Annotated in this window: 64 protein-coding genes (2 of these 64 running past the window's edge); 23 read left to right on the forward strand and 41 right to left on the reverse strand. The window is 55.5% G+C overall.

Annotated features, from left to right (window positions below; all coding sequences use genetic code 11):
• Positions 1 to 107, reverse strand: the 5' portion of a protein-coding gene (locus PHACT_RS03295; RefSeq protein WP_070115901.1) for a TetR/AcrR family transcriptional regulator. 568 nt of this gene lie to the left of the window's left edge; the window shows 107 of its 675 coding nt (coding positions 1-107); the start codon lies at positions 105 to 107; its stop codon lies off the left edge, out of view.
• A gap of 131 nt (positions 108 to 238) precedes the next feature.
• Between PHACT_RS03295 and PHACT_RS03300 the strand changes: the two genes are divergently transcribed.
• The 4 genes from PHACT_RS03300 (at position 239) to PHACT_RS03315 (ending at position 7,407) form a co-directional block, all read left to right on the forward strand.
• A complete protein-coding gene (locus PHACT_RS03300; protein WP_070115902.1) occupies positions 239 to 715 on the forward strand; it encodes a (2Fe-2S)-binding protein in 477 nt (158 codons plus the stop codon).
• On the forward strand, positions 715 to 2,895 hold the full coding sequence (locus PHACT_RS03305) for a xanthine dehydrogenase family protein molybdopterin-binding subunit (protein WP_070115903.1): 2,181 nt from the start codon (positions 715 to 717) through the stop codon (positions 2,893 to 2,895). Before PHACT_RS03300 ends, PHACT_RS03305 begins: the two co-directional genes overlap by 1 nt.
• Positions 2,896 to 2,898: 3 nt before the next feature.
• Positions 2,899 to 4,155: an exonuclease SbcCD subunit D C-terminal domain-containing protein gene (locus PHACT_RS03310; RefSeq protein ID WP_317622241.1), complete on the forward strand. Its 1,257-nt coding sequence runs from the start codon at positions 2,899 to 2,901 to the stop codon at positions 4,153 to 4,155.
• 117 nt (positions 4,156 to 4,272) lie between these two features.
• Positions 4,273 to 7,407, forward strand: coding sequence for an AAA family ATPase (locus tag PHACT_RS03315; protein WP_070115904.1), 3,135 nt, complete (start codon positions 4,273 to 4,275; stop codon positions 7,405 to 7,407).
• Between the two features lie 17 nt (positions 7,408 to 7,424).
• Here the strand turns inward: PHACT_RS03315 and PHACT_RS03320 are convergent, their stop codons facing one another.
• Positions 7,425 to 8,027, reverse strand: coding sequence for a LysE family translocator (locus PHACT_RS03320; RefSeq protein ID WP_070115905.1), 603 nt, complete (start codon positions 8,025 to 8,027; stop codon positions 7,425 to 7,427).
• A 43-nt stretch (positions 8,028 to 8,070) separates the two neighbouring features.
• Positions 8,071 to 10,509, reverse strand: coding sequence for a DUF5916 domain-containing protein (locus PHACT_RS03325; protein ID WP_139141424.1), 2,439 nt, complete (start codon positions 10,507 to 10,509; stop codon positions 8,071 to 8,073).
• Between the two features lie 228 nt (positions 10,510 to 10,737).
• Here PHACT_RS03325 and PHACT_RS03330 point away from each other — a divergent pair, with 228 nt between their 5' ends.
• From PHACT_RS03330 to PHACT_RS03340, 3 genes are read left to right on the forward strand one after another with little or no spacing between them, the layout of a single operon-like run.
• Positions 10,738 to 11,742 carry a hypothetical protein gene (locus PHACT_RS03330; protein WP_139141425.1) on the forward strand — a complete coding sequence of 335 codons (1,005 nt, stop codon included), beginning with the start codon at positions 10,738 to 10,740 and terminating at the stop codon, positions 11,740 to 11,742.
• Positions 11,743 to 11,757: 15 nt separating this feature from the next.
• Positions 11,758 to 12,255 (forward strand): hypothetical protein, encoded by a 498-nt coding sequence (locus PHACT_RS03335; protein WP_070115908.1) that lies wholly within the window; start codon positions 11,758 to 11,760, stop codon positions 12,253 to 12,255.
• A 2-nt stretch (positions 12,256 to 12,257) separates the two neighbouring features.
• On the forward strand, positions 12,258 to 12,773 hold the full coding sequence (locus PHACT_RS03340) for a DUF6644 family protein (RefSeq protein ID WP_070115909.1): 516 nt from the start codon (positions 12,258 to 12,260) through the stop codon (positions 12,771 to 12,773).
• A 2-nt stretch (positions 12,774 to 12,775) separates the two neighbouring features.
• Here the strand turns inward: PHACT_RS03340 and PHACT_RS03345 are convergent, their stop codons facing one another.
• Positions 12,776 to 13,534: a class I SAM-dependent DNA methyltransferase gene (locus tag PHACT_RS03345; protein WP_070115910.1), complete on the reverse strand. Its 759-nt coding sequence runs from the start codon at positions 13,532 to 13,534 to the stop codon at positions 12,776 to 12,778.
• A 241-nt stretch (positions 13,535 to 13,775) separates the two neighbouring features.
• On the opposite strand from PHACT_RS03345, the gene recC reads away from it, so the two are divergent.
• The 3 genes from recC to recD are packed head-to-tail and all read left to right on the forward strand — an operon-like array spanning position 13,776 to position 23,307.
• Complete coding sequence (gene recC, locus PHACT_RS03350) at positions 13,776 to 17,384, forward strand: exodeoxyribonuclease V subunit gamma (RefSeq protein WP_070115911.1); 3,609 nt, start codon at positions 13,776 to 13,778, stop codon at positions 17,382 to 17,384.
• Positions 17,381 to 21,190, forward strand: coding sequence for an exodeoxyribonuclease V subunit beta (gene recB / locus PHACT_RS03355; protein ID WP_070115912.1), 3,810 nt, complete (start codon positions 17,381 to 17,383; stop codon positions 21,188 to 21,190). Before recC ends, recB begins: the two co-directional genes overlap by 4 nt.
• Positions 21,190 to 23,307 (forward strand): exodeoxyribonuclease V subunit alpha, encoded by a 2,118-nt coding sequence (recD, locus tag PHACT_RS03360; RefSeq protein WP_169819377.1) that lies wholly within the window; start codon positions 21,190 to 21,192, stop codon positions 23,305 to 23,307. The genes recB and recD overlap by 1 nt, the downstream gene beginning before the upstream one ends.
• 25 nt (positions 23,308 to 23,332) lie before the next feature.
• Here recD and PHACT_RS03365 read toward each other — a convergent pair whose 3' ends face one another.
• Both PHACT_RS03365 and PHACT_RS03370 read right to left on the reverse strand, forming a co-directional pair.
• Complete coding sequence (locus PHACT_RS03365) at positions 23,333 to 24,634, reverse strand: dipeptidase (RefSeq protein ID WP_070118125.1); 1,302 nt, start codon at positions 24,632 to 24,634, stop codon at positions 23,333 to 23,335.
• 230 nt (positions 24,635 to 24,864) lie between these two features.
• Positions 24,865 to 25,242, reverse strand: coding sequence for a gamma-glutamylcyclotransferase family protein (locus tag PHACT_RS03370; RefSeq protein ID WP_070115913.1), 378 nt, complete (start codon positions 25,240 to 25,242; stop codon positions 24,865 to 24,867).
• Between the two features lie 75 nt (positions 25,243 to 25,317).
• Here PHACT_RS03370 and PHACT_RS03375 point away from each other — a divergent pair, with 75 nt between their 5' ends.
• Positions 25,318 to 26,187 (forward strand): hypothetical protein, encoded by an 870-nt coding sequence (locus tag PHACT_RS03375; protein ID WP_070115914.1) that lies wholly within the window; start codon positions 25,318 to 25,320, stop codon positions 26,185 to 26,187.
• Positions 26,188 to 26,210: 23 nt separating this feature from the next.
• Positions 26,211 to 27,197 carry a hypothetical protein gene (locus PHACT_RS03380; RefSeq protein ID WP_070115915.1) on the forward strand — a complete coding sequence of 329 codons (987 nt, stop codon included), beginning with the start codon at positions 26,211 to 26,213 and terminating at the stop codon, positions 27,195 to 27,197.
• Positions 27,198 to 27,315: 118 nt separating this feature from the next.
• On the opposite strand, the gene ispH is transcribed toward PHACT_RS03380, so the two are convergent.
• The 5 genes from ispH to PHACT_RS03405 all read right to left on the reverse strand — a co-directional run bounded on the left by ispH (position 27,316) and on the right by PHACT_RS03405 (position 33,363).
• Positions 27,316 to 28,311 (reverse strand): 4-hydroxy-3-methylbut-2-enyl diphosphate reductase, encoded by a 996-nt coding sequence (gene ispH, locus PHACT_RS03385; protein ID WP_070115916.1) that lies wholly within the window; start codon positions 28,309 to 28,311, stop codon positions 27,316 to 27,318.
• A gap of 83 nt (positions 28,312 to 28,394) precedes the next feature.
• The gene (locus PHACT_RS03390; protein ID WP_083264304.1) at positions 28,395 to 28,916 is read right to left on the reverse strand and encodes an FKBP-type peptidyl-prolyl cis-trans isomerase; all 522 of its coding nucleotides are present in this window, start codon (positions 28,914 to 28,916) and stop codon (positions 28,395 to 28,397) included.
• Entirely contained in the window at positions 28,909 to 31,746 is a 2,838-nt protein-coding gene (gene ileS / locus PHACT_RS03395; protein WP_070118127.1) for an isoleucine--tRNA ligase, read from the reverse strand. The genes PHACT_RS03390 and ileS overlap by 8 nt, the downstream gene beginning before the upstream one ends.
• A gap of 97 nt (positions 31,747 to 31,843) precedes the next feature.
• Positions 31,844 to 32,800 carry a bifunctional riboflavin kinase/FAD synthetase gene (gene ribF / locus PHACT_RS03400; RefSeq protein WP_070115917.1) on the reverse strand — a complete coding sequence of 319 codons (957 nt, stop codon included), beginning with the start codon at positions 32,798 to 32,800 and terminating at the stop codon, positions 31,844 to 31,846.
• 329 nt (positions 32,801 to 33,129) lie between these two features.
• Complete coding sequence (locus PHACT_RS03405) at positions 33,130 to 33,363, reverse strand: hypothetical protein (protein WP_070115918.1); 234 nt, start codon at positions 33,361 to 33,363, stop codon at positions 33,130 to 33,132.
• A gap of 132 nt (positions 33,364 to 33,495) precedes the next feature.
• On the opposite strand from PHACT_RS03405, the gene PHACT_RS03410 reads away from it, so the two are divergent.
• The 3 genes from PHACT_RS03410 to PHACT_RS03420 all read left to right on the forward strand — a co-directional run bounded on the left by PHACT_RS03410 (position 33,496) and on the right by PHACT_RS03420 (position 35,278).
• Positions 33,496 to 33,930: a hypothetical protein gene (locus PHACT_RS03410; protein WP_139141426.1), complete on the forward strand. Its 435-nt coding sequence runs from the start codon at positions 33,496 to 33,498 to the stop codon at positions 33,928 to 33,930.
• 158 nt (positions 33,931 to 34,088) lie between these two features.
• Entirely contained in the window at positions 34,089 to 34,790 is a 702-nt protein-coding gene (locus tag PHACT_RS03415) for a dienelactone hydrolase family protein (protein ID WP_070115920.1), read from the forward strand.
• Between the two features lie 149 nt (positions 34,791 to 34,939).
• Positions 34,940 to 35,278, forward strand: coding sequence for a P-II family nitrogen regulator (locus tag PHACT_RS03420; protein WP_070115921.1), 339 nt, complete (start codon positions 34,940 to 34,942; stop codon positions 35,276 to 35,278).
• 58 nt (positions 35,279 to 35,336) lie between these two features.
• Here the strand turns inward: PHACT_RS03420 and PHACT_RS03425 are convergent, their stop codons facing one another.
• The 4 genes from PHACT_RS03425 to PHACT_RS03440 form a co-directional block, all read right to left on the reverse strand.
• The gene (locus tag PHACT_RS03425; protein ID WP_083264305.1) at positions 35,337 to 35,768 is read right to left on the reverse strand and encodes a PaaI family thioesterase; all 432 of its coding nucleotides are present in this window, start codon (positions 35,766 to 35,768) and stop codon (positions 35,337 to 35,339) included.
• 12 nt (positions 35,769 to 35,780) lie between these two features.
• The gene (locus tag PHACT_RS03430) at positions 35,781 to 36,935 is read right to left on the reverse strand and encodes a hypothetical protein (protein WP_139141427.1); all 1,155 of its coding nucleotides are present in this window, start codon (positions 36,933 to 36,935) and stop codon (positions 35,781 to 35,783) included.
• A 219-nt stretch (positions 36,936 to 37,154) separates the two neighbouring features.
• Positions 37,155 to 38,117, reverse strand: coding sequence for a M48 family metalloprotease (locus tag PHACT_RS03435; RefSeq protein ID WP_070115924.1), 963 nt, complete (start codon positions 38,115 to 38,117; stop codon positions 37,155 to 37,157).
• Positions 38,110 to 38,565: a BlaI/MecI/CopY family transcriptional regulator gene (locus PHACT_RS03440; RefSeq protein WP_070115925.1), complete on the reverse strand. Its 456-nt coding sequence runs from the start codon at positions 38,563 to 38,565 to the stop codon at positions 38,110 to 38,112. The genes PHACT_RS03435 and PHACT_RS03440 overlap by 8 nt, the downstream gene beginning before the upstream one ends.
• A 248-nt stretch (positions 38,566 to 38,813) precedes the next feature.
• On the opposite strand from PHACT_RS03440, the gene PHACT_RS03445 reads away from it, so the two are divergent.
• Positions 38,814 to 40,829, forward strand: a complete 2,016-nt coding sequence (locus PHACT_RS03445) for a TonB-dependent receptor (RefSeq protein WP_070115926.1) — start codon at positions 38,814 to 38,816, stop codon at positions 40,827 to 40,829.
• 135 nt (positions 40,830 to 40,964) lie between these two features.
• Here PHACT_RS03445 and PHACT_RS03450 read toward each other — a convergent pair whose 3' ends face one another.
• Positions 40,965 to 42,692: a methyltransferase domain-containing protein gene (locus tag PHACT_RS03450; RefSeq protein ID WP_169819378.1), complete on the reverse strand. Its 1,728-nt coding sequence runs from the start codon at positions 42,690 to 42,692 to the stop codon at positions 40,965 to 40,967.
• A 50-nt stretch (positions 42,693 to 42,742) separates the two neighbouring features.
• Between PHACT_RS03450 and PHACT_RS03455 the strand changes: the two genes are divergently transcribed.
• Both PHACT_RS03455 and PHACT_RS03460 read left to right on the forward strand, forming a co-directional pair.
• Complete coding sequence (locus PHACT_RS03455; RefSeq protein ID WP_070115928.1) at positions 42,743 to 44,056, forward strand: ATP-binding protein; 1,314 nt, start codon at positions 42,743 to 42,745, stop codon at positions 44,054 to 44,056.
• Position 44,057: 1 nt separating this feature from the next.
• Entirely contained in the window at positions 44,058 to 44,594 is a 537-nt protein-coding gene (locus tag PHACT_RS03460) for a response regulator transcription factor (protein ID WP_070115929.1), read from the forward strand.
• Positions 44,595 to 44,607: 13 nt separating this feature from the next.
• Here the strand turns inward: PHACT_RS03460 and PHACT_RS03465 are convergent, their stop codons facing one another.
• On the reverse strand, positions 44,608 to 45,012 hold the full coding sequence (locus PHACT_RS03465) for a DUF4345 family protein (RefSeq protein ID WP_070115930.1): 405 nt from the start codon (positions 45,010 to 45,012) through the stop codon (positions 44,608 to 44,610).
• 287 nt (positions 45,013 to 45,299) lie between these two features.
• Between PHACT_RS03465 and PHACT_RS03470 the strand changes: the two genes are divergently transcribed.
• Together PHACT_RS03470 and PHACT_RS03475 are read left to right on the forward strand one after the other, a co-directional pair.
• Entirely contained in the window at positions 45,300 to 46,424 is a 1,125-nt protein-coding gene (locus PHACT_RS03470) for an efflux RND transporter periplasmic adaptor subunit (protein ID WP_070115931.1), read from the forward strand.
• Positions 46,421 to 49,600: an efflux RND transporter permease subunit gene (locus PHACT_RS03475; protein ID WP_070115932.1), complete on the forward strand. Its 3,180-nt coding sequence runs from the start codon at positions 46,421 to 46,423 to the stop codon at positions 49,598 to 49,600. The genes PHACT_RS03470 and PHACT_RS03475 overlap by 4 nt, the downstream gene beginning before the upstream one ends.
• Positions 49,601 to 49,918: 318 nt before the next feature.
• Here PHACT_RS03475 and PHACT_RS03480 read toward each other — a convergent pair whose 3' ends face one another.
• The 11 genes from PHACT_RS03480 to PHACT_RS03530 form a co-directional block, all read right to left on the reverse strand.
• Positions 49,919 to 52,036, reverse strand: coding sequence for a BatA domain-containing protein (locus tag PHACT_RS03480; protein ID WP_070115933.1), 2,118 nt, complete (start codon positions 52,034 to 52,036; stop codon positions 49,919 to 49,921).
• A complete protein-coding gene (locus tag PHACT_RS03485) occupies positions 52,037 to 52,930 on the reverse strand; it encodes a DUF58 domain-containing protein (RefSeq protein ID WP_070115934.1) in 894 nt (297 codons plus the stop codon).
• Positions 52,931 to 52,991: 61 nt separating this feature from the next.
• A complete protein-coding gene (locus PHACT_RS03490) occupies positions 52,992 to 54,029 on the reverse strand; it encodes an AAA family ATPase (protein ID WP_070115935.1) in 1,038 nt (345 codons plus the stop codon).
• Positions 54,030 to 54,071: 42 nt separating this feature from the next.
• Positions 54,072 to 54,974, reverse strand: a complete 903-nt coding sequence (locus PHACT_RS03495) for a DUF4159 domain-containing protein (RefSeq protein ID WP_169819379.1) — start codon at positions 54,972 to 54,974, stop codon at positions 54,072 to 54,074.
• A 33-nt stretch (positions 54,975 to 55,007) separates the two neighbouring features.
• On the reverse strand, positions 55,008 to 57,734 hold the full coding sequence (locus tag PHACT_RS03500; RefSeq protein WP_083264308.1) for a peptidase MA family metallohydrolase: 2,727 nt from the start codon (positions 57,732 to 57,734) through the stop codon (positions 55,008 to 55,010).
• Positions 57,721 to 58,758, reverse strand: a complete 1,038-nt coding sequence (locus tag PHACT_RS03505; RefSeq protein ID WP_070115938.1) for a hypothetical protein — start codon at positions 58,756 to 58,758, stop codon at positions 57,721 to 57,723. The genes PHACT_RS03500 and PHACT_RS03505 overlap by 14 nt, the downstream gene beginning before the upstream one ends.
• Positions 58,755 to 61,058, reverse strand: coding sequence for a hypothetical protein (locus PHACT_RS03510; protein ID WP_070115939.1), 2,304 nt, complete (start codon positions 61,056 to 61,058; stop codon positions 58,755 to 58,757). The genes PHACT_RS03505 and PHACT_RS03510 overlap by 4 nt, the downstream gene beginning before the upstream one ends.
• Before the next feature lie 19 nt (positions 61,059 to 61,077).
• Positions 61,078 to 64,725 (reverse strand): DUF4175 family protein, encoded by a 3,648-nt coding sequence (locus tag PHACT_RS03515; RefSeq protein WP_070115940.1) that lies wholly within the window; start codon positions 64,723 to 64,725, stop codon positions 61,078 to 61,080.
• 225 nt (positions 64,726 to 64,950) lie between these two features.
• A complete protein-coding gene (locus tag PHACT_RS03520; RefSeq protein ID WP_070115941.1) occupies positions 64,951 to 65,568 on the reverse strand; it encodes an NUDIX hydrolase in 618 nt (205 codons plus the stop codon).
• Positions 65,569 to 65,607: 39 nt separating this feature from the next.
• On the reverse strand, positions 65,608 to 66,234 hold the full coding sequence (locus PHACT_RS03525) for a glutathione S-transferase family protein (RefSeq protein ID WP_070115942.1): 627 nt from the start codon (positions 66,232 to 66,234) through the stop codon (positions 65,608 to 65,610).
• A 24-nt stretch (positions 66,235 to 66,258) separates the two neighbouring features.
• On the reverse strand, positions 66,259 to 67,818 hold the full coding sequence (locus tag PHACT_RS03530; RefSeq protein ID WP_070115943.1) for a class I adenylate-forming enzyme family protein: 1,560 nt from the start codon (positions 67,816 to 67,818) through the stop codon (positions 66,259 to 66,261).
• Between the two features lie 37 nt (positions 67,819 to 67,855).
• On the opposite strand from PHACT_RS03530, the gene PHACT_RS03535 reads away from it, so the two are divergent.
• Positions 67,856 to 69,163, forward strand: coding sequence for a tRNA-queuosine alpha-mannosyltransferase domain-containing protein (locus PHACT_RS03535; RefSeq protein ID WP_083264309.1), 1,308 nt, complete (start codon positions 67,856 to 67,858; stop codon positions 69,161 to 69,163).
• A gap of 118 nt (positions 69,164 to 69,281) precedes the next feature.
• Positions 69,282 to 70,334, forward strand: a complete 1,053-nt coding sequence (locus tag PHACT_RS03540) for a lytic murein transglycosylase (protein WP_070115944.1) — start codon at positions 69,282 to 69,284, stop codon at positions 70,332 to 70,334.
• 189 nt (positions 70,335 to 70,523) lie between these two features.
• Here PHACT_RS03540 and PHACT_RS03545 read toward each other — a convergent pair whose 3' ends face one another.
• Complete coding sequence (locus PHACT_RS03545; RefSeq protein WP_083264310.1) at positions 70,524 to 72,755, reverse strand: LysM peptidoglycan-binding domain-containing protein; 2,232 nt, start codon at positions 72,753 to 72,755, stop codon at positions 70,524 to 70,526.
• Between the two features lie 212 nt (positions 72,756 to 72,967).
• On the opposite strand from PHACT_RS03545, the gene panP reads away from it, so the two are divergent.
• On the forward strand, positions 72,968 to 74,653 hold the full coding sequence (gene panP, locus PHACT_RS03550) for a pyridoxal-dependent aspartate 1-decarboxylase PanP (RefSeq protein ID WP_245730557.1): 1,686 nt from the start codon (positions 72,968 to 72,970) through the stop codon (positions 74,651 to 74,653).
• Here panP and PHACT_RS03555 read toward each other — a convergent pair.
• The 12 genes from PHACT_RS03555 to PHACT_RS03610 all read right to left on the reverse strand — a co-directional run.
• On the reverse strand, positions 74,641 to 75,873 hold the full coding sequence (locus PHACT_RS03555) for an outer membrane beta-barrel protein (protein WP_070115946.1): 1,233 nt from the start codon (positions 75,871 to 75,873) through the stop codon (positions 74,641 to 74,643). The two genes, panP and PHACT_RS03555, sit on opposite strands and share 13 nt — an antisense overlap.
• 434 nt (positions 75,874 to 76,307) lie before the next feature.
• On the reverse strand, positions 76,308 to 76,832 hold the full coding sequence (locus tag PHACT_RS03560) for a YcjF family protein (RefSeq protein ID WP_070115947.1): 525 nt from the start codon (positions 76,830 to 76,832) through the stop codon (positions 76,308 to 76,310).
• A 149-nt stretch (positions 76,833 to 76,981) separates the two neighbouring features.
• A complete protein-coding gene (locus PHACT_RS03565) occupies positions 76,982 to 77,905 on the reverse strand; it encodes an alpha/beta fold hydrolase (RefSeq protein ID WP_070115948.1) in 924 nt (307 codons plus the stop codon).
• 3 nt (positions 77,906 to 77,908) lie between these two features.
• Entirely contained in the window at positions 77,909 to 80,017 is a 2,109-nt protein-coding gene (locus PHACT_RS03570; RefSeq protein WP_083264312.1) for a serine hydrolase domain-containing protein, read from the reverse strand.
• A gap of 35 nt (positions 80,018 to 80,052) precedes the next feature.
• The gene (locus tag PHACT_RS03575; RefSeq protein ID WP_070115950.1) at positions 80,053 to 92,769 is read right to left on the reverse strand and encodes a non-ribosomal peptide synthetase; all 12,717 of its coding nucleotides are present in this window, start codon (positions 92,767 to 92,769) and stop codon (positions 80,053 to 80,055) included.
• Positions 92,770 to 92,771: 2 nt separating this feature from the next.
• Positions 92,772 to 102,710 (reverse strand): non-ribosomal peptide synthetase, encoded by a 9,939-nt coding sequence (locus PHACT_RS03580; protein WP_070115951.1) that lies wholly within the window; start codon positions 102,708 to 102,710, stop codon positions 92,772 to 92,774.
• 83 nt (positions 102,711 to 102,793) lie between these two features.
• Positions 102,794 to 105,850, reverse strand: a complete 3,057-nt coding sequence (locus PHACT_RS03585; RefSeq protein ID WP_070115952.1) for a type I polyketide synthase — start codon at positions 105,848 to 105,850, stop codon at positions 102,794 to 102,796.
• Entirely contained in the window at positions 105,847 to 106,899 is a 1,053-nt protein-coding gene (locus PHACT_RS03590; RefSeq protein ID WP_070115953.1) for an HAD-IIIC family phosphatase, read from the reverse strand. The genes PHACT_RS03585 and PHACT_RS03590 overlap by 4 nt, the downstream gene beginning before the upstream one ends.
• Positions 106,896 to 108,086 carry an acyl-CoA dehydrogenase family protein gene (locus tag PHACT_RS03595; RefSeq protein WP_070115954.1) on the reverse strand — a complete coding sequence of 397 codons (1,191 nt, stop codon included), beginning with the start codon at positions 108,084 to 108,086 and terminating at the stop codon, positions 106,896 to 106,898. Before PHACT_RS03595 ends, PHACT_RS03590 begins: the two co-directional genes overlap by 4 nt.
• Positions 108,079 to 108,333, reverse strand: coding sequence for an acyl carrier protein (locus PHACT_RS03600; RefSeq protein ID WP_070115955.1), 255 nt, complete (start codon positions 108,331 to 108,333; stop codon positions 108,079 to 108,081). Before PHACT_RS03600 ends, PHACT_RS03595 begins: the two co-directional genes overlap by 8 nt.
• The gene (locus PHACT_RS03605; protein ID WP_070115956.1) at positions 108,330 to 109,241 is read right to left on the reverse strand and encodes a 3-hydroxyacyl-CoA dehydrogenase family protein; all 912 of its coding nucleotides are present in this window, start codon (positions 109,239 to 109,241) and stop codon (positions 108,330 to 108,332) included. The genes PHACT_RS03600 and PHACT_RS03605 overlap by 4 nt, the downstream gene beginning before the upstream one ends.
• Positions 109,242 to 109,243: 2 nt before the next feature.
• On the reverse strand, positions 109,244 to 115,343 hold the 3' portion of the coding sequence (locus tag PHACT_RS03610) for a type I polyketide synthase (RefSeq protein ID WP_169819380.1). Its footprint extends 1,388 nt past the window's final position; the window shows 6,100 of its 7,488 coding nt (coding positions 1,389-7,488); its start codon lies off the right edge, out of view — the gene reads right to left on this strand; the stop codon is at positions 109,244 to 109,246.

Consider the following 115,343-nt stretch of genomic DNA (forward strand, 5'->3'; position numbering starts at 1 on the left):
AGGAGGGCATCACGCTGGTCTGCGCTTTTTGTAGGGCGCTTGTCGGGGCCCTTGCCGGGGCCCTTGTTGGGGTTCTCAGTCGAGCTATTTCTGGCTGCTTGATTCATTAGTACATCTTTACAGAGTTTGACTATTTGTCAAGCGTGGTTTATAACAGACGCATCTGCACACCAATCCTTTTCACCCGTTTCGCGGCAAGCATTTTTATTTCAGGTTTGCCATGCGCGCAGGAGGCACTATGCCCTATACCCTCATGATCAATGGACAAAACCACGAGCTGGATGTCGACGGTGACATGCCGCTGCTATGGGCCGTACGGGATCATCTTAAATTCACTGGCACCAAGTTTGGCTGCGGCGTTGCCCAGTGCGGCGCCTGCACCATGCACGTGGACGGCGTTGCCACACGCACCTGTGTGCTGCCGGTAGAAAGCGCGGTCGGCAAGAACATTACCACCATCGAAGGTCTGGCATCGCCCGCTGCCCACGCTGTTCAGGCGGCATGGGTTGAGTTGCAGGTCCCTCAATGTGGTTACTGCCAGTCTGGTCAGGTGATGTCTGCCACCGCCCTGCTGGAGCAGAATGATGCACCAACTGACGCTGATATAGACTCGGCCATGTCCGGTAACATTTGCCGGTGTGGTACTTACCCACGCATCAAGGCAGGCATCAAAATGGCTGCCAGCCAGATCAAAAATGCCGGAGGTGCTGCCTGATGAATCCGAATCGATTTTCCACCAACACAGCCGCCACTGACGTTGATGCCGGACGCCGGACCTTTCTTAAAGTCGCCACTGCCAGCTCCGCCGGCATGATGCTGGGTGTCAGCCTTGATGTGCAGTCGCAGGCCAACAACGTTGCCGACACGGCACTGGAGTACAACGCGTTTGTCAGTATCACCCCGGACAATGTGGTGCGCATATATATCAAACACCTGGAGATGGGCCAGGGCGTCTACACTGGCCTGGCAACCTGTGTCGCCGAAGAGCTCGATGCCGACTGGTCCCAGATCGTATGCGAACATGCGCCGGTTGACCTCGCCCGATATGCCAACCTTTTGATGGGCCAGCAAGGCACCGGCGGCAGCACTGCGATGGCCAACAGCTTTATGCAGCTACGTCGTGCCGGTGCGGCCACCAGGGCCATGCTGGTGGCTGCCGCCGCTGAGCGCTGGCAGGTGCCTGCCAATGAAATCAATGTAACCGAGGGGGTACTGTCGCACGGCAACCACCAGGCAAGCTTTGGTGAACTGGCCGTGGACGCGGCGCGCCAATCAGCACCTGCCGCCGACACACTGGTTCTGAAAACACCCGATCAATTCCGCCTGATTGGCAGTGAAACGACATTGCGTAAAGACGTTGGCAAACATAACGGCACCGCCATTTATACGCAGGACGTACAGTTGCCTGGCATGTTGACTGCCGTGGTCGCCCATGCGCCGCGTTTCGGCGCCAAAGTCAGCACCTTTGATGCCTCCACGGCGCTGGCCAGAAAAGGCGTACACCACGTCTTCGAAATAAATTCCGGCATCGCCGTTGTTGCCGATGACTATTGGACCGCCACCAAAGCACGTGAACTGTTACAGATTGAGTGGGATGAAGGCAGCGCGGAAACGCGCAGCAGTACTACCCTGCTGCAACAGTACCGCGAGCTCGTGGAGACCAGGGGTGCTGTTGCCGAGCAGCATGGCGACGCCGCCGGCACACTGGCAGCTGCCTCAGACAAAATGGAACTGGTATTTGAGTTTCCCTACCTGGCGCACGCCCAGATGGAACCGGTCAACTGTGTCGCTCAGGTCAATGAAGGTTCGGCAGAGCTCTGGTATGGCTGTCAAAGTGCCACCGGCGATCAGAGAATGATTTCATTGCTACTGGGAACCCGCCCGGAAAATGTGAAAATCAATACCGTCTTTGCAGGCGGTGGTTTTGGCCGACGCGCCAACCCGCAGGCTGATTATGTGCTGGAAGCGGTGAACATTGCGCGTCAGATTCCGGCGACCCCGGTCAAACTGGTGTGGTCCAGAGAAGATGACATGCAGGGCGGTTTTTATCGGCCCGCCTACGCTCACAAACTCAGCGCCGCGCTGGATGCCCAGGGCAATCCCAGCGCTTTTCAGGCACGTATTGCCGGCCAGTCCATCATGGCGGGCACGTCAATGGCAGCAATGATGGTGACTAACGGTATCGACAACACCTCTGTGGAAGGCCTTACTGAGCTCAGTTACGATGTACCAGAGCGCCAGGTCGAACTTCACACCACTGACGTGGGCATACCGGTACAGTGGTGGCGTTCCGTGGGCAATACTCACACCGCTTTCAGTAAGGAGGTATTCATTGATTCGCTGGCCCGCAAAGCCGGCGTTGACCCCATCGAATATCGCCTGTCGCTGCTCGGCAACAATCCGCGCGAAGCGGCCGTACTCAAACTGGCCGCAGAAAAAGCCGGCTGGGGTACACGACAGTTGCCCGAAGGCTGGGGCCGTGGCGTTGCTGTGCATACCTCGTTTGGGTCGACTGTTGCCGAAATTGCCGAAGTGTCCGTGCAGGGAAACAGTTTCAAAGTGGAACGCGTTGTGGCCGCCATTGATTGCGGCATCGCCGTCAACCCCAGCATCATTCGCGCCCAGGTCGAAGGCGCCATCGCCTATGGCCTGTCGGCGGCGCTGCAGGACGAGTTGACGCTGACCGATGGTATGGTCGACCAGAGCAATTTCCACAATTATCCGGTATTGCGCATGAATGCGATGCCCGTGGTTGAGACCTACATTTTGCCATCAAACAATGCGCCCAGTGGTGTTGGTGAGCCCGGCACGCCACCCATTGCCCCAGCGGTAGCAAACGCGTTGGCAGACGCCACCGGACAGACATTAACCCGTCTGCCACTGCGACTGGCGTAAGCAATGCGGCTGAAGGTGCTGCATACGTCCGACTGGCATCTGGGGCGCAGTCTCTATGGCCAGCGCCGCTACCCGGAATTTGATGCCCTGCTGACATGGATGCTGGACGCCTTGCGCACGCAGCAGATTGATGTCCTGCTGATAGCCGGCGACATCTTTGATACGACAGCGCCCAGCAACCGGGCCATGCAACAGTACTATCAGTTTTTGCGCCAGGCCGCTGACACCGGGTGTCAGCACGTGGTCATTATCGGTGGCAATCACGACTCGCCAACTTTTCTGAATGCCCCGCGCGACATTCTGAAAATGCTGAATGTGCATGTGGTCGGTGCCGCCACGGAAGATCCTGCGCAAGAGGTGTTACGCCTGGATGCAAAAGACGGGCGGCCAATGGCATTGGTGTGCGCGGTACCTTATTTGCGCGATCGCGATATCCGTTCCGCCGAAGCGGGCGAAACCATTGAAGACAAGGAAAAGAAATTGCTGGGCGGCATTCGCCACCATTACAAAACGGTGACCGATGCAGCAGAAAACCAGCGCCTGTATCTGGAGAAACAATACCAGACGCAAGTTCCGCTGATTGGAATGGGGCATCTGTGGGCAGCTGGCGGCCAGAAAATAGAAGGCGATGGTGTGCGCGATCTTTATGTCGGATCACTCGCACACGTCAGCACCGATATCTTTCCGGCAACACTGGACTATGTCGCGCTGGGCCACTTGCATGTGCCTCAGTCGGTGGGCGGGCAGGCAAACATCCGTTACAGTGGTTCTCCGCTGGCCATGGGCTTTGGTGAGGCACGGCAACAGAAATCAGTCTGCCTGCTCGCCTTTGAAGGCCGCAGCCCAGACATCAGCCAGCTTGATATTCCCCGCTTCCAGCGCATGCGACAACTCACGGGTGGTCTCGCCAGTCTGCAGACTGAGTTGCAAGCTCTGCTGGAGGACGGTGAACCGACCTGGGTGGAAATCATCTACACCGGCGACGACGTTGTGCCGGACCTGCGTGAAAAACTGATGGCAGCACTGGCCGACGACAGCGAAGGTCTGCTAACGCTGTTGCGGGTGAAAAACCAGCGCATCACATCGCACACACTGCAGACTCAGGAGACAGGTCAGACACTGGATGACCTGAGTCCACAGGATGTCTTCATGCGCTGCCTGGACGATCACCAGATATCTGACGAGCAGCGCCCGGAATTGCTGCACCTGTATCAGAGTATCCTGACTGATGTACAGGAAGCCGATACACGTTCCGATTGAGCGTGAACAGTTAATCTGCGCCGGTCGTCCCCCGTCGCCCAACCCTGTATAGTTGCCTGTGGGCCGGTACCCCAACCCTGCCGGCCGCGAACTTTTTGTAACGAGGCCTGAAGCACCATGCGGATACTGGCAGTCCGGTTCAAAAACCTGAACTCCCTGGCAGGTGAATGGGAAGTGGATTTTAGCGATCCTGCCTATACCAGTGATGGTATTTTCGCCATTACCGGCCCGACCGGCGCTGGCAAAACCACTCTGCTTGATGCCCTGTGTCTGGCACTGTACCGACAGACGCCACGACTGGGCGACATTACCGTGACCAGCAATGAAATCATGACCAGGCAGACCGGTGAATGTTTCGCCGAGGTCAAATTCTGCACCCAGAACGGCACTTACCTGGCGCACTGGTCGCAACGTCGGGCGCGCAAACAGCCTGACGGCAAGCTGCAACCGGCCAAACACGAAATCTCTGATGCAGAATCCGGTAAAATCATCGATAGCAAATTCAGCACCGTCGACAAGCGTATTGAAGAAATCACCGGCATGGACTTTGGACGCTTTACCCAGTCGATGCTATTGGCACAGGGCGGGTTTGCTGCCTTCCTGCGCGCCAACGCCGATGCCCGCGCACCCATTCTTGAGAAAATCACCGGCACTGCGATCTACAGCGCAATATCCATCAGTGTGCATGAGCGGCGCCAGCAGGAAGAACAAACGCTCAAACTGCTGACTGCCGAGCAGGACGGCATGCGCCTGTTGTCGCCGGAAACAGAAGCGGAATTGAGCACCGAAGCCGCCCGACTGACCGATCAATTGAACGCAGAAGCAGCGACGGCCGACGCCCTGCGGGAACAGCTTCAGTGGCAAAAACGTTGCCTGCAACTCGAGCAGCAACGAGCCCGGCTGGAGCAGGACCTGTTGTCGTGGCAACAACAGGATACGGCTTTCAGCGTCGAACGCGATCAGCTCGCCGATGCCATGCGCGCTCTGGAATTGGCCGCGCCCCACGCCACGTTGCTCACTATGCGCAAGGATCAGCAGCAGGAACAACAGACCTTGACACAGGATCAGGCGACACTGCCGACACTGACCGAAAAACGCAATGCCCAGCAGGCTCAGGTTGAACAGCTGAACAAAATACGGGCAGAGACTGAGTCGGAGCTGGAGCGCGCGCGCCCGACACTTAAAAAGGTACACGTGCTGGACAGCCGATTGCATGAGGCGCGGCAATCTCTGCAGACACAACAACGTCTGCTGGACGACAGAGTGAGCACATTGCACCAGCACAAACCCAGGCTCGACCTGAGCATCTACAACAATCACCAACAGGCGCAAGACGATTATCAACGCGCTGTGGACGCCACGACACAAGCACAACTGCAGCTCGACAATATTGCTCAGGGCAGCAAAGCGGCGCAATGGCGTGACCAGCGTGATGCACTCGGCGAGCAGATCAGCAGCACGGAGAAGTTGCAGCAGCGCATGACTGAACACGCGCAACAGACTCAGCAATTACAACAATTGAGCGCGGACCTTGAAAACGCCAATACCGAACTTGAGCACAGAAACGCCGACCTTAAACACGCTGAAGAACTATTGCTGGCTCATCGATCCACACTCAATGCACTGCAGAACCAGCGCGCCCTGCAACAACGCATCGTCAACCTGGAAACCATGCGCAGTGAGCTCGAAGCCGGTTCGCCCTGCCCCTTGTGTGGCGCCAGTGATCACCCATTCGCCGACCATGCCCCGGACACTGATATCAACAGCCTGACACAAAACATCCGGACCCAGGAACAGCAGACGAACACCAGCGAGCAGCATCGCAACGCCGCACAGGTGGCGCAGGCGCAGTGCACAACAACAATCGATAACCTGAACAGGCAATACAAAAAACTGGAACAGACACTGCAGGCACTGATGCAGGAGATTACTGACACGTGCCGTCAACTTACGCTTAACAACAGCGTTGATGCCGTTGCTGAACGACAACATGTGCTGCAGCAACGCAAACAGGAGATTACCAGAACTCTGCAGGAAATTGATGACCTGGAGGCAGCGCTGAAACGCACTCAACAGCATCAGCATCTGGCAAAACTGATTGCAGAAGCAGTTATTCTGCGCGACGAGTGTCAGAACCTGCAACAGAAGCTGGATGCACTTCATAACGAGCGTCATGAGCTGTTGCAGGACAAGGATCCGGATCAGGAAGAAACACGCATGCAGGCTCAGATCAACACAGCGCAAGCCACGCTGACCTCGGCTCAGCAACAGTGGCAGCAACACCAGAACCAGCTTGAGCAGCTACAGCATCAGATCAGGACTCAAGAGAGCAGTCTCGAATCACGGGCGCAAAAGCTGAAACAGGCTGAGCAGACATTCATCAGTTCATTGCAACAGCACGCGTTTGCCAATGAAGACGTCTTTGTCGCGGCGCAACTGACAGAACCCGAACGCCGGGCACTGACAAGAAAGGCCGACGCGTTGCAGCAGAAAGGCATAGAGCTGCGCGCTGCACTGGCGCAATCTCGCCAGGAACTGGAGCAGGAACAGTTGCGTGCGCTCACCGATCAGTCAATGGATGAGATCCAGCAAAGCTGGCAGGCACAGGAAACAACAGTCAGTACATTGCGTGAGACACTGGGCGCCCTGCGGCAACGCCTGCAGGACAATGCCGAGGCACGAAAGCAGCAACAGACCCTGGCTGGTGACATTGATCGACAGAAAAGTGAAGTCGAGCGCTGGCGGCGACTGCATGCACTGATCGGCTCCAACGATGGCAAGAAGTTTCGCAACTTTGCCCAGGGACTGACCTTCGAGCTGATGATTCAGCATGCCAACCTGCAGCTTCAGAAAATGACCGACCGCTACCTGTTGCAACGCGATCAGGATCAGCCGCTGGACCTGAACGTCATCGATAACTACCAGGCCGGTGAGGTGCGCTCAACCAAAAACCTGTCAGGCGGAGAGAGCTTTATTGTGTCTCTAGCACTGGCGCTGGGTCTGTCACGCATGGCCAGCCACAACGTCCGGGTGGATTCATTATTTCTCGATGAAGGCTTTGGCACCCTTGATGAAGAAGCGCTGGATACCGCCCTGGAAACTCTTGGCAGTCTGCAGCAGGAAGGCAAACTGATCGGTGTCATTTCCCACGTTGCCGCGTTAAAAGAGCGTATTGCAACGCAGATCAATGTGTCACCGCTGGCAGGCGGCCGCAGCACAATCAGCGGCCCCGGCTGTCGCAATATCCAGTGACGCCGGAACGGATATCGCTAGCGCAATAGCGGATACATTGAGCCCAACAACAAAACGGCCATGGTGACATTAAAGAGTCGGGCACGGCGCGTGTCCTGCAGGAAAACACGCAACGTGGCCCCAAACAGATTCCAGGTACTGATACACGGGATGCCGATAATGGCAAAAAACAGCGCAATTACCGCCAGACTGCTAAGCATGGCAGTCGGCTCAGTGTAAGTCGCAATCGCGGTAATCATCATCAACCAGGCTTTCGGGTTGACCCACTGAAACATCGCAGCCTGCAAAAAAGTAAGCGGCCTGGCGACCTTTACTTCACCCGAAGCTGGCAGCACTTTGGTTGGCCGCACCAGCGTCCATGCCAGATAGATCAAGGCCAGGCCACAAAGCACCTTCAGCACCGAATCCAGCAACGGATACAGACTCAACAATTGTCCGATGCCCAGTGCCACGGCGACTAGCAGTATCTGACAGCCAACGGTGATGCCAAAAATATGAGGCAGCGATCGACGAAAACCAAAATTCGCACCCGACGCCAACAGCATCATATTGTTTGGTCCCGGCGTTCCAGTCATAACCACCACGAACCCCGCCAGGGCCAACAATTGTTCCAGCGGCATGTCGCTTTCCCCGGCTGCGCGGTGGCAACCTTAATCGGTTCTATCAGGTTCCCAGACGGTAACGCACCTTCACCACCAGCTGGCTGGCCAGCGGGTCATTCCATGCATTATCAAACTGCTCATTGAAGTTAATCAGATTATCACGTTTGTTGCCGTTACGGTTGTAGACGATAAACAGATCTGACAACGGTGCCAGCTCCAGCCGGTAACGCAACTGAAAGTTCATCTGCGAAATCGAGAAATCGCCCGGTGAGCGTGCATGCTGATCCACTTCCACCAGATCCCGGTTACGCGTAGGTGCATCCGACGGCAGGTTAAAGTAACGATCGCCGGCAGCCTTAATACCGACCCACTGCAGGCCAGCACTCAGCTGCTGCTTGGCGGTCAGGTAATACTCCAGGCGGAAACCCGTTTCCCACTGGCTGGTTTCAAATGCGGTGAAGTTCTGTCCGCCTTGATGCAGCAACCAGCCGTCACGGTCCTGATACTCGACATCCCCTGACACGCTGATATTCGCTGCCGGGCGCCAGGTCGCGCCAACTTCATAGGATTCACTGTAGCCACCGGCAAGCTCAACCGAGCGACCCACCTGAGCGTTGAGGCTGAGCTGACGCGCCGTATTCGTGGTATAGCTGGCACTGTAGTTGGTACGCTCCTGGGTAGCAAAGGTGCCATTGCCAAAGCTGTTGAGGTCGTCATAACGTTTGGGGAAATGCTGCAGATTGACATTGACCCGGTCCAGATTATTCAGGGTAATCGCGGTGCTGATCACCGGTATCGCGTTGTTGGTTCGATCGCCCTGAAGATTCTCCTCGTAGCGCAGGAAGGAAGATACCCGCACGTCGCGGACACGTGTCAGACCGGTCTTGATCCACTCGAAACGATACCAGGCCTCCTTGGCGTTATTGCGGTCCTGATACCCAAAGTCATTAACATCCAGGTCTTCATCAAAATAGGTCAAATGCAGGGTGTGTTTAAATCCCTGTCGCGGTGAGTACACGATGTCGGTAAAAGCGCCGAAACCCTGATCGCCATCATCCACATCCGACGTCACCATCTGACCATCAAAACTCCAGATACCGCCCTGTGTCAGGTAGCGGAAATCGATTGCGTGCACTTGCGCATCAGAGTCCGGGTGCGCAACGACGGTACCGATATAACCGATACCACGGTAGGCAGCACCGGTACCGCCACCCTGATCCTCATACAGCACGCGGAAAGCAGTGAAATCGCGACCCTGCTGCTCAATTCGCTGGCCGGGCAAGCGATACTGGGTGTCGTCCTCGGAAGCAGCCAACACACCATAACGGAAATTACCGACCTGACCGGTGGCTTTTGCTGCACCCAACAGGTCTGCCGTCTGAATGCGCTCACGCGGTGGTAATGCGACACCATCAGGCAGGTCCGGCGAACGCGGGCGTCCACCGATACGTCGTGTATTCAGGATGGTAAAGCGTTTTCCAATACTGCCATTGGAGCGCGATGTGGTATTGAATATCTCCTGCCCTTCCTGAAAGAACAGGCGTTTTTCCGGGAAGAAGGTTTCGCTGGCGGTCAGGTTCACCACCACATCATCGGCTTCTGCCGAGCCGAAATCAGGATTCAGCGTTGCCGTCATCTGGAAATTACTGGACGGACGCCAGAACACATCAACACCGGCGCGATGCTCCCAGTCTGCATCTATCTCATCATAGGTAGAGGCAAAAGACGGAAACAGGCTCCATTGCTGCTGCGGATTGACACCTTCCATTTCCAGCAAGGGGAAATTACTCAGGAAAATCGGGTCGGATTTGGCAATGGGTGGCCACGCCCAATTCTGGTTCAGGTGCGCTACCACGCGCTCACCATAAAACCCGATCTGTCGCCGGCCCTCGCGGCTGGGCATTGCGAGCTGCCCCCAGGGTATATAGAACTCGGCTGACCAACCATTGGCATTCTGGGCGGTAGCACCGTACCAGGCACCGTCCCACTGACTGTTGTACTGGCGTTCAGGCAAAATCGTGCCGTCCAGCTGATTGTCGCCCAGAGCCAGACTGACCCAGTAACCGTATTGTCCTTCTCCGGAAGTATCCAACGTAAAGGACACTCGATCCCGGTTAACTTCCCGGTTGTCGCGTGCGGTGATCCGGCGTACAAGCGTGTCGGCAGGCTGTTCCATGGCAACCGCAATGTAGATGCCGTCATCGCTGTAGAATACCTTCATTTCGGTATCATAGGGCGCCCGTTCCAGCGTCTCCGGCTCCACAATCCACATACCACTTTGCGCCGGCACCTGCGCCCAGACGGCATCATTCAACTGGCCATCGAGTTCAATATCATTGTCAGAAAAGCGTTGCAGCGGAATGACTCTTTCCCTGCCAAAACGTGCCTGAACCCCGCCCGGAGCAGGATTGAGACCGTCGATGCCTGGCTGGGCCTGGGCAGCGGTATGAAGGCACAGGGACGATAGCCCCACAAGAGAGAGTCGAAGCAAGGTGTTCAAAGCAGTATACCTGTCGTTGGAATTATTTTGGGTTACATATTCAAGTTACAAAAATGTAACCGCGGGAGTATAACGGCATCAAATTGTGATGACATCAATGTTTTGCAGTAAAGTATTACAGTTTGTAAGCGAACACCTTGCTACCCGCACCAGGCACACAACTTGTATAGCATGGGTTATTGGTCAATAATCGGGGCGAAAACACAGTTTTGACGGGGGAGAACAATAATGACAACTCGAAAATATCTGGCAGTTTCCAGCATGACCCTGGCTCTCGCGCTGGCCTGTGGCCAGACGCTGGCGCAGGACGACCTGCCGCGCACGCCTGCCGGAAAGCCTGATTTACAGGGTGTCTGGAGCAATGCCACGTTGACGCCACTGACCCGCGACCGGGAACTGGGCGAAACACTGGTGCTTGATGCCGAACAGGTGATGGCGATGGAAGGCGGCCATCAGGACTTTCTGGCCGCTGAATATGCCGCCAGTGACCCCGATCGTGAACCCGGCGCCGGCGCTCAGGGTGGCGATGACGGTGATACCGATGACGGCTACAATGAATTCTGGAAAGAAGTGGGCGAGCGCATTCAGGTCATTAATGGCGAGCCACGTTCATCCATCATCGTTGATCCACCCAACGGCCAGATCCCCTTTGCCGGCGATCCGCGCGCGCGTTTTGCCCGGGCCCCCGGTGCGCCAGGTCGCAATGACGGTCCCGAAGGCAGGCCGCTGTCAGAGCGCTGCCTGATCTCCTTTGGCAATCACTCAGGCCCCCCCATGCTGCCAGTGATGTACAACAACAATTACCAGATTGTTCAGACTGAAGACTATGTCATGATCATGGCTGAAATGATGCACGACGCCCGCATCATACGCATTGATGACGAACTCATGCCGCATATGGACAAATGGATGGGCGACTCTGTTGGACACTGGGACGGCGATACCCTGGTGGTCACCACGACCGGTTATCATCCGCAACATACCGTGTTTGGCGCTTCGGAGAACCTGACCGTCACCGAGCGCTTCGAGCGAGTATCAACATCGGAAATCGTCTACACCTTTACCGTGGACGACCCGACCGTATTCAGTCAGCCCTGGACGGGCGAGTTACTGTTCAATGCCAAAGCGGCCGATCAGCCGATGTACGAATACGCCTGTCATGAAGGCAACTATGCGCTGCCCGGCGTACTCGCAGGGGCCAGGCGTGCAGAAGCTGAGGCGGCGAACCAGTAGCGCGGCTCAACGGGCGTGCTGGAAGTCTATGCCAGCTTCGAATTGACCGCTTTCAGCATAGCGGTCCGCGAAGTATGGTGGGTATTCCCCACCATACTGGTATTTCATTCCCTGAGTATGGGTCTGATGGCAGGCGTCGGGATTGCCAGTGCGTTGCGGCGCCTGGGCTTTGCACGACAGATTCCACCCGCCTTGTTCAGCAGATTCCAACCGCTGCTCTGGCTCGGCATGGTGGTTGCCGCCACGTCCGGGTTACTCCTGCTCGCCGGTTATCCCGCCAAAGCGTTAACCAACCCTTTGTTTTTCATCAAACTGGCCATGCTGGTGATTGCATTCTGCATGACGCTGCGGATGACCTCTCCGGTACCGCGCCTGCTGGTTGAAGGCCGATCTACCGGACGCGTGCCGGCTGCACTGACCATCATGCTCTGGCTTGGCATTATTGCCTCCGGCCGGTTTCTTGCCTACACCCATAGCGTATTACTGGCCTATTGGCTGGTGGGGGTGCCGTAAGTATGGTGTTATTTCTCAGCGAGCTTGGCCACAGCACCGGCATTTTCACCTTCATGAACACTCAGTGGGGCTGGCCAGCGATAGAGTCGCTACACTTTATCGGTCTGACGTTCCTCCTCGGAACCGTGGGGCTGTTTGACCTGCGTTTGCTCGGTGTTGGCCGCGGCATCCCAATAGCGGCACTGCACGGTCTGGTACCCTGGGGCGTTGCCGGCTTTGCACTGAACGTGGTCACCGGCTTCATGTTTCTGGTCAGCGATCCGGGGCAATACGTCCACAACCCCGCATTTCAGTTAAAAATGCTGGCCATGCTGATCGCCGGACTCAATCTGCTGGTGTTTTATGCTGTGCTGGCACCCCGGGTCCGCGCCCTGCCCCACAACGTTGTTGTCCCGCGGGCAGCGCGAACGGCGGCATTGATCTCGCTGATATGCTGGATAGCCGTCATCAGCTTTGGCCGTCTCATCACATTCTACCGGCCACCGGAATTCTGGTGCTTCTGGTGTGTCGCGCCCTGAGGCTACACAACCGGTTTGCAGGCCACCACAATGGCGTTGAAACTGTGACCAGCCCATGGCGTCAGACGGTCGTAATCATGTTCAAGCAGCGTGACGTCGAAGCCCAGCAACTGCAACTGAGTGTTTAGGTCTGACAGTGTCGTTGCCGTCATGACGTGGTGATCATGCCATGTCTGTGACTGGCCTGTGCCCGTCCGGGTAATGGACAGCCGCAGATCCAGCACGTCGCCATGCCCCTGATAATGCCAGCCTGACCTGAAGGTCAATTGCGCATCGCCTTGCTGCACACGGGTAACCACACTGTGCTGCTGACGGGCACCGTTGGCATCAACGACATTAAAAATGAATACACCACCCGGCTTCAATGCCTGCCAGGCGCGCTTGAGGGTGTCGGCAAAATGCGCCAACGGATGACTGTAGTGAATTGAGTACAAAAAACAGGTGATCAGATCGTAACATTGCGTCTCATCAAACGCCGCAAGATCGCACAATAACAACCTTGCCTCTGGGCATCGGGATCTTGCCTGGGCCAGCATGGCAGCACTGTTATCCAGCCCCTCAGCTACAAACCCCGATTGCGCCATCACCTGCAGATGCTGACCGGTGCCGCAGGCAAGGTCCAGGTAGTTGCGCCCGCCAGAACAGGCAAAGGCCTCAAACACTCGTACCGCAAACGCGCATTGACCGGCATAGTCCACTTCCGCACAGAACTGATCGTAGTAGTCCGCGAGTTCAGCGTAAAGGTTAGCTTGATTCTGCATGATGGGGGCTCCTCTTTCGCATCATTCAAACGTCGCGCAGCGTACACCAGACCGGGCGATAACACACCATACCAATCATCCGTAAAACCCTTATACTGGCTGCCAGGTTTAATGGTCAGCGTCACGGACGAGCACAGGTCGGTCAATGAGTTCAGCGGAACCCAAGTCAACAAAAACACAAGCAGAAACCGCGGGTGCTAGCGCCTCATCATCAGGTGCAGTCCCAATTCAGCCGGGATTCATGGTTCTGCAGAGTAACCGGCTGGAACAGCTGCGGCAGGTAACGGTGACGTGGCTGGGGCGCAATCCGCTAACGCCGCTGGAAAATGAAGTTGTCCTGGTGCAAAGCAACGGCATTGCGCAATGGCTGAAACTGGCGCTGGCCTCTGACACTGACGCCTGTGAACCCGGCTGCGGTATCGCTGCCGCCATGAACATCAACCTGCCCGGACGTTTCCACTGGCAGGCCTACCGGGCAGTTCTTGGTAATCTGCCGGAAACCTCTCCCTTCGACAAAAATCTGCTTAGCTGGCGATTGCTGCGACTGCTACCAACCCTGCTCGCAGAACCCGAATTCGAAGCGCTGCGCCATTTTCTCAGTGATGACAGCGGGCAGCGCAAACAATTCCAGCTTGCCCAGCGTCTCGCCGACCTGCTTGATCAATATCAGATCTACCGCGCCGACTGGCTGCAGGACTGGGCTCGTAGCGTCAATCAGATTACCCGTCAGAACCTGCATGCGGCGATGCCCGATGAACAAAGCTGGCAGGCAGAATTGTGGCGACGTCTGCTCAATGATATCGCGCCGGAAGCTCGCAACAGTGGCAGGGCCCAGATCCATCAGCAGTTCCTGCAGGCTTGCCAACAGCTGACTCCTGACAACCGCCCACCGGGTCTGCCGCGCCGCGTGGTCGTGTTTGGCATTTCCTCACTGCCCCGGCAGAGCCTGGAAACGCTGGCTGCGATTGCCCGTTGCACGCAGGTATTATTGTGTGTTCACAACCCCTGTAGCCACTATTGGGGAGACATTATTGAACCTCACACCGCCCAGCGCCTGTTTGCCCGCCCATACAAGCGCCAGCCGCCGCGCCCGGACATGCCCCAAGTCAGCGACAACGGCAGCCAGGATAGCAACAATGCCACCTTTGATGACCTGTTCCTGCGCGGCAACCCTTTGCTGGCTGCCTGGGGCAAACAGGGGCGCGACTATATTCGCCTGCTTGATGAGCATGACCAACGTGCTGACTATGAGCAGCTGTTTCAGGACAACAAGCTGAATATCGATCTGTTTGACGCACCCGTGGAAATTGATCTGCTCAGCCGCATTCAGGGCGATATTTTTCATCTGCGCAGCCTCGACGAAGCGCGCGCAGCACACGCGGCGATTAAAACAGACACTAAAAACACGGGACTGGGCTTCCATATTGCACACAGCGCGCAACGTGAAGTGGAAATCCTGCAGGATCACCTGCTAGACCTGTTTGCAGCCGACCCCACCCTGCGTCCACGCGACATACTGGTCATGGTGCCTGACATCAATCAGTTTGCGCCGCACATACAGGCAGTGTTCGGCCGTATCAATCGGGACGATCCACGTTTCATTCCGTTTACCATTTCCGATCAGGGCAAACGCCATCAGGCACCGATATATCTGGCGCTGGCCACGCTGATGAATCTGCCTTCATCACGCTTTGGCGTCAGCGAGCTACTGGACCTGATGGATGTTCCTGCCGTGCAGAATGCCTTTGACCTGGACGCGGCCGACAAGTCCCTGTTACATCGCTGGACGGAAAGCGCGGGCATTCGCTGGGGGCTGAACGCAACTCAACGCACAGCCCAGGGCATGCCAGCATCGCTGGACACAGTAGCACTGGAACAAAACACCTGGCACTTTGGTCTGCGACGCATGCTGCTGGGGTACGCCGTGGGGAGCAACGATGCCTGGCAGGACATTGAACCCTTTGCTGAAGTCGGTGGCCTCAGCGCGGCCGTGACCGGCAAACTCACCCATCTGCTCCGCGTGCTGGAACACTATTGGCATCTGTTTCAGCAACCGGCGGACCCGGAAACCTGGAGTGCACGCATCAGCGCGCTGCTAAACCAGTGTTTTGTGGCTGAAGACGACCGCGACACCCTGTTGATCAATCGCGCAGAACAACGCCTGCAAAACTGGACAGATGCCTGCGCCCAGGCTCAGTTCAATGAGAAATTGCCACTGGAAGTGGTCAACGAGTATTTCCTGGAATCACTCGACGAACTTGATCTGAGTCAACGTTTCATGGCGGGTGCTGTCAACTTTGCCACGTTGATGCCAATGCGGGCGATACCCTTCAGACATATCTGCCTGCTGGGCATGAATGACGGCGACTATCCACGGCAGGTCAACTCGGTTGATTTTGACCTGATGCGACAGGACTACAGGCCGGGCGACCGATCACGCCGCGAAGATGACCGTTACCTTTTTCTGGAAGCCATGCTGTCTGCGCGCAACTCCCTGTACATCAGCTGGACCGGTCGCAGCATCCGCGATAACAGTGAACGGCCACCATCGGTGCTGGTCGCACAATTGCGCGACTATGTCAGGGACACCATGACTGGCGCTGATGATGGTGCATCGCTGCTGCAGGGGCTCACTCACGAATACCCACTGCAGCCATTCAGTTCGAAGTATTTCCGGTCCGACTCGTCGCTGGCGACCTATGCTGCTGAATGGGCGCCGCAACAAGCGACACCGGATCATAACCAGGATGGCTTTGCCGTCTACACAGAAGAAGAGCCCAGCGTCATCAGTCTGAGCGATCTCAGCGCCCTACTGCGTAACCCGGCGGATGTATTTTTTGCCAGGCGTCTTGGCGTGGTATTCGACAGCGCCGAACTGACCGCGGACGACAATGAAGCGTTCTTCATAGACGGTCTGAGTAAATGGCAGGTGCAGGATCAACTGATTCGCGACGCACAGCGGGTACTGCATGGCGAACCAGACAATGAGACATTGCAGGTTCCGAATCTGCTCGACTCTTTGATCGGCAAGCAACAGAGACAGGGCGTACTGCCGATGCCTCCGTTTGCTGACCTTTATCGCAAACCACTGACCAACCCGCTGATAAAACCATTGCAACGTTATCAGGAACTGTTGACCCATAGCACAGAATGCGGAACCCAGATTGTGCAACTGGTGACCGGCGATGGCAGGCTCATTCTGGAAGACACGCTAAATGATGTTCGACTTGGGTCTGACGCTACTCGAATACGTTGCGCCATGTTAAGCAGCCAGATCTGGGCGGGCAAATCTGCGGGCGCTGGCAATGCTAACCATAGTGGAAGCAGCAAAGTGAAATGGCATTACCTGGCACGGCACTGGCCGTCTCACCTGGCTGCTCAATTGAATGGTCCAACAAAAACCCTGGTACTGGGCCCTGATACCAACGAAGTATTGGCACCGCTGGACGCCGATGCCGCTCGTCAATCGCTGCAACAACTAATGACTCTGTATCAGCAAAATCTGTCACGACCCATACCCGCCGAAGTCAAAACCAGTTGTGCCTACCTGAGCGCTGATCCGGAAAAATCACCATTGGACGCCGCACGTTCGGTGTACGAAGGCAGCTATAATGTTTCCGGTCAGGTGCAGGGCAGTGAAACATTGTCCCGCCTGTGGCCAGATTTTGACAGCCTGGTCTGTGGACAATTGCCATTGCAGGCTGAGGCGCAGGAAACTGAGCCCGTATCACCGGACTCTTCTGACAACAGTGCCTTTGTCGCCAGTAGCACCGAGCTGTATCAAAGCATGGTGGAGCACTGGCATCTGCATCGTCAACGTAAAGCCAGCAATGCGGAGGATGCACAGTGAGCTCCGCAGAATCCGTCAGTCAGCCTCTGGATATTCGCACCTTCCCCCTGCACGGCAGTCGCCTGATCGAAGCCAGTGCCGGCACCGGCAAAACCTTCACCATTGCTTTGCTGTACGCCCGCCTGATACTACAGCACGGTGACACCGCAGCATTCTCCAGCGCGCTGACACCAGAAGAGATTCTCGTAGTTACCTTTACCGATGCCGCCACGCAAGAACTCAAGGACCGAATTCGGGCCAGGCTGGCAGATGCCGCACGATGTTTTATCAACCCGGGTGACGATTGTGATGAAATCCTGAATCAGTTGCGGGCTGACTACGATGTCAGTCTGTGGCCACAGTGCGCGCGTTTGCTGAGCACGGCCGCGCAAAGCATGGACCAGGCCGCGGTATCAACCATTCACGGCTGGTGTTATCGCATGCTGCGCGAACACGCGTTTGACAGTGGCAGCCTGTTTCAGCAGACACTGATCACTAACCAGCAGGATATTTATGCAGAGCTCATACGTGACTACTGGCGCCAGCATTTTTATGCCCTGCCCGCGGCCATCGCACATTTGATTTACAACGATTTTGGCAGCCCGGAAGACTTGTTGCAGTCCGTGCGGCCACTGATTAACAAAACCAACACCACACTTACCTACGCTGGTGAACCCCTGCCTGAGGTGACCGATCTGCATCAGGCATTGGCCGGTTACGCAGAACAGGCTCAGCGACTTAATGAGCTGGAAAATAGAGCCCGAGGTGCCTGGGCTGCCTCACAGAACGAACTGGAAGACCTGCTGGATGAGCTGCAGGCGGCGCTGAACAAAGTCAGTTACGCCGAAGCTAAATCTCCTGAAGGGTTTGCCGGCCTTAAACAGAGCCTTGCCAACTGGGCGCAGGGCAGCGAAGCACCGCCGCGTATGACGCGTTTTGCGCAGGATCGCTGGAAACTCAGCGGCGGCAAAAAAGCGCCCGCGCAACCGCAACACCTGGCATTAGCGGCGATCGGAAACTGGATCGCTGAAACTGAAGCGGCAGCCGACTGCATTGGCCCCGACCTGCGCGCTGTTGTCCTCAGTCATGCCCGGCGCTGGCTGGAAAGGGCACTGCAACGCCGATTACAGGAAAAAGCGGAACTGGGTTTCGACGATCTGTTGCTGCAACTCGACCGGGCATTGCAGGGCCCCCTGGGTAACAAACTGGCGGCACAAATTCGTCGGGACTACCCGGTTGCCATGATCGACGAATTTCAGGATACCGACCCGCTGCAGTATCGGATCTTCGACAAAATCTACCAACTCAGTGACAACCGCAACGATTGCGCCCTCGTCCTGATCGGGGACCCCAAGCAGGCCATCTACTCATTTCGCAATGCCGACATTTACACCTACCTTGCAGCAAGACGGGCAACGACAGGGCGACACTATAATCTGGGCGTGAACTATCGCTCCACCCGCGGTGTGGTGGATGGCATCAACTACCTTTTTGGTCAGGCTGAAGCATTCGCAGCAGGTGCCTTCCGATTTAAGCAAGGCGATCAAAATCCACTGCCCTTCCTGCCAGTCGCTGCCAGGGGTCGTGACGAGTCCCTGATCATCCGCGATAAAGAAGCGCCCGCTATCACATTCTGGCACCTGGGTTCCGTGGATGACGATGATGCCTATGGCGACCAGATAGACACCATTGCCATCACCCGTTTCCGTGCCGCCATCGCCGCACGCTGCGCCAGTGAAATTGCGGGGTGGCTGCAGGATGCAAAAACCGGTTTCAGCTCCGCTGCAGATTTTGTCCGCCTGCGCCCGAACGACATTGCCATTCTGGTACGCGGGCGCGGCGAAGCCAATGAAATCCGTGATGCGCTGCATGCACGCGGACTGTCCAGTGTCTACCTGTCTGATCGCGAATCCGTGTTCGCCAGCGTCGAGGCTGCGGACGTATTGCGCTGGCTGCGCGCCTGCGCCGAACCGGGCGACGAACGCAAGCTGCGCGCAGCCCTGGCCACTACGTCACTTGATCTGCCATTGCAGCGTCTGGAATTCCTGAACCGCGATGAACTGGCCTGGGAAACAGAAACCGAATTGTTCCGCCAGCTACACCAGCTATGGCAACGCCAGGGCGTGTTACCGATGCTGCGTCAGTTGATGCAGGCGCACGCACTGCCTCAACGTCTGGGCCATCAAGCCGACGGCCACCGCCGCCTCACCAACCTGCTCCACCTGGCAGAATACCTGCAAAAAGCCAGTGCCCAATATGAAGGTGAACAGGCCCTGATCCGTCACCTGGCAGAGCAGATGCAGGATCCTGACGATGAAGAAGTGCTGCGCCTGGAGAGTGACAATGACCTGATTCGTGTGGTCACCATTCACAAAGCCAAGGGTCTCGAATACCCGCTGGTATGTCTGCCGTTTGCACCGGCACTGAAGGAAGTGGATGGTCGTATCAAGCAGGTCATGATCATCAATGACGAACAGGACAGTGCACGTCGCCTGGAGATCGCCGGTAACAGGCGCGATACCGATGCCTGGCAACGGGCCGACCATGAACGCCTGTCCGAAGACATGCGATTGTTGTACGTCGCCCTGACTCGGGCACGCCACGGTTTATGGCTGGGGGCCGCTGCCATCAGTTCCGGTAACAATGGCAGACCCGTCAATCACAAAGGCGCGCTGGGTTACCTGATGAGCGGTGGCGAACCCCTGTCCGCGATGGACGTTGCAGAGGCCCTGCAGCGGTGGCACGAAGGCTGCAAACATAATATCCAGCTAAAACCTGCGCCAACGCTCCGAACCGCCGACGATCGGGAACATACTGAATCAGGTGCTCAGGCCAGTGCCGGCAAACCAGCCTTGATATCGCCCCGAAGCCCGGCCGAAAACTGGTGGATCGCCAGCTACTCCGCATTAAAGATCGGTGCCAGCGATGACGCCGGCCCGCACTCCGTTGAGCCGGAAGCACCTCAGGACGACCAGGCATTGGAAGAAAAATTTACCGCCTCTTCCGATGCTCTCGATAGCGACCCGTCAGATCGGCGCGACTTCAGTCGCTCGGCACCGGGGTTACACGGATTTCATCGAGGCCCGAAACCCGGCACCTTTCTGCATGGACTGCTGGAATGGGCTGAAGCCGAAGGCTTTGCCAATGCTGTGGAGAACGATCAAGCACGCCTGCACCTGATCACACAACGCTGTACACAGCGTGACTGGCAGGATGATGTCGAGCGTCTGGATCGCTGGTTAGTCACCTTTCTGAACACAACATTCACGCTACCTGATCAGAACCAGATGACATTGACACTATTGACGTTGCAGCAGGCAGAGATGGAGTTTCTGTTTGCCAGCAACCACGTCGCAGTCAGCGCGCTTGACCGGTTATGTCAGCAGTTCATTCAGCCCGGACAGAGTCGCCCTGCGCTGCTTCCGAAACAACTCAATGGCATGATAAAAGGGTTTATCGACCTGGTGTTCGAGTATCAGGGTAAGTACTACGTTGCCGACTGGAAATCGAATTACCTCGGTCCCTACGAAGCGAGCTACACATCGCAGGCTCTGGCGCAGGAAATTCTGCACCATCGATACGACGTACAATATGCCATCTACCTGCTTGCCCTGCATCGCCTGCTGCGCAACCGTTTGCCAGACTATGATTATGAAAAACATGTTGGCGGCGCCCTGTACTTCTTTCTGCGCGGCCATGCAGCCGAGACCCAAGGCCTGCTGGCAGACAAGCCGCCAGTTGATTTTATCGACGCGTTGGACAGGCTGTTCCAGACGGGCCGGTCACATGATGCCGGCAGCACCGCCAAACAGGAGACGTTGTTCTGATGGTCAACCAGATGCATAGCACAGGTCTTGGCAAAAATAATAATCTGGTGATGACGGATCCGGCCCGATTGCTGATAATCCTGGATGACTGGGCGCGTGCCGGTTGGATACGCTGGCTGGATACCGAATTCGCGGTCTTCCTGCATCGCCAGGTACCCGATGCATCACCCGCGTTGCTACTGGCAGCGGCATTGACCAGTCATCAGAACGGTCACGGCCACGTCTGTCTGGACATTCATTATTGCCTCTCTGAACCAGGCACCGCTCTGTCCCTGCCACCCGAATCACCGGTGCGGCAACCCGAGCTGACACCGCAACAACTGCTGGCGCAACTTGATAGCGCGCAGTGGACACAGGCCCTGCATAACGCGCTGCTGGTGGATGACAAACCCGGCACGGACATGCAGGCCGAAGCCGGCAACCAACCCCTGGTACTTGATAGCAGCAGCGGGCGACCGTTGTTGTACCTGCGTCGCTTCTGGCGCTACGAACAGACACTGGCACACAGTATTCAGCAACGTTTACTCTCCAGGCCTGATGTCGATGACAGGCTGCTGTCGAGCTGTATCAAGACAATATTCGAGCAACTGTCTCAAAACACCGCCGCTGAGCTGACGCGGGACTGCGACTGGCAAAGAATCGCCTGTGGGCTGGCCGTGCGCCAACGTTTTTCCATTATCACCGGTGGCCCGGGAACCGGAAAAACCACAACAGTGGTTAAGGTACTGGCCGTGCTACAGGCACTACAGCATGCCGCCGGTCAGCCGCCTTTGCGTATCAGGCTGGCGGCCCCCACCGGCAAAGCTGCCGCACGCCTGAGCACCTCCATCACCTCGCAACTGGCGCGCCATGACTTGCAGGGAGTTCCCGGCGACGTCAGCACCGTACACCGTTTACTCGGGCCGGTGCGCAACAGCCGTTTTTTCAGGCACCACGCGGGAAACCCTCTGCCGGTCGATGTTGTCGTTGTCGATGAAGCCTCCATGGTGGATGTTGAACTGATGGCATTATTGCTGGATGCATTGCCGGCGCAGGCCCGACTTGTGTTGCTGGGGGACAAAGACCAACTGGCTTCGGTAGAAGCTGGCGCAGTTCTGGGCAGTCTGTGTCAGCGGGCAGCGCTGGCCCATTACTGGCAACAGACCTCAGACTGGATAACATCGGTGACCGGGCAGCACGTGCCCGACCATCTGATCAATAACGATGGCACCGGGCTCGACCAGGCCATTACCATGTTGCGCTACAGTCATCGCTTTGGTGCCGTTCCCGGAATCGGAGATCTGGCACAGGCTGTTAACAGCAGCGCCGATGCCAACACACTGAATGCGTTCTTTGACGGACAATACAGTGAACTGAAACGCCTGCATATTGGCAACACCCGGGACACCGCCTTCGAGCAACTGATTGCTGACCTCGACAACGGTTATGGTCACTACCTGAGTCTTGCCCGACAGCCCCCAGCAACCGAGGCCAGCAGTCTGTCCTGGGACACCTGGGCACTGGATATCCTGCAGGCACATGGCCACTTTCAACTACTGGCGGCACTGCGTAAAGGCGAGTTCGGTGTAGAGGGTCTTAATCAGCGCATAGAAAGCATTCTGCGCAGCGCAGGTTTGCTGCCCCCCTGGCAGGAGCGTGCTTTCGATACCGACGATGCCCGGTCTCCGGCACCAACACAGGCCGCCTGGTACCCGGGACGACCGGTCATGGTAACGCGCAATGACTACAATCTGGATCTGATGAACGGTGACATTGGCATCACCCTGCCTTACCCATTACCTGTGCCAGGTGGCACTGAATTACGGTTGCGGGTTGCGTTCACGGCCGGTGACAAACAAAAACCTGTGCGTTGGGTACTGCCCAGCCGCCTGCAATCGGTGGAAACCGTTTTTGCCATGACTGTTCACAAATCGCAGGGGTCTGAGTTCACACATACGGCACTCATACTGCCACAGCACGAAAATCCGGTTCTCACCAGGGAACTGATTTACACCGGTATCACCCGCGCCGTTCGGCAATTTACGCTGATTGACAACAACCCCAAGGTATTGCCCGGGGCCGTTGCCAGCAGTGTATTCAGGACCAGCGGACTGCTGCATGCCATATCTGGCAGCTGAAGTCGCCCATTGAGTGCAGTCGCTGTCAGACGCCTTCGGCTGCCTGGATCTCCTGGGCGACCCGCTGCACTTCGTCCAGCACCCGCAAAACGTTCTCGCCCCAGATTTTCGCGATATCTTCTTCGCTATAACCCCGGCGAACCATTTCCAGTGTCACGTTGAAGGACTCCGATGCATCCGCCCAGCCAGTGACACCACCACCGCCATCAAAGTCACCGCTGATACCAACATGGTCGACACCGATCAGCTCCACGATATAGTCAATATGGTCAACAAAGTCACTGACATCCACCGGCGGCGCAACGGCATCAACTTCGGCAGCCATCCGCGGCGCGGCCAGTTCACCAATTTCCGCCAGTCGGCCCTGATAGGCAACCCGAGCTTCAGTATCCAGTGCGCGCACCTCCGCCGGGCTCAGTAACGTAAAACCCATGTCTTCAGCGATGTCTTCCTGCAGGGCCCGCATTGCGCCACTGTAGGCGCGCTGTTTTTCGGAATCAACATAACCCCGGAAAGCGACAGCCTGCACTACGCCACCACTGTCCCGAATGGCCTGGAGTTCGTCATCATACAGATTACGACTGACATTGGGGTCCAGCGCACGGGCTGACGAATGTGATGCCATTACCGGTGCACGCGACAGCTCAATGGTTTCCTTGTTGGACTCATAAGAAGGGTGGGAAACGTCAATGATGATGCCCCATTTATTCATTTCGGCAATTGCCTGTCGGCCCAGATCACTGAGACCTTCGTGCAACCAGACATCATCGTTCTCTCCGGTATTGGAGTCGGCAAACTGGCTGTGGCCATTGTGTGACAGCGAGGCATAACGGGCGCCGAGCTGGTAGTAACGGCGCACATTGTTGATGTCCATGCCCATCGGATACGAATTCTCCACGCCTATCATGGCAACTTTTTTGCCACTGGCGACGATGCGTCGAACATCATCAGACGTTAAAGCCAGCTCTATCTGATCGGGGGCAATCTCGCTCGTCAACCGTTGAATCGCGCTGAACTTGTCCAGCGCATTGGCTTCCGCAGCAGCAAAACCTTCCTCAGTCAGCGGTCCCTGTCCCGTGTACACCACGAACCAGGCCACATCCATACCACCCGCCTCCATCTTTGGCAGATTGACCTGGGTATCAAGATCCTGAACATAGTTGGTATTGGAGGCAAAATTCGCGGTATTGATATCAACATGGGTATCCATCACGATGACCCGTTCATGAATACCACGGGCACGCTCAATCAAAGCCTCTTCGCTCTCTGCTGCCGAACTGGTGGCTGCAGGCTCAGCAACAACAGGCTCCGCCGTGTTGGTGGCCATGGGTGGCTCTTCTGCCGGCCCGCACGCAGCCAGTAGCAGTGATGTTGCAAACACCGCCGCCAGCGGCAAGTTCGATTGCACAACGCGATGAGCAGTTGTTAGTTGATTGGTTTTCTCGTACACAAGCTTTACCTCCAAAAAATGAATCAGGAATTCGATTACTGAACTGGAAAAACGTTTTGCAAAACCTGTGCCTTTTGTTTTGGCCGCAACCTGCCTTTGATAACCACCTACCCCACTTCTGCTGTCAACTGTCGCCAGGCGCCGGCAGAGATAGGCACCAGTCCGGAAACCGGAGGGTTGTAGAGATAAACCCAGGCGGGACCATAACGTGTCTGGAATACGCGTCGGTCATAGAGACCGTTTGTCGGCGACTCAGCCAGATAATCCTCCAGCAGATCCAGTTGCTGAAATTGCCATGCCGTCACGGCAAAAACATCAACCTCAATTCCCTGTGACGACTCGGCCTTAGCACCCGGATACGGACCCAGATCATAGAGTGTTATGTCATACAGTCGGTCACTGCCAATGAACTCCGCATCTTCAAGCAGATGGTAGTTACTGAGCCCTCGCTTGAGGGTTCCGTAAACGGCAACCAGCGTAGACATGTTTACATCTCTGTGGGATAGTTAAGAGTGATTGGCACCCCGATACAATAAAGAAGAACACGCGGGAGAACAAGTATGTCGAAGGACTTCATAGCGGGCTCTTTAGTAGCCGCCATGTTTGCACTAAGCCTGACAGGCATGAGCTCAACAACCCTTGCACAATCGGATCAACTACCCCGCACTGCCAACGGTCATCCTGACCTGAATGGCCTGTGGCAGGCAATGGGCAGTACACACTGGAACATTGAACCGGGTGCCGCCAAAGCCGGTCCGGATTTCCGCATGGGTGCCAACGGAGCCATCCCCGCAACACTGGGCGCTGTGCACGATGGCCCGCTACCCTACACCGCCGAGGCACTGACAACGCGCGACCAGAACGCAGAAGACTGGGCTGCCCTCGACCCGGTTGGCAAGTGCTACATGCCCGGCGTACCCCGCGCAAATTACATGCCGTTTCCGTTCCAGATTGTACAATCGCCAGAACATACTGTTATGGCCTACGAATTTGCCAGTGCCATGCGCATTGTGTACATGGATCAACCCGATCTGGAAGGCCCGGTACCCGCCTGGATGGGACATTCCCGCGGTCATTGGGAAGGTGACACGTTGGTAATCCGGGTCACCGACTTCATGCCCTATACCTGGTTTGACCGCGCCGGCAATCACCACAGCGATCAGCTTGAAGTGATCGAGCGCTACACACTGGAAACCCCAAACCTGATACGTTATCAAGCCGAAATCCGCGACCCGGTGACTTACACCCGTCCCTGGACCCTGAGCCTGCCGTTGTATCGCCGAATGGAAAAAAACGCACAGCTTCTCGAATTTAAATGCGTTGAATTTGCAGAAGAACTTATTTACGGCTATCTGAATCGTGACGCACCACCCGACCGGGTGCCCCCCCGTGGCATGCCTTTCACCATTGAGGAACCGGTCACCCAATAATTCGGACAGTGGAGCAACTCATCATGAAAACACCGTTCAACAAACCGGCGCTGATGGCGCTGCTATGCACCAGCAGTTTTGCTGTCCTGGCACAGGACGCTGCCTGGCAGGTTCCGCGCACTATCAACGGCGACCCGGACCTGCAGGGCGTCTGGGCCAACAACAGCAGCACTCCGCTGGAGCGCCCCGAATTCTTTGGCGACCGCCCTGAACTGACGGCAGAAGAGTTTGCCAACCTGCGTGCGCAGGCAGAAGAGATCGAAGCCAGCGGTGGCGACGCGCTGTTCGGTGATGGTTTTCTGAATGCTGTCGTCTCCGGCGAAGTCGAATCCTATGACCCCGCCACCGGCAACTATGACGCTGCGTGGATGGTTGACCGTAATCTGGAGAACCGGACGTCACTGATTGTGGATCCGCCCAACGGCCGCATTCCCCCCATGACTGAAGAAGCGCGTGCCCGACAACAGGAACGTGCCCGTAACCGCCCCGGCGCCACCGACTCCTATCTGGGACGCCCGCTACAGGAACGCTGCATTACCTGGGGCATGCCCTACATCATGGCCGGGTACAACAGCTACTACCAGATCGTGCAAAGTGAGGACACCGTCGCCATTATTCAGGAAATGATTCACGACGTCAGAATCGTCCCGCTAACCGACCAACCACACGCCGACGAGCGCATCGAATTATGGCACGGCGACTCCCGCGGCTGGTGGGATGGCGACACGCTGGTAGTACAGACCAAAAACTTTTCTGACGACAGCACCTTCCGCGGGGCCGGCGCTAACCGTCTGTTCACCGAACGCTACACCCGCACCGCCGAAGACGTCCTGGAATACCAGTTCACAGTAGAGGACCCCACCACCTGGGAACGCCCCTGGACAGCGATCATCAACTACACTGCCAGCGAAGGCCAGATCTACGAATATGCCTGTCACGAAGGCAACTATGCTTTGATGGGAATTCTCTCCGGCGCACGAGCCGCAGAACGCGACACGCAGAACAACTGACTCACCAGAGGGCAGCAGGACACAGGGTGTATCGCCTCGAAGCGCATGCCGCGAGAGCCGATCACGCTGGGTGCTGATGCCCGATCCACTGACCAGACTCAGGATCGAAAAAACCAAACTAACGAGCAAGCTCCCGAGGCATCCGGAACACAATACTCTCCTCAACCCCTGGCACCTCAAGTGGCACCTGCCCCGATATTTCCCGCAACCGATCCACCACCTGCTGAACCAGTATCTCCGGCGCCGATGCCCCAGCAGTAACGCCAAAACGTTTTTTGCCAACAAACCACTCAGGCTTCAGATCATCCACACGATCGATCAGATAGGACTCACAGCCCATCCGCTCAGCCAGCTCGCACAGACGATTGGAGTTTGAACTGTTGGGTGAGCCGACAACAAGCAACAGATCCGACTCCAGCGCCAATTGCTTGACTGCGTCCTGCCGATTCTGGGTCGCATAGCAGATATCTTTTTTACGCGGGCCCTCAATCTGCGGAAAGCGTTCTCGCAATGCATCGATGACCTTGGCAGTGTCATCCATCGACAGGGTTGTCTGCGTAACATATGCCAGCCGTGATGGATCAACCACTTCCAGCTTCTGAGCGTCGGCAACAGATTCAACCAGGTAGATATTACCCCCCTTACTGTTGTCATACTGCCCCATGGTACCTTCAACCTCAGGGTGTCTCGCGTGCCCGATCAACACGCACTCGCGGCCTTCGGCACTGAAGCGCATGACTTCCAGGTGAACTTTGGTCACCAGAGGGCAGGTTGCATCAAACACCTGAAACCCTCGGGCAGCGGCCTCACTCTGAACTTCCTGCGACACACCATGGGCACTGAATATCACAATGGGCTGACGACCCAGACTGTCCTCGAGCGGCACATCGTCCAGTTCATCTACAAATATTGCGCCGCGTTGACGCAAGGTATCCACGACAAATTTGTTATGAACGACCTCATGCCGCACATAGATTGGCGCGCCGTAAACATCCAGTGCACGATTCACAATATCAATGGCACGGTCCACGCCGGCACAAAAACCACGCGGATTGGCGAGCCTGATTTCAGTACCGGGTGAAACCACGGCATCAAATAATTGCACTGCACTCATGAGTGTCTCCTGTTGTCCGGCTACAATCCGGCGTGAGCCCGTTGCTTGTCCTGGGTACCGGACCGGTCCTAAGCGAATACCGACTAAAGCTGAATCTTGACCGCCTCAGTGCCGGGGGCTATCACCGACACAATGTCTGCGTTAAACACAATCTCGCGTCCTGCCAGCGGATGATTGAAGTCTATCACCACATGTATCTCACCGATCTGTTTTAACACACCGGGTATTTCGTTGCCCTCCGAATCGGCAAATGAAACCACCGTGCCTTCCTCGACCGGGTCAGTTGTGTTCGCCAGCAGACTGGCAAAACGCTGCCGCGGAAAGGACTGTACATTGTCCGGATTTACCGCACCGAAAGCCTGCTCAGGCGGCAGCCGAACTGAAACCGATGCGCCTTGCGCTGCACCCATCAATACCGCTTCGAAACCGGGCAGCAGATTACCGTCGCCCACCCTGAATGTCGCCGGCGCTTTATCGTAGTTACTGTCGATCTCGGTTCCATCGGGCAGTGCCAGCGAAAAATGCAGAGTCACACGGGCACCGTCACAAACCACGGCTGCCGACTCTGTTGGTGGAAACCCGTCATTGTTTTCGCCATCACGCATAATATCGCTGCTCGCCCTCACCACTGATATTGTCCACGCAACGACCGCATAACTCGGGATGTGAGGCATGGGCGCCGACATCGGGGCGATGATGCCAGCAGCGCACACACTTGTCCTGCGACGACGGGGTTACCTGTAACCGCAGCCCCGGCAACTCCGTGGCCACTGTGTCAGTCGACTTACTTGCCGACATTGGTTGCAGACTGGCTACCGAAACAATCAGTACAAATCGCAATTCATCCTGCAACGCAGACAGCCGTTTTAACAGTGCCTCGTCGCAGTACAGCGTCACCTCGGCAGACAGCGCTGCCCCGACCTTCTTCTCGGCCCGCTGCTTTTCCAGTTCTTTGTTGACGGCGGTTTTGACTTCAATCAGTTCGCGCCAGAACGCGTCACTGAAATCTTCACGCGCAGGCAACGCTGCCAGGCCTTCGTCGAACTGAGTCAGGAAAACAGAGTCAGAGCGCTCGCCGGGCACAAACTGCCAGATCTCATCGGCGGTAAAACTCAGTATCGGGGCGATCAGTCGCACCAGCACTTCCGTGATGTGATACATCGCGGTCTGGGTTGAGCGCCGTGCCAGACCGTCTGCTTTGGCGGTGTACTGACGATCCTTGATGATATCCAGGTAAAAGCTGCCCAGCTCGATCACACAGAAATTATGTACTTTCTGATACACATTAAGGAACTGGTAATTTTCATAGTCCTGCTTCACCTGTTCACGCAGTTGTTGCGCCTGTCGCGTGATCCAGTAATCCAGCGCCAGCATATCATCCGGCGCCACTGCGTCTGTCAGTGGATCAAAACCATTAAGATTGGACAGCAGAAACCGCACGGTGTTACGAATACGACGATAGGCATCGGCAACACGCTTCAGGATCTCTGGCGATACGGCAATCTCGCCACGGTAGTCGGTAGCGGCAACCCACAGCCGGAGAATATCAGCACCGTATTCCTTGAACACTTCTTGCAACGAAATCGTGTTACCAAGGGACTTGGACATCTTGCGACCATCAGCGTCTACGGTAAAGCCATGTGTCAACACCTGCTTGTAGGGGGCCGCACCGTTCATCGCAATCGCTGTTTTTAAGGACGATTGGAACCAGCCGCGATGTTGGTCAGAACCTTCCAGATAAAGGTCAGCCGGATAACCCAGCCCGTCACGTTGTTGCAGAACCGAATAATGTGTGACGCCAGAATCAAACCAGACGTCCAGCGTGTCGGTCACTTTTGTGTATTGGCTGGCATCATCACCCAGCAGATCTTCCGCAGTCAGTTCGAACCAGGCCTCAATACCCTGTTTCTCGATGCGCTGTGCCACCTGCTCAATCAGGTTTTCCGTGTCCGGGTGCAACGCGCCGGTTTCCCGGTGCACAAACAGTGTAATGGGTACGCCCCAGGTTCGCTGTCGCGACACACACCAGTCAGGGCTGCCTTTCAACATCAGCTCGATGCGTGCCTGCCCCCATTCGGGCACCCACTTGACACCTTTGACGGCGGCCAGCGCATCATTCAGCAGACCTTTTTCAGTCATGCTGATGAACCACTGTGGCGTGGCACGATAGATCAATGGCGTTTTGGTGCGCCAGCAATGCGGGTAGCTATGGCGAATTTTCTCCATGGCGACCAGCGCCTGCTCCCGGCGCAGAATGTCCAACACCTGCTCGTCTGCCTTGTACACGTGAACACCGGCGAGCTCGCCCGCAGCTTCGGCAAATACGCCATTCTCATCAACCAGGTTTAGCGTTCCCAGGCCGTAGGTCTGACCGGCAATAAAGTCTTCCATGCCATGGTCAGGTGCCGTGTGTACCGCGCCGGTACCCGCATCCGTCGTGACGTGATCACCCATCAGCACCGGCACCTGACGATTGACAAAAGGGTGTTGCAGACGCTGGCCTTCCAGCAAGGCGCCTTTTGCCACTCCCAGACGCTGGACCTGCTCGCAACCGTAACGAGCCATGACCTCATCCTGCATATCAGCCGCTACAATCAGCAGCTCTTCGCCAACAACCTCGTCAACGGTACAGCTCAACAACGCATACTCAAGGTTTTCATTCAGACACACTGCCTGATTCGACGGCAAAGTCCATGGTGTGGTTGTCCAGATAACCACCGACATCTTTTTACCGGCAACCGCGCTCTCATCAACGGCGAATGCCGCCAGCCATGTCTCCGGCTCCAGCGCAACAAAACGGACGTCGATGGCAAATGACGTTTTGTCCTGATACTCAACTTCGGCCTCTGCCAATGCAGACGCACCAACCACGCTCCAGTAAACCGGTTTGAATCCTTTCACCAGATGCCCGCTGCCCGCAATGCGCCCCAACGCGCGCACGATGTTGGCTTCGGTGTCAAAATTCATGGTCAGATAGGGGTTTTCCCAATCACCGAAAACGCCCAGACGAACAAAATCCTGTTTCTGGTTTTCGACCTGCTTTGCCGCATAGTCTCGACAGGCCTGACGGAATTCGGCATGACTGATTTTGTGGCCGGCTTTGCCTTTTTTCTTTTCTACATTGTGCTCAATCGGCAGACCATGACAATCCCAACCGGGCACGTAGGGCGCATCAAAACCTGCCAATGTGCGGGATTTGACGATCATGTCTTTCAGCGTTTTATTGACAGCATGACCCAGGTGCAATTCACCATTCGCATAGGGTGGCCCATCATGCAGAATGAATGACGGTCGCCCGGCACTGATTTCCCGAATCTGACGATACAGCTCCATGTCTTGCCAGCGTGCCAGCATGCCCGGCTCCCGCTGAGCCAGACTGGCTTTCATGGGAAAGTCGGTAAAAGGCAGATTCAGGGTCTGTTTGTAGTCAGTCATCTCGTCTCGCTCATCGAACAGGTTGTGATAGCGTATCGCCAATCCTGTGTCTTTTAAAATTGTGGGGTTGCGTACTACTTAAAGGGCCGGGTTTCGCCTATTGCCGATAGTGGGAGAAGTATTGCCTGACTTCTTCCACATCCAGAGCAATGCGGGCTTTGAGCGCATCCAGCGACTCAAACTTTTGTTCCGGCCGTACCCGGTGCCGGAAAGTTACCGACACCCGGGCGCCATAAATCTCCTGATCAAAATTCAACAGATGCACTTCAAGCAACGCCTTGCCGTTGTCTTTTACGGTTGGACGATATCCAATATTGGCAGCGCCCTCGGCCGCAATACATTCGTCGTCAGCCAAAAAGATCTCGACCGTGCAGGCGTAGACTCCATGCAGCGGAATGTTGCGTCGATTCAATGCCAGATTGCAGGTTGGGAAACCCAGGTCACGACCAAGCTGCTGCCCGCGCACAACCGTACCCGAAATGGTATAGGGCCGGCCCAGTACCTCGGCAACGCGATCAAAATCTGCCTTTGCCAGACACTCACGTACATAAGTGCTGCTGACCCGGACGCCATCCGACACGCAACTGGCTGTCTCCACCACGTCAAACCCAGCCCGCTTACCGTATCGACACAGCAATTCGAAATCACCACCGCGCTGGTAGCCAAACCGGAAGTCGTTGCCGACAATCAGACAGCGGACATTGAGACCCGCCACCAGCACATCTTCCACATAGGACTCAGGGCTCAATTGACTGAGCTCCTGATTAAACTCCAGCAGATAAACGTAGTCCACACCCATGGCACGCAGCAGTTCAACCTTCTCACCTGCCTCACTCAATCGCGGAGGACAGGACCGGGGATCGCTGGCAAAAAATTCCTCAGGGTGAGGCTCAATAACAATGACTACCGACGGCACCGCATAATCTGCAGCCTTTTCCAGCAGTTGCGCAACAATACGCTGATGCCCCAGATGCACACCATCAAACTTGCCAATCGTCGCCACACAGCCAGAGTGCTGCTGCAGGAAACCTTCAGTATTGTGGATGACTCTCATTGCCGGAAGCTGCCGAAAAACAAGGATTATAACGCGTCACGCGCCCGCTTCCCACCGCCGAATTCCCTCATCCCCTCAATAGCATCGCCGAGAGCCCACCGCTGCCCTACCAGAGGGTCCCGGAGTCCGGGCGTGCATCGCCTCGAAGCGCATGCCGCGAGAGCCGATCACCCCGGGCTGCGAGGCCCGATCCACTGGCCAGAGACCCACATGCATCAGCAGAGGGTCCCGGAGTCCGGGCGTGCATCGCCTCGAAGCGCATGCCGCGAGAGCCGATCACCCCGGGCTGCGAGGCCCGATCCACTGACACTGAACCCGGCCCATCAGTCTCAGTTGTCAGAGCCCCCAGTGCTCCCACCCAACCGACCACGCCCCGCCCGATACAGTATCCGCCCCAGTACCAGCGCCCCCACAATCACAACAAACTGCCCCACAAACGCATTCGCCACCGAAATCGAATCCGGGCGAGTCATGATGAATCCGAGATTGATGGCTGTCAGCACTGCCGCAATCACACAAATTGCAGACAGCACCAGAAAAACGATGCCCATGATTTTTTGCATTGTTCAGCCCTCGCCTTCACACTATGACTCAAGCGCAGAATTATGGCAGCGTGTGCCAGCATCGACAACTGGATCAAGCGCGCCACGACCGGTATCATCAACACTTCTCAGCACCATTCAATCTGGAACCTTATGCTTGGCCAAATACTGATTACCCTGCTGGTCATTATTGCCGCCGTTATCTTCCTGCGCAGACAACGCTCGCGGGAACAGACGGGCACCAGGAAGGCGCCACTACCGCGGCGCTCCGACCCGTGGCATGCCGATAACCGACAGAACACTCCGCCTCCAGATCCAACCGGCACCCAGGCACCCATGGCCAGTAACTTGAAAACCGTGTTGTGGCTTGTGCTGGCAGGCGTTGTTACCATCGGCAGCGTCACCACCTACCTGCAATGGCAGGATCAGCAACGACTGGTGACCGTTCTGCTGTATCGTGACGCAGATCAGAACCCGATTATTTACCGCGTTTCCAAGCGTAACATCGGAGAACGCAGCTTTATCACCGAAGATGGCACTCAAGTAACTGTCTCGACCAACGAGCGCATGGAAATCGTCGGCCTCTGACACATTGTCAGTAACGACCGATCATCGCCCGGCTGACGCGCTTTGTCGAATACTCGACAATTACCCGCTAAAACTCTGTTAAGCTGAACACATTCGGAATTGAGCCAGGGCCATTCCCTTTCCTCTCTCGACAAAACCAAAGGACCGGAACTCTTTTAATGCCCATATTTCGCTATTTCATTCTTTGCCTGTTGTTGCTTCCCGTTCTGGCGGCCGCCCGGGACACGATTGTAGAGCTGGAAGACGGCAGCACTGTGAAAGTTTTCCTGTTTCAACCCAGCAATGAACACGGCGACGGTCCCTGGCCATTGTGTGTATTGATGCCTGGAGGCGACGGCAATGAGTACGTTGCTCGCGCCCAGTTCTGGCTGGGCAAGGAACTGGCTACCCGTGGCTGGATGATCGCGGTGCCGGTTTCACCTACCAACACACCATTCACCGGCATTAATGGACAAAAAATACCAAAAGTCATCAGCCATTTGCAGGAATCACCGGAAATTCAGACCGGCAAAGCTCTGCTCGTGGGCGTTTCCACCGGTGGCAGTTCCGCACTTGAGCTCGCCGCACAGCATCCCGAGCAGTATTATGGCGTTGTTGCCGTGCCCGGCATGATGAAAGACCTGTCGCTGATTGGTGATATGAAGGATTTGCCGGTCTATCTGCGAGTAGCGGAAGATGACCTGTTCCGTTGGAATGAACAAATGCCTGCGCTTGCTGGCGCGCTGCGCGCCGGCGGGGCCCGGGTAGATGCGGCCCTGGTGCCTGATGCCCGCCATGTGTTTCAGCTGGACTGGGACAGGCTGCATCCCTGGCTCGAGTCATTGCCAACCACAGAACACATTGCACCAATACCCAAATAGAATAGCAGGCCTGCATTTTTGCGAGGCCCCCTTTCGCGTTGACACTCCCAGCAATCACCCAACCCAATCGGTGACTGGTGGTGCTTTTAAATGTGGCATGCTAAAGTTCGCAACCTCGCAGACACTCAATGCCATGCTGGAGATGCTGGATGAAACTGATCACCGCTATCATCAAACCGTTCAAGTCCGACGATGTTCGCGAAGCGCTCTCTGATCTGGGCGTTAACGGCATGACCATGACCGAAGTCAAAGGGTTCGGTCGCCAGAAAGGCCATACAGAATTGTACCGTGGGGCAGAATATGTCGTCGATTTTCTACCTAAAGCCAAGATAGAAGTGGCCGTAGCGGACGACCTGGTCGATTCAGCCATCGAAGCCATCTGCAAGGCGGCCAACACGGGCCATATCGGAGACGGCAAGATATTTGTGACCGCGCTTGAACAGAGCATTCGCATCCGTACCGGCGAAACCGGCAACGAAGCCCTATAATTCCACAGGGCACTCACTCAGCGACCACCAACGCAAGATCATCCGACAGACAGCCGGTTTACGCCTGCTGCCTGTCAATGACCCGCAACGTCACCATCGCATAAACCAGCTTATTACCCGCCTCATCAAAAAAAGTCACCGCCACCAGCGATGTAGACCTGCCTTTGTTGATCAACTCGCCCTGTAATCGAACTCTTGGGCCAAGCACTGGATCCAGGTAGTCAATACGCATATTGATCGTCGTAATCCAGTAGTCCTCACGTGCAGGAAACAGCGTCCGGATGGTGTACAGCGCCACCATGTCGACATACGTACCGGTAAAACCGCCAAACAATTGCTGCCTCGGGTTTAGCACCTGTGTTGGCACATGTACATCCAGGTCTATGAAACCTTCCTCTTCGCGTATGACTTTCCAGTCAGGCGCTTCCAGTAGATCACCGGCACAATGGCCGGGGCGCATAAAAATAGGGGGTTGACGGTCCGAGCTCATAATTTCCTTGCGTTAGAAATCGAAAAAATAAATCTCAAGGTTCATTTGCACCCTCGGGTCTGGCTGCCAATCGTTCTCGTGCTCGGCCAACAGTTGTGGCACAAGTTCCAGTACCAGCCAGTCTTCGTATATTGCTTTGCGGTATACCATCTGCGCGAAATAATTGTCGACGGTTGCCACCGGCTGATTCTGACCGATCAGCCCTATTTCGTAGGTCAGGGTTTCACGTTCACCCAGGGTCTGGTAGAGCGCCACAGACTGGCTGAATTCGGTCAAGCGTTCATCATGTTCATAATTAACTTCAGACTCGACGCGAAAATTCAATTTATCAGTGAGTATGCGGGTAAAAAATACGCGTGTGTCCTGACCCCAGCCTTCATTGTTGTAATAGAATATCCGGGTGCTGAATCCAGCATACCAGTCATCGCTGAGGTCGACGCCATAACGAACCCGGAACCGATAGAACGGATCCAGAGGAATTTTGGCTCGCATGCCAACGTCATGGTTAAATCGCCAACCGTTACGTTCCGGATGCTCATAGCGGAAACCACCGGTGAACGAAGCCGTGGACACGTTATTCAGTCGCTGATCACGCAATGAATCGCGTTCCGTGTTTTCCGATTCGAAAATGAGCTTCCAGCGTTCAGTGGCGCGAGGCAGGTCAATGCTGCCGCCGACCCGAATATTGCCATGATAAGTATTGAAGCGACCTACGCGCTGGTTGATACGCAGACGCATGTAGCTTTCATTGCTGCGCTCGCCGATACCTTCACCCGCCAGCCAGTCATCCAGATTGCGACCAATCACTGATACGTTTTTAGAGACACCATCACGCCTGGCTTCGAGCCAACGCCACGCATTGGTGTGCTCAATTTCTGCCATTGTCCGCGTGATGATATCGTCACCTTCGGCCAATTCCGCTGCATCGCCGCCAGCATTATCAGCACTATTGGCACTATCGGCATGATCAGGGCTGTCGGTATCGTCGACGGGTTCAGAGGCCGCACGCCTGCTTTCATCAAACCCCGCATCCGGCTGCGCCATGACAGCAGAACTCAATAGTAGACCGCTCGCCAGCAGCATTGGCATAAAAGCAGCCCATATCAGGCGACGCAAAATCATTCCGGGCAGAAACATCAATGTCCTGTTACTCAATAAGGCAGGCATGCGCACTACAGCTCCCCCTAAACCATTCCCTTGTATTAACACAATGAGCTGATTGTGCCAGAAACGCACATGAAATCAGTAAGCCGGCTGGCAGTGTAATCCACTCAGAGCCGGGCAACCAGCGATATGCCAAGAATTCCCGGCTTTGCCCTTATTTGCCACTTTTCCTCCATAATTGGCGCTCTGTTTGTGGTCCATTCGTGCTCGACTGACGCTCTACTAATGACCCGTGATCATGTTGTATTCCAGCACGCCGATCACCCATTCCGCACCGTGATGCAAAGGTTCAACCGCCAGCACCACTGACAGCGCGGCCACAACCAGCAAAGTGACAACCTGCCGGTAGCTTAGCAGGCGCCGGCTATCCAGCCGCAGCAGAGCGTGAACTCTGGCATGCAGATCACTGCCATCAAACGCGACGCCCTGTAGCGGTGCTGTTGAACGGCGCAAAACTCGCCCGATTTGCACCAGCGCCTGGGCAACAGATAGAGACCCATAGTCTCGCGCGGCGGCGAAATCACAGGACTCCTCGCATAGCAGGTGTAAATCATGCACAACAATCTGTCTCCAGGCGTCTGGCAAGACAAGACAAAAAACGCGCCCGATCAATATTCGCAGGTTGTCACGACGGCGACGATGAGCCTGCTCGTGGACAAGGATGATGGCCAGCTCCTCGGAGGAGCAGCCGGAAAGAAGCCCTGAACTGACGTATACCCTTGGCCGCCACCAGCCCAGCGTAAACACGGCTGGCTCTTCAGCGTCCAGCAATCGGAACCCGGATTCGCGACTGGACAGGGCATCGAACTGCCGGCGCATACGAACGCCCCGCAGCAAACCAGCCAAAAAATGCCATAACAAGCCGATGGCTGCGGCCACGGCCAGGCCGAACCCGGTCCAGGCCAGTATGCTGGTACTGGTGGTAGGTACATGGGGTGCACAATTGCCATGGCAATGCGGCTCCAGTAGCAGGCCACCGAGCGTAGGCAGCAACAGCAACAGCGTGGTCATCAGACTCAGTACAAAAGGTGCAGACCAGAGCAGCAACAACAGATTGCTGCCGTGCGCAGGATGCAGGCGGAAAAGGCCGGGACGAAGCAGTGGGTAAAACGCCCGTAACACCAGCGTCAACATTAACCAAAGTACCAGCCAGATCAGACACAATGTACCAAAGGTATTAATCATCAGACACTTCCCCCTGCTGCTCAACAGAGATCAGCTCTGATTTGCGACGCCTGATCAGGGCTTCCAGATCATCCAGAGAGGCATCATCGAGGTCGGAGGCAACCTGTACAAAACTGCTGAGTATGGTTTCCATGTCGCCATCGTGCAGCAGCTGAATAACATCACCTAGCATGCGGCCAAGCAGTTTCCCCCGCGAAACCGATGCATGATAGGTGTAGGCATGCCCCTGTTTAATGCGATCAACATAGGTTTTACGGAACAGCCGCTCCAATGTCGACTGTATTGTACTCAGACCGGGAGCTCGACGCTGAAGGCCTTTGGCGTCAAGTATTTCACGAATTTCGCGCGCATCCAGATGTGGCCTCTGCCAGAGTGCCTCAAGCACACGCAGTTCCAGCTCGCCCAGGTTATGGCTCAAAATATTCGACGCAGTGCGCTTTTTCAGCATTCAGTATCCATACAGGCGTTCATAAAACGGTTTTTTCCGCCTGCAATGTAGCCTCGATTCCGAAAAAAAGCAAAAACCGATCGCCTATCGGCCGTTTATTGTATTTATTTATGTTGTTTATCAATAACTTAAGAATGCTTGCGTTTTTATTGGCCTATAATTCAGGTTTCCACCGACAGGCAACGGGCCTGCAAACTGCCCAGAGGTACAGATCATTGACTAACTCCAGACTCTCATTGGCAACAACCATGGCACTGGTTATAAGCAGCCACACTTATGCTGCCGAGGCCGAAAATGACGCGCCACAGGAAATACTTGTGTTTGGCAGCGACTTTGACCTGAGAGGCACTCCCGTCACAGCCGCCGAGGGTATCATCTACGATACCCAACTGGAGTTACGGCCGGTCTCCCGTACGGCAGAGCTACTGGAATTTGTACCCGGCCTGATCGCTACCCAGCACAGCGGCGAAGGCAAGGCCAACCAGTACTTTGTGCGTGGCTTCAATCTGGATCATGGTACTGACTTCGCGCTGCGCCTGGACGATATGCCCATCAACATGCCCAGCCACGGCCATGGCCAGGGGTATGCGGACATCAACTTTATCATTCCCGAACTGGTCAACCAGCTGACGTTCCGTAAAGGCCCCTACTACGCCGACGGTGGCGATTTTGCCACCGCCGGTTCAGCCGAGTTCAGTTACGCAGACAGTCTCGAACAGGGTTTGCTCAACCTGACGCTGGGAGAAAACAATTATCAGCGGCTGTTCCTGGGTGAATCCGTTGATCTGTTCGCGGGTCAACTGACGCTTGCCGGCGCCGTTACGCAATACGAAGGCCCATGGGATCGCGACCAGGACCTTGATAGCCGGCAGGCGCTGGTCAAATACCATGAAGCATCCGCAGCGCGCGAATGGAGCCTCACCGGTATGAGTTACCTCAATGACTGGGATTCGAGCGACCAGATCCCGCTGCGTGCAGTTGAAAATGGTACGCTTAGCCGCTTCGGCAATGTTGACCCCACCGTGGGTGGCCAGAGCCGACGCAACAGCCTGTCGTTTGAGTGGCAGGAGAATCTGAGCGCAGATGATCAGTGGAATTTCAGTGCTTACCTGATGGACTACACACTCGACCTGTATTCCAACTTTACTTATTTTGCCAACGACCCGGTTCGCGGTGACCAGTTCCAGCAGGCAGACGATCGTCGTGTCGCCGGATTCGAAACGGAATACCGACGCACCCTGCAAACTGAAATCCCGACAGAAATTACCGTCGGTTTCCAGAACCGTTATGACGATATTGACGTCGGTCTTTATCTCACCGAGCAGCGAGCGATTTACGACACCGTGCGTGCCGACAATGTCGAGCAGACTCTGAACAGCCTCTATGCGTCCGTGCAGCATCAGTGGACGGATCGCTTCCGCTCAGTGACATCCTTGCGCGCCGACCATTATTCGTTTGATGTGGCAGCCGGCATCGCAGCCAACAGCGGTTCAGGTGATGACACTCTGATCAGTCCCAAGCTGAATCTGATTTACAGCCCCATGCCCAAACTCGAAACTTTCTTAAGCGCTGGCCAGGGCTTCCACAGTAATGATGCACGTGGCACCGTAATCAGTATTGATCCAGTCAGTGGCGACCCCATAGATAGTGTAGACCCACTGGCGACTGCACGCAGCTATGAGGCAGGTTTCCGGACCTCGCTGATCCCCAAAACCCAGATTGCCGTGACCGCATTCAATATGCGACTGTCCTCAGAGCTTATTTATGTCGGTGACGCAGGCAATACCGAGGCCGTCGCTCCAAGTGAACGCACCGGTATCGAAATCAGCGGTCTGTACTCACCTACCAGCTGGTTGCTGTTCGACGCAGATGTCAGCCATACCAAGGCGCGATTGCGCGGTGTTGGCGCCGACAATTATATCGGAAACGCGCCAGAACGAACGGCATCGCTGGGCATGATTATCGACGATCTGAATAACTGGAGCGGCGGCATCCGACTGCGCTACCTGGGCGAGGCGCCGCTCAGCGAAGCACGCCGACCACGCTCCGAGGCAACTTTTCTGATGAATGCACAAACAACGTATCAGCTCTCACCCAGTCTGTCAGTGTCGCTGGAATTGCTGAATGTGCTGGATAGCGATGACCGGGACATTACCTACTTTTACGAGTCCCAACTGCCCGGCGAAGCCGCACCGGTAGAAGATATTCACTTCCACCCGGTCGAGCCACGCAGTGTTCGCGTTAGCCTGCAAGCGCGCTTCTGATTTTAAGACTGTAACGTGAAACCCTGGACGCACCTGGCGGGCGAAAAAAAGCTTGCCAGGTTGCCCAGGACACTTTTCGGCGTCCGACACAAGCGGCCTACATTAAATACCTTTCGTTTCACTATACTCAGCGCTTTATAAGAAATCCATGTCGCCCGCTGTCAGCCACCACTTTCCCTGCAACTTTTCTGCAGACGGCCCCTGAGTCCAGGCATTGCAGGGAATGTGTATGCCAGTGGCATCTGCCTGCAGGCCTGTTGCCTGAAAGCGTTGTTGCTGGCCCGCACTTAACCAGAATACCATCGGCCGACCGATGTCGTGGCCGTGTCGGCATAATGCCTGCAGAGCAGCTGCCATATTTTTGTCCGCGGTGATGATATCCATGATCAGAAAGCCTTCACCATGGTCACGGGTGACTGCGACCGCTTTTTCACCCGATGTATGGCTGATAACATGAAACTGATAATCCAGTCCCGGCCTCTGCACATACCGGTAGAACAGATAGTGCGCATTGCGCAGTCCGACAATGCCATCAGTAAACGCCAATGCCATTTGTTGCCATAAGACGTCAACCCGCTTCCAGTCGCCACTGTCCGGCGACCCTGACGCGACAGTCCAGGCATCATCACCTGTATTAGTATCAAAACAACCGGGCGGAAATGACAGTGCCATCAGCTCATCGGTTTTGGCGTATAGTTTAAGGCGCTGGGCAACATGCATGGCCTTGAGGTTGGGAAAACCAAAACCCAACAGGTGCCGCCGGGTATTGCCGGCATGCAGCTCCAGCATGGTCGCCGCCGTCAGAAAGAACAGACTGCTTCGGCTGTAGAAACTTCGATGCTGTGGCAGAACCATGACATCGCAGATCTGCAGAGCCTGTTCAGGTGCGCCGAAATACAGAATATCGCGACTGATACCACCATAATGAGCTACCGCCTCCCCTTGCTTGCAGGCCACCACAGAATGCCCGCGCCCCTGACCATACTTCCAGTGCCAGAGTTCGGCGTTAAAGTCAGTGTCAAAACTGTTTTCAAACAGGCTACGGAATTGTTCTATCGACAGTGCCTCAGCAGGCAACAGAGTGACATCGGTGTCTTCCATGCGGAACGATAGCAGAGCATGAACGTAGCGCCCGCTGCGGCATCTGGACAGATCAGCTGACATGCTCTGGCGCAAATCCGACAGCACCTGCGTGGACAGCCCGGTGCGTTCTGTCAGTGTTACCATGTGCTGCTCAAGCAACGGCAGGCAACGTTGTAGCCAGTCACCCACACCAACACTGACATCATGCTGCTGAGTCAATTCAAAACCGGCCCGGCCTGCCATTTGCACGACGTGTGTCAGCACGGGCAGCGGTTCGGCAACCCGCTCGGCATCATCGCCGGTAAACTCTTCCTGAATCAGTAACTGGCCACCGGCTTTCAGTAACCGGCGCGCATGCGCAAACACGGTTAAAGGGGATTGATAACGGGCGCTGTTTTGCAGGATCAATACATCAAAACGCTGGTCCGGCTCAAACGCCTGCAGCTCAGCAAGTGCCAACGGTGCCTCACTGGCAAAGCGTTGCCTGGCGGCAGCAATTGCTGCCTCATTAGCGTCAATCGCGGTGACCTGATACCCAGACGCCATCAGTTGCTGTGCCAGCATGCCGGTACCGCAACCAACATCAAGCACAGACGACCCCGGCCCGTGTTCCAGCATGGCAAGCAATTTTGTTGTCATCGCCTGTTGCGCTTCAACGATGCTTAAACCGGGCTCGGCCTGCAAACCGTAACTGAGAAAGTCAACCTGACCAAACGCCAGTTCCAGCAACTCGGCGTATACGTTTAGCGGGAAAATCAGTGACTGATGTGTCGTCTTCATGATGCGCATTATACGGTACAATAGCCGGCATGAGTAAAACGGGAACTGATATGAGTAAAACTGGCATTGCCTGGCTCGATACCCTGCTACGCGGCACCCACGGAGAGCTGCGCATGGCTCCCCGCGTCAGCCTGCAGCGATTGCTGGCGCTGCGCACGCTGGTTACGGCCACGGGTATTCTGGGCACGTTTATATTCGACTTTTTCTCGCCTCTGAATCTGCCCGTGTTACCCATCGCGGCCCTACTGGTCGGCATTGTGGTCTCTCTGGCCCTGGGCGTGTGGCGCGTGCGTCGTGCGACACTGATTACCACGCGCGAGTTGGCAGCTCACCTGGCCCTCGACTTTGTATTTGTGACTGTGTTGCTGATTTACACAGGTGGTGCCACCAACCCACTGATCTCATACCTGTTGGTGCTTCTGGCGGTCGGCGCCACATTGCTGAACCTGTTCTGGGCCAACATCTTTTCGGCACTGGCGATTGTTGTGTATACCGTACTTTTACTGATAGGCATTGCCACCGATCAGCATGCAGAACATATGGTTCCCGACTTTCAGGTTCACCTGGTTGGCATGTGGGTGACATTTGTTGTCAGCGCACTGCTGATTACTGCATTTGTCAGTCGTATGGCGCAGGCCATTCGCAGTCGCGAGGTGACGCTGGCCAAGGCGCGCGAAGATGCCATGCGCAATGAACAACTGGTAGCCATTGGAACACTGGCAGCCGGCACTGCGCACGCACTGGGAACGCCACTGGCGACCATGGCCGTGCTGTTGTCAGAGCTTGATGACCAGTCGGAAGAACAATTGCGTGAACAAAACGTGAAGGCAGATATCCATCTGTTGCGCGAGCAGGTGGTGCGCTGCAAACACTCGCTGGATGAGCTGACGCGATTTTATAACAAGAATGATCGCAGCCAGCCCGGGCGGCTGCGCCTGTGCAACTTTGATGACGCCGTGCGCGATTACATCACGAACATCCATCCGGGCGCACACATTGACTTCACCATGGATGAAGACTGCCGTGAGCTGATGATTTCAGCGGACATCACCATCCGGCATGCGTTGATCAACATCATTGAAAACGCCATCAAAGCCGCCCGCTCTCAGGTGTCGGTGACCTATTCCGGCGCACAACCGCCACAGCCCCAGGTATTGATGTCAGTTCAGGATGATGGCCCCGGCATCCCGCCGGAGGTCCTGGAAAGCATGGGCGAGCCATTTATCTCGACCCGCAGCGACAGCATGGGCCTGGGGATTTTCCTGGCTAATGCATCCATACAGAGGCACGGTGGCAGTATCGAAATATTCAACGTCAAGGATGCCGGTGCCCGCACCGTCATCAGGCTTCCAGTGAGTACCTGACATGGACCAAAAGCTGATTTTACTGATTGAAGATGATGCCGTGTTCGCACAGGTCATGAGCCGGGCTCTGGAGCGCCGCAATTTCCAGGTAGTCCATGCCAGTGACCTGGACGCAGCACGACTCGCCATCGCCACTAACAACCATGACTATGCCATCGTAGATCTGAACCTGGCCGGGCATTCATCACTGGAGCTGATTCCCCTGTTAAAAGACAAGCGCCCGGACAGCCCGATTTTGATGCTGACCGGATATGCCAGCATCGCCACCGCTGTCGAGGCCATCAAGCTGGGCGCGGACAACTATCTGGCCAAACCTGCTGATGCCAACGACATTGTCAGCGCCTTGACGGCGAGTCCGGCTGCCGATCACGCGCCCATGTCCATTCAGCAGCCAATGTCGGTACGCCGACTGGAATGGGAGCATATCCAGAAGATTCTGAAGGAAAATGACGGCAATATTTCGGAGACAGCACGGCAATTGAATATGCACCGGCGCACACTTCAGCGCAAATTGCAGAAAAAGCCGGTTTCCGGTTGACTGTTCGCCGGCGTCAGTTCTGACGCTTCAGACAGAACCAGGCAGCGATGCTCAGCACCAGCGCCAGCCATTCACTGATATATATCTGCAACACGGTGGCATTGTAGGCCTGCTCGACCAGCACGCCCCAGCTGCGCGCAGCCACCAGACCGGCATAGGTGAATACCAGCAATAGAACTCCGGCTGACGCGTACGATTTGTGGCGTAACGCACACACCAGCAAAAAGGCACCCAGGGCGAGCATGAATCCGCCGTAGACTGCCCGAAGCTCGGTGTAACCCATATCGCTGCGCAGATCGACTCCCACGACCTCGAACCAGGCCACCACATCAACGCTAAACAACCAGCCAATTCCCAGGTAAATGAGTCCATTCAACGCCAGCAAAGCTGGAGGAAACACGCGAGCCAGTACATTCATCTGTAATTCCTTCAATTTCAGGGTTTTGATTGTGCGGCCTGCCACAGAAAATGACTTTTGGCACTCAGAGCAACGGCACGGGCATGGTATAACGTTCGCCGCAATGCTCTCCACAAAATTCGGCACACACAGTGATCGCCGGGTACGCCGCAAACGTATAACAACAACTATCGGTCAGCATACCAAAAAGCGCGCCAGTTCGCCGCTTGGTGCATTGCATTGAAAAAAACTCTGGATACACTACGCATCACGCCCATGAAAGCAGTCAGCAACAAGCGGAGCCTGTCGTGAAAAAACAATATTTGGTAGCTATAGGCCTGGTCATCCTGATCGCGGCATGGATGTTGGTCCCCAGAGGCGATGCCGATCGCGATGAGCGCTACGCCAGCGCCGACATCGACAGAAGCGTGACCGCAGTGGCCGATGACGGATCCAATCGTGTGTCATCTGCAGCTGACTTCACTGTCCGCGCAACCCGGTCCAGCGTTGACACTTACACCCAGACGGTCAGTGTCCGCGGGCGCACCCAGGCTTTCCGTCTGGTTGATGTGCGCGCCGAGACATCCGGCCGTGTCATTGGCACACCCGCTGCCCGCGGCGCCCGGGTAAAGGCCGGCGACGTTCTGTGCGAACTCGCCATTGATACCCGCGAAACAGACCTGCAGGAAGCGCTTAGCCGTCAAGAGCAGGCTCGCCTGGAATATCAGGGTGGCCAGGATCTGTTCCAACGCGAGCTGATTTCCCGATCGGCACAGGCTCAGTTAAAAACGACCTATGACGCCGCCATCGCAGCCGTCAAACGCGCTGAACTGGCGCTGGAACGCACCAAAATCCGGGCACCTTTTGACGGTATTGTGGAAACACGCGCTATTGAAGTCGGCGACTATATGGACATGGGTGGACAGTGCGCTTCATTGTTTGATGACGACCCCATGCTACTGGTAGGGCAAGTACCAGAACAGGAGGTCAGCAAACTCGAGATCGGTACCCGTGTCACGGGCATTATGGTGACCGGCGAGCGGATCAACGGCGAACTGACCTATCTTGCCCGCGCGGCAGACCCGATCTCCCGAAGCTACCGCATCGAAGTACGGCTCGAACCACAGCAGACGCCGATCCGTCAGGGCATCAGTACCGAGATCCTGCTGGACGCCTCACAAATCAGCGCGCACCTGGTGCCGCCGTCATCTGTCACGCTCGACGATGCCGGACTGATGGGCGTAAAAACACTGAACAGTGACAATGAAGTGGAATTCCACCGTGTTCAGATCGTGGGCGAAAGCACACGAATTGATGAGTCCGGCTTCTGGGTAACCGGGCTGCCTGATGACGTTGTTCTGATTACGGTCGGTCAGGAGCTGGTCTTCGAGGGACAAATCGTCAACGCCAATTTTGACTGGTCACAATTATGACATATATCAAAGCTGCGGTGTCCCGCTCCAGAACCACGCTCAGCGTATTTGCTGTCATCATTCTTGCGGGACTGGCTGCGTATCGCTCAATACCGGTAGAACTGAACCCTGATGTCACCGTACCGGTGATTATCACCACCATCATTCTGCCCGGCATTTCGCCGGAAGATGCCGAGCGTTTGCTGGCCAGACCCAGTGAGATTGAACTCAACAATATTGACGGCATTTCCCAGCTGCGTTCTTTTTCCAGCGAAGGCTCCGCCACCATTATTACCGAGTTTGACGTCAGTTTTGACCCGGACCTGGCCCTGAACGATATCCGCTCAGCGCTGGACCGGGCCAAAGCCCGATTCCCGCAGAACACTGAAGAACCCTTGATCCAGGAAGTTTCTGCGGCAACCGTGCCAGTTGTACAGATCGCTCTGGGCGGCGAAGGCGTGTCCGAACGCGTATTGCTGCGTATCGCACAGACGCTGCAAAGACAGATTGAGAACCTGCCCGAAATTCTGACAGCGGACACAATTGGCGCGCGTGAAGAGCTGTTGGAAATTATTGTTGATCCGTCAAAACTGGAAACCTACGGCGTTACCAACCAGCAACTGGTTCAGGCCGTCACCAACAACAACCGTCTGATTCCGGCCGGCACACTGAATACCGGCAGCGGCGCATTCTCTGTGAAAGTGCCTGGCCTGATTGAAACCGCTGACGATGTCTATCAGCTTCCGATTGCTGCCAATGCCGATGGTGTTGTCGTGCTAAGTGACCTTGCCGAAGTGCGTCGCACCTTTAAAGATGCCGACCGTTTCGCTTATGCCAACGGTGACCGCTCCATCTCCCTGGACGTGCAGAAACGCAAGGGCGCCAACCTGGTTGAGGCCATGGATAAAATCGATCTGATTGTGCAGGACATGCGCACGCGCATCCCGCCAGCAGTCGAAATCACCTACCTCAACAACACCATTCCGCTGGTGATTGAACAGAACTCCGGCCTCCAGGGCAACATGGCCACCGCCATGGTGCTGGTCCTGGTCGTGGTCATTGCCGCTGTCGGCGTTCGCTCCGGCATACTGGTGGCGCTGGCAGTTCCCTTCTCATTCTTTTTTGCCTTCATCATCATCTCCATGCTCGGGTTCACCTACAACTTCATGGTGATTTTTGGCCTGTTGCTGGGTCTGGGTATGTTGATCGACGGCGCCATCGTCATGGTGGAATATGCCGATCGCAAACTGGCGGAAGGTTACAACCGCAAGGATGCATTTCAGGAAGCCACCAGTCGTATGTTCTGGCCTATTCTTGCGTCCACCGGTACCACGCTGGCGGCATTCCTGCCGATGATGTTCTGGCCAGGTGTGGCCGGCGAATTCATGGGCTACCTGCCGGTAACCGTATTTGCCGTTTTGATCGGTTCACTGCTTTATGCACTGGTGTTTGCACCCACGATTGGCTCACTGATCGGTGGCAAAACCGGTGTCATGGTGGGTGGCAGCAACCAGATCGGCAAGCTGGAAGAAACCCGACCTGACGAAATGCGTGGCATCGTTGGTGTATATGCGCGCATATTGCGCATGGCAGTCAAAATACCCGGGCTGGTCGCACTTGGCAGTATTACCACATTGATTGTCATCATCTGGGCCTATCTCAACTATGGCCGCGGCGTGGAATTCTTCACCAGTGTCGAACCCGCGCAAACACAGGTACAGGTATTTACCCGCGGCAACTACTCGCCTGAAGAAATTCGCGACATCATGCTGGATGTCGAGGCACGAATCGCAGATATCGGCTATTACAAAAGCATCGTGACCCAGTCTGGTGCTGGTCGCAGCATGGGTGGCGGTCAGGGCGCGGCGCCCGATCTGGTCGGCACCATCTTCCTCGAGTTTACCGACAGACGCGACCGCGATGTTAACGGTTTTGAAGTCGAAGAATTATACCGCCAGGCAATTCAGGACATTCCGGGCGTACGAGCAGAAATTGCAACACCGGAACAGGGTCCTCCCGTCGGCAAGGAATTGCAGATGGAATTTTACGGTGAAGACCTGCGCACACTGATTGCTGAAGCCAGACGGGTGCGGGCGCACCTGGAGGACAACGTTGAAGGCCTGATTGATATCGATGACACGACGCCTGTACCCGGCATTGAATGGCAGATCACCGTGGATCGTGCCCGGGCAGCGATGTCCGGTGCCAACATGAGTGAAATTGGCACGGCAATTCAATTGCTCACCAACGGTGTGATGATGGGTGATTTCCGGCCTGATGACAGCGAAGAGGAAGTTGAGATTCGTGTCCGTTACCCGGAAGAATATCGGGGTGTCGAACAGATCGACAATATCCGGATAAATACGGCCAATGGTCTGGTGCCGATTAGCAGTTTTATCAATCGCGACGCTCTGCCAGGTGTGAGTTCTATCCAACGTGTGGATGGCAACCGGGTAGTCTATGTCCGTGCCAATCCAGCACCTGGCTATGTCACCAGCAATATCGTACAGGAAGTCGAGCAGTGGATGGATGCCAATCCGTTGGCGGCCGGTATAGACTATCGTTTCCGTGGCTCCAACGAGGAGCAGGCGGAATCGTTTGCTTTCCTGCTCAGCGCCTTTGGTCTGGCGCTGGCACTGATGGCGATTTTGCTGGTAACACAGTTCAACAGCTATTATCAGGCGCTGCTGATCCTGTCTTCGGTCCTGCTGTCGACCGCCGGTGTGCTGTTGGGACTGTTGACCACCGGACAGACCTTCAGCGTGATCCTCACCGGGGTTGGTATTGTGGCTCTGGCCGGTATTATTGTTAACAACAATATCGTGCTGATCGATACCTTCAACTACCTGCGCGCCAAACACAGCGACTGGGACATTCGTGAAGTCATTGTGCAGACCGGCGTTCAGCGCCTTCGCCCTGTATTCCTGACCACATTCACGACCGGGTGTGGCCTGTTGCCACTGGCAATGCATGTTTCCATTGACCTGATCGGTTCCGAGATCGAAGTCGGTGGCCCGATCACGTCACAGTGGGTGAAACTGGCAAACGCAATTGTATTTGGTCTGTCATTTGGCACCATACTGACACTGGTTGTTACACCGGCGATGCTGGCCCTGCCTGATCATTTGCGCAGGCGTGTCAGACGAATCAAAGGCATGTTCAGCAAAAAGCAGGAAAACGCTACTGCCGAAGCATAAAGAGAAAAATGGAACAGTTGTTCGAAACCAACGCTGAAATGTAATGGTTCGTGACAGCAATCCAAACGCTTTGCAACGATTTGTCACTGGCACTTTTTGCGAAAAGTGCCTGTGATAGTATCAATTCCAGTTTGTGAGACCGCTCGTTGACGGACATCAGGCGGTCAATTCACGAACCCTCAAGGCAGGCGACGGAACATTATTCTCTGTTCCCCCCTAACTTACATGGAATCATTTTCCGTTGTCTGCCTTGAACCACCCTGCCTGAACCATCCTGCTTAAAGCAATTTCCCCGAACCAGACCGCATCGCCACCCTGTTAACGATAGGTTCTGTTGGCAATCCAGGCTTCCAGCAGCAACAGCAGAAGCACTGTCAGCAAAATCCACCACCACAGCCGTTGCGGCTGCTCCAGTTCAGCAATCAGTTGTGCGGTGCGCACACCCGTGGCAACGGCAGGGGTGGTTTCCGGATTAAGAATCCGGTCATGCAACACAGATGTATCAATTGTCGCCAAGGCAGCGGCTTCAGCCTGAATATTGATGGCAAAATTGACACCCGACTCAGTGCGCAGAAAGCCTGGCATGCGGGCACGGTAGAACGGACTGTCCGCGTTGACTGTCACCACCGTGCCGTCAGGCTCTGACAATTCCAGTTGCGAATCCCCGGTGTCAAACGCAGGCGTCAGGTCAACCATGTCACCGATCTGCCAGGCGCGTTGTTGCAGCGGCGGGCGAATCATATAAGTCAGGGTTTCGTGCACAAAGGGCAGATACAGACCCTGTAGCGGGAAGTTACTCCAGCCCAGATCCAGTGACGAAGTGATTAGCATGGTCCGCCCTTCGCCCACGGCGCGTTCAAGCAACAGCGGGTCACCCGAGTCAAACCGCATCAGAACCTGGCCATCAGCATTGGGTTCACTGCCCCAGTAACCCTGGAAGCGCGCACTCCAATCAACATCCAGTGGCCGCAGGGCCGGGTGACGGCGATCCACATCAGCTATCAGCAGGTAGTCATTGGCAGGTAGAACCTGCGCATTCGTCAGTCGCGCCGGCGCCAAAGCCGCCAGTTGCTGATTAAAACTGTCAGCGGCGACACGATTGCCGGGTGCCAGCAGCAAACTGCCGCCGTCAACAACAAAGTCCTGCAATGCCCGTTGCTGATCGCCCGTCACGGAGCCCGTGTTGAGCAACACGACGGCATCGTGTTGAGCAAGGTCGCTTGAGTCAAAGTCACTCAGCGTGACCTGAGACACTGAAAACGGTGAATTCTCCATGCCTTCCAGTGCCAGTACAAACCAGTGCGCCTCGTCATCGTACCAGTCTGCCGCAGGGTCCCCGTTCACCACCAGTACCCGCATGGTTGGTACAACATTGAGGCTGAAATACCAATGGTTGTCCAGGTCAAAGCTGTCACCGGCCAACACCAACTCGCCGGTGTAAGCACCACTGTCATCCAGTGACAGTGGCAGATCCAGCACGGCCTCGGAGCGCTCGCCCAGGTCAAAGTTCGCCCGTTCCTGTACTTCGTCGTTGAGCAGCAACGACACTTCGCCTCTCTCCTGCAGCACACTACCAGTGCTTCGCACCCGGGCCAGAACCTGTCTTTCATTGTCAGGCACGACCGAACCGGAACCGGAACCGGAACCGGCGGAAGCATCTACCTCCTGAGAATCTGCACTCACCGTCGCTGCATTAACCATTAATTGCTGAGGTGACCGCACATCCACCAGACTCAGATTGCTGCTGCGCTCATCGCCCACTTTGACGCCGATAAACGAGACACCCGGCGCCAGATTCCAGCCGCTGTCATTGTCTCCACTCTCGCCACTCCCCATGCCGCTGGCCTGGAAATCCGACAACATGACAACGCTTCGTTGCTCATGGCGCGATTGCGCCAACATGTCGTTCGCCAGTCTTAGTGCAGGAAAGAAGCGTGCTCTCTCGTAACCGGGGGCTGGCAGGTTATCGATAAAAGTGCGCAACTCGGCCAGATCGGTGGTCAGATCGCGCACGGCCAAGGTGCCATCGGCGAAACTGATCACACCCGCTTCATCACCAGCCGACAGTGAATCCAGAGATTGCAGGGCCTGCTGCCGGGCCTGCTCAAACCGGTCTGCGTACTGCATGCTGAGCGAACTGTCGATCAACAGCATGGTTGACTGTGGCTCGGTATCCAGCAGTTGGGCAATCGACCCCTGGTAGAACAAAGGTCGGGCAAAGGCAAAGACCAGCAGACAGATCAGGGCAGCCCGCAACAACAGTAATAACCATTGCTGAATTTGCTGAAACAGAATCAGTTTTTTTGTTGTCTGCTTGAGAAAGCGCAGCGAGCCAAACATGATCTTCGGCGGGTTCTCCCGACGGATCAAATGAATGGCAATCGGTATTGCCGCGGCCAACAGGCCAAACAGGAACAATGGGCTTAAAAAACTCATTTATGCGCTCCGGGTTCGACGGGCCAGATACGAAGCCAGTGCTTTATCCAGAGGCTGCGATGTATTGAGCAGACAATAATCGACGCCACTGGTTTGACAACGTTTGCGGCAGTCATCCAGGTAGGTATTCAGGTTATCGAGGTAAGCATTACGAATGGCAGCTGGCGACGTGATGTGAGTCTCGGCAGTTTCCATATCGATGAATTCAGATGATTCGTTAAAGTTGAAATTCAGTTCCTGCTCGTCAAGCACGTGGAAAACAATGACCTCATTGCCCATGGCACGCAGTTGCTGCAGGGTGCGAATGGTGGTCTGCTCATCTTCCAGCAAATCGCTGATCAGTATCACCAGGCTTTTCTGTTTTAATGTCATTGCCAGCTCGGTCAGCGGACGGACGATGTCGGTTCTGGTGCCGGCGGTCAGTTCATGCAGGCTGCGCAGGATACGGATCAGGTGCAACTGCCGCGCTTTCGCCGGTATGAAGTCGCGGATTTTTTCGTCAAATGTAATCAGACCCACCGCATCACGCTGCCGCATGATGAAATAGGCCAGCGCCGAAGCCAGTGTGCGACCGTAGTCCAGTTTGCTCATGCCTTCGGACGCATAGGACATGGAAGCACTGCTATCCAGCAATATGTAGGCCCGAACATTGGTCTCATCTTCGTACTGTTTGATGTACAGCTTGTCGCTGCGGCCATAGAGCTTCCAGTCCACGTGGCGCATGTCGTCACCCTGGTAATAGTGACGATAGTCAGTGAACTCGACACTGAAACCGCGTTTTGGACTTTTATGCAGGCCGGCAATAAACCCCTCAACAACAACGCGCGCCCGCATTTCGAGATTGTCGAGCGTCGCCAGCACGGCCGGATCAATAAAGGAATTGCTCTGGCTCATGTTGCCATTCCTGTGCCCGGCCGGAACCACCGGTCAGTCTGATAATGTGTGCAGGCAGAATTCACAGGCCAGGCTCTTTAACGGCGTCGATGACCCGGCGAATCAGTTCGTCAGCGCTAATGCGTTCAGCCTCGGCATGAAAGTTCAATTGCAGACGATGGCGTAATACAGACGGCGCCAGTGTGCGTATATCATTGAAGGATACGTTATATCGACCGTGCAACAAGGCCCGTACTTTGCCCGCCAGCACCAGGTTCTGGGATGCACGGATACCGGCACCCCAGGTAACCCAATCCTTGACAAAAGCCGGCGAATTTTCATTCTGCGGCCGCGTCGCATGCACCAGTCTCACCGCATATTGGATGACCGATTGCGCAGCCGGCACCTGTCTTGCAATACGCTGAAACGCCAGAATATCTTCGCCACTTAGTGGGTGTGAAACCGACCGGTCGAAATTGCGAGTGGTATTACTCACCACCATCACTTCCTCTTCTTCGGTCAGATAACCCAACTCGATTTTAAACATGAAGCGGTCGAGCTGCGCTTCTGGCAAGGGATAGGTTCCTTCCAGTTCAATCGGGTTCTGCGTTGCCAGTACAAAAAATGGTTCCGCCATTTTGTGGGTGACGCCTGCCGCAGTTACCTGTCGCTCTTCCATCGCCTCCAGCAAGGACGACTGCGTTTTGGGCGGCGTCCGGTTGATTTCGTCTGCAAGCAGAATATTGGTGAAAATCGGCCCTTTGACAAACACCAGCTTGCGGCGCCCATCGTTCTCTTCCACAATCTCCGCACCCACCACATCCGCTGGCATCAGGTCGGGCGTAAACTGGATACGGCTGAAATTCAATTGCAGAATATCGGCGACGGTTTTAATCAGCAGTGTTTTAGCCAGCCCCGGCACACCGGTCACCAGGCAGTGACCACCGGCAAACAGTGCAATCAACAACTCTTCAATAACAGCATCCTGACCCACTATGACTTTGCGAATCTCGTGCACCATCTGGTCACGGCCTTCCTGCATTTTTTTAACCAGCGCCAGATCATCGTGATCTTCCAGGCCAGCGGTTGGATGCTCGTTAATGATATCAGTATCAGTCATGGCTCAATCCTGTCTGTTTAAAAATGCGTTTTAATTCTGGTGTCAGTGCGTATAGGCATAAATCAGATAATTGATACCCAGCCGGTATGCTTCATTGCTCATACTGGTCGGGTAATATTCGTGAAAGGTATGTTCCCAGCCATCCCCCATGTCCGAGTTGAAGTTGGCAACCACCATGGCCCTGCCATCATCATCCAGTATCGCGTGTACTGATGGCGGGTAGCGCGGATCGTCGAGCGTGACGCTGCCGTAGTCCCAGGTCACTGCCCGCCCGGGCACCTGTGCCACCTGCTCAATATCATAAAAAATGCTGAATATTTCGTGTTCAAGATCGAGCTTGACCAATTCGCGATCAGGGAAAATCTTCGCCATCTCAATCAGAAAGTCCTGGTAATGCGCCTCGCCCCAGAAATCGTCGAGCATGACAAATCCACCGCGCAAGGCAAATTCACGCAAAGCGTCAACTTCATCCGGTGCAAAGTCTGGCCCGCTGCTCATACCTCCGATTGGAATGCGTTTCATCGTCATATACAGAAATATATGCTCAAACAGCTCCGGGTCAGTCAGATCTATCCAACGGGTATTGTAGGTCTGCGCGTCAATGAACGTATAACGCTGTACTCCACGCATCAGGTTCTGCTCGGCATCCGGAAAATCAGTATCCCACCAGCCGCCACGACGGCCACGTCCTCCCGGGTAATTCTCATAACGCCCACGCAGCCAGGTAAATTCAGACGTACCCGACACGTCGCCCGTCTGTGAGCCCGATACCGGGGGTAAATCAGGCAACTCCTGATTCTCCCGTCGGAAGCGGCTGAAGTCGAAATCGGGCGGCAAAGCAACACCGGGACGAGACGACGGTTGTGGTTGGGCAGGCGCATTGTCCTGCGCCAACGCCAGCGGTGCCACGCTCAGCAGCAACCCGGTCAGGACGGATCGCAGCATCAGCATTCTGTATAGCGGCAGCGACAGCATGGTTTAGTTTTCTCCCTCCGCGACGGCCTGCAACAGTATCTGTTGCGCCCGCTCATAGGTGGGTGCCGTTTCCAGTGCTCTGAGAACGGTCATACGGGCATCATCAGATTGCCGGTTGTCCAGATAAGCCTGCGCAAGGTTGGTTCGTGCTGCCACCGGGTCATTCTGATCCAGCGTCAGCAATACCTCATACTCCTGCACGGTGAGCCCTGTGTCACCCAGGCGCGTGGCCAGTTCTGCGTTTATCCGATGGACCTCCGGTCGATAAGGATTAACAGCCAGTGCACGCTCAATAAAATAAGCAGCCTGTTCCAGGTCATCATTGCTCAGTGCATGCTCGGCCAACGTCATCGGTGCACTGAAATCATGTTGCTGATGCTCCAGCATGATTGCCAGCTGCTCTCGTTGCGCATCCCGGTCACCCATGGCCTCATAGACCTGCGCCAGCACCAGCGCCGGGCTCGGATATCCGGTGTAATCTGGCAACAGCTCGTGCGCTGTGCGCAAATGTGAAATCGCTTCCTGATAGGCGTCTTCGCGAAACAGAACGATGCCCAGTTGCAGATGTGCCTGAAAATCCCGGGGTTCACGCTGCACCCGGCCACGCATATATTGCTTCAGCGATTCATTGTTGTATAACTCGGCCAGTATGGCACTGCTGTTTTCGCGCACACCATGACCATGCCCTTCGCCTTCATCAGGGCTGTCTTCGGCATGTACATAGACATTGATATCCGCAACCCTTTGATCTATCCAGCTGCGAAACCCGTCATCGAATGTGGCCATGTCCAGCCCGAATACATTAAAAAACATCTCGCTTTCTTCCGCGACCCCGGCGTACTCATGAATCAATGCCAGCAGACTGTCAAAACCAAACTGTTCGGCAATGTACTCAACCACAAGATAGGACTGGAAGTAGGCAAAACTCAGGTCGGCGTCGCTGTTCGCGCCGGTGAAACCGTCATTGAGACTGCCGACCGGCAGCAGGCGATCCTGCTGCACCGCCCGGATAAGATCCAGTCCCTGACGACGCCCCCATTCGGGACGACCCTGACTTTCTTCCCATGTTGAAATTCCCTCTGATAACCAGCGCGGCATGCGGTTGTCAGTCATTTGCAGGGTAAATACATGCACCAGTTCATGCCAGACGATTTCCTGCCAGTTGGCGCTGAGCGTGTCCGGTGAAATCAGGGTCACTACCCTGCCGAAGCAGATACCGACCAATGGCCCGATATCGGGTAACCCTACAGAGCGAACAGCAAAGTCTTCGGTTTGTTCGAACACCTGAATCACGACAGGCACTTCGGGTTCGAATCCGTACTTGGCCACCAGCCGGTCCCAGCTGTTCTCCAGCAATGGCTCCATATAGGGCCACAGGACCTGTGCATCACGCTGACTCATATTGACACGAAAGTGCTCACTTTCCAGCGTGGCGTATTCTTCCAGCACATCAAACACCTGCAGCATATTTGAGGTCAGAACATTAAATGGATCGTTTTCAAACGCCTGCTCCAGGTGACGTTTGCCTTCATCTTCCTCACCCAGGCGCACCAGGTTGCCACCCAGCACTGTATGTGCGAACCAGTTACGAGGATCCCGATCGATGGCGCGGCGTGCGTATTCCACTGCCTCGGTAAAACGGTAATTGTTACCCAGAAAATCACCGATGGCGGCATAAAAATTCGCGTTCTCCGGGCTGAACGCGTTCACCCGCTGCCGTAGTCGTTCAAACTCTTCAGTCTCGTCCCGCATCACGGCTCGCGCGGCCAGGGTTGCCAGTGCGGGCACATGTTCGCTATTGATTTCCAGCGCCTGATCCAGAAAGCGGAGGCCTTCTTCCTCACGTCCATTGCGCAGCATCAGCTCGGCAAAGGTCTGCATGGCCGCTACGCTTCTGGAATTGGCGTCCAGAGCCCGACTCAGATTACGCTCGGGGCTCTCGATTCTGGCCAGCCCGACCAGCGCCGGTGCATAACGCCGATTGATTTCCAGTGCTTCGTTATAGTTACGCTGCGCATCCTGATCATTAAATTTTTCCTGAAACAGATCACCCCACAGCACCAACGCTTCCATATTGTTGCTGTCCAGCCGGACGGCTTCGCTGAACAAGGCGTTGGCGTCATGAAATTCATCCAGCTGACGTGCAGCAACAGCCACCATGGCAACGTCTGCGGAATCGAACACCAGCCCGTTATCATAACGCGCCAGCGCGGCATTGAACTGCTCATCGGCGGCATCACGATCGCCGCGCAGTCGCAGTACCAGGCCATATTGCACCATTGTCCGCACAGGCGGATTGAGCTGCCCCGCCACGACGCTGGCCAGCAATGCCTCCGCCTGCTGCGAGCGCCCCGTCATAACGTACAGTTCAGCCAACCGGGTTGCCAGCTCAGGGTTGTCCGCAGGCTCGGAAACCTCGCTATCCAGTGCAGCTTCTGCCAGCGCGTATTGCCCGGTTTCCATGTGCGCCTGACTCACACCCAGCACGGCCTGCGCCTGATAGAATCCATCATTGATCTGGCTGAACACTTCCAGAGCCGCCAGATAGGACCCGCGCAGCAATAACTCATGGCCACGATCCAGTAATTCCTGGCCGGACTGGTTCGCTGCCACGGACGGTTCCTGAGCCAATACGTGGGTCGATGTCAGTGCCGCTGACAACGATGCCAGTAACACCAGAGCCCTTGTCATCGTCCGGAAGGTTTTGTAAGTCAGTTTAAGGCAATGCATTGTATGTCCTCGTCTGCGTGGCCAGGTCAATCAACAGGGCTTCCAGCCGGCGCCAGTACTCGTCCTCCAGGTAGTTCTGCTTCTGATTACGCAAAATGAAAATTTCGCGCTCAATTGATTGCATATCGGCACGTATCACGCGCGCCTGTGGCGACGTTTTTTGCTGCTCCGGCACAATCATGTCGATGTAGGCAATTTCCGCCAGCAGGCCATCGGCCTGCGATGCGCCAGGTTCTCTTGCAAACAGGCCATCACCGGTATCATCAAGCACGGCATTCTCGGTGGCCAAGCGCCCCTGCTCGTCATACCACCCGGCCACCCGGCCGCGGCTATAATTGAACAACTCCAACACAGACACGCGACCATTCCGGTCCAGGTCTGCGGTATGATCCTGCAGGCCTTCAATCATGTAGCCAGGAAAAATCGGATCATAGCGTTCAGACGGAGAGCGCGTCGCGGATACCACAACCCGCCCCAGCGCCGACAACTCACGGGAGAATTCGAAGCTGGCACTGGTGGTATTGATAATAACTATGTCCTGTTCAGCAAACCCTGCCAGCATTGCTGCCAGGTCCGAACCGGTCATATCAGGTCCGACGTTGTTGAACTTGGCAGCACCAAACGTGCCCGAGCCATGTCCGATCATGAGAAGTGTCACCTGATCCCCGGCGGAGACATCGGATTGCAGCGCCGACAGCACATCAGCGATATCGTCAGCGCGTGAGCTGGCGGTGACTGGCAATCCATCTATGTCTTGCCCGGCATCAAACAACACACGGATGTTGTCTGCGTTGTATCCGTAACTGTTCTGCAGAATCGAATGCAGATCCCGGGTCCAACCCTGAAAGCGCTCGCCGATCTCAGGCGAGGCCGCAGCGCCGGTTATAATAACAACATGTTTATCCGTGGCCGCCGTTTGCTGAAACCACGGTGTGCCTTCATCTGCTGGCAACTGCGCCTGCGGTGCCAGTCCAGGCAAGGACATCAGTGTTATCAGCCACGCCGCCCGGGCGAACCTGCTCATGACAACCCCCGGTAACGTCGCGCCATCCAGTCCAGACTCATCAGCACAATCAGCAGCGCAAGCAGGAAAGGCAAATCCCACAGATCCTCCTGCACTTCTCTGGAAAAGGCACCTGGCACGTGCTCGATATCATTGACCAGTTGGCGAATTTGCGGCAAATCGTAATAGCGCCCCCCACTGGCATCGGCAATACGGCTGAGCATGGCGCTGTCCAGTCCAGCGTTGTTGTATTCACGCAGCGAGGGTGTCACCACAAAAGCCGCCTGCTTCTCGGTCTCGATACCCGTGCCGGCGGCGCTGGCGACATCCACCAGCACACGGTGGATACCTTCGGCATCCGCGTTAAAACGACTGCGATAAACGCCGTTGTCGTCAATGTCCCAGGTCATGGCAACGTCGCTGACATCGCCCATTGGGTCAGTGCGTTGCAGATACAGCAGGGCATTGTTGTCGGGTTCGTATTCGGCATCAAGTACCGTAGCGCTGACAACAACCTCATCACCTGCATTATAGAATTGCCTGTCGAACGAGATACTCACGCGTGCCGGCGCATCCTGGGCCAGCCAGCGCAAGCTCTGACGCCAGATCCGTTGATGCGAATCATCTTCCGAAGACATCAGCATCTGCCAGCGCCAGGTACTGGCGGTTGTCAGTGCCATACTGCGGCCACTGCCGTAGCGCTGAGTCGCCATCAGGGGTACCGCCTGATTCTGATACTGCAGACTGGGATGTTCCAGTAACACACTGGCACCTGGCTTGGGCCGGCCGGTGACATAAATGCCCTGTAACGCTGGAAGCTCACTCCAGAGTCGCCGATTGACGGCGTCATCGCTATCCAACCGCAGTAAGGGTGAAAATTCGCCCGCCGACGTCAGACGCGGGGCGAACAACTCACCGGTGGCATGATTGCCGCGTCGAAGCCCGCCTTGCAGAAATGCTGGCAAGGTTTCGCTTCTGACCGGGGTCACCGGCAGAATGTCGCCCAGCACGGAATCTGCCAGTGCATCATCCAGCATACCGGCCATCAACACACCGCCGCCGCGCTCGGCAACAAAGTCCTGCAACAGGGTCAATTGAGCGTCGCTAAAAAACTCGCGGCCAATATCGCCCATGACCACCGCATCGTACTTGAACAGCTCCTCTGCCGACGCGGGAAAACCGTCACTCAGCTCGGTTGGTGTGTTGATCCCCTGCCGATAGAAACGCCCGGGACCAGTCTGCAGGTATGAAGCCAGACGCAGACTTTCATCGCCTTCGGCGGCACGCCGGATGAATTTGAATTCATTACGCGGATGTCCGTCAACATACAGAATGTTCAATGGCGGCCGTTCACTGTTGTCGACCAGAAACTGATAACGGTTGTTTTGCAGGATGATTTCTTCGTCCAGTTCATCAACCTGCAATTCATAAAGAATGGGCTCACGCCGCTCCGGTGACACCTCCAGTTCGTAGCGTCGGCTGCTGCCGTCGGGTCCCAGCACGATGGACTGCGCGGCAACTTCAGTCTCGCCATCCATTATCCGTAGCCGCACCGGACGGCCGGCAAAGCCCTGCTGTGCCAGATTGACCTGAACATCAAAGACGGTGTTGTCCAGAATCGTGCTGGCGGCGCTGACGTCGGTAATGCCTATATCAAGCGGTATCTGCGTCTGTCCGGCGCCAACCGTAAATATGGGGACCTGATCAGCGCCAAACTCACGTGCACTGAGCAGCGGGTCCGCGTCGGCATTATCGGCCCCGTCGCTTATCAGGACGACAGCGCTTAATGGCAAACCACCAAGCTGTTCCCTGACCTGGGTCAGGGCCTGGTCGAGGCCGGATGCATTGCCCTCGGCAGATAACTCGGAAGCATCGGAAATCCTTCGTACCTGATCACTGAAAGCAAAGGTGCGAACCTGATAACGCTCGGACAGAGGCGCCAGAATACCATCATCGCCATACAGTTGTTCGGTGATGACATCCAGCCGCCGCTGCTGACCCTCCAGATCAGTAATCTGCATGCTCTGGGAATCGTCGACCAGCACCGCCAGATAGGTTTCCTGCGGTTCCACTTGCCAGGTGGTGATAACCGGGCGCAATAACATGAATAAGAGAATCATGGCGATGAGAGATCGCAATGCAATCAGCAATGCTTTCCAACGCGGGCTCAGCGGCCGTGTGGTGCTGCGATACAACAACCACACCAGTGCCGGTAGCACCAGGAAGAGCAATATCGCCAGCAGGGGATGTGGACCATAGGCAAACGAAAACTGTCCGTTCTGGATTGCTTGTATGGTACTGGCGTCTGGAAAAAAACTCATTGTTGTGGTGCTGACTCAGTTATTCAACTGCTTCAACTGCGCTCCTGTTCTCTGACAATGCCCGATAATAAGCCTCAACCAGACGTCGATACTGATCCGGAATGTCTTCCTCCGATACAGCGTAAAGTCGGCGGGTAATCTGCGCCAGCTCGGCGCGCGCGCGCAGGTCACTTTCAAGTTCCAGAAGCGGTTGCAGTAACCCACGCAGTAATTCAGGCTGGTTCATGAATGCTTCCAGCGATTGCTGGGTGATATCGGAACTGATGGAACGGGCGTTGCCCCACAATGCCGCTTCGCCAGGCTCCGGGATGCCTCCGCGCCCACGGCCGTCTGCGGTCAACTGGCCACCGGCACCCGTGCGTTGGCCTGGTTGCTGTCCTTGCTGTCCTTGCTGGCCTTGCTGTCCTTGCTGGCCCGGTTGTGGGCCCTGTTGCCCCGGTTGCCCTGACTGCTGCCCCTGTGGCTGACCGGCCACCTGTTGACCACGTTGCTGCGGGCTTTGCTCGCCCTGTTGAGCATTGTCCAGCTGTTGCGTGAGCTGATTGGCCAGCGCTTGTGAGCGCGACAAGCGTTCGCGCAGTTGTGCAATAGACTCTTCACCTGACGCACCTGCCGCTCGCGCGTCGATCTCCTGCTGCAGTGATTCCAGTTGCTCGCGCAACGCGCTGGCATCAGCCGCCGCCTGCATCAGAGCATCGGTCCCCGACTCACTGTCTGATTGACTGCCTGGATCCAGGGCCTGCAGGTTCTGGCTGAACTCACCCAGTGAATCGGAAATTTCCCGTTCAATATCGACGGCCAGATTGACCATGCCGTTACGTAACACCCGGTTACTGGTGTCCATCTGTTCACGCAGAGGGCGTACCGCACGACTGGCCCGCTGCGCCTGCGACAACAATTGTTGCTCATCGTTGCCTGCCCTCGCGATGACAGCGCGCAGCATACGTTCGAGCTCTTCCAGTTCCTGGCGGTTACGCTGCTGTTGATTCAGCAGGGACTCAACATCTTCATTACTGCTGGCTGCCTCCCGCGACTGGCCAACACCCTGTTCACGGCTGAGCTGTGCCAACTCTTGCTGCAACTGGCGTTGCTGCTGCGCCAACTGTTGCCCACGTTGCGAAAGGTTCTGTGCCAGTTGATTGGCTGAGTTTGCCGGTTGCTGTTGCATCTGCCGCTGTTGCTCGCGCAGGGTTTCCAGGGCGCGCTGACTGCGCGCGGCCGCCTGAGCGGGCGTATCCGCCTGCGCCGCCTGTTGCATCTGTTCGAGTGCACGCTGCATCTGACTCTGCTGTGGCGAACCTGATTGTCCCTGTTGTTGCCCCTGTGGCTGGCCTCGCGACATCTGCTGATCCAGTTGTGCGAGTTCGTTGCTCAACTGCTCCTGCTCTCGACGCAATCTTTCCAGTTCCCGACGCCGCTGTTCTTCGTCCAGCGCGTCCATGCGTCGCGACAAATCACGCTGGGCACGGGTCAGACTTTCCTGACGGCGGGCAAGTTCTTCCAGACGACTGGCTTCTTCGCTGTTATTCTGGCCTGCACTGGCCTGCCGCGGCGTTTCGTAGCGATTCTCGTTCTGCCCCATCTCCATATCAAACAGCTCCTGCAGGTCCTCACGCTCCTGCTGAGCCCCCCCGCCGCCACCGCCGCCGGCAGTGCGCTGAAAATTGACATCGGTACGATTGATTTCCGCTTCGGCTCGCAACACCAGTTGCAAGGCCTGCTGCTCGGGGGCCATGGCACTGGTCAGCGCAGCTCCGTCCAACTCCGCGGCCGCCAGTTCCATCTGTGTTATGGCGTTCTGCAGATAGTTTACGGCGTTGGCATAGGTGTCATCGGCAAAGTCGATACGCTCGGCAAGGCGGTCAATTGACATGCCTGCCCGCTCTACGGCGTCGCGCTGAGACTCGGCAATCACCGACACATCATCGGCGAACTGTTGCGGCTCCAGCTCCATCTGCTGTTGTCGAAGGCGCCAGGTCGCAGAGATAATGTCTTTCTGCAGCGTCACCAGCGCACTGCTGTCGCCACCGCCACCGCCACCTCCGCCGCCCTGCTGGCCGCCACCGCTGGCGCGACGAAATTCCTGATCCGTGGGCACCACCTGCAGAAAGTAGATATCCGACACCACAGACTGGGCGCCACTCAGGTCATTATTATCAGCCAGCGTCATGTAGTAACTGATAAAGTCACCAGGCTGCACACTCAGGTCTTCCATGTAAATCATCTGGTTGCCGGCAACAGTGCGCGTCTGCTCTTCCGGCAGAAAGTCCACAGCAACTTCGTCACGGCCTACCACACTGTAGTGCAGCATGAACTGGCTCAGGCCATAATCGTCACTGGCCTCGATTTCCAGTACCACTTCTTCCAGCGGCATCACATCCTGATCACGGCCCGGACTGTGCAGGGCGAGTTCAGGTGCCTGGTCTTCAATGGCGCGAATAAAAAACACATCCGGATCTTCGGTAGCCAGGTTATCGAAATCTGTCGCAATTATCCGGTAGGTAGTATCCGCAGCTACCGTGAACGTCGCCGTGCCACGGGCACCGTCAACACTGACGGGCTGCGCCACGTCATCATCAAAAACAATCTGCGCCTGTTGCACAGCTTTATTAAAAGACAGGTCCAGAGTGACCTGCGTGCCTTCCGGTACCACCATGTCACCCGCGTCTTCCTCGTCATAGTTCTCAATGCCGGTGTACTCAGGAAAGGCATAGGCGACATCAATCTGCTCTGCACGCGGCAGGTCATAAAGACTGATACTGTACTGCCTGCTCCGCTGCTCTCCCTCATGTTCAACACTGACGTAATACCGGGTATCGTCGTCAACAGATGGCATGTAGTAACTGAAGGCTGCGCCATCACTGCCGGACCCGTCACGGCGCATGGATACGTCGTACCAGTTCAACTGGTCGGTCTGCAGTCGCAGACTGACGTCGGCCGGCGAGGCATTCTCGATACGCACAGTGATTGTTGCGTCGCGACCACGCTGCAACCGGATATCACCCGGTTCAACGACAATATTCATTTCTGCGGGTGTGTGTGTGTTGCTATCAACGACCAGCGGGGTCTGCTGCTGCCCTGCTTTGAACGGCCACAGCAACTGACTTCCTGCACGCAGCAGCGCATCGGAGCTGATAAAGGCAATCAGAGTAACCAGCGCAACAGCGCCAGCGGTGGCAACCGAGAGTAACGGCAGGCGCACATCGGACACTTGAGCCAGTTGTTGCTGTTGAGCCGCCAGATAAACGTCGGCATCACTCCACAGTTGCCTGACAAACTGAGCTGACACCCCGGCATCGGCCGCTGCCCTTTCGTCGCCGGAGAATTCCAGCGACGTCAATAGGCGCTGCTCCAGATCCGGCATCCGGGATTCAACGAAACTCGCAAGTTGCCTGTCGTCTGCACGCAGTCGCCGCAGGGCCGCCACGTATCGCCAGAGCAGAGCCGTAGCGATGGCTCCGAAACAGGTAAACAACAGAATTTGCAGAAGGGATGAAGAAGGCAGCCACAGGCTGACCACACTCAGTGTCAGCAACAACACCGCCATTCCGATCAGCATGAGGCTGGTCTGGTGCAACATGCTGAGCAGGCGCCGCCGCCTGCGGACCGTGGACAGGGTCGCGCGTAACTTTTCGATTGTGGTTGGTTCCGGTCTGGACAACGACATAGGCGGCTCTGCTGTTCGTGTTTGAGTCAACGATAGTGCATGCAGTCGCTCATTCCGTGAGCATTCCCTGGCTGTTGATCTGGTATCGCCTTTCTTCTGACTTTTAACCTTACTTCCAATCTAACTATCCCATTAAGCGACGGGACAACGCAAGCGTATCCGTCCCCGTTACCGCTCGGATCGACCTGAACAACGGTTATCCCTGAGCGGTGCCTCTGAGCGACTTCAACAGTCGCTTCTGCGCCCCGTCACGGGGCCGCTAACCGGTTGATAGTAATCGGAATTCTCAGGGAAAACATGAACATCCATTTGCCGCATGTCGGCACACAAACGGGTGACCGAATTATAATGAGCAATGCTCTGCAGCGTGTGTGACGTCGGTTTTGGCAGGCGAATCGTGCCGGCCTCATGCAGCGCCAGTGCCATGCGTGGGGTCAACCACTGATAGTCCAGTATTTCGTCATCATCCACCACAATCTCAACCGACGTCTGCAACGGACACAGAAAGAACCAGGTGGCATAGCGTCGGGGTAAACCCAATGGCGTGGTCCAGTGTGCAATATGGATCAACTCGGACGAATTGATGTCTAACCCGGCCTCTTCCCGGGTTTCGCGTATGGCGGCGTTGACGGCGGCATGATACGCCTGTTGCACAGAATCGGACGCTGCAGCTTCGTTGGCGGCGCCCTGTTCCGGGTAGTCGTCAGGGTCTACCTTGCCGCCAGGAAACACCCAGGCACCGCCTTCGAACGTCAATTTACTGTTCCGCAACAACAGCAGCGTTTCAATATCGTTCTCTGCTTCTCGCACCAATACGACGGTGCTGGCAGGACTCGGGATCATCGGTAGCCTCGCTTTTTATTGTATTGCCCTGCAGAAAGCTTACATCGGCGCGTTCTGGGCCTCCCTGATGGCAACAACGCTATCACGCTGTTCCAGCAAGACCAACAGTTCCCGAATGCCGGGCTCGGTGCTGAACACATCCCAGTCCAGTGCTTTTTTGGTCACCCGGGTCACCAGGCCGACACTGAACAGGAAATAAAAATCTGCATAAGTCATGGTGTCACCGCCGATATAGGGCGAGTAGTCAGCCAGACGACGCAAGGCGGCAAAGCCTTTCTCCAACTCTTTACGTACGGATTGCTTTTCTGTATCACTGGCCGGCTTGCCAAAGAAGACATCCCCGTACAGTCGCCGCGCTGGCAATTCGATATACAGCTCCAGATAACGAATCAATTCCCTGATCTTCGCTTTTTCAAACGGGTCATCGGGATAAAACGACGGACCCTGCCCAAGATCATGCAGGTAATTGATGATCACCTCGGTTTCTGTCAAAAACCCCTGGTCGGTTTCCAGACAAGGTACTTTACCCATCGGGCTGCAGGACAGGTATTCCGACTCCTGCGAGGGGCGCACCATTACTTCTTCAAATGCCATGCCTTTTTCCAGCAATGTCATCTTCACCATATTGTAATAGTTACTGATGGGAAACCCGTACAATTTGATCATTAACCTGCTCTCCGTTAGCTAGTGTCATTTCAGCTTGTGTTTCAGCACCTTGCCTGACGGTGCCGTTGGCAACTGCTCCATAAACAGGATTCGTGACGGGCGTTTGTACGCGGTGAGCAGAGGCTTGATGAAGGCCTGCAGCTCAGCTTCCGTCAGGTCGCTGTCGGCAGCACGCTGCACCCAGGCGACGACTTCTTCATTGCCTTCCTGCTGTTGTCCAACCACAGCACACAATAGCACTCCCGGGTGTTTGGAGATAACCCCTTCCACCTCCGGCGGATAAACATTGAACCCGGAGTGAATAATAAGCTCTTTGCTGCGTCCGGCGATATGAACATTGCCGGCGCTATCCAGCCGCACCAGGTCTCCTGTGTTCAGGTAACCCTCTGAATCCAGCGCTGCGGCTGTCGCCTGCGGATTGCGATAGTAGCCCAGCATGATATTGGGCCCCCGGATGTGCAGTTCTCCAACCTCACCTGCTGCCACCGGTTCACCATCAACACCCAGCAGTCGCGACTCCAGCCCGGGCAGCAAGCGCCCGACACTGCAAGACGATAACGGTTCGTTATATCGCACCTGACAGATGGTGGGCCCGCTCTCGGTCATGCCATAGGCATTGAGCAGTGGCATGGCAAACAGGGTTTCAGTTTTTTCCTTGATCGCAGGGTCAAGCGGCGCGCCGCCACTGTACATAAATCGCAAAGCCGGCATATCCGATGATGTCAGCCCCTGCGCGCGAGCAAAGTCCGCCAGTCTGGCAAACATTGCCGGTACACCGAACAAACCGGTGATGCCCTGTTCACGCATGGTGACCATGGCGGTTGCGGGCTCAAAACGATCGGCCAGCACCAACTCGGCACCAACGTAAACCGACGCCAGTAACACCGCCGCCAGTCCAAACACATGCGATACCGGCAACACCAGATAAACCCGATCGCTGGCTCGCAATCCGCGCAGAGCACTGCTGACGGCAGCCACATAGAGCACATTGCGGTGTGTGAGCATGACCCCTTTGGGATCTCCGGTGGTGCCAGTGGTGTAAATCAGGGTAAATACACCAGCGTCAATCAGACTGTTTTCCTCCGGCCTGACGTCGACCGACAGATAACGAACGCCTACCTGACCTGCACCCAGCATCAGCTGGGCGCTGTTGTCCAGATCACGGTAGGGCTGCCAGCGCTCAGCTGCGGCGGCGGAATCAAGAAAATACAACACCAGACGGGGTTCGCAATGCAGCCGAATGCGATCCAGTTCCGCCTCTGCCATGCGCGCATTGACCACGACCGGCCAGGCGGACAGTTCACTCAACGCCAGTATGACTACAACCAGTGGCACACAATTTTCATTCACCAGCATGACCCGGTCACCGGCACTGACGCCTGCGTCATGTAGTTGCTGTTGCGCATCACGCACGGCGTCAGCGAGTTGACCATAATTTAGTGCTCGACCAAGATGGTCGCGCACGGCAGCCGACGCTGCATTGTCCCGGGCATGCTGTAACAGGGCATCACTGACCCGCTCGGGCAGACGACTGATCAGGGTCTGCGGCAATTGACCCAACAGCCGATCGTCATTAGATTGCATAGGTTCTCCGAATCCTTAGCTGTCAGTGGTCAACCCCATGTCAACCAACTACTCATCCACACGCTCATCCAAACACTCAACCACCACAACCGAGGCAGGCAAAGCCACGGCGCGCCGCATTCTTCTGTTGAGTGCCTATGATGCCCATAGTCATCAGCAGTGGCGACACACCTTGTGTGACATGTTTCCCGATGACCACTGGACCTGTCTCAGTCTGCCGCCGCGACACTTTGCCTGGCGCGTTCGTGGCAATAGTCTGAGCTGGGCATTTAACCACCGGCAGACCTTGACTGACAACTATGACCTGCTAATCGTGACATCGCTGACCGATTTGAGCAGCCTTCGAGGGTTTGTGCCAGAACTGACATGTTTGCCGACGCTGGTTTATTTTCATGAGAATCAGTTTGGTTATCCCACAAACACGCCACCCAGCCCTCCAGCCCATCCTGCAGCGACGCAAGCGCCCGATCTGACAGCTGGACATCCGAATGCAAAGCAGACCAACGACCAGAGCAACAAAGTCAATGCCCAGGTTCTGAGCCTCTACACCGCTCTGTGTGCTGACCATATTGCATTCAACAGCCACTGGAATCAGCGCAGCTTCTTTGACGGATTGGAAAAACTGTTAACAAAACTGCCAGACCACGTCCCCGACGGATTGATGCAGCAATTGCGGGCAAGATCATCGGTGCTTGCAGTGCCCTTGCCGGACCGACTCTTTCCTGAAAACGCCAACCAAAATAATGACACCAGGCACTTGCCAGGCAAGAACGATACCCTGCAAATTGTATGGAATCATCGCCATGAATACGACAAAGGACCGGCGCTGCTGCTGGCCATCGTTCAGAGGCTGGTTAGCCAAGGGCTGTCGTTTCGCCTGCATCTGCTGGGACAGCGGTTCCGCAATGAGCCTGAGGAGTTCAGTCGAATCCGGACCTTACTGGCACAGCACTACACTGAGTTCGACATAGCACCGGGGATCGATAAATGGTTACCGTCGCGAAAAGAGTATGAACAAACCCTGACGCAGTCCGATATCGTGTTGTCCACGGCATTGCATGACTTTCAGGGGCTGTCGATACTGGAGGCGATGGCACTGGGTTGTATACCACTGGCACCGGCTGCGCTGGCCTATCCAGAGTACATTGATGCTGACTACCTGTATGACGTATCCGGCTGCGCATTGTCAGAACAGGCTGCTGCTGCCTGCGAAAAAATCATCACCTGGCACGGGCAATGGCAACACCTGGCAGTGCGCCCGCCAGCGATCGATGTCAGTCAGTTCAGCACCGATGTAATGCGTGAGCCCTGGGCGGAGGTGATGACAAGGTTGCTTGCGCCCTGAAAACGCTTGTCGCATTTGAGCCTACGCGCTAAAGTTACCGCCGTTACGGCTATCGAATTTACAATTATTGCCATTATCAAACATGAATCTGTGGGTTCCAACAGACTCGGGAGTACGCATGCGGCTATCACACGTTAAAAACCTTTTTGTCCTGCTCGGCATGCTGTCACTGCCATTGACTCTTTCAGCGCAGGACGCAGAAGGCGAAAACAATGACGCGGCTTTCCAGAGCTGGCTGGCTGATTTTCGTGACGATGCACTGGCACGAGGCATCAGCGCCAGCACTCTGGATAGCGTGCTGCCTGAAATCCAGCAACAGCGTCAGGTGGTGCAGGCCGACCGCAGTCAGGCGGAGTTCGTCAATACTTATGAACGCTATCTGCGCCGCGTTAATCCCTCCCGTATAGAAGCGGGCAAGGAGTTGATGGAAGAGCACGGCGACATGATTCGTGAGGTTTCAGCGCAATACGGAGTGCAGCACCGTTTTGTGGTGGCAATTCTGGGCCTGGAGAGTAACTACGGCAGTTTCCCGATCACCGAACCGCTGTTCAGCGTTATTGCAACGCTGGCCTTTGATGGCCGCCGTGGCGAGATGTTCCGTAATGAGCTGTACGCGGCACTGGAAATCATCGACAAGGGTTATGCCACACCGGACATGATGAAAAGCTCCTGGGCTGGTGCGCTGGGCATTGTCCAGTTTACCCCGAGCAGCTTTCTGCGACTGGCGGTGGACCATGACGGCGATGGTCGCATCGATCTGTGGACCATGGGGCCAGACGTAATTGCATCAGTAGCGAATTATCTGAGCTCTACGGGCTGGCGTGATGATCAGACCTGGGGCCGCGAAGTCAGTCTGCCTTCAGGCGGAGAGCAGTCCTTGCCGGCGCCACAGGAGGTGGGTATGACACCGGAAGCCCAATGCCGGTCATTCCAGAGCATGGGCGCCTGGCGACCTCTCAGTGACTGGCAACAGCTGGGTGTGCGTCGGGCCGATGGCAGCAATCTGCCTACCCGCGATCTGCCGGCAGCGTTGATCATTGGTGACGAAGGTGACGACAAGGGTTATCTGGTCTACCGAAACTTCTGCTCTGTCATGCGCTACAACCCAGCCTTCCGCTACGCCCTGTCCGTTTCACTGCTGGCCGACGCAATAGACGATATCCGCGATTGAGGTTGGGCAGGTAAGCAAGGTGCACATTTCGATAGGGTCGTCAGCCGAGTTTGGTTAACTTATTCCGGAGACGCCCGTGAACCCATCCATGGGGGGCTCGGTGACAACCATCCAAGGGTTGTCAACGCTCCTCCATAAGTTAACCAAACCCGACTGACTCGTGCCAGATTCTGACGAGGCGCGGGATCATCAGGCATCGTCGTCGCGGGAGACAATCGGGAAAACAATTTCCTGACCGACACGCACGCGACTAAAATCCAGCCCCGGGTTGTACTGCCGTAGCAGCCACAACGGTACCGAATATCGCTGCCGCGCGATGCTGGCGATATTTTCGTTCGCCGCCAGCTCATGTCGCGCCAGATCCTGGATACGGTAGTTGCGGAAGAAGTTCTCCTGCTGCGCGACATGGAACTGCCGCCGACGCAACTCAAACTCCTCCTGATTGACTTCACCAAAATCCAGCTGCAGTCTCTCACCGATAATCAGGGGCTGATTAAAGCTCAGCCGATTCAGGTCACGCAGCGACTGCGTCGAAATATTCAGCCAATCTGCAAAATGACCCAGCGTTTCCGACGCCTGAATTTCAGCAGTACCGTTGCCCGCCACCGAATAGTCTGATGGATCCGCAGACAGCGCACGTATTGCCAGTTCATTACTCGCACTGACGCTCAAATCCGGCTCCACTGCCAGGTCATCCGCTACTTCTTCGGACATTGCCTGCAGTGCCAGACGATCGCCATGAATTTCGGCATCATATTCAGGCGGCCCCACCAGGTCGCGCGCAGACTCATCGGTATCCTCCATGACCACGGGCTCCGCCGTCACCTGCTGATCCACAGCAGATGTGTAAGCCACTGACATTAACTGCGCCTCATCGCCTGTCGGTATACGAAGTGCCTGTCCAGCATAAATACGATGCGGGTCTGTAATACCGTTCAGCCGGAGAAGGTCCGACTCACTGACGCCAAGACGGGCCGCGATCCGTGACACGGTATCACCTGCCCTGACACTGTAGCTGTCGCCGGTGCTTACAACCGCAGCAACAACTTCTGGCGCTGCCGACTCGGCGCTGCCCGACGCTAGGGTCTGAGTTACCATGCTGGTATCGTGCGGCAACAGCAGCGTCTGGCCGATCTGTATGCGATGCTGATTGTCGAGCTGATTCAGAGATACCAGCTGCCCTACCGAGGTGTCAAAACGACCGGCAATCGCCGACAGACTGTCGCCCCGTTGCACGACATAATTCACATCCGGCGTCTGATAGGCAAACATTTGCCCGGCCGGCACCCTGCCTATCAGCGTAGCCAGCGGTGCATTGATTGAGTTGCGCTGAATTTTGACCGTGTAACCGCGTGGAATGCGTTTGCCACCCTGCCATACCACCGGACGCAGCGCCGGGTTATCAAAACGAAGCTGATCCAGCGTGACACCCAGGGTTGCAGCCAATGTGTCAGCCTCAATGTAAGCGTCCAGTTCGAACTCATCGTATTGCGGTGCGGAATCCAGATGCAGAAGGCCGAACAAAGCCTGAGCCCGTCGTTCCACATCCAGAACCGCGAGAAATTGGGGATAGAAATTGCGTGAAGCAAAACCGAATGCGCGGCCGTTATAGTTGGCGATGATATCTTCGATCTGGTCACTGCCCACTTCACGTACCGCTCGTGCCAGCCCGCCCGCGCCATGGTTGTATGCGGTCAGTGCCAGTGGCCATTGCCCCAGCAGGTTGTAGTTGTATTCCAGCAGGCTCATGGCGGCATGTGTGGCGACGTAAGGGTCCATACGCTCATCCACGACATTGTCGATGCGCATGAAACGTTGCCCCGTGGCCCTTATGAACTGCCACATCCCAGCGGCATTGGCGTGCGAGTACGCCCCAGGGTGAAACGAGGATTCAACATGCGGCAGCGCACCGAGCTCCACCGGCAATCCGCGTTCGCTGGCAACCCGCGTGATATGCTCGCGGTAGGCGCCTGAACGAATCAGGCCTGCCACAAACCGGTCGGACTGACCCAGCTGAAATCGTACACGGGTGGCTGCTTCTGCCAACTGGGCGTCGCTGACCCCTTCCGGCCAGGCATCCAGCGTTTGCTGTTGAGTCAGAGTAAGACCGCTGCGTTTACCGGTCGCCAGAATGTTCAGGTCCTCGACTATCCGGCTTCGGTATTGCTCAATCTCCCGGCGATTGTAATCAACCGTGCGGTAAACCACGGCCAGATTGCGGGCATCATGCAAAAACCCGCTGTCCGTATCAACTTCAGTGTAGATACGGGTCCAGAAACGGATCGCAGGCTCCAGTTCTGCTGGCCTGGGCAGAGCTTCGGACTGGGCATGGACCGGCTCCGTCGACTGTATCAGCAAGCCCAGCAGGCCTAAAAAACACCCTAACGCCATTCGATGCAGGCTTGTTTTTATCATCAGCATAATTCACAAAACTCTGAATTCAATCGAAAAATTGGAAAATGGCATACTCCATCGCGTTATACCGGCTTTTACGCGGACAACAGCTCGGTTCGCCAATGGCATTATCCACTGATCTTGCCCGCGCCAACGCACCCTGTCAACTCCGTCCAGCGTTTCCATCACTGCCGCAATTACACTATACTGCGCACCCCGTGTCTGGATGAGCGCCCCTAATGACCAGCAATATGCACACCAGCAACAAGCTCGCGAGCAAGAAACTGGCCGAGGCCAGCCTTGAGTCTCTGTACCGCATTTTCACGGTACCGGAAGCCCCGGATTCGACGCTCGGCCAGATCGATCAGTCAATCTCACAGAACCTTGCCGGGTTCCTGCAACAGCATATCGTCGCTGCAGAGCGAGATCTTGCCGACATAGAACGGGATTTCGCCGATCCCCATATTCCGGAGCAGCCTACCTTTGTATCGGACCAGATCCAGTTTGTATTAGACAAACTTGTAGCGCAGTCTGTGCATATTTCCGCGCCCAGCTTTGTTGGCCACATGACATCAGCGCTGCCCTATTTCATGCTGCCGCTGTCACGCATCATGATGGCACTGAATCAGAATCTGGTTAAAGTGGAGACGTCCAAGGCGTTCACGCCGATGGAGCGCCAGGTAATCGGCATGGTGCACCACCTGATTTATCAGCAGAACGATGATTTCTACCAGCGCTGGATGCATGATCGCGGCCATGCCCTGGGCAGCTTCTGCTCGGGTGGCACCATTGCCAATCTGACCGCATTATGGGCGGCGCGTAACAATGTGCTGGCACCACAGGGAGATTTCGCTGGTCTGGGTCAGGACGGGTTACTGGCTGGCATGCAGCATTACGGCTACAAGGGCATGGCAGTGCTGGTGTCGGAACGGGGACACTACTCTCTGGGTAAGGCCGCCGACATTCTTGGTATTGGGCGCCGATCGCTGATTGGCATTGAAACCGATGCCAACAACAAAATCCGAACCGACCTGCTGGCACGCAAATGCGATGAACTGAAACAACAGAATATTAAGGTGATGGCGATCGTGGGTATTGTCGGCACCTCGGAAACAGGCAATGTCGATCCGCTGGATGCGATGGCTGATATCGCCGCCGAACGAGGCATTCACTTTCACGTCGACTCTGCCTGGGGTGGACCGACACTGTTTTCTGATAAGTACCGATCCTTACTGAAAGGTATCGAACGCGCCGATTCAGTGACACTTGATGCCCATAAGCAGCTGTACGTGCCCATGGGCGCCGGGATTTGCGTGTTTCGCAACCCTGAAACCCTGAGTAGCGTTGAACATCACGCCGAATACATCATACGTAAAGGCTCCAAGGATCTGGGCAGTCATACCGTGGAAGGATCTCGACCTGGCATGGCCATTCTGGTGCATTCAGGCCTGCAGATTATCGGGCGACAAGGTTACGAGTTACTGATTGATCAAGGTATCGAGAAAGCGCGCGCGTTCGCTGACATGATCAAGGCCAATCCGGACTTTGAGTTAATCAGCGAACCTGAGCTCAACATCCTGACCTATCGCTACGCGCCGGCGGACGTTCAGCAGGCCTTGCTTGCTGCGCCAGTAAACTTACGCAAAGAAGTGAATGAGCTGTTAAACGGCTTGACTAAGCGCCTGCAGAAGACCCAACGCGGGCTGGGCCGCTCGTTTGTATCGCGCACGCGACTCAATCCGGTCAAGTACGATCGCGATCCGGTCATTGTCTTCCGGGCAGTGCTGGCTAACCCGTTAACTACCCTGGACATCCTGACCGACATGCTGGCTGAACAGCAGGAAATCGCTGACTCACCAGCGATTCAGGAACTGACAGGACAAATCAGACAGCGACTCCGCGGCACTGAACATCACAGAGAGTAGCGGATACTGAGAGTGGCATTGGTCTGCTGTGCCTTGAAAAAAGCTGACAGAGCGGGATTCTCGGGTTCCTGCTCAAAAACGTTGGCTGTCAGCATCATGTCGAAATTGGCACTGATCTGCCAGCCAAGTTCCGCATCCAGCTCAAAGCGATCGAGCACTACCGGCGTGTTGTGAATCTCAGTTCTGTTGTAGCTGGGCCCCATTCTCAGATACAGATTTGGGGACAGCGACCAGGACCCACCAACAAAGACATCCTCAGCAAAAATACCTCCGGCATTCGGAATATTGGTTTCGTGGAAACCCCTTTGCAGCGCCACCAGCAGCGTCAAATTGTCACTGAACGCATAATTCAACGTACCGCTGCCCACCCATGCATTTTCGATATCGGGAATGGTCGCGCTGTCGAAGCGTTGAGTAAAACGAAAGACATCAACGTCGCCGGACAATCTGCCGACCTGGTATTCAGCACCAAAGCCGTACCGATTCTCATCAGAATCGCGCTCAGACAAAGCAGGTGACGTGCTTGACTCGTAGTTGACTGACTGTGTGCCACCAAACACGAAGGCCCTGCCCCAACCGAAATAACGGCCACCGAGCAAAATATAGTCCCGCTCCGACCGGTTCAATGCATCTCGTTGCAACCCCGCATCTATCTTCGACTCGACATTGTCATTACGGGCCATGACATTGGCAAAGTAACGCGAGTTATCTACCTCAAAGATCGCCTCTATGCGCTGATTCTGCTCCACACCGCTGGTATAACCATTAAGCTGCTCAGATTGCGATTTACCGAGAATATCCTCTTCGTTAATCAACAACAGGCGCAGATTGGTCAGTTCAGACGTGACAAAGCGGCCGAAAACAGTGGCAGTCGTGGCATCCAGGTCCATGTCCTGGAAAGCATCATCCTGAAAGTCCTGACTGTAATGCTCCAGCGTGCCGATAAGGAGGTGACGTTCAGAACTGGAGGTCAGGGTACTGGACAGTGCCAGCTGCGTTGCGTCAGAACCGAGATGACTTGCATCACGGTAGACATTGTTTGTTGTCAGAACGCCTGCCATCACATCAGCATCCAGATGCAGAGGCCCCAACATTTTGCCTTGCGGTCCGGTCGACTGCTCTGGAACCGGCAGATCTCGAAACAGAATGTTCTGGGCGGAAACATTGTGGGCAACGAAGAGCAGCAATAATGCGCAAGGAGCATGACGGAGCGTTTTCATCAGGTGTGCATTCTCTTGGAAAGTTATTGCGAACAACAGTGACACGGGATTTTTGTATGGGTCTTCTGAGTCAGGCGCTCGCATTGGTCTTGGCAGGAGACGTCACCAGCAACACTAACGACACAATCAGAGGAGATACGAGCAGAGAAAACGTGAATACGCCGGCAAACCCGACCGAACGATTTCGCCCAAAGAACCCGACTACAGCGCAAATCGGGACATAAATCATTAGTAGAAGAGGGTCAAACAACATTAGCTAGACTCCATGCAAACTCAGCAAGCTGTCTAAACAAGCTTTCTCAACAAGCTTTCTTAAAAAGCTCTCTTAACAAGCTCTCTTAACAAACAAGGTCTACGACCAATGTTAAACTGCATCGCGCAGAGCACAATGCAGTTTCCACAGCTTAGTCACCAGCCTCTATTCACCTGTCGAATCAGGCCTTGGCGGCTTTGGACGAAAAGGCACTCTTGAGGTCATCTTTTACTTTTTCAGTATCAAAGTTCGCCAGAGTGCCGCCACCCTCGAAGTGATTGACGAATACTTTACCAACTGCGTAAGTCGCCGCTGCACCAACCGCACCCATACTCAAGCCGCCGGCAATGGATCCCAGGCCAGGAACAATTTTAAGTGTTGAGAAAGCAACAGGGCCTGCCAGGCCGGCAGTTGTTAATGTGCCCATCAACGTGCCTACCAGAGTCTTAATGGCTTCCTGCTTTACAGTTTTGTCGTAGAGGCTGGTCAATTCACTGACCATCTTCACCTGAACTGCAGCAAGGCCCGCCAGATCAAGATAGGGAACAGGGATGAAGCCGGCAGCACCACTCCATTTGCATTTGTTGGCAATAATCGCCGACGCTCTGTCAAGGCGTTCCGATTTCTCCATGGCCAGTGCGTCCAGCTCGGCATCAGTCTGGGTTTCGCTTTTGGATTCGCTTTGGGTTTCAGTCTTGGTAGTCAAGTTACACTCCTTGCAAATGGTTGCTGATTATCTGTAAATGGTGAGCCGCAGCGGACTGCATCATGATTGCTTTTTGACATATGGCGCAAGCCAGAATGATCGTCTAGCTTATTCTTTTTTGCACCGAGTGTTGCGCAAGTATCGCCAATTCAGACAAGGGATACAAGCTCTTTCTCTGCCCATACTGCCGGGCTTCCTGACTGATCCAGGTCGCGAATGAATTGTGCGATCAGATCGGTGCTTTTGACCGGATTATCCAGCATGACTGCATGCCCGGCCCTGGGCACAATTGAGAGTACGCCCCGCCCCTTTAGCTCATCTATCATTCTCCGGGCCAGCGACGACTCAAGAATGGACGAGGCCTGCCCCCGCACAATATGAACAGGCAAATCGAGCGACCGCAGCGCTGTCCAGATCTGGTCGCTCAGCTCACCTTTCTCCCTGTGCCGCTGCCTGAATTCCGGATTTTTATGCCAGATACCGGGTGTAAATGCCGGATCGGTCTTGCCCGTCAGCCTGCCCCGCGTCACCCGCAGGCTAAACCGGGCCATATTGGCCAGTACACTGCTATCGGCCATGACATATACCCGGGCCATACAGTCGAGATAAGCCTGACTATCGGCATAATATGCGGGCATTTGCATGACATCATTGACCAGGCGTTCGCCCGCGTCCGGATTAACCTCCGGACCAGCATCGACGATTGTCAGTGAGGCAACCTCAATCCGGGTCGACTCGAGCGCCAGCATAGATACTCTGGCGCCCAGAGAATGCCCGATCACATGTATTCGGGCGCCGTCAAAAACCTGCAGCAGATCCTCTAAATCATCGGCTAGCTGCCAGTGCGAATACCGATGCTCTGGATCCCAGTCGGAGTCGCCGTGTCCTCGTTGATCCAGCGCAATTACATGATGATGCCGACGCAGTACATCGGCCATCGTGTCCCAGACGTGGGCATCATTGGTAAACCCGTGTAGCAGAATGCAATAACTGTCGCAGTCTGATGTGACACAAGGGTGACTGATATAGTGCAGCCTGAAACCATCCCTGGTGCGAAAGAACCGACTTTCCATCTGTTACTGATCGCCGTAAAGAATATCGAGAATGCCTTCCAGCATCACTTCATTGACGTCAGAAATATGAGGACTGCCATCGGCATTAGTCTCCGTCAGCAACGTTCGATTCAACAGAACCGCCATCGCCGTACCCGTGCCGATAACATCGTTGGGATTGCGATAATGGTACTGCCACGACGCATCATAACCAACTATCTGTCCACGATGACCGAAGACTTTGAGCCCAACATCCTGAACAACCCCCTGCAACATGTTTATTTCCTCGCCAAAGGCGCTGTTTACCTCGAAAGGCTCACGCATGAGCGCCTGTGTTGTTGAGCTCAATAGTTGCCCTTCCATCACGGCATTGGCCCATTTAACCAGATCGGGCGCAGTCGAAATGATCGCGCCGGATCCCATTGTGTATGCCGGGTCGGTATTCGATCGCTCTATATCCGTGTGCGGAAAACCAAACAAGTCGGCGACGAACGGACCCTGGTTATCTGCCCAGTTCACATAACCTCGCGCGTAGGTTCCTTCAAGTAACAGGTCGCCCGGGTCAGGCACAATGGTGTCTGTCAATCCCAGAGGCTCAACAAAGCGGGTGCGAATTTCATGTTGCCAGGAATTCTGCGTCACCATTTCGGCTATCTCCTGAAGCAGGACATAGTGGGTGTTTGAGTAGTTCCATTGCTGGCCCGGCTCATTGACCAGATAAGGCCTGTCAGACGTGGCGTTGTTGCGTGCGAATGCTGAGTTAATGGACGCGCCAATATCAACCAGTTCACCCGGCTGGTAGACAAAACCCGGCATTCCGATGTAGCGAACAAACCAAAGGTCAGTCATTTTTGGCGCCACATCCATGGTGACACCAAACGCCCGTTCAAAGTCTGGAAATTCATTGGTAAAGCTAAAAATGCCAGCCGTATGGTTTAGCAGCATTTTAATGGTAATGATATCTGCGTCAGGGAATTTGCCCGGAAAGAACTCGGCCAGTTTCTGATCCAGTGACAGCTTGCCTTCATCGACCAACTGCATGATCAGCATGCCGGTGAACGACTTGGTAGAGCTGCCTATTCGAAACTGGTGTTGCGGCGTCATGGCTTCTTTTGTCTGCGTGTCTGCTACACCCGCTGCCGTGTGCCATATCTGACCATCAGGCAGTTCTATCGAAAGCGACACGCCCGGAATGGACTTTTGCTGCAACCGGGCCGCCATATAACTCTGAATTTCCAGTTTCTGAAAATTGATCTCCGCTGAAGCCGCACTATAGGAAGAGGCGTCTGCGTTTACACCTTTTGCCGTCACCGTCAAGGTACTGTACTGGCTGTCAAAGCTGCCTGAAGCCAGGTTGATACTGGCCAGCGCTGCCGATGCAGACTGTTTCATAGCAGAGCTGATCTGAATGCCATTGACGCTATTGCTGTCTGCATCCAGTGTACCCAGCACCCGCAAGGATCGGGCATATGCCGGGTCTTTTTCCCCTTGCGAAAACAGCGACGCGTAGGCTGTTTCATTCTGCTGACTGGCTGCAACGGGGTTTCCGAGTGCCATTGCACCGATGCTAAAAGACGTCTGACTTCCTTCAACCGGGTAGTAACGGCCTTGAGAGTCGGTCACGCCGGTTTTACTGCCGGAGACATAATCCAGCCCGGCAATCGGAACTGAGAGCTTGCCCGGTGTCACTGGCCAGAGGTTCTTTAGCCTGAAAACCGGCGCCGCCCCGGTGATGGAAAACTCGGCGCTCAGCTCAACAGCGTAGTAACGATCATTCATTTTGAAGACCGGAATATTCAAGGTATCGTCGGCGAAACGCGCGGCATGATCATGAAACGTGTCCGGGTCGGTTGCTGCCCCTAACAGGCGAGAGTCAGTGACCTGCAATAACTCGGATCCGGCTGTTGAAACCAGTGTCAGCTCGATGCTGTACAGATTTCCTCCAAAAGCCATTTCCGGCAGCTGGATACTGCCGTTGGAAAACTCCGGAACTTCCCGACCATCGACGGTGTCAGCGCTGGCAATCTGAGCTATCAGTGCAGTCCAGAATGCGACCAGAACAAAGAATAAAGAACCACGGTTTTCTGGCCTCAGACGATGACAGAGGCCTGCCAAGAGCATTCGGATTTTCATGATATCTCCTAACTGAGTTATTGTTAGTTATTAAATCAAAAGCCAGCTAAATGACGCTGCACCCTGTCCCAGCAAGCCTGCATGGGTTCGGAGGCAAACACCTCCGGTGACCATGCTACCTGTATTTCAAGTACATTATCTACAATATAACATTCTATGTGCAGAGGCACATCGACCGGTGATGCCGGTGACATTGCTTTTTCAAAGACGCGGTCAGTCAATCTGAACGGGGCGTCCGCATCGGGGCTGTTAGCAAACTCCCCCAGGTAGTTGAAACTCACCAGCGCCGGCAGCGCGCGACACGGCGAAGCGTCTGCCGCGACACAGGCAAACACGTCAGGCTGAGCGGAGACGTTCACGTGCAGCACACGATTAGCCTGCTTCAACGCAGCCGGTCCGACGAACAAGCCGGTGTCGACATTGACCAGCCTCGCTCGAGTCAGCCAGGCTACCTGACGCCCCAGGTCCAGCTGCCCGTCTCGACCATGACCTTCCACAAGCAAGGGTACTTCAACGATCGGCAATAATTCTCGCAGCTCGCCCAGCGTGACTGCCAACAACAAATCCTGCAGTCTGAATTCAATACCTGACTCTGTCGATCTGGTGCGCAGAGAGTCCCTCAGCCGTGCCAGCTCAGCAGCTGGAATCTGTAGATGCTGCGTTTCCAGCGAGCGGTGAACACCACAGTTCAGGGCCAGTGAGGTCATTGTGGCCGCCGCCTTGAGATATTCAGGGTGCGTCGCATCAGTCAACCCGGCCGATGTCTCAGACACCTGTTCCGCTGCTCGTTGCGCTGCAAGATCACGCAGCAAATGCGGCGGCGCAGGCGGCGAGATGGCCAAAGAATGATTGCCCTTGCCCTCAGTCAGGGTCTGCGCCAGCGAATTGAGATCTGTCAGCAGTATCCGCAACGAGACCCAGTCAGCGATGAGATGATGCAATGCCAGCACCAGATATTCGCTTTCACCCCCGGGCCCACGAACCAGCACAAAACGGCACAGAGGCGCCATGTCGAGCGCAAACGGCCGGCAAGCCAGCGTTTCAATTGCCTCTCGCTCTGCTGGTGTTTCCATTAATGCTGTACGCTGAAAATGCAACAATACATCATCCATGTTCAACGTTTCGTGAATGGTCTGTCGCCAGCCATCGTTATCCTGGGAAAAGCTCACGCGAAGCGAATCATGGTTGCGCATCAGCGTCGACACCGCTGTTTCCAGCCAGTCGTCATTCAGATCGGCTGGCGTGTCCAACGCAACAACGATATGAAAGTGTTCGGCGGCATCGCGATTTCTGGAGTGCAAAAACCAGCGTTGCACCGGCAACAGACCAACATCACCGACAAGGGCCCGCTGATGCTGCGCATCGACCTGCCAGGGTGTCAGACAATCTGCCATCTCTGCCAGCACCGGGTGAGCAAAAAATGCCTGAAGCTCACAGCTATATCCAGACTCTCGCAAGGCATTGATCACTTCGAGCGCCTTGATTGAATCCCCGCCCAGAGCAAAAAACTCATCGTACTTGCCAACACGATCGAGTTTTAGTCCCCGTTTCCACGCTTGTGCCAGAGTCTGTTCGGCAATCGTATCCGGCCCAATGTACCGGGAGGCGTCACTTGTACTTCGAGCCGAAGCCAGTGCGATCAATTTTGTGCGGTCCACTTTACCCGCTGACGACAGCGGAAAACCATCCAGCAGAAGAACTTCACCTGGCACCATATATCGCGGTAACTGACGCCCCAGTACAGCCAGAATCTCTGATCTCAACTCCGCATCGCTGGTCACCGACTCCGAAACTGATCGGCACACCAGAATTAGCCCCAGTTGTGGATGTACAAGTGCTATGGCGTCACCAACACCCTCTATCCCGCGCGCTGCATATTCAATTTCGGCGGGCTCGATGCGATATCCGCGCACCTTGATTTGCGCATCCACTCGTCCGAGGAATTCAAGCAGACCATCTTCACGCCAGCGCACCAGGTCTCCCGATCGGTACCAACGCTGCTGCCTGGGATCACCGGGAAGCGTGCAGAATTTCTGTTTACTGAGTTCCGGCGCCCTGAAATACCCCTCACCCAGCGTTGAGCCGCCAATGTACAACTCGCCGACACAACCGACAGGGACTCGGGCGCCAGCGTTATCACGCACGGTGAGCAAGCTTCCTGGCAAGGGTTTTCCGATCGGTACACCGAAGGGCCAGTCATCGCTTATATTGACTTCATAAACGGAGGCACAGACCGCCGTTTCGGTGGGCCCATAGGCATTCAGTACCCGCATTGACGTCGCGTAATGTCGCAGATCTGCGCCAATGGCAGCTTCACCCGCCGTTATCAGAACACGTAGCCCATGCAGTGGCTGTTGGTTGAGGGCTCGTAGAAATACCGGTGGCAACGTCATCACACTGACCGCATTGTCCCTGAGCCAGGCCATGAAGGCGTCCATGTCTGCGCGCGTCGAATCAGGCGTGATAACCAACGAGGCGCCTGTGCCCAGTGCCAGAAAAATCTCAGACAACGATGCATCAAAAGACAGCGCCGCGAATTGCCCGCAAACATCGGCGGACGTTATCCCGAATGCCGGTATCTGCTGCGTTATCATGGCCGCGAAAGCAGCATGGGACACCTCAACACCTTTGGGTTTTCCCGTGGAACCGGAAGTAAAAATCATATAGGCGATATCGCCTGCGACTGGCCTGAACTCAGCCGCATCTGCCAGGTCGTTGGCTGTTTCGCTGCCGATGATCATGTCGTTATACGTCAGGTGCCCGATTCCATCCTGAGCGGTTTCACTCAGTAGTTCACAAGCCAATGCGTTACCGTCATCGTCGGTACTCAGCAAAAGGTCAACTGCAGCTTCCTGGACAATCAGACGTAGTCTATCCACCGGGTTGCCCAGATCCAGCGGTATATAGACCGCGCCCGCCGCCATTGTCCCGAGCATGGCAGCGATGCTGTGTACGCTGCGCTTTCCGATCACACCAACATGGGCCTGTTTTCTGTTCGGCGGCAAAACAGCCAGATATTGGCGCAGCGAGCCGGCCAGCCTCTCCATTTGCCTCTCAAGATCACAGAACGACCAGTCTTCCTTTCCATCCCGGATTCGGCCATTTGCATCTGCAACTGAACGCCTGAATATAGCAGGAAGCGAGACTGCAGGTGCTCCCACTCGCTTAGCTTCAATACCCGCATTGCCCTGCGAACCCGGCTCACCTTCAAAACCCAGTACGCGGGAAATATCACTGTGATGTAACCAGGGAAGGTCCGCCAGTGCCTCTGTGCGTGCATCAGAGAGCGCTGTCATAGTCTGTCGGAGACAACGCAGAATCAGTTCAATATTAGCAGCTGAGTAGATCACGCTGTCGTATTCAGCAAGCAGTTTCAACGTCCCGTCTGCTCCCGGGAAGGCATTGATTCCAAGATCATACTGGCTGGTGGTTGACGCTACCGGATAGACATTTGCGATGTGTTCACAAAATCTCAGCTCATCGATTTCAGTGTTCTGCATGACCAGCAATACATCAAACAGCGGACTCCTGCCCGGATCCCGGGGCAAATCGAGCCCGGCAACAATGGTGTCGAAGGGCACATCCTGATGCGACAGGCAATCGTTCACTTCAGCAGCCACCGACTGCAAGAAATCCGACACCGATGCATCAAAGTTCAGAGTAGCTCTGAGCGGAAGGATGTTAACAAAAAACCCGATCACCGATTCCAGTTGCGGATGTCGCCTGCCTGCAACGGCGGTTCCAATACAGAAATCCTGCTGACCTGAAAGCCTGGCGAGTACCAGCTGTAGTGCAGCAAACAGCCCCGTGAAATCGCTGACCCCAAGACCCGACAACGAGCGCTTGAAGCCCGTCCAGAGTGTCGCGTCAATGTCGATGCTGACCGAGTTCCCCATACTTTGTTTCATCGCCGGTCGCGGCGCGGCTGCGGGCAATTGCAGAGCCGTCACTGGGTGTGCGAAGTGCTGACGCCAGAACCGGGTCGCACGCTCGCCCGCCTCAGACAGCAGCCACTCACGCTGCCAGACGGCAAAATCGCGGAACTGTACGGCGTCGGCTATTGGGGGCGTTGACTCTGTGTCTGACACACTGGCCTGACTGAAATGTTCATAGAGCCTGGTGAGTTCACGCGAGAAAATACCGATGGACCAGCCGTCACTGATAATGTGATGCATGGTGATAAGTACAACGTGGCACCCTGACACCAGTTCACCGACTGCTACCCGGATTAACGGCGCCGTTGCAAGGTCGAAATTTAATGCGCTTTGATGTTGTGCTTTTTCACTCAATTCCGCATCTACGATCACTTCATCAAACCAGTGAGCACGCGTATTCAGTTCGTTGACAGAAACGACGACCTGTCGCACGTCACCCCGGGCATTTTCACGGAAACAGGTTCGCAACGCTTCGTGCCGATAAAACAGCGATGTCAGAGCGTTGTCCAGCACCTGCCGATCCAGCCGCCCGGACACTGTCAGCGTGGCGTGCATGTGAAAAGGCGAGGGTCCATCGCCGCGAATTCTGTCTACAAGCCATAAGCGTGACTGCCCGGTCGACAGTGGGTAACTATCAGCGGCAGGCAAAGCCCGCAGCGACGTTGACGCGGGATTGGCCGGAGCCGCATTACTCGTATTTTCATCGATCCGGGAGGCCAGTGAAGCCAGCGTTGGATGTTCGTACAGGTCCTGAAAATCCAGCATCAGGCCAACGCTGGCAGCAATGCGCGATAACAGCATCATGGCCTTAAGGCTGTGCCCGCCCAGATCGTGAAACGAATCTTCCCGGCAAACGTCCGCTGGCCCCAGCAACTCAACAAAAAAACCAGCCAGCAGCACTTCGGTTGGCGTCGTCGGCGGCGTGCGTAAGCCGGCTTCGCCACCTGCACTGCCAGTTTTGTGTATTGTCTGATTTCGCTGAAGTTCTTGCATGATAGCCGAGCCGGAGCTCAACGTGCTGGCCAGATAACGATAATAGGCTGATGCTCTGACGGACACCTGGAAGCTGGCATGATCAGCTGTCAGCTCTCCCGGCTGTGGTCGAATAGCATGACCCCCAGCGCCCGCCTCGCTGTTCGCTATACCGGCAGTTAACTGCCATTTCCCACTGTCTGCCACTGGCAACACAAATTGACGTTTTGATGCCTCCGGTGACAATGCCTGTGCCTGATCACCAGAGGCGCTGACAACACCCGTCAGGAACTGGAGCGCAGGCGCATTTTTTGCCAGTTTGGCGAAGTCCACCTGAAGTCTGTCGGCACCATTGGCTTCAGCCTCCTGCGCCAGCTGGCGCAGGATCGCATGTTCTACCCCACGCCCTAGCACGCGGCAGCTGAGCATGAACGCAGACACCACCCAGAGCCCGGGCTCGCGTCGGATCAGAATACTGCCAGCGAGGCCGTAATCACCGTATTTGTCGGTTACTCTGACACAGCGGATATCGGTGTCCGGTTCCTGCAACAGCGCATACAACTGCGTCTCTGAATAGCGCACACCGGTTGTATTGAATTGATTGGTACGCTGCGACAGCTGCGCCAGTCTCGGCATGTCTGCAGGTTCGGGCTGGCTGATATCAATGTGGATAGACAGCGAGGCAATGAATTCGGCATAACTGCCGGCAGACTTTCGCACATCGACACGTTGCAGCTCCTCTTCATACATCTGCGAACGGACAGCATCTTCGCGCGTAGCAGCGCGGGCATCGAGCAACCAGTGATGATTGAGAAAAGGTTCGCGCTCTGCTGCTTCAGGTAGCTGAATGACCAACACGCCCGGGCAGGCCGATTGAACCTGCTCGCACTCCAGCGGGCTGTCATCGATAAACACAAAACTGTCGAGCCCCAGGGACAGGTCTTCGCTCAGCGCCTGAATACTCTCCGACTTCAGCCCCCAACCAGCACGCACCCTGGTCAGATGGTTCCAGCGCAAGGGCATGTCGCGCTGCTCAAAAACAGCTCGAACATCGTCTTCATTATTCTTGGTTGCCAGACAGATGAGGGCACCCGCTGCGCGTGCCTGTATCAGCTTCTTCTGCAGATCGACGTGGACAGATTCCAGACGAACACCCAGGGGACCGTCCTCACCCACAATGCCGCCCCACAGTGTGTCGTCCGCATCAACCACATAAACTTTGACCGGGGGCCGGTTACGCAGATCACACGTTCGTACCAGACGATTGGCAAGAGCAGCAAAAAATTCCTCGGTATAGGGAATATCGCCAAAAATCAGCTCGGGTGGATGGCAGGGCTGTTGCAAGCCATAGGTTTCAGCAAAATTTTCCAGCTTGAGTACTTCCGCATTTCGCAACGTGCTCAATGCCCCTTTTACGAAGCTGGCAAACTCGCGATACAGCGCCCAGTCATTTTCCGACCACGGACACGGCACAAAAATCAGGTAACTGTCAGGGAAGTCATGCACATACGCCGCCACTGCAGAGGCCAGTTCAGCGAGCTGTGCATGCGCACTGCTTTCATCAACGCAACCCTCAGAATCAACGGGAGGACGCCATAAGACAATATGGTTTTTCGCCGGCATGCTCCTGAGCCTGGACCCGGGATTGATCAGGTCCTGTACACTCTGGTCGTATGGCAATAGCGTTACCGAGCGCGAGTCACCACCGATATGTTCATGGTACTCAAGCAGACCGACGAGACTGTCCGCGGTAAAATTTGCAGACACTGTCCAGCCGTTTACTTTTGGGCCAGTCAACGCTGCGTAGGAATTTTTGTTATCAAGCAATTGACTCAGCAGCGTGCATAAATCGGTGCCCATTTGTTCCAGTCTGTCTCGTAAATAGAGGCTGCCATCTGCAACAATACGAAAACTGAGGTCATCGGCAAGCGGCGCTACTATCAAGCCAAACTCAAAATGCATCGGATCGAATATTTCCTGCGGCTGCCACTGCCATCTAGCTGCGGCGGCATCATTATCAGGGTAATTCTCGAATACCAGGGCATGTGTAACCAGGCCTGTTCTGGCCGGCGTCAGCGTCTGTAATTCAGCCAGGGACAGATGACCGTGCATCATACTGTCAGCAAACTGCTGTGCGGTCTCGCGCACCAAGTCATCAAAACAATCTGATTGTCCGGGACAGACACGAACCGGCAAGGTATTGATCAGCATTCCGGCTATATTCTCCACGCCCTCCAGGTCGCGATCGCGTCCGGAAACAGTGGCACCGAAAACAATATCGTCACTCCCCGTCAGACGACCCAGAAATACGCCCCACAGCGCCTGCACCACGGCATTGAGTGTGACGCCCTGTTGTGCGCACCAGTTCAGCAATGTGGTATGCAAAGCCGCTCCGATACGGTTTTCAACAAACATTGGCTGCGGATCGGAGGCCGGTACTCTGGGCAAATGCACAGGCACTTCGCTGCGACGCTGATAATCTCCCAGAAACCCCTGCCAATAGTCTCTTGCCTGATCGCCGGGTTGCTGCTCCTGCCATTCAAACCACGCGCGCATACCGCGCGCGGCATTACTGTCTCCCCGATCAGCGTCGCCGAAATACAGCGCCTCCAGACGCTGCAGCAGCAAGGCACTGGTCCAGCCATCAATCGCAATGTGATGAAAATCAATGATCAATTCAAAGCAGCCAGCATTGATACGCACCAGCGTCAGACTGAACAGAGCATCACGCAGCAGGTCGCGCCGCGCGCCACGCAAACGGGTACGTAACTGTTCCAGCCCTGCCTCTATAGGCTCATGCCATGCCTCAGCATCAACAAACTGATAATTATTTTCGCGTTGTTTCAGAACAATCTGCAGCAAATCACCGCGACGGGTCTGAACAAATCCTGTTCGTAGAGCCTGAGTCTCAGCGACCAGGGCCTGTAGTGCCAAGGCAAACTGTATTTCGTCAATTGACTGCTGTAATCGCAGACAAACCTGATCCTGATAGGCTGTGGGGTGAGTAGCACAATGCAACCACATCCCTGCCTGCATGCCAGTCAATGGTAATATTTCGTCCACACCCATTGAGGGCAGACTCAGTTCTGACATTGTGGCGTCAAGCTCGGCAAGGGACTCAAACGCAACCAGGCAATCACTGCGCGACAACAGGTGATAATCGGCGGTAGCACCGCTGGTCACCGACCGCAGGCGCTGGTTAAGCGTGACCAGCTCGTTCATCCAGGCGCCTGTCAGTGCATCCAGACTAAGAGCAGGAAGCGGTGTCTGCCCTCGGAGTGTCAGTTCGAACTGACCATTGCTGATACGTGCCAGAGCATCCAGCTTGAAAGGCTCAGTCACCGCAGCGCCATGATCATCCCCCGCCTGCTCGGCGGCCGGTTGTAGCCATGCGTCCTCAGCAGCAATGCTCTCGCCGAGATAATTAAAGCTTAGTTGCGGACTGAGCGTCAGGCTCTGTTGTGTTTGCTGACCTGAGTAGTATCGCAGCGGCAAATAACTAAAGCCGCGGGCGGGCAGCGCCCGGAGAGAATCCTTTATTTCCCGGTACAAATCGAGACCTGGCTCGGGCGAACCGGTGAATACAAACGGGTACAATGACGTGAACCAGCCCACAGTGGAACTGCAGTTGCCCAGGCCCTCCAGTTGCTCTCTGCCGTGGCCTTCCAGAGACAACAGACAGTCTGCATTGTCCAGCACGCTTCGCCAGGCCTGAACAAACGCTGCCAACACAAATTCCTGCGGCTTCATACGCAGCAGCGTTGACGCCAGTTGCATCACGCTTTGCGATTCTTCACGCGGCAACATCTGCACTGAATGACCACGAGTTTGCCGGGGGTCAGCAAACAGATGCTGTTGCTGCGCAAGCACCTCGCGTCCGCGTCTGACGGTTTCCTGCCAATAGCCAAGGTCCTGTTGCATTGCACCACGCGCTACAGTCGCTTTCAGTTGCTCGGCCCAATTGGTAACGGCAAGCGCTTCCTGCATTGGCTGTTGCACACCGGCCGTGGAGGCGCTGTCACGCTGAGCCATTGCAGTGCCTTCAAGATGCGTATGGTACACACGCTGCAGATTCTCAGTGAACAGGCGACCTGATACCTCATCGGCAGCAATATGATGAACCACCACCGCCAGATAGGACTCCCCGGCCTCAGTTGCTACCCCGACCGCCAGCAGAACACCCTCTTTCAGGCTGATGGACTTTTGCAATTGTTGCCAACAATGCAGGCGCGACTGTCCACCTTCAGCCTCCAGTAGCACATAACGGCCATCAGCGCTCAGGTGTTGTTGCTGCGACGCCGGATCGAGTGTCAGCCGTAATGCCGGATGCAGTTCCAGCAGCACATCCAGCGTCGCGCGCAACGCTTTCATGTCTATCGGCGTTGAGACCCTGAATACGCTGGACAGATTAAAGTGATCGGCCGCGTTGCCGCATTGCTCAAGCCACCAATGCAGAGTCGGGCTCAATGGTGCGACCGGCAACACCGGCTCAATCACGGCAGTGGCTGTCCTTGCTGCCGATGCAGCCAGCCCGGCAAGCGTTTCCGAGGCAAAAATATCCTTCAATGTGAAGTGATAGCCTTCTGATCGCGCCAACGAGACCAGTTGAATGGCACGTATGGAGTCTCCACCCAGGGAGAAGAAATTGACATCGCGGTCAATGGCATTCGATGACAGACCCAGAACACTGGCGTACATCTTTGCCATATCCAGTTCGGCCTGTCCGTGTAATTGTTCCTTACCGGCCTCGACTGTTGTGGCGTGGTCAACATCCGCATTCTCCGGCATCGGCAAGGCATTCACGTCCACTTTGCCGCTGGCATTTAGCGGCAGTCGCGCCACACCCACTACTTTTGCGGGCAGCATATAATTTGGCACACTGTCCTTGAGGGCATCACGAACCCCTGCAACGGACAGGCGAGTGTCAGCAGACACAACAAGCCATGCCACCAGTTCACTACTGCCAGCATCACCTCGTGCCTGAACAAAGGCATCAGTAACATCGGGCAAGGTACGCAGATGAAACTCCACTTCGCTGAGTTCAACACGGAAACCGCGTATCTTGATCTGTCGGTCGTTCCGGCCCAGAAACACCAGCTCACGCTTGTGGTTCCACTTCGCCAGATCCCGGGTGCGGTACAGTCGCCCTTCCCCGGCAGGCAGAAACGGGTCAGCCAGAAAAGCATCTGACTGGCTGACTGCATCGCCATTGCCCTGGTCAATATAACCAAGCGCAACACCGTCACCGCCACAGTAGATTTCCCCAGGTACACCGACCGGCACCGGCTGCAGATTCTGATCGAGCAAGTAAAGTCGACTGTTGGCGATGGGGCGACCAATGGGTATGGTCGCCTGATTCAGATCATCTTCGTTAATACGATGCCAGCTGGAAAAGGTGGTATTTTCAGTCGGCCCATAGACATGCAACAGGTTCAATTCCGGATGCATCTGCATTAATTTTCTGATATGCCCGACAGACACTTTTTCGCCACCGGTCAGCACAGTCTGCAACCGGGCAAATGCTGCCGGACTATTGTCGACCAGCTGATTAAACAGCCCGGTAGTCAGAAACGCGGTATCAACCTGATAGTGATTCACCAGCGCGGAGAACTCGTGCACCTCCAATAGCGTGGTTCCCGTCGGGATGCAGACACAACCGGCATTGAGCAGTGGCCCCCAGATTTCGAATGTTGCTGCGTCAAAAGCAAGGGACCCGGTCAGCAATACGCGTTCATTGACCTGTACCTGATGGTAATCGGTGTTGCATACAAGCCGAAGCACAGAGCGCTGCCCGATCAGTGTTCCTTTGGGTTTACCGGTGGAGCCGGAAGTAAACATCAAATAGGCTGGCAGGAGGACGGCATCCTCCCGGGGTTGCGATACTTCGACCGTCACTGATTCCGGTATAGACGTTGTCGCCGAAGCATCAATTGACAGCTGCTTATTCGTATCAATCAACGCCACGTCCAGTCCCTGCAGCTCACGCAGACGATCTTTTTCAGCAAACAGTAGCGACACCTCACCGGTCGTAGCGACCTGGGTAACCCGCTCCAACGGTGTATTGGCGGCAAGTGGTACGTAAACAGCATCGCTTTTCAGAATAGCCAGCATGACCACCAGCGCACGTTCGTCTTTTTCCAGCATCAGGGCAATGCGGCATCCTGGCTGATGCGCGGAATGTTTTAACAGTTGTTGGCTGAGCCGTTCGGACAGGTTGTCCAGGGCACGATAGCTCAACTTGATCTCACCCGCATGTACCGCGATCTTTTCAGGGTGATCTCTAACCACATCGCGAAACCTGTCAATAAGGCTGGACTGTTGCGGATAGGGTCGCGCCGTGGCATTGACATCATCAACCAGCCGGCGACGTTCTTTATCACTCTGCAATGGCAGGGCCGATAATTCCAGGCTTTGTTGCTGCGGCAGTGTCGAGGCGAGTAAGCGCCATGTTTCACTTAAACAGCGAACACTCGCCTCCGACAGCACTGCTCTGGCATATTCCAGCTCAAGCTGCAGCGTACCGTCTGTCTGTTTCTCGAAATGAAATGTCAGGTCCACTTTACTGAACCGGGTTGGAATGCGCAGCGAACGGCCGGTACTGTTGTCAAAACTCAATGTCAGGTCGTCAGCAGAGCTGAAGCCTATCATGGCGTCATAAAGTGGCGAGCGACTGGGATCTTTTGCGAAACCAAGATTGGTCACCAGTGCATCGAATGCCAGGTCCTGATGTTGAAAACCGTCCAGTACCCGGCGACGAACCTGCAGCAACAGTTCCGGAAAATTCTGCTTGAGATCAATGCTCTGACGCAATGCGATGGTGTTGACAAACGGCCCTACAACCTCGTCAAATTGCGAGCCCGGCCTGCCTGCGACGGGTGTACCCAGCGTTACTTCATACACTTGGGCAAACCGCGCCAACAGCAGCTGTACCAGTGCTACCAGCCCCATATACAGGGTTGCATTGTGAGCATGGCATAACGCCTCAAACGCCGCGGTGTCTGCCCTTGGCAGGGTCAAAGCAACTGAGTCGCCATTAAAGTCCTGAACAACGTGCCTCGGCCTGTCGAGTAGCCCGTCCAGTGTCTGCGGTGGTGTTGCAAATACACTCTGCCAATATGCCAGGGCTTTGCTGTTATCCATTCCGGATTCATACGCTATGAAATCTCGGTACTGCCGCACTGGCTCTGCCTGCGCGCGAGTGGGTTGCGGCAGATCAGCAAGGCCTGTGGTTTCCTGGTAGTAGTGCGCCAACTCGCGAATCATGCCGGTAATCGACAGGCCGTCACACACGATATGATGAATCACCACAACAATTCCGGATTCATGTGCTGGAAGTGTAGCCGAATCCACCCCTTTCTCTGGCTGGCAATAAATGACCCGTAGCAACCAGTCATGTTGAAGATCAAATGGCTTCGCTGCCTCGGTGTCGGCCAGATGCAATAACTGAGATTCGAGGTCACGGTCTGCCGCCAGCTTTCGCGTCTGCATCGTCCAGTCACCCGGTTCGCGGGGCTTTTGTTGTAACTGGTTATTTTCTTGCGAAAATGCCGACCCGAGCACCTCATGCCTGGCAAGCAGCCGACGCCAGGCACGCTGAAGCCGCTCCGGATCCAGTACTTTGTCAAACACAAATGCCGCCGCAATATTGTAGGCGGCACTGGCCTCATCCCCCAACTGGGACAACATCCAGAGTCGATGCTGTGCCTGGCTCAATGGGTAACTCGATCCGGCCGCCAGTGGAATTTCCTGCTGCTGGCGTCGTCTGGAAATTTGTTGCATCAACGCATTGCGCTGTTCCGGCGACAAATTCCGCAGGCGAGCTTCAATGGCTGCTTTGTTTTCCACGCTCAACTATCCTGTCGCTGGTCGGATACACCCGAGATCAACGCTTCAAGCTCATCGAGCCCTACATCCTCAAGAAAGGCCCCCAGGTCGTCGTCGGATGATGACTCGCCCGGAACAGCACGTTCACACAACACAGCCTGCTGGCGTGGTGTCGGTAGCTCAAACACATCCGCAACGGCCAGTGTCAAACCAAACTGGGTTTGTAGCACATCGACCAGTGTCAGCGCTTTAAGGCTGTGCCCGCCGACATCAAAGAAGTTGCTCTGGGGTCCAATATGCTCATGTGCAAGCACCTGTCGCCAGGCACTGATGATCTTTGTTTCGATCTCATCTGACACACCATCGTCAGGTGATGGCACGATACTAACCGGATCGGGTAACGCATTTCGGTCAACCTTGCCGTTAGCCGTCAGCGGCAGCGCATCCAACCAGACCGTATACGAAGGAATCATGTATTCTGGCAGTCGAGTCGCCAGCCAGGGGCGCCAGTGCGCAGGCGCAGCCGTTTCATCACCAATCAGGTAGGCGACCAGTTCTGTGCCATGTATATTTTCAATCGGCACAACCAGAGCCTCCGAAACACTCTGGTGCTCTTCATGAGAGCGAGCAATTTCTTCGCATTCGACGCGGAATCCGCGCACCTGAACCTGCTGATCACTGCGTCCGAGATACACCAGGCCATGCTCAACACTGATATAACCGACATCACCCGACCAGTAACAGCGTTCGCCACCAGCAGCTTCCAGAACCGAAAACTTGCGGGGGTTCAATTCATCGCGATTAAGATAACCCATGCCTACGCCACTGCCACTGATCACGATTTCACCGGCAACGCCCGGCGGTTGCAGGCTGCCATTGCCGTCAACAATCCAGACGCCGGTTTCCGGCAGCGGGCGGCCGACCAGATTGAGTCGCAAGCCACTGCTGATGTCAGCTTCGTCTACTTCCCGATAGGTCACATGCACTGTGGTTTCCGTTATGCCATACATGTTGATCAGTTTCACGCGGCTGGTCGGGAATGTGTCGACCCAAGACGCCAGACGGCTGCTGACGAGCGAGTCGCCACCAAAAATGACCATTCGCAGCGCGTCTAATTCCCGCACTGACCGCTTCAGGGCCACTCTGGAAAATTGATAAAAAGCCGCCGGCGTCTGATTTAATACCGTGACCTTGTGCCGCGCTACCAGGTCGACAAATTTTTCAATATTTCGCACCTCGTCTGCCGACGGTATCACTAGTGCGCCACCATTCAGCAGGGCACCGTACATCTCCCACACAGAAAAATCAAAGCAGAATGAATGGGCCGCTGTCCAGATATCGTTGTGATCAAAATCGAAATCAAAGTCATCATTGCGCAGCAGGCGAACAACGTTCTGATGCGAAATCTGGCAACCTTTAGGCTGGCCAGTGGAACCGGAGGTATAGATGACGTAAGCCGCGCTTTCCTGCCCGACTGTGGGCAGATTTGGTCTTCCCGCAGAATCGGGTGCCGTGTCCGCAAGCGCAGCAATGTCTGCCATTGGCGAACCTAATGTCACCTCGGCCATGCCGGCAGCCGTCAGCACCAACGCTGCCGAGCTGTCCTGCATAATAAAACGAAGCCGCACCTCAGGGTATACAGGATCCAGAGCAACGTAACTGCCACCTGCTGCCAGCACTGCCAACATGCCGACAATCATGTCGCGATTGCGGGGCAGCCAGAGTGCAACACGGCAACCGGGTACAAACGCGTCATTCTGCAGCAGACCCGCCGCCACCGATTGCACCCGCGCCTGCAAATCAGCATGGCTGATACTGCCCACCTCATCATGTATGGCAGTGCGGTCACCGAAATTATCGACGGTATCGCAGTACAGGTCGTAGAGTGTCTGTTCCGAAGGGTAGTTCGACAGTCGCTGGTTCCATTGTTCAAACAACCAGCCACGATCTGCCTCAGTCAACAGATCAATGTTACCCAGGGCTTGCCCGGAACGTTGTTCCAGCACCCGCGACAGATGTACAAAATGTTCAGCAAGATGTTCAATCTGTGAGCAGGGGTAAACGCTAGAATCAAAAAGGAAGGTGGCCTCAAGAGACTCACCCGATGGCACAATCACCAGGTTCAGTGGCAAATCGGTACGTTCAAAAGCCCGAATATCGGAAATACTGATGCTGTCGTTGCTTTCGGGTGCTCCTGCCGCACCGCGCAATGAGGCATCCATTGGATAGTTTTCCAACACAATCAGGTGATCAAACAGTGGCTCACGCGCCTGCAAATCTGCGGCGGCATCCTTAATATCGGCCAGGCTGAGATATTCATGGCTACGACTGTTATTCGCCTGCTCCTGCACCAATGTCAGAGCATCATTGGCAGTGAGCGCCGCATCCAGTTTAAAGCGTACCGGTACCGTATTAATAAAAAGTCCGACTGCGCGGTCAATACCGGCAACCTCAGGTGGTCTTCCGGAAACAACAGTGCCATAAACAACATCGGTATTATTGCTAAACCTGGCCAGTAACACCGCCCAGGTCAGCCTGATGACACTGCTCAGAGTAGCATTCCGTGAAGCACCCCAGGCCTGCATGGCTGATGTCAGGTCCGCCGGCAACTGCACAGTATGCTGCCGAAGCTGGTAATCCGTGTCTTCCCTGCCCCCAGTCTGGCCTACCGGCAGCGTTGCAGCGACCGGATCCGGCCAGGCGCGCAATCGGGTCGGACGTTCGACGCCAGCAAGCAATGTCGACCAGTATGCTAATGCACTGTTTTGGTCCTGACTGGCCAGCCAGTGAAAGTAGCGTTGATTCAGCCGATCGTTATCCATTGCCGATACATCCGCGATAACGGAGTGTGGCTCGAGGTAACTGGCCATTAAGCGTTCAAACAGAATGCCGATGCACCAACCATCCATGATGAGATGATGATGGGTCCAGATAACATGAACTCTGCCAGCTTGCCCCGAACGTTGCTTCTGGTTTTGTTCTTGTGCTGTTTTAGAACGCTTTTTGGGTTTATCCAGACTAAATATCTGCACTCGCATCAAGGGCGGCTGCGAAATATCGAACTGCTGTTCCCTGTCCGCATCACATGCCGCATCAATTGTTTGTTGCTGTGTATCGGGATTCTGATCACTGATGTCGTGAATCAGAACCGGCAATTTAACCTCATTCCGGATCAGCTGAGCCGTTCGACCCTCACTGCCAACGATAAACGACGCCCGTAGCAAGGGAAAGTCATCGAGCAAAGACTGGAACGCCGCTGCCAGTTTAGTCGCCACAACACCCTGCAGCCTGAAGTCCACCTGTTCCAGATAGGCCAGGTCTGTGGGACGGCTTCTGGCGTGGTATATCAGCCCGCTCTGCATCGCTGTCACCGGCACGATACTGGCGACATCCTGGCGATCAATAGCGTTGGTCTTCAACAGTCCAAGATAAGACTCCAACTGCCAGTCAGACTCAACAAAGTCTATGGGTGCAGGAAGCACAACAGCATCCAGAGAATTGCAATAATCGGCAAGCTCATGTGATCGCTGCTGGAATGTCATCAGTAGCCGCTTCAGCAGCTTAGCGTCGACGCACCCAGAATCTGCCGACATGGATACATGCAGGCCAGCGTCATCTGCAAAACAGACCAATTCCAGCGCAGGCATCAGACCAAGCTCGCCCAGCTGGTCTCCTGCAGGACTGTCCTCCAGAATAGCAAATTCCGTTCCCGGTTGATGACTGAAGCGCCCCAGATAATTGAACGCAAACTCTGGTGTCGTTGCTGTCAGGGCTTCATGTTCAACGACATACCTGAGCACACCGTAACCCACTCCCTGCTCAGGCACCCTTCGCACTCGGTCACGGACACGTTCGATTTTCCACATCCAGTCTGCACCAGTGACCGAGCCAGACGTTTCGACAGTCAGAGGGTAGGCCGACGTCAGCCAGCCCAGTGTCGATGAAAAATCAGCATCAGTGTAAGTCTGTGCACGGCCATTTGACTCCATCAACACCGTGACAGTATCAAGGTCGCACACATTGGCGACAGCATCAGTGAATGCTGCCAGCAACAGGTCACTGCCTCTGCTGCGGAAAATGCGATGCCCGGTCACTAACAACGTTTCTGCTACGTCCGGCGCGAGACTCAAGGCCTGGCTCAATCGCTTGTTGAACTGTCGACTGGCATTGCCCGTCGGTTCAACAGCAAAGGCACGCCTGACGTTCGCCACCTGTGACTGCCAGAAAGGCGCTTCCAGTAGTGCTTTGTGCCGGGCTTCGTCACTGTGCAGAGCACTGGCAAACTGGCGCAGCGTGGCACCTTCGGGCAGTGTGCGTAAGGGGTTGTCAGCGACCATGTCCTGCCACAACAGTGCCCATTGAGACTGCAACACCTGCCAGGAAACGGCGTCGACGATGAAATGATGAAATACAACAAGCGCGCGCTGGGTCTGGGCCTTTTTCCGGTCTTTTTCCCGGTTTTTTTTCTGGGTCTGGCCCGACAGCAACACAACCTTCATCAGGGGGCCGTTGTGCAGACTGATGTCCGCTCGTGCCGATACTGCAACAGCATCCAGATCAGTGACGTCGCCACTGTCATTTCCGCTACAATGTACTAGCGCTTCTATTGGCAAAACATCGGTCTGCTTGCCCTGTCCCAGCGCAACCAGGGCGCAGGTTTCCTGAAATACCGAATGCTGACTTGCCCAGTGTCGGCATAGCAGGGTCAACTGTGCCAGTGTCATGGCTGCCGGCAAGTCCAGCCAGGCAGCCTGGGTAAAGGCATCCGGATTGCCATTGCAATTGGCATAGAACCAGCTCTGCATAGGCGTCGGCAGAATATTCTCGGCTGACGGCAACACGTTCAACGTCCTGCTGTCTTTCGACCTGATTCTGCGTGCGAGCTCCGACAATACCGGGGTACGAAACAGATCGTTTACATCAAGAACAAAGCCCGCCTCATTCAATCTTGATGCCAATACAATGGCCTGAATCGAGTCACCGCCGATGTTAAAATAGTTATCGCTTGGTTTAAGGCCCGGGCGCGCCAGAATCTCCTGACAGTGTTGTAGTAATAGCCCCAGGTGGTTGCTGCCGGGTAAAACATCAGTCGCCGCGGGTGTACCTTTTTCTGTCACGGCTCCCTCAGGCAGGTTCAATGCCTGGCGGTTCAGTTTGCCACTTGCAAGCGCCGGCAAGGTGTCGACGAGGTGAAGGCTTACCGGCACCATCCAGGCAGGCAACTTCGCTTGCAATGCATCACGCCAACCGGAGGGCTCTGCGTCAGCAACAATCCATCCATGCAAGCTTGCGCTGGTGCCGTTGTCGACGACCCTGGTGGCAACTTCACTCAGCTTTAGCTCGCTACGTAGCGCGGCTTCCACGTCTTCCAGTTCGATGCGATAACCATTAACCTTAACCTGGCTATCGTCACGGCCTCTGAATTGCAGTTCGCCGGTGTCCAGAATACGAACGACATCGCCTGTGTCATAGCAACGCATATTTTCCACTGCCGGCAGGCAGCGGAATTTACTCTGTGTTGCTGCGTCATCCCCGACATAACCTTTTGCCAGGCCGACACCGCTGACCCAGAGTCGCCCCCACACACCCGTTGGTGCTGGCCGTTCGCGCTCGTCAAGAATATGAACCCGGGTATTAAATATCGGCCGGCCAATAGTGACACGTTCATCATCAGGCATCATTCGGGCTGCGCTGACTACAACACTGCACTCAGTAGGTCCGTATTCATTCCATAGTTCCACCGCGGGCGCACTGACAAAATGGGCCTGCATCAGGTCAATTGGCAATTTCTCACCGGCCAGCGTAACAAATCTGAGCGAAGCCATATTCGGCGCAATCTGGTCAAGCAATACACGATAGAGCGTGGGCGTCAGTAGCATGGCACTGACCCGATATTTTTCAATGGTTTCCCTGATGCGTTCAACAGATCGCTTGGACGCGGTATCAAGAATGATCAGCTTGCCACCGCTGAGCAGTGCGCTCAGGATGTCTATCAGTGATGCATCAAAGCTCGGACTGGGCATCTGCAATGTTGTATCAGCAGGGCTCAGACGATAACTTCGAATTCGCCAGGCAACTGCATTGCCAATACCCGAATGCAGAATTTCCACGCCTTTGGGTTCACCGGTGCTACCAGAAGTAAAAATCACATAAGCCGGATCATCGACTTGCGGCGGCAACAGTGTCTGGTGCTGCGTTGTTGGCAGCGCGGCACTGTCAATGTCGACCATGGCAATGCATTCCACAGCATCATCGCCATCAAGCTCTGCAACAATGACGTGTCCTGTAGCGTAAAGCAGATGACGAGCGCCGCATTTCTGTACAATCTGTCGCAAGCGTTTCAGTGGTGTATCCGGAGTCACCGGCACATAAACCGCGCCCATGGAGAACAGCGCCAGCATGGCAACCATCAAATCGACGGAAGCATCCAGGTTCACCACAACCCGGTCGCCCGGCCTGACACCGTACAGGTTAAACAACGTGAATGCGGTCTTCCTGACCTGTTCATCAACCTCTGCATAGGTCAGTTCGAGCTCGCCCTCGATCAGGGCAATATCATGTTTTCCCGCGGCAAGTTGCCAAAGCCATTGACTCCAGATTGTTTCCGGCAATGGCTCCTTTGCCGCCAGTTTATTCTCGACGACTGCCAATGAGTCAGCGGTCCCAGGCACCTTGCTGGCTGCCTGCACCCAGTCAAGGAGCGTTTCGGCCTGACCGGTTACCAATGTTTCCAGCAAGCGCAGGTATTCAGTTAACCGGGTGCTCATGGTTGCGTCACTGAACAGGCTCTCTGCGTAGGCGCAATTGATCAGGATACTGTTTTCAGCCTCTATCAGGTCCATACTGATGTCGAACATTCCGGCGCCTTCGTACTGGCATAGCGTTTCGCCTGCGAAGGACCGGGTTTTGATGGTCCGCGATCCGGCATTCTCATAGGAGAACATGACATCAAACAAGGGATTTCGATTAGTGCCATGACTCACTTTCAAATCATTTAACACTGCACTAAACGGATAATCACTATGCTGTTGCACGTCAAACAGTCTGTCACGCACCTGTTTCAGGAAGTCTGTCACACTGTCCGACTCGTCAACATCGGCCGGAAACGCCAGCGTGTTAACAAACATGCCGACCGCATTATCGGCGGCGGCATCCGGTCGTCCTGACGCAGGCAAGCCAACAATGAAATGTTGCTGACGCGTATAACGCCAGGTCCAGGCGACAAAAACCGCGAACAGGGCACCAAAGGTCGAAATACGGGTTTTCGAACAGAACTGGTGTAACGCCGCAGTGGCGTCGGGCTCCAGTTTCAGCGCGATGCGCTTACCGGCAAAGCTGGTTACCGGGGGTCTGTCATAATCCGGAGACAGGTCAAATTCATCCTGTGTCCCGATATAGGGAGACAGCGCGTCGCACCAGAATCTGGCATCTTGATTTGACTGCTCACCAACCAGGTATTGATCAACCGTATCGTGCACATGGCGAGCCTGGCTGCGCACAGGTTCAAGCCGTACGTCATCGTAGAGTGCGAGAATTTCCTGTAACACTACATTCATCGACAAACCGTCAGCCACAATATGATGCACGTCCATCAGCAGCAGGTGGCTGCCGTCTTCTTCAGTCGCCAGGCCGACTCGCAATAAGGGTGGCTCCAGCAGATTAAAAGGCTGGATGTAGTCATCCAGCAGGGCATCTACCGTGGACGTCAGTGTCGCTGATTGTTTCAGCTCAATTCTATCAAGAAAGAAACGCGGCTCAGCCACGATGCGCTGATAGAACTCGCCATCAACCACAACAAAGGCCGTACGCAGAGATTCATGGCGAATGATGACCTGATGAATGCAATCTTCCAGGCGGGCGGCATCCACACTTCCCTGCAGTCGCCAGGCGCCGGCAAGATGATAGGGTTTCTCGGCGCCGTCGCGTTGCGTTATTGCATAGAGTCGTTTCTGCACCGAAGACATCGGCACATACTGTCGCCGCAATTTTTCCGCACGAAACCCGAAGCCACCGGCGCGTAGCGATTCCACGGCATAAGCGACGGCCGCAAACAACTGGTCTGCATCAGACTGAGTATGCTCTGTCGACAAATTGGCTACATGCAATTCCCAGGTATAGATGCCCTTTTCCAGCAGCAGGTAGAAAAACAGTTCCAGTTCCAGTGACGAAGCATAACTTTCAAATTTAAACTGCGTGCCGAAGTAGGTAAGCCTTAGCGGCACGGCATTACGTTCGAACCAGACATTGATACGGTCTGCCAGTTGAATCATCCGCATCCGGCTGGTGTCGAACAGACCCGGATTGCCTTCGATGTGATCAAGAACGGCGGATGCGGCAGCCAACGCGACCGGATGTTTGTTGTGGGTCCCCCCGGTTGCAATGGAATCCGCCAGCGGGGCACTGTCATCGCCATAGCGCCAGACACCGCCATCTATCCATTGCATCAGGTCTGCATTGCCCGCGATGACACTCAACGGATAACCACCACCAATGATCTTGCCGTAGGTAGACAGATCAGACTTTACACCGAACCATTCCTGCATGCCTCCGGCTGCCTGACGAAAGCCATTGACCATTTCATCAAAGATCAGAGGTATGTCCAGCTCGGTACACAGGGCGCGCAACTGACGCAGGAAACGCTGTGGCTGCAGCGCCGGATTGCGGCTCTGTACCGGTTCCACCAGCACGCCCGCCAATTGATCGCCCATCGCCCTGATGCGATCAAGGGATTCGGGCGCATCATAGTCCAGCACCACCAGGTCGCTGACCATGCCCTGTGTCAAGCCAGGCGACATGGGTACGGCGCCGTTTTCTCCCTGAGCTGCCAATACATCGCTGCAAATACCATGATAGGCACCCGCAAACATCACGACTTTTTCACGCGCGCGTGCCGCACGCACCAGTCGCAGCGCCAGCATGACAGCATCAGAACCGGTGACAAAAAATGCAGCTCGCTGATGACCGGTCAGGGCGCACACTCTGCGGGCGACCTCAGGCGCCAACCGCGACTGCGGCCCCAACGCCAGATTCTGTGTCAGCTGTGCCTGCACCGCCCTGTCAATAAACGCCGGTGAATGGCCAAAATAATGCACGCCCATTCCCATCGCGATATCGACATACTCGTTACCGTCAACATCAGTAAATCGGGAGCCCGATGCCGTGGCACAGACTACCGGGAACCGTAGTTCTTTCAGATCCTGTTTGAACTGCAGAGAATATTTCCAGTCAGCAAGCCAGGTCTTGCCTTCTTCCGCCATCTGTTTGCTGCGCTGACAACGTTGCGAAAGCCGTGACACCAGCTCGGTCACAAATGTTTGTTGCTGTTCAGTCAAGGACGCCTTCTGCGTCTCAATGCCGCTGAACTTTTTACGTGTATCTAGCGCGTCACTGTGTTCCTGACCCGATTGTGAAGCCGGGGATTGAGTCGCGGCAACAGACTTACCCATGGCATTCGGCGCCCCCCCCTCCGGCACGTTCGTGGCGCCCGCGGCGACCCCATTCAGGTAGCGACGCATCAACGCCATATGAGCTGACATCACTGTATTGATATCAGCAGCCTTGGTCGGGTCGAATGTTGTACTGATTGACGCAGTGGCTGACACGGGTGCTGTCACTGACCGGGCGACGGTCTGCGCTGCAAATGACTGTTGCGATAGCGCAGGGTCAGACTCGGTATCCGCTACCGGGGGCTGTTCAGAACCCTGCTCCAATGCCTGGGGCTGCCCGTGTATGCTCAGGTAATCTGCCAGTGCCCGCAGATTGGACAACTCATCATAAAAACGTTTCATGGAAATATCGACGCGATACTGACTTTCAAGCACCCGCCCGATGCGGACGAACATCAGCGAATCGAGTCCAAGATCCAGCAGGTCGGTATCCGGCCCCAGGTCGCTGCGACTGACACCACTGATCGATTCGATAATCTCAGCGATGGCGTCCAGTGTTGATTGTGTATTGGGCATAGTGTCAGCTACCAGTTCAGTGTTCAAACATCGTGCTCAAGGTCGAGCCAGGTTCGTCTATTCAGTTCGGTGAAGCCGGGTTGTTAACCGGGTTTGTTACCCTCAGTCAGGGCCAGATACTGATCCACGACTGCCATATGCTCGAGCATCACCCGATGTATACCTGCGTCATTACCAGCGCCTGGCGTTGACGTAACGCCAGTGCCAGGCGCTAAATCGGCAAGCGGATCAGCAGCTGAACGGGGCCCAACAACAGACACCTGCTGCCCTCTCTCTGCGGCTGCAGACCAGCATCGCTGACGATCAAAACGATAGGTCGGCAGGCGTGCCGGCATTTGAGCCGGCACTTCACGGCCCGGATTCAGTCCCAGGCAATACAGTTTACCCAGTGATTCCAGCATTCGTTGCTGATCGTTCGCACCCTGTCGGATGCTCGGCACCCAGACGCTCCTGGAACCGGCTTTCTCGCGGATTTCCTGATAACAGAGATCCAGCCCCATCATGACTGGCTCGGGGCTAAGGTCGATAAACGCGTCGTATTTTCCGGCATGCAGGGTCTGCATGCCCATCATGAACTGAACCGGCTCGCGGGAGTGCCGCAACCAGTAATCGACCGTTGTAATTTCAGCACCGGCCACGGCGCCGTTGAGGTTGGAAATCAGCGGAATTTTGGCAGTGGAGAATTTTACAGTCTCCAGCACTTTACGAAAATGCGGCAGAACCGAGTCAACCAGAGGCGAATGAAACGCCCGGTCGATGGGCACATTGCTGGTACGACCACCGGCCTCATCGATAAGCCGGGCAATATCGTTGATACTTGCTGCTGTTCCTGACACCAGAACGATGCCTGGCCCATTGACTGCGGCAATATCTGCATCCGCAAAATCGGCAACAATAGACTTTACCGCTGATTCATCGTGAAAGGCGGTCAACATGGCACCCTGTGGGGTATGTGCTTCCATCAGTCGTGCGCGTTCAGCGATCAGCTTGACCGCGTCCTGCAAAGAAAAAACGTCGGCGAGACAGGCAGCCGTGTATTCTCCCAGGCTATGCCCCAGCAACGCCTTCGGCATCACGCCCCAGGCTATCCATTGCTGCGCAAGACCATACTGCACACAGAAGATTGCCAGTTGCGCCTGCAGTGTCTGACTCAACTCACCAGTGACACTGGCACCAGCAAGGACGCCTGTCCTGGTTTTTTTGTCCTTCTCCGGGATCACCGACTCATGCAACAGTGCGCGCAGATCACCGTCGCAATATTGATTGGCAATAACGACGGCGCGATCAAATGCTTCTCTGAAAACCGGTTCGTCCTGATACAGCGACGCTGACATGCCGTGATATTGCGCGCCGTGACCGCCACAGACCATGGCAACTGCCAATCGTCCGGACCGTGAATGCACGGTGCCACTGGCGCCGCCCCTGACCTTGCCGGCTTCGGCGAATCGGCGCAACCGCTCAACAACCTGCTCGCGATCATCGCTGACCAGGGCGAGACGGTTAACGTGACGCTTTCTGCGCGTGGCCCAGGTGTGGCAAACCTGCGCCAGGCTGAGGTCGGGGTGGGTTTCCATCCAGTCGGCGAGTGCCTTCGCGCTGCCCTGCAAAGAGGCCGGAGAGGCTGCACTCATCAGTAACAACTGACGTCGGTCCGGCATTGCCTGACGTTCGCTGGCAGTTGCAGGTGTCGCCTTTATCTCGCCGGCTGTCGAGACGTCAGGAGCCTCCGCCAGAATCACATGGGCATTGGTACCGGAAAAACCGAAACCACTAAGACCGGCAACGCGTCTGCGCTCGCCCCGCTGCCAGGATCGGCCCTGCGCACATACTTCAATGGCCTGACTGGACCAGTCAATGTCCGGATGACCTTCAGTGTAATTCAGGTGACGTGGCAGGTATTCGTGGCGCAATGCCAGCAGCAGCTTGATAAAACCAACAATGCCGGCGGACGCCTCCATGTGCCCGAAATTTGTCTTCACAGATCCGACCAGCAGAGGATTCGCGCGAGGCGACTGACAATATACGTCAAGCAGTGCGTTCAATTCTGTCGGGTCGCCGAGGGCCGTAGCAGTACCGTGGGCCTCGACAACATCGACAGCGTCAGCGCCAATTCTGGCGGCTTTGAGTGCGGCCCGCATCACTGACTCCTGCGATGCGCCACTGGGCGCCATCAAACTGGAACTGGCGCCATCCTGACTGATGGACGAGCCGAGTATCAGGCCGTCGATGCGGTCGCCATCGCGCAGCGCAGCGTCCAGGCGTTTGAGCACAACCATGCCGCCGCCTTCAGCGCGCACGACGCCATGAGCGTCCTTGTCAAAGGTCTTGACGATGCCGTCCTCGCACAACATGCCGACCTTGTCGAAATTGATACTCATGCCAGGACCAAGGATCAGGTTGGCAGCGCCCACCAGTGCCAACGTCGATTCTCCCTGACGCAGGCTCTGACACGCGTTGTGCAGTGCCACCAGTGATGACGAACACGCCGTATCGACAACATACGAAGGACCCTTGAAGTCGAAGGTATAGGAAATGCGTCCGGCTGCCGGACTGGAAGCGCAACCGGTACCTACGTAGGGCGTAATTTCACACAGACTTTCTTCTCTCATGTGCTGAGCAGCAAAATCGAAGCCACTCTGTCCAACAAATACACCGGTCGCCGAGCCCTTTAACGCCTCCATATTCATATTGGCGTCTTCCAGCGCCTCCCAGGCCAGTTCCAGCAGCAGGCGCTGTTGCGGGTCCATGAAACTGGCTTCAACCGGCGAAATACCAAAAAGCCGACAATCAAAATTCTCCACCGGGCCCAGAAAAGAACCATACCGACAGCGCATCTTGCCTGGTGCGTCCGGGTTTGCATCGTAGTATTTGTCCACCGGCCAGCGATAAGACGGGATTTCGCCAATCGTACACTCACCCTGTTCCAGAATTTTCCAGAACGCCTCCGGCGTATTGCCCTCACCCGGTGTACGGCAGGAAAATCCAATGACAGCGATAGGTTCGGGTTCGGCGCCGGTTGTCTGCCTTGGTGAGGCCGCCGCAGCGCCAGCTCGCAACTCAGCATTCTCTGCCTTCAACCGACGGATTTCTGCCAGCGCTTTACCGATGATTTCGTCGTCTACTGTGTTATTGCTGGTCACGGCAGTCTCCAGTGCATCGCGTCATCAATGCTTAGTTGCATATAGTCAGGCAGTGCCGGAATCTTGCTGAGGTCGTTCAGCAATAAGTCACCATCATGCTGGAACCCGGCGAAACGATAAGTAATCAGCATAAGACGGTTTCGATCCGTTTCCCGGAACTGGGCTGCGAGTTTGAGCCCCTGGTTGCGACAAACCATTCGCAGCGCGGTAAGTATGACCCCGCCCACACCGCGGGACATCACACGGCACGACATCAGGAACAGGTCAACACACCACTGCCCCGGCTGCTCTGATATCAGCAGCAAACCAATCGCCCCATAAGATCCGTATTTGTCCGTCAGTTCCGCGACGATGACCTGGTGCTGTTCAGACGCCAACAGTTCACCAAGCTGACTGGCGGAGTATGTCACCCCAGTTGTATTCAGTTGATTGGTACGCACTGTCAATTCTTCGGCCCTGTGCAGGTCTTCCTTACTGGCTCGTTTCAGTTGCAGCTTCAGGTCCAGCGTTCGCAGGAAGGCGTCCTGTGGACCCTTGAAGTCATCCTGCGCCTTTGTTCTCAGCTCTTCTTTCTGATACATCTGCCTGCGATTTTTTGCGTCCTCGGTCAAGTACAGCGGATTAAAGTCCGGGCGACCTGACAGACTGGCCAGACTGTTCTCGCTGAATGCTCGCACCTGCGGGTGCACGGAAAGTACTTCGTCGCGCTCAAATGCCTGATCGTCAATAAAAGCAAAAGTATCAAGGCCAATGTTCAAGCGCTCAGCAATGGTTCCGATTGAGTCAGACTTTGCATTCCAGTTTATCTGTGAATAAAGGAAATACTGGTCGAGACCATGCGCAGCCAGCGCAGCCATTGCTGGTTCCGGCTCATTCTTGGACGCAACTGACTGCAGAATACCGCGCTGATCCAGGGCCTCAATGAGTTCGCGCACATGACTCCGAAGTTGCGGCAGTGTATCGCTTTCCAGCAGCACACCATCCCATATCGTGTTATCCAGATCCCAGACCACACACTTGATCCGCGGATGCGCAGTGCTGTCGCTCATGTCTGGCCCCCTGTCTGCAGACGTTTGCGTCTGAGCGCGGACTGAACAAATTCGCCCATGCCATTCTGTGCAATCATGATCTGCTGCATCTGATTGCTGCCCTCAATGATTTCCGTGATCTTCAGGTCGCGATAAAAACGTTCAGTACGACTTTCGTCGGCACTGCAGCCGGCAGCGCCGTGGATCTGTACCGCCTGATTAGCTATCGAGACGGCCTGAGTGGACGTAAAATATTTCGCCGTTGCTGTTTCCATCGTCGCCATCGGGTCGCCCGAAGCCCGCAGCTCAGCGGCATGCAGGCACAAGCGTTCAGCCGCTTTGTAAGACGTGATCATATCCGCCAGCATTTGTTGAATGAGCTGGTGTCGGGCCAGAGACTGCCCAAACTGTTTGCGCTTCCTGGCATAAGTCACTGAATCACTCAGGCAGGCCTCGATTGCACCGAGTGCACCAAACGCGATGGCAAGCCGGCCCAGGTCCAGTGCACCTGCCGCCACATAGGAAATACCGGCACCTTTGCCCCCGATGACGTTGGCGGTCGGAATAACACAGTCAACCATATCAATTTCGCCAACCATGGCGGCACGAAATCCCAGCAGGCCCGGCATCTGTTTGATGGTTAAACCGGGGGTATCGGCTGGCAGCAGGCAGGCAACTGCGCTGCCATCTTCCAGTTTGCCAAACACCAGCAGCACATCCGCCCGAGGGGCGTAAGATATCCACTTCTTGTGGCCATTGATCCGATAGCCACCGTCGTGATTCGACAAGGTCGTCTGGATACCGGTTGCCTCGCTGCCATACTCCGGCTCGGTCAAGGCAAACGCCCCAATTATCCGACCTGAAGCCAAATCCGGCAGCCACTGCGCACGCTGCTGATCTGTCCCCGACAAGCGAATGGCCTCCATGACCATGCTGTGCACCGTGACGATACTTAGCAACGACATACTGCATTGGCCCAGCTCAGCACACAATTGTCCGAAGGACACAGCATCCCAGCCATCGCCGCCATGCTCGGGAGCAATGAATGTGCCCAACAGGCCAGCCTCTGCCAGTGCCGCTATCACTTCTATCGGTGTACTCGCAGCCTGATCCCAGGCCTTGATATCTTCCGACGAAAACCGGGCCAGCTGCGTCGCTACCTGTAGACGGCGTTGCTGACGCAGTTCTGTATTAGCCAGATTATCCATTAGCAGAAACTGACCTGGCGCGCATGAATGTATCCATTCGGGCAATACTGCGAAAGTTATCCAGGTCAAGGTCTTCGCTTTCCACCCGAATAGCCAGAGTTTTCTCCACATAAAGAACCAGTTGCATGGCCATCAGTGAACTCACCAGACCCAGTTCAAAAATATCGTCCTCGTCGGCAAAATCCTCCTCGCCGATGAAGTTCTCCAGAAAACTGCGTATGTCCTGTCTGTAGTTGGTATCTGTCACTTTTTCCCTGCCACGTTATCTGCTTGGATTGCTTTGTTTGCTGCTGCCTGATGCAAATTCGGATACTTAAAAAATCCTTCGCCGGATTTTCGGCCATACAGGCCTGCGTCCACCATTTTTCGTAATAGCGGCGCAGGCCGGAATTTGGGGTCGTTGTAACTTTCGTATAGCACGTCGAGTGAAAACAGAATGGTATCCAGCCCGATCAGATCAGCGGTGGCCAATGGCCCCATCTTGTGTCCGAAACAGCCCTTGAAAATGCGATCAACATCACGCGCCGTTGACACCTGGTCCTGCACCACAAACACCGCTTCGTTGACGGTCAGCATCAGGATGCGGTTGGAAACGAATCCGGGCATATCGTTAACTACGATCGCTTCCTTACCGAGCTGGGTCAAAAACTGTTTCGCGGTTTCAATGGTGGCATCACTGGTATGGTGTGCCTGGATGACTTCGACCAGTGGTTTCATCGGTACCGGATTCATGAAATGCATACCCAGCACTTTATCCGGACGCTTTGTCCAGCTGCCCGCGCGGGTAATTGATATTGCCGACGTATTCACGGCGAAGACGCAATCGCTTTTGCAGATACTGTCCAGCTGCGGGTACAGTGACTGCTTGACAGCCACTTTTTCACTGACATTCTCGACCAGGAAATCAACCTTCGCCAGAGCCTTGAGGTCGGTCGCAAACTCTATACGCTGGCAGACCTCTTCGGCCGGCTCCGATTCACGGCTCTTGTCCATCATGCCAGCAAAACGAAGTGCCTGACGTATTTCACTGTCCGCAGCCGTGAGTATTTCTTCGGCAATATCAATCAGCACAACACGCATGCCTTTTTGCGCCGCTGCCTGAGCAACACCCCGCCCCATGACGCCGGCGCCTACTACTCCCAGTGTGTTGATCATAGCTACTCCTGAAAATCTATTTCGTTGGCCAGTTGTCTGAGCAGGTCCGATCTGTCAGTCGCTGCCTTAGTGTTGGTCTCGCGCTGGTTCTCCCCGGCAGCTTCGCTTTCCTGTCGCGGCCAAATAGTCTGCACCATCGTAAGCAGAGCCTTCGCCATGACGGTGATGTTGGGGTAATCAAGAATCAGCGTAGACTTCAATTTAATACCCAGCGTTGTCTCCAGTTTTTTGCGTAGCTCCAGCGCTGCCAGGGAATCAATACCCAGGTCCAGAAAACCAGCATCAAAGTCGAGCTGCCCGTGACGGGTCGGGCTGGTCATTTCAGTAACCAGACGGGCAAGATAATCCTGCATTAACGCAATTGCGGTGCTGTCTTCCGATGCCAGCAACTGTTCGGAAAAATCAGATACCTCCGGGCCGACAGGCGGCGTATTCGGCACGACAACACTGGCAAGTGCATTACCTGCAGGCGGCGAGGCAGGCCAGAATGCTGCACCACCGGGCATTTCAGCCAGCCTGTTAAAGTCCGCGGTCAGGATGGCCACTTCACTGGCTCCCGCTGTCGCCAGAAAACGACCTAGCGCACGAAACCCGGCATCGGTATTGATAAAGCCGTAGCCAGCGTTACTTAGCCGTGCCAGGTGACTGTCATTAAGCGATGCCGTCATGCCGACCTTTTCCCATGCCCCCCATGCCACACTCAAAGTAAGAGCGCCAGCGGCCGTATAATGACTGGCGAGGCTATCAAGCGCGGCATTGGCAGCACAATAATTGCTCTGACCGGCTGCACCGAGCCAGGCTGCAATCGAGGAATAATAGACAGACTGTTTTGGCTTGAGCCCGGCAAATGCGTTATGCAGATTCTCTGCCGCAATCGCTTTGGCCTGCGCGAGCTCGATAATGTCAGCGTCCTGCAGAGACCCAATCAGCCCATCACGGCGCGCCCCGGCAGCATGAATGAGGGTTTCCACCGACCCCATCCGTGCGGCTTTGTCAGCCAACGCAACAACCTGCGAGTACTCACTGACATCACACTGATCGGTTTCGATGTTAGCGCCGTTTGTTGACAGCAATGCTAGCCGCGCGCTGGCTTCCTGTGACGGCAGGGAACGACCCGCCAACAGGAAATGGCGGGCACCCCGACTGAACATCCACTCCGCAGTCAGAAGACCAAGACCGCCCAGACCACCGGTAATTACCTGCACCGTGTCTGACGCAAAGTTTATTTCGTCGTCGCCAGTCGCCAGCGCATCCGCCTTCAGAGTTTGCACAATGCCTGACTTGATCCGGAGCCTGAGACCGGACTCTGCTGGATTTGAGAACAACGCCAATAGCGCAATGTAACTGTCCGTTTCCTGATCCATCTCCACAGCACGAATGACCAGATCGGGCAGCTCATGCGCAGCGGTCACAGCTTGCACAGACAGCGCGCTTCGATGCGCGGCGGGCAATACAGAAGTCGATGATCCGGTGGCTTCAGATGTCGGCACCACAGCATCGCTCAGCCGTGTTACCACAATTACCTGGCTTACCCTATCTGTATGGGGCACCAGCGACGCCATAAACCGGTTCAGTGCAACACAGGATTCAATGCCACTCCCCTCTGTAACGCTGTCAACATAAAGCAGCGGCAGGGAGGTGGTCAGTTCACTTTCGGGCACACCTTCCAGGTCATCAACCCGTGTCGCGCCAATGCCCACAGCCAGTAACCAGTCAGCAATCCGTGTGACATCCTCGTCATTGCCCGCCAGCCATATCCGCTCCGGTTTCAGCGCCGGCATTCCTGCAACAGACGGCTGACTCTGCCAGCGTCGGGAAAACACGGTGGGGACAGCGTCATCAATCAGTAGCGTGTTTGCATGGCTGAAAGTCTCTGCCGCAACAACGCGAAATTCGATACCCCGACTCTCCAGCAACACCTGTCCGGTCGCCGACATCAGCGTGACAGATGCAATGATCAGTGTCGGCGACTGTTGATGTATCTGCGCGTGCGCCCACACCTGCTCCGGCAGTTTATCGGTGTAACTCATCAGACTGTCTATACGTGCAGGCACAATGGTCGCTGTCGGCATCTCAGGGAGGGCGGCCAGCATTGTCTGCCAATGACAGTCGATCAATCCTGCTGGTACTCCCTGGGCAACCCGGGCAGCCGCTGACACCGGCACATCAAGGCAGGCCAGCGCTTCGTTACTGCCGCAAAAAATGCTGTTGAAGCAACAAAACGAGTCACCCAGACCCACCTGCATCGACGTCATATGCGCTTCTATCACTGCCGGGTCCAGCGCGTCACCGCAGCGCTTTCGCAACGCTGCCATATCCATGGCCACTGGCTTACTGACGGAGCCGTGTAACAGATCCGCTGCCACGTGGGTCTGCACTGACGCAGCCGGTTTGGCTGCTCCGTTGGCGGAACCATTGCCCGAACGTGCCAGCAGAGCAGACAGTCGCATGTTACCCGGTTGACTGCTGAGCTCTATGTGCGTAGCCGTATTACCGATACTGTATTGAATCTGAACTGTTCTGCCTGCGGCGGCAGACCCTGTCACTGCGTCAGCGAGACGCATGGGAGCAATAAAATTGACATCGCTCATCTCAACAACCTGGTGACCTGAAAAATCAGCAGCTGTTCGTAACAACTGCGATACGTATAACGCTGCCGGCGGCACCACAACACCAAATACACGATGTTGCTCCAGCACTGGCATGAGATCCGTGTCGTATTCAAGCGTATAAATCTGCTGGCCGCTACGCGCAAGCACTAGCGGAGGCGCCGACAGCTGATCGATAACAACCCTGCCTGCCTTTTTCGCATCCGGGTCAATCCAGCAGCGTTGTCGCTGCCATGGATACGTTGGCAGATGTACCCGACTGCCATCAAACGCGGCAGAGCCCGACCAGTCGACTGCCGAGCCCAGCACAAACAGGCTGGCCAGCGCTCCGGCAAACACACGTTCATCCTGCTGACCTTTACGCAGTGAAGGTATCCAATGCAGGGACGAGGTTTCCTGCCCGGATAATGAGCCTTCCAGCGCGCGCCCCAGACTGCAGAGAATCGCTGCTGGTCCAATTTCGACAAAGTGCTTGCCGCCTACTGACATGGTCTGTTGCAGCCCCTGCGTAAACTGCACGGGCTGACGCAACTGCGTGCTCCAGTACTGAGCGCCTTGCGCCTTATGGTCGAGCGTTGTCGCGTCAACGTTGGCGATGACCGGAATATGGGTTTTGCGAAAATCGATCTTTCCCATGGCCGCGACAAATGTCTGCTGCACACTTTCCATATGCCGCGAATGAAATGCATGTGACACCTTCAATGTCGTCACTGCAAAACCCTGTTTGCGCAGCGCGGCACAGACACTGGCAACCGAATCAGCGTCTCCGGTGATCGTGGTATCGAATGGGGAATTGCATCCCGCGATTTCGCAGTCGGAGTCCATGTCCGCGAGTAACTGACGAACTGACACCGCATCCGCTTTGACAGACGCCATGGCACCCTGCTGCGTGACTGCCTGCATCAGGCGGCTGCGCGCCTCAACCAGCATGGCTGCATCAACCAGGCTCAGGCCCCCTGCCGCCCAGACGCCAGCAACTTCGCCAATGCTATGCCCGATGATAAGGTCTGGTCTGATGTCGAATTGCCGGTAGAGCTGCACCAACGCTACCTGAATGCAGAAAATCGCCGGCTGCGTGTATTGTGTCTCGCTCAACAGGGCTTCTGCGTCAGAATCGTCTGCGGCAGACAATATCAGATCAAGGACTGAATGCTCCCGGTGAGCAGCAAACAGCGCAGTGCATTCAAGCAGCGCGTCACGAAATGCCGGATGAGCATGATATAGATCCCGGCCCATGCCGGCATACTGACTGCCCTGACCGGTAAACATGAACACAATCTGGTTGTTACCGGTAACAGTGGCACCAGGTGCCTGTCTGTCGCGCAACCGCGACAGCAATTCATCTCGACTGGAGACCACAAACGCCTGGCGACATGCCATGGCAAGTCGGCCGCGCTGATGAGTGAATGCAATATCCGCTAAAGCGACATCCGGGTGACGTTCGATGAAATCAGCCAGCGCAATTTTTTTGCTCGTGAGCGCCGTATCGCTGCCCGCCGAAACCGGGAGCACATGCACAACCGTCGACTGGCTGGATTCGATTCGCGCGGGGGCTTCTTCCAGCACGACATGGACATTGGTACCGCCAATACCGAGAGAGTTGACGCTGGCACGACGCGGCGTTTCTCCTGCTTCCCATGTTCGCGTGCTATTGCTGACATAAAACGGTGTTTTGTCAAAACCAATGGCTGGATTGGCTTTTCTGAAATGCAACGTCGCTGGCAACGACTTGTGTTTCAGTGCCAGTACGGTTTTGATGAACCCGGCGATTCCGGACGCTATTCCCATATGGCCGATATTGGTTTTCACCGACCCCAGTGCGCAATAACCATTGCGCTTGGTACTGTGCCGGAACGCTTTGGTCAGCGCCTGCACTTCAATCGGATCACCGATGGGTGTGCCGGTGCCATGTCCTTCAACAAAACCAATGCTGTCGGCATCAATTCCGGCGTTCTTGATCGCCTGGGAAATGGCCCGGTACTCACCCATCATACTGGGCGCCGTGAATCCCATTTTCTGTCCGCCATCGTTAACCACGGCACTGCCCTTGATCACAGCATATATATCATCACCGTCAGCAACTGCCTGATCGAATCGCTTTAGTAGTACCGCCCCTGATCCGCTTCCGAATATCGTGCCCCTGGCCTCACTGTCATAGGCGCGACAATGACCATCTGGCGAATTGATCATCCCTTCTTCATAATAATGTCCGGCATGTTGCGGCAACATCAGGGCACAGCCGCCAGCAACCGCCATGTCGCACTCACCTTCGCGAAGCGCACGGGCGGCCTCGTGCACCGCCACCAGCGTGCTGGAGCAGGCGGTCTGGACCGCCATACTGGGGCCAGTGAGATCCAGCTTGTAGGACACTCTTGTCGGCAGATAGTCCTTGTCATTGGCTACCATCACGTTGAAGCCGGGCACTGAATTAACAGTGAATAGCTCACCGCCATTGTCGGCGACCCACGCTCTATTGGCATAAACATTATTCTGCAGGTAAGTATTGGTGGCGGCAGACGCATACACACCCACTTTTCCCAGCGCAGCACCGGGCACGTAACCCGCGTCTTCAAACGCTTCCCAGGCAGTCTCCAGAAACACACGTTGCTGTGGGTCCATCAGCTCTGCTTCGCGTTTGGCGTACTTCCAGAAATCCAGATCACAGCCTTCAATATCATCCAGGACCGGGGCAGCGTTAACCTGTGCCGGGTCATTGGCCTGAGCAGCGGGCACACCGGCAGCGATCGCCTCAGCCGCAGTGAAGAAACTCAGAGTCTCTTCACCCTGCTCGAGTATTCGCCAGAAAGCCTCAGGGCCATGCGCGCCCGGGAACCGACACGCAACACCAATAACGGCAATATCGCCCGTCATCGTGGAGCCATATTGAGTGTCCGCAGAAACGTCATTCTCTACGTGCACCTCGCGACCGGAAAAATGTTCAGCCATCGAGCGAATAGTGGGCGTATCAAACAGCTCCACCATTGACACTTCCCGCGCCAGCAACTGCTCCAGTTCGTGTTGCACCTGAATCGCCAGCAACGACGATCCCCCCAGCTCAAAGAACGTTTCATCAAGGCCGATACTTTCCAGGCCCAATGCTCTCTGCCAGATACCCGTGATTCCTGCCAACATTTCCCGGAAAGCAACGGAATCGTCGAGGTCTTCGTTGGCGTCCCTGAGCAGAGTCGCAGTCTTTTTTACAGGCGAGCCGTACTCAGCATTCTCGTAACGGCGCTTCATCAGATTACGCTTTATCTTGCCAATCTCGGTGCGCGGAAACTCGTCCGGACGCAATGCATGCACAGCTCTGGGGGCAATGCCCGTCACACGTGTCACGTCGGAACGCAGCGTTTTTTCCAGCTTGTCGGTATCGCCACCGGCGTCATCCGATAGCGCGTAGAAAACAACCAGGCTCTCAGTATTCTCGCCGTCAACGCAAACCCCAATGGCCGCGACGCAATCACTGGCAACAGCTGGAAGCTTGCCAACAATG

Origin of the sequence: Pseudohongiella acticola, assembly GCF_001758195.1 — a bacterium.
Taxonomy (GTDB): Bacteria; Pseudomonadota; Gammaproteobacteria; order Pseudomonadales; family Pseudohongiellaceae; genus Pseudohongiella; species Pseudohongiella acticola.

What these genes read in the sequence shown, in the direction of transcription:
- PHACT_RS03300 (WP_070115902.1), top strand. Translation starts at nt 239, where the DNA reads ATGCCCTATACCCTCATGATCAATGGACAAAACCACGAGCTGGATGTC.
- PHACT_RS03305 (WP_070115903.1), top strand. Translation starts at nt 715, where the DNA reads ATGAATCCGAATCGATTTTCCACCAACACAGCCGCCACTGACGTTGAT.
- PHACT_RS03310 (WP_317622241.1), top strand. Translation starts at nt 2,899, where the DNA reads ATGCGGCTGAAGGTGCTGCATACGTCCGACTGGCATCTGGGGCGCAGT.
- PHACT_RS03315 (WP_070115904.1), top strand. Translation starts at nt 4,273, where the DNA reads ATGCGGATACTGGCAGTCCGGTTCAAAAACCTGAACTCCCTGGCAGGT.
- PHACT_RS03320 (WP_070115905.1), bottom strand. Translation starts at nt 8,027, where the DNA reads ATGCCGCTGGAACAATTGTTGGCCCTGGCGGGGTTCGTGGTGGTTATG.
- PHACT_RS03330 (WP_139141425.1), top strand. Translation starts at nt 10,738, where the DNA reads ATGACAACTCGAAAATATCTGGCAGTTTCCAGCATGACCCTGGCTCTC.
- PHACT_RS03340 (WP_070115909.1), top strand. Translation starts at nt 12,258, where the DNA reads ATGGTGTTATTTCTCAGCGAGCTTGGCCACAGCACCGGCATTTTCACC.
- PHACT_RS03345 (WP_070115910.1), bottom strand. Translation starts at nt 13,534, where the DNA reads ATGCAGAATCAAGCTAACCTTTACGCTGAACTCGCGGACTACTACGAT.
- recC (WP_070115911.1), top strand. Translation starts at nt 13,776, where the DNA reads ATGGTTCTGCAGAGTAACCGGCTGGAACAGCTGCGGCAGGTAACGGTG.
- recD (WP_169819377.1), top strand. Translation starts at nt 21,190, where the DNA reads ATGGTCAACCAGATGCATAGCACAGGTCTTGGCAAAAATAATAATCTG.
- PHACT_RS03365 (WP_070118125.1), bottom strand. Translation starts at nt 24,634, where the DNA reads ATGGCCACCAACACGGCGGAGCCTGTTGTTGCTGAGCCTGCAGCCACC.
- PHACT_RS03370 (WP_070115913.1), bottom strand. Translation starts at nt 25,242, where the DNA reads ATGTCTACGCTGGTTGCCGTTTACGGAACCCTCAAGCGAGGGCTCAGT.
- PHACT_RS03375 (WP_070115914.1), top strand. Translation starts at nt 25,318, where the DNA reads ATGTCGAAGGACTTCATAGCGGGCTCTTTAGTAGCCGCCATGTTTGCA.
- PHACT_RS03380 (WP_070115915.1), top strand. Translation starts at nt 26,211, where the DNA reads ATGAAAACACCGTTCAACAAACCGGCGCTGATGGCGCTGCTATGCACC.
- ispH (WP_070115916.1), bottom strand. Translation starts at nt 28,311, where the DNA reads ATGAGTGCAGTGCAATTATTTGATGCCGTGGTTTCACCCGGTACTGAA.
- PHACT_RS03390 (WP_083264304.1), bottom strand. Translation starts at nt 28,916, where the DNA reads ATGCGTGATGGCGAAAACAATGACGGGTTTCCACCAACAGAGTCGGCA.
- ileS (WP_070118127.1), bottom strand. Translation starts at nt 31,746, where the DNA reads ATGACTGACTACAAACAGACCCTGAATCTGCCTTTTACCGACTTTCCC.
- ribF (WP_070115917.1), bottom strand. Translation starts at nt 32,800, where the DNA reads ATGAGAGTCATCCACAATACTGAAGGTTTCCTGCAGCAGCACTCTGGC.
- PHACT_RS03405 (WP_070115918.1), bottom strand. Translation starts at nt 33,363, where the DNA reads ATGCAAAAAATCATGGGCATCGTTTTTCTGGTGCTGTCTGCAATTTGT.
- PHACT_RS03410 (WP_139141426.1), top strand. Translation starts at nt 33,496, where the DNA reads ATGCTTGGCCAAATACTGATTACCCTGCTGGTCATTATTGCCGCCGTT.
- PHACT_RS03415 (WP_070115920.1), top strand. Translation starts at nt 34,089, where the DNA reads ATGCCCATATTTCGCTATTTCATTCTTTGCCTGTTGTTGCTTCCCGTT.
- PHACT_RS03420 (WP_070115921.1), top strand. Translation starts at nt 34,940, where the DNA reads ATGAAACTGATCACCGCTATCATCAAACCGTTCAAGTCCGACGATGTT.
- PHACT_RS03425 (WP_083264305.1), bottom strand. Translation starts at nt 35,768, where the DNA reads ATGAGCTCGGACCGTCAACCCCCTATTTTTATGCGCCCCGGCCATTGT.
- PHACT_RS03430 (WP_139141427.1), bottom strand. Translation starts at nt 36,935, where the DNA reads ATGCCTGCCTTATTGAGTAACAGGACATTGATGTTTCTGCCCGGAATG.
- PHACT_RS03435 (WP_070115924.1), bottom strand. Translation starts at nt 38,117, where the DNA reads ATGATTAATACCTTTGGTACATTGTGTCTGATCTGGCTGGTACTTTGG.
- PHACT_RS03440 (WP_070115925.1), bottom strand. Translation starts at nt 38,565, where the DNA reads ATGCTGAAAAAGCGCACTGCGTCGAATATTTTGAGCCATAACCTGGGC.
- PHACT_RS03445 (WP_070115926.1), top strand. Translation starts at nt 38,814, where the DNA reads ATGGCACTGGTTATAAGCAGCCACACTTATGCTGCCGAGGCCGAAAAT.
- PHACT_RS03450 (WP_169819378.1), bottom strand. Translation starts at nt 42,692, where the DNA reads ATGAAGACGACACATCAGTCACTGATTTTCCCGCTAAACGTATACGCC.
- PHACT_RS03455 (WP_070115928.1), top strand. Translation starts at nt 42,743, where the DNA reads ATGAGTAAAACTGGCATTGCCTGGCTCGATACCCTGCTACGCGGCACC.
- PHACT_RS03460 (WP_070115929.1), top strand. Translation starts at nt 44,058, where the DNA reads ATGGACCAAAAGCTGATTTTACTGATTGAAGATGATGCCGTGTTCGCA.
- PHACT_RS03465 (WP_070115930.1), bottom strand. Translation starts at nt 45,012, where the DNA reads ATGAATGTACTGGCTCGCGTGTTTCCTCCAGCTTTGCTGGCGTTGAAT.
- PHACT_RS03475 (WP_070115932.1), top strand. Translation starts at nt 46,421, where the DNA reads ATGACATATATCAAAGCTGCGGTGTCCCGCTCCAGAACCACGCTCAGC.
- PHACT_RS03480 (WP_070115933.1), bottom strand. Translation starts at nt 52,036, where the DNA reads ATGAGTTTTTTAAGCCCATTGTTCCTGTTTGGCCTGTTGGCCGCGGCA.
- PHACT_RS03485 (WP_070115934.1), bottom strand. Translation starts at nt 52,930, where the DNA reads ATGAGCCAGAGCAATTCCTTTATTGATCCGGCCGTGCTGGCGACGCTC.
- PHACT_RS03490 (WP_070115935.1), bottom strand. Translation starts at nt 54,029, where the DNA reads ATGACTGATACTGATATCATTAACGAGCATCCAACCGCTGGCCTGGAA.
- PHACT_RS03495 (WP_169819379.1), bottom strand. Translation starts at nt 54,974, where the DNA reads ATGCTGCGATCCGTCCTGACCGGGTTGCTGCTGAGCGTGGCACCGCTG.
- PHACT_RS03500 (WP_083264308.1), bottom strand. Translation starts at nt 57,734, where the DNA reads ATGCATTGCCTTAAACTGACTTACAAAACCTTCCGGACGATGACAAGG.
- PHACT_RS03505 (WP_070115938.1), bottom strand. Translation starts at nt 58,758, where the DNA reads ATGAGCAGGTTCGCCCGGGCGGCGTGGCTGATAACACTGATGTCCTTG.
- PHACT_RS03510 (WP_070115939.1), bottom strand. Translation starts at nt 61,058, where the DNA reads ATGAGTTTTTTTCCAGACGCCAGTACCATACAAGCAATCCAGAACGGA.
- PHACT_RS03515 (WP_070115940.1), bottom strand. Translation starts at nt 64,725, where the DNA reads ATGTCGTTGTCCAGACCGGAACCAACCACAATCGAAAAGTTACGCGCG.
- PHACT_RS03520 (WP_070115941.1), bottom strand. Translation starts at nt 65,568, where the DNA reads ATGATCCCGAGTCCTGCCAGCACCGTCGTATTGGTGCGAGAAGCAGAG.
- PHACT_RS03525 (WP_070115942.1), bottom strand. Translation starts at nt 66,234, where the DNA reads ATGATCAAATTGTACGGGTTTCCCATCAGTAACTATTACAATATGGTG.
- PHACT_RS03530 (WP_070115943.1), bottom strand. Translation starts at nt 67,818, where the DNA reads ATGCAATCTAATGACGATCGGCTGTTGGGTCAATTGCCGCAGACCCTG.
- PHACT_RS03535 (WP_083264309.1), top strand. Translation starts at nt 67,856, where the DNA reads ATGTCAACCAACTACTCATCCACACGCTCATCCAAACACTCAACCACC.
- PHACT_RS03540 (WP_070115944.1), top strand. Translation starts at nt 69,282, where the DNA reads ATGCGGCTATCACACGTTAAAAACCTTTTTGTCCTGCTCGGCATGCTG.
- PHACT_RS03545 (WP_083264310.1), bottom strand. Translation starts at nt 72,755, where the DNA reads ATGCTGATGATAAAAACAAGCCTGCATCGAATGGCGTTAGGGTGTTTT.
- panP (WP_245730557.1), top strand. Translation starts at nt 72,968, where the DNA reads ATGACCAGCAATATGCACACCAGCAACAAGCTCGCGAGCAAGAAACTG.
- PHACT_RS03555 (WP_070115946.1), bottom strand. Translation starts at nt 75,873, where the DNA reads ATGAAAACGCTCCGTCATGCTCCTTGCGCATTATTGCTGCTCTTCGTT.
- PHACT_RS03565 (WP_070115948.1), bottom strand. Translation starts at nt 77,905, where the DNA reads ATGGAAAGTCGGTTCTTTCGCACCAGGGATGGTTTCAGGCTGCACTAT.
- PHACT_RS03570 (WP_083264312.1), bottom strand. Translation starts at nt 80,017, where the DNA reads ATGAAAATCCGAATGCTCTTGGCAGGCCTCTGTCATCGTCTGAGGCCA.
- PHACT_RS03580 (WP_070115951.1), bottom strand. Translation starts at nt 102,710, where the DNA reads ATGCCCAATACACAATCAACACTGGACGCCATCGCTGAGATTATCGAA.
- PHACT_RS03590 (WP_070115953.1), bottom strand. Translation starts at nt 106,899, where the DNA reads ATGAGCGACAGCACTGCGCATCCGCGGATCAAGTGTGTGGTCTGGGAT.
- PHACT_RS03595 (WP_070115954.1), bottom strand. Translation starts at nt 108,086, where the DNA reads ATGGATAATCTGGCTAATACAGAACTGCGTCAGCAACGCCGTCTACAG.
- PHACT_RS03605 (WP_070115956.1), bottom strand. Translation starts at nt 109,241, where the DNA reads ATGATCAACACACTGGGAGTAGTAGGCGCCGGCGTCATGGGGCGGGGT.